This is a genomic window from Prevotella sp. BV3P1 (assembly GCF_000479005.1).
GTDB lineage: Bacteria > Bacteroidota > Bacteroidia > Bacteroidales > Bacteroidaceae > Prevotella.
This window is the reverse complement of sequence record NZ_AWXC01000037.1, coordinates 1-115,343: the sequence shown is the minus strand read 5'-3', so window position 1 is coordinate 115,343 and position 115,343 is coordinate 1. Positions and strand designations below refer to the sequence as shown.

75 protein-coding genes, 1 tRNA gene and 1 pseudogene (1 of these 77 running past the window's edge) are annotated in these 115,343 nt (G+C 47.0%); 41 read left to right on the top strand and 36 right to left on the bottom strand.

The genetic code is table 11. The features are described 5' to 3' along the window. The 5 genes from gldM to HMPREF1254_RS06855 all read right to left on the bottom strand — a co-directional run. A protein-coding gene (gldM, locus tag HMPREF1254_RS06875) for a type IX secretion system motor protein PorM/GldM (protein WP_023057910.1) crosses the window boundary here: on the bottom strand, positions 1–1,066 show its 5' portion. 485 nt of this gene lie to the left of the window's left edge; only the first 1,066 of its 1,551 coding nucleotides appear in the window; it begins with the start codon at positions 1,064–1,066; the stop codon falls past the left edge of the window. Positions 1,067–1,156: 90 nt separating this feature from the next. Next, the gene (gene gldL, locus HMPREF1254_RS06870) at positions 1,157–1,960 is read right to left on the bottom strand and encodes a type IX secretion system motor protein PorL/GldL (RefSeq protein WP_023057875.1); all 804 of its coding nucleotides are present in this window, start codon (positions 1,958–1,960) and stop codon (positions 1,157–1,159) included. Next, positions 1,957–3,405: a type IX secretion system lipoprotein PorK/GldK gene (locus HMPREF1254_RS06865; protein ID WP_023057901.1), complete on the bottom strand. Its 1,449-nt coding sequence runs from the start codon at positions 3,403–3,405 to the stop codon at positions 1,957–1,959. The genes gldL and HMPREF1254_RS06865 overlap by 4 nt, the downstream gene beginning before the upstream one ends. Positions 3,406–3,436: 31 nt before the next feature. Next, positions 3,437–4,453, bottom strand: a complete 1,017-nt coding sequence (locus HMPREF1254_RS06860) for a PorP/SprF family type IX secretion system membrane protein (RefSeq protein ID WP_023057914.1) — start codon at positions 4,451–4,453, stop codon at positions 3,437–3,439. Positions 4,454–4,524: 71 nt separating this feature from the next. Next, a tRNA-Val gene (locus tag HMPREF1254_RS06855) sits at positions 4,525–4,599 on the bottom strand. Between the two features lie 636 nt (positions 4,600–5,235). On the opposite strand from HMPREF1254_RS06855, the gene HMPREF1254_RS12005 reads away from it, so the two are divergent. Beyond that, positions 5,236–5,394 carry a hypothetical protein gene (locus HMPREF1254_RS12005; protein WP_155945435.1) on the top strand — a complete coding sequence of 53 codons (159 nt, stop codon included), beginning with the start codon at positions 5,236–5,238 and terminating at the stop codon, positions 5,392–5,394. Positions 5,395–5,413: 19 nt separating this feature from the next. Here the strand turns inward: HMPREF1254_RS12005 and HMPREF1254_RS06845 are convergent, their stop codons facing one another. The 5 genes from HMPREF1254_RS06845 to HMPREF1254_RS06825 all read right to left on the bottom strand — a co-directional run bounded on the left by HMPREF1254_RS06845 (position 5,414) and on the right by HMPREF1254_RS06825 (position 11,516). Beyond that, positions 5,414–5,947: a TIGR00730 family Rossman fold protein gene (locus HMPREF1254_RS06845; RefSeq protein ID WP_023057939.1), complete on the bottom strand. Its 534-nt coding sequence runs from the start codon at positions 5,945–5,947 to the stop codon at positions 5,414–5,416. Positions 5,948–6,029: 82 nt separating this feature from the next. Further along, on the bottom strand, positions 6,030–6,428 hold the full coding sequence (locus HMPREF1254_RS06840) for an HIT family protein (RefSeq protein ID WP_004349606.1): 399 nt from the start codon (positions 6,426–6,428) through the stop codon (positions 6,030–6,032). Positions 6,429–6,442: 14 nt separating this feature from the next. Beyond that, on the bottom strand, positions 6,443–6,910 hold the full coding sequence (greA, locus tag HMPREF1254_RS06835) for a transcription elongation factor GreA (protein ID WP_036879185.1): 468 nt from the start codon (positions 6,908–6,910) through the stop codon (positions 6,443–6,445). A gap of 464 nt (positions 6,911–7,374) precedes the next feature. Further along, a complete protein-coding gene (locus HMPREF1254_RS06830; protein ID WP_023057898.1) occupies positions 7,375–7,947 on the bottom strand; it encodes a porin family protein in 573 nt (190 codons plus the stop codon). Positions 7,948–8,084: 137 nt separating this feature from the next. Next, positions 8,085–11,516: an AAA domain-containing protein gene (locus tag HMPREF1254_RS06825; protein ID WP_023057924.1), complete on the bottom strand. Its 3,432-nt coding sequence runs from the start codon at positions 11,514–11,516 to the stop codon at positions 8,085–8,087. Between the two features lie 172 nt (positions 11,517–11,688). Here HMPREF1254_RS06825 and HMPREF1254_RS06820 point away from each other — a divergent pair, with 172 nt between their 5' ends. Next, entirely contained in the window at positions 11,689–12,156 is a 468-nt protein-coding gene (locus HMPREF1254_RS06820) for a nucleoside deaminase (RefSeq protein WP_036879187.1), read from the top strand. 10 nt (positions 12,157–12,166) lie between these two features. Continuing rightward, entirely contained in the window at positions 12,167–12,544 is a 378-nt protein-coding gene (locus HMPREF1254_RS06815) for a S8 family serine peptidase (RefSeq protein ID WP_156099565.1), read from the top strand. Between the two features lie 9 nt (positions 12,545–12,553). Here HMPREF1254_RS06815 and HMPREF1254_RS06810 read toward each other — a convergent pair whose 3' ends face one another. Next, positions 12,554–13,549, bottom strand: a complete 996-nt coding sequence (locus tag HMPREF1254_RS06810) for a YqiA/YcfP family alpha/beta fold hydrolase (RefSeq protein WP_023057934.1) — start codon at positions 13,547–13,549, stop codon at positions 12,554–12,556. Positions 13,550–13,566: 17 nt separating this feature from the next. After that, positions 13,567–14,388 carry a hypothetical protein gene (locus HMPREF1254_RS06805; protein ID WP_023057917.1) on the bottom strand — a complete coding sequence of 274 codons (822 nt, stop codon included), beginning with the start codon at positions 14,386–14,388 and terminating at the stop codon, positions 13,567–13,569. A gap of 687 nt (positions 14,389–15,075) precedes the next feature. On the opposite strand from HMPREF1254_RS06805, the gene HMPREF1254_RS06800 reads away from it, so the two are divergent. After that, positions 15,076–18,246 carry a glycoside hydrolase family 2 TIM barrel-domain containing protein gene (locus tag HMPREF1254_RS06800; protein ID WP_023057877.1) on the top strand — a complete coding sequence of 1,057 codons (3,171 nt, stop codon included), beginning with the start codon at positions 15,076–15,078 and terminating at the stop codon, positions 18,244–18,246. 15 nt (positions 18,247–18,261) lie between these two features. Here the strand turns inward: HMPREF1254_RS06800 and HMPREF1254_RS06795 are convergent, their stop codons facing one another. From HMPREF1254_RS06795 to purL, 4 genes are all read right to left on the bottom strand, one after another. Then, a complete protein-coding gene (locus tag HMPREF1254_RS06795) occupies positions 18,262–19,179 on the bottom strand; it encodes a DMT family transporter (RefSeq protein WP_023057947.1) in 918 nt (305 codons plus the stop codon). A gap of 224 nt (positions 19,180–19,403) precedes the next feature. After that, on the bottom strand, positions 19,404–19,979 hold the full coding sequence (locus HMPREF1254_RS06790) for a chromate transporter (protein ID WP_023057912.1): 576 nt from the start codon (positions 19,977–19,979) through the stop codon (positions 19,404–19,406). Position 19,980: 1 nt separating this feature from the next. After that, a complete protein-coding gene (locus tag HMPREF1254_RS06785; RefSeq protein ID WP_023057959.1) occupies positions 19,981–20,571 on the bottom strand; it encodes a chromate transporter in 591 nt (196 codons plus the stop codon). 88 nt (positions 20,572–20,659) lie between these two features. After that, entirely contained in the window at positions 20,660–24,367 is a 3,708-nt protein-coding gene (purL, locus tag HMPREF1254_RS06780) for a phosphoribosylformylglycinamidine synthase (protein ID WP_023057968.1), read from the bottom strand. A gap of 546 nt (positions 24,368–24,913) precedes the next feature. Here purL and HMPREF1254_RS06775 point away from each other — a divergent pair. After that, entirely contained in the window at positions 24,914–26,413 is a 1,500-nt protein-coding gene (locus HMPREF1254_RS06775; RefSeq protein ID WP_023057869.1) for a chitobiase/beta-hexosaminidase C-terminal domain-containing protein, read from the top strand. 609 nt (positions 26,414–27,022) lie between these two features. Here the strand turns inward: HMPREF1254_RS06775 and HMPREF1254_RS06770 are convergent. The 5 genes from HMPREF1254_RS06770 to HMPREF1254_RS06750 form a co-directional block, all read right to left on the bottom strand. Further along, on the bottom strand, positions 27,023–28,810 hold the full coding sequence (locus HMPREF1254_RS06770) for an alpha-amylase family glycosyl hydrolase (protein WP_023057967.1): 1,788 nt from the start codon (positions 28,808–28,810) through the stop codon (positions 27,023–27,025). A gap of 210 nt (positions 28,811–29,020) precedes the next feature. Continuing rightward, positions 29,021–30,406 carry an Outer membrane protein SusF domain-containing protein gene (locus HMPREF1254_RS06765; RefSeq protein WP_023057946.1) on the bottom strand — a complete coding sequence of 462 codons (1,386 nt, stop codon included), beginning with the start codon at positions 30,404–30,406 and terminating at the stop codon, positions 29,021–29,023. A 61-nt stretch (positions 30,407–30,467) separates the two neighbouring features. Then, the gene (locus tag HMPREF1254_RS06760) at positions 30,468–31,670 is read right to left on the bottom strand and encodes a SusF/SusE family outer membrane protein (protein ID WP_023057876.1); all 1,203 of its coding nucleotides are present in this window, start codon (positions 31,668–31,670) and stop codon (positions 30,468–30,470) included. A gap of 18 nt (positions 31,671–31,688) precedes the next feature. After that, complete coding sequence (locus HMPREF1254_RS06755; RefSeq protein WP_023057963.1) at positions 31,689–33,293, bottom strand: RagB/SusD family nutrient uptake outer membrane protein; 1,605 nt, start codon at positions 33,291–33,293, stop codon at positions 31,689–31,691. Positions 33,294–33,315: 22 nt separating this feature from the next. Continuing rightward, positions 33,316–36,333 (bottom strand): SusC/RagA family TonB-linked outer membrane protein, encoded by a 3,018-nt coding sequence (locus tag HMPREF1254_RS06750; protein ID WP_023057930.1) that lies wholly within the window; start codon positions 36,331–36,333, stop codon positions 33,316–33,318. 364 nt (positions 36,334–36,697) lie between these two features. Between HMPREF1254_RS06750 and HMPREF1254_RS06745 the strand changes: the two genes are divergently transcribed. Beyond that, positions 36,698–37,699, top strand: coding sequence for a LacI family DNA-binding transcriptional regulator (locus HMPREF1254_RS06745; RefSeq protein WP_408939368.1), 1,002 nt, complete (start codon positions 36,698–36,700; stop codon positions 37,697–37,699). A gap of 252 nt (positions 37,700–37,951) precedes the next feature. Beyond that, positions 37,952–39,268, top strand: a complete 1,317-nt coding sequence (locus HMPREF1254_RS06740; RefSeq protein WP_023057925.1) for an SLC45 family MFS transporter — start codon at positions 37,952–37,954, stop codon at positions 39,266–39,268. Positions 39,269–39,296: 28 nt separating this feature from the next. Here HMPREF1254_RS06740 and HMPREF1254_RS06735 read toward each other — a convergent pair whose 3' ends face one another. After that, on the bottom strand, positions 39,297–39,788 hold the full coding sequence (locus HMPREF1254_RS06735) for a hypothetical protein (protein WP_036879196.1): 492 nt from the start codon (positions 39,786–39,788) through the stop codon (positions 39,297–39,299). A gap of 161 nt (positions 39,789–39,949) precedes the next feature. Between HMPREF1254_RS06735 and HMPREF1254_RS06730 the strand changes: the two genes are divergently transcribed. The 15 genes from HMPREF1254_RS06730 (at position 39,950) to ispF (ending at position 65,483) form a co-directional block, all read left to right on the top strand. Beyond that, the gene (locus HMPREF1254_RS06730) at positions 39,950–42,655 is read left to right on the top strand and encodes a 4-alpha-glucanotransferase (protein WP_023057949.1); all 2,706 of its coding nucleotides are present in this window, start codon (positions 39,950–39,952) and stop codon (positions 42,653–42,655) included. Positions 42,656–42,724: 69 nt separating this feature from the next. Continuing rightward, the gene (locus HMPREF1254_RS06725) at positions 42,725–44,857 is read left to right on the top strand and encodes a glycoside hydrolase family 97 protein (protein WP_036891161.1); all 2,133 of its coding nucleotides are present in this window, start codon (positions 42,725–42,727) and stop codon (positions 44,855–44,857) included. 63 nt (positions 44,858–44,920) lie between these two features. Further along, a complete protein-coding gene (gene pulA, locus HMPREF1254_RS06720) occupies positions 44,921–46,837 on the top strand; it encodes a type I pullulanase (protein ID WP_051331302.1) in 1,917 nt (638 codons plus the stop codon). 1 nt (position 46,838) lies between these two features. Further along, positions 46,839–48,758 carry a glycoside hydrolase family 13 protein gene (locus HMPREF1254_RS06715; RefSeq protein ID WP_023057871.1) on the top strand — a complete coding sequence of 640 codons (1,920 nt, stop codon included), beginning with the start codon at positions 46,839–46,841 and terminating at the stop codon, positions 48,756–48,758. Between the two features lie 1,017 nt (positions 48,759–49,775). Beyond that, positions 49,776–50,237, top strand: a complete 462-nt coding sequence (gene rplM, locus HMPREF1254_RS06710; RefSeq protein ID WP_023057899.1) for a 50S ribosomal protein L13 — start codon at positions 49,776–49,778, stop codon at positions 50,235–50,237. Positions 50,238–50,246: 9 nt separating this feature from the next. Further along, positions 50,247–50,633, top strand: a complete 387-nt coding sequence (gene rpsI, locus HMPREF1254_RS06705) for a 30S ribosomal protein S9 (RefSeq protein WP_004347912.1) — start codon at positions 50,247–50,249, stop codon at positions 50,631–50,633. Positions 50,634–50,902: 269 nt separating this feature from the next. Further along, on the top strand, positions 50,903–51,793 hold the full coding sequence (rpsB, locus tag HMPREF1254_RS06700; protein WP_023057913.1) for a 30S ribosomal protein S2: 891 nt from the start codon (positions 50,903–50,905) through the stop codon (positions 51,791–51,793). Positions 51,794–51,919: 126 nt separating this feature from the next. Further along, complete coding sequence (tsf, locus tag HMPREF1254_RS06695; protein WP_023057874.1) at positions 51,920–52,912, top strand: translation elongation factor Ts; 993 nt, start codon at positions 51,920–51,922, stop codon at positions 52,910–52,912. A 628-nt stretch (positions 52,913–53,540) separates the two neighbouring features. Next, the gene (locus HMPREF1254_RS06690; protein WP_231385827.1) at positions 53,541–56,567 is read left to right on the top strand and encodes a SusC/RagA family TonB-linked outer membrane protein; all 3,027 of its coding nucleotides are present in this window, start codon (positions 53,541–53,543) and stop codon (positions 56,565–56,567) included. Between the two features lie 6 nt (positions 56,568–56,573). Further along, positions 56,574–58,412 carry a RagB/SusD family nutrient uptake outer membrane protein gene (locus HMPREF1254_RS06685; protein ID WP_023057931.1) on the top strand — a complete coding sequence of 613 codons (1,839 nt, stop codon included), beginning with the start codon at positions 56,574–56,576 and terminating at the stop codon, positions 58,410–58,412. Positions 58,413–58,430: 18 nt separating this feature from the next. Further along, positions 58,431–59,120 (top strand): DUF3823 domain-containing protein, encoded by a 690-nt coding sequence (locus tag HMPREF1254_RS06680; protein ID WP_023057887.1) that lies wholly within the window; start codon positions 58,431–58,433, stop codon positions 59,118–59,120. A gap of 218 nt (positions 59,121–59,338) precedes the next feature. Then, positions 59,339–59,956: a fumarylacetoacetate hydrolase family protein gene (locus tag HMPREF1254_RS06675; protein WP_023057918.1), complete on the top strand. Its 618-nt coding sequence runs from the start codon at positions 59,339–59,341 to the stop codon at positions 59,954–59,956. Positions 59,957–59,985: 29 nt separating this feature from the next. Continuing rightward, positions 59,986–63,516 (top strand): type IX secretion system sortase PorU, encoded by a 3,531-nt coding sequence (gene porU / locus HMPREF1254_RS06670; protein ID WP_155945438.1) that lies wholly within the window; start codon positions 59,986–59,988, stop codon positions 63,514–63,516. Between the two features lie 48 nt (positions 63,517–63,564). Then, complete coding sequence (gene porV / locus HMPREF1254_RS06665; protein WP_036891153.1) at positions 63,565–64,743, top strand: type IX secretion system outer membrane channel protein PorV; 1,179 nt, start codon at positions 63,565–63,567, stop codon at positions 64,741–64,743. Positions 64,744–64,997: 254 nt separating this feature from the next. Further along, entirely contained in the window at positions 64,998–65,483 is a 486-nt protein-coding gene (ispF, locus tag HMPREF1254_RS06660) for a 2-C-methyl-D-erythritol 2,4-cyclodiphosphate synthase (RefSeq protein WP_023057879.1), read from the top strand. Between the two features lie 134 nt (positions 65,484–65,617). Here ispF and HMPREF1254_RS06655 read toward each other — a convergent pair whose 3' ends face one another. Beyond that, positions 65,618–66,184, bottom strand: coding sequence for an RNA polymerase sigma-70 factor (locus HMPREF1254_RS06655; RefSeq protein ID WP_023057971.1), 567 nt, complete (start codon positions 66,182–66,184; stop codon positions 65,618–65,620). Positions 66,185–66,923: 739 nt separating this feature from the next. On the opposite strand from HMPREF1254_RS06655, the gene HMPREF1254_RS06650 reads away from it, so the two are divergent. From HMPREF1254_RS06650 to HMPREF1254_RS06620, 7 genes are all read left to right on the top strand, one after another. Further along, on the top strand, positions 66,924–67,952 hold the full coding sequence (locus HMPREF1254_RS06650; protein ID WP_023057929.1) for a FecR family protein: 1,029 nt from the start codon (positions 66,924–66,926) through the stop codon (positions 67,950–67,952). A gap of 143 nt (positions 67,953–68,095) precedes the next feature. Next, a complete protein-coding gene (locus HMPREF1254_RS06645) occupies positions 68,096–71,428 on the top strand; it encodes a SusC/RagA family TonB-linked outer membrane protein (RefSeq protein ID WP_023057933.1) in 3,333 nt (1,110 codons plus the stop codon). A gap of 10 nt (positions 71,429–71,438) precedes the next feature. After that, on the top strand, positions 71,439–73,007 hold the full coding sequence (locus HMPREF1254_RS06640; RefSeq protein WP_023057957.1) for a RagB/SusD family nutrient uptake outer membrane protein: 1,569 nt from the start codon (positions 71,439–71,441) through the stop codon (positions 73,005–73,007). A gap of 58 nt (positions 73,008–73,065) precedes the next feature. Next, positions 73,066–74,100, top strand: a complete 1,035-nt coding sequence (locus HMPREF1254_RS06635) for a glycoside hydrolase family 18 (protein WP_231385826.1) — start codon at positions 73,066–73,068, stop codon at positions 74,098–74,100. Positions 74,101–74,106: 6 nt separating this feature from the next. Further along, a complete protein-coding gene (locus tag HMPREF1254_RS06630) occupies positions 74,107–75,252 on the top strand; it encodes a DUF1735 and LamG domain-containing protein (RefSeq protein ID WP_023057953.1) in 1,146 nt (381 codons plus the stop codon). A gap of 77 nt (positions 75,253–75,329) precedes the next feature. Continuing rightward, positions 75,330–76,688 (top strand): BT_3987 domain-containing protein, encoded by a 1,359-nt coding sequence (locus tag HMPREF1254_RS06625; RefSeq protein WP_023057945.1) that lies wholly within the window; start codon positions 75,330–75,332, stop codon positions 76,686–76,688. A 17-nt stretch (positions 76,689–76,705) separates the two neighbouring features. After that, positions 76,706–77,677: a hypothetical protein gene (locus HMPREF1254_RS06620; protein ID WP_023057900.1), complete on the top strand. Its 972-nt coding sequence runs from the start codon at positions 76,706–76,708 to the stop codon at positions 77,675–77,677. Positions 77,678–78,208: 531 nt separating this feature from the next. Here the strand turns inward: HMPREF1254_RS06620 and HMPREF1254_RS06615 are convergent. From HMPREF1254_RS06615 to pncB, 3 genes are all read right to left on the bottom strand, one after another. Next, complete coding sequence (locus tag HMPREF1254_RS06615) at positions 78,209–79,171, bottom strand: phosphatase PAP2 family protein (protein WP_023057943.1); 963 nt, start codon at positions 79,169–79,171, stop codon at positions 78,209–78,211. 13 nt (positions 79,172–79,184) lie between these two features. Then, positions 79,185–80,204 (bottom strand): NAD-dependent epimerase/dehydratase family protein, encoded by a 1,020-nt coding sequence (locus HMPREF1254_RS06610; protein ID WP_023057965.1) that lies wholly within the window; start codon positions 80,202–80,204, stop codon positions 79,185–79,187. Positions 80,205–80,767: 563 nt separating this feature from the next. Continuing rightward, positions 80,768–81,988, bottom strand: coding sequence for a nicotinate phosphoribosyltransferase (gene pncB / locus HMPREF1254_RS06605; protein WP_023057926.1), 1,221 nt, complete (start codon positions 81,986–81,988; stop codon positions 80,768–80,770). 265 nt (positions 81,989–82,253) lie between these two features. Here pncB and HMPREF1254_RS06600 point away from each other — a divergent pair, with 265 nt between their 5' ends. Next, entirely contained in the window at positions 82,254–83,048 is a 795-nt protein-coding gene (locus tag HMPREF1254_RS06600; protein WP_023057932.1) for a Cof-type HAD-IIB family hydrolase, read from the top strand. A gap of 173 nt (positions 83,049–83,221) precedes the next feature. After that, positions 83,222–84,712, top strand: a complete 1,491-nt coding sequence (gene cysS, locus HMPREF1254_RS06595) for a cysteine--tRNA ligase (RefSeq protein WP_023057906.1) — start codon at positions 83,222–83,224, stop codon at positions 84,710–84,712. Positions 84,713–85,071: 359 nt separating this feature from the next. Here the strand turns inward: cysS and miaB are convergent, their stop codons facing one another. Beyond that, the gene (miaB, locus tag HMPREF1254_RS06590) at positions 85,072–86,421 is read right to left on the bottom strand and encodes a tRNA (N6-isopentenyl adenosine(37)-C2)-methylthiotransferase MiaB (RefSeq protein ID WP_036879220.1); all 1,350 of its coding nucleotides are present in this window, start codon (positions 86,419–86,421) and stop codon (positions 85,072–85,074) included. Positions 86,422–86,975: 554 nt separating this feature from the next. Between miaB and HMPREF1254_RS06585 the strand changes: the two genes are divergently transcribed. Together HMPREF1254_RS06585 and HMPREF1254_RS06580 are read left to right on the top strand one after the other, a co-directional pair. Next, positions 86,976–88,250 carry a glycosyltransferase family 4 protein gene (locus tag HMPREF1254_RS06585; protein WP_023057884.1) on the top strand — a complete coding sequence of 425 codons (1,275 nt, stop codon included), beginning with the start codon at positions 86,976–86,978 and terminating at the stop codon, positions 88,248–88,250. 134 nt (positions 88,251–88,384) lie between these two features. Further along, positions 88,385–89,161 (top strand): glycosyltransferase family 2 protein, encoded by a 777-nt coding sequence (locus tag HMPREF1254_RS06580; RefSeq protein ID WP_023057944.1) that lies wholly within the window; start codon positions 88,385–88,387, stop codon positions 89,159–89,161. A 307-nt stretch (positions 89,162–89,468) separates the two neighbouring features. Here the strand turns inward: HMPREF1254_RS06580 and HMPREF1254_RS06575 are convergent, their stop codons facing one another. From HMPREF1254_RS06575 to HMPREF1254_RS06560, 4 genes are all read right to left on the bottom strand, one after another. Beyond that, positions 89,469–90,419: a peptidoglycan DD-metalloendopeptidase family protein gene (locus HMPREF1254_RS06575; RefSeq protein ID WP_023057954.1), complete on the bottom strand. Its 951-nt coding sequence runs from the start codon at positions 90,417–90,419 to the stop codon at positions 89,469–89,471. A gap of 193 nt (positions 90,420–90,612) precedes the next feature. After that, a complete protein-coding gene (recG, locus tag HMPREF1254_RS06570; protein ID WP_023057909.1) occupies positions 90,613–92,715 on the bottom strand; it encodes an ATP-dependent DNA helicase RecG in 2,103 nt (700 codons plus the stop codon). A 20-nt stretch (positions 92,716–92,735) separates the two neighbouring features. Beyond that, positions 92,736–93,497: a 2-C-methyl-D-erythritol 4-phosphate cytidylyltransferase gene (locus tag HMPREF1254_RS06565; protein WP_023057892.1), complete on the bottom strand. Its 762-nt coding sequence runs from the start codon at positions 93,495–93,497 to the stop codon at positions 92,736–92,738. A gap of 65 nt (positions 93,498–93,562) precedes the next feature. Next, positions 93,563–94,129: a DJ-1 family glyoxalase III gene (locus HMPREF1254_RS06560; protein ID WP_023057922.1), complete on the bottom strand. Its 567-nt coding sequence runs from the start codon at positions 94,127–94,129 to the stop codon at positions 93,563–93,565. A gap of 922 nt (positions 94,130–95,051) precedes the next feature. Here HMPREF1254_RS06560 and rnr point away from each other — a divergent pair. From rnr to HMPREF1254_RS11995, 5 genes are all read left to right on the top strand, one after another. Next, positions 95,052–97,247 (top strand): ribonuclease R, encoded by a 2,196-nt coding sequence (gene rnr / locus HMPREF1254_RS06550; protein WP_023057948.1) that lies wholly within the window; start codon positions 95,052–95,054, stop codon positions 97,245–97,247. Positions 97,248–97,314: 67 nt separating this feature from the next. Beyond that, positions 97,315–98,724, top strand: coding sequence for a Gfo/Idh/MocA family protein (locus HMPREF1254_RS06545; RefSeq protein WP_023057915.1), 1,410 nt, complete (start codon positions 97,315–97,317; stop codon positions 98,722–98,724). Between the two features lie 41 nt (positions 98,725–98,765). Continuing rightward, the gene (locus HMPREF1254_RS06540) at positions 98,766–99,233 is read left to right on the top strand and encodes a PH domain-containing protein (RefSeq protein ID WP_036879238.1); all 468 of its coding nucleotides are present in this window, start codon (positions 98,766–98,768) and stop codon (positions 99,231–99,233) included. A gap of 161 nt (positions 99,234–99,394) precedes the next feature. Then, positions 99,395–100,477, top strand: coding sequence for a mannose-1-phosphate guanylyltransferase (locus HMPREF1254_RS06535; protein ID WP_023057937.1), 1,083 nt, complete (start codon positions 99,395–99,397; stop codon positions 100,475–100,477). 61 nt (positions 100,478–100,538) lie between these two features. Further along, the gene (locus HMPREF1254_RS11995) at positions 100,539–100,691 is read left to right on the top strand and encodes a hypothetical protein (protein WP_155945430.1); all 153 of its coding nucleotides are present in this window, start codon (positions 100,539–100,541) and stop codon (positions 100,689–100,691) included. Positions 100,692–100,694: 3 nt separating this feature from the next. Here the strand turns inward: HMPREF1254_RS11995 and HMPREF1254_RS06530 are convergent, their stop codons facing one another. Together HMPREF1254_RS06530 and HMPREF1254_RS06525 are read right to left on the bottom strand one after the other, a co-directional pair. Next, entirely contained in the window at positions 100,695–102,908 is a 2,214-nt protein-coding gene (locus HMPREF1254_RS06530) for a CotH kinase family protein (RefSeq protein ID WP_231385825.1), read from the bottom strand. Positions 102,909–102,964: 56 nt separating this feature from the next. Beyond that, positions 102,965–106,525, bottom strand: coding sequence for a glycosyl hydrolase 2 galactose-binding domain-containing protein (locus tag HMPREF1254_RS06525; protein WP_023057873.1), 3,561 nt, complete (start codon positions 106,523–106,525; stop codon positions 102,965–102,967). A 387-nt stretch (positions 106,526–106,912) separates the two neighbouring features. Between HMPREF1254_RS06525 and HMPREF1254_RS06520 the strand changes: the two genes are divergently transcribed. After that, entirely contained in the window at positions 106,913–107,125 is a 213-nt protein-coding gene (locus tag HMPREF1254_RS06520) for a hypothetical protein (RefSeq protein ID WP_036879242.1), read from the top strand. A gap of 158 nt (positions 107,126–107,283) precedes the next feature. Continuing rightward, positions 107,284–107,442: pseudogene (locus HMPREF1254_RS11750) on the top strand (PfkB family carbohydrate kinase); the annotation flags it as partial. A gap of 60 nt (positions 107,443–107,502) precedes the next feature. On the opposite strand, the gene HMPREF1254_RS06510 reads toward HMPREF1254_RS11750, so the two are convergent. After that, entirely contained in the window at positions 107,503–108,720 is a 1,218-nt protein-coding gene (locus HMPREF1254_RS06510) for a 3-deoxy-D-manno-octulosonic acid transferase (RefSeq protein ID WP_036879246.1), read from the bottom strand. Between the two features lie 35 nt (positions 108,721–108,755). Next, positions 108,756–110,294, bottom strand: a complete 1,539-nt coding sequence (gene gltX / locus HMPREF1254_RS06505; protein WP_036879248.1) for a glutamate--tRNA ligase — start codon at positions 110,292–110,294, stop codon at positions 108,756–108,758. A gap of 214 nt (positions 110,295–110,508) precedes the next feature. Between gltX and HMPREF1254_RS06500 the strand changes: the two genes are divergently transcribed. Further along, complete coding sequence (locus HMPREF1254_RS06500) at positions 110,509–112,584, top strand: HD family phosphohydrolase (protein WP_036879286.1); 2,076 nt, start codon at positions 110,509–110,511, stop codon at positions 112,582–112,584. Positions 112,585–112,797: 213 nt separating this feature from the next. On the opposite strand, the gene priA is transcribed toward HMPREF1254_RS06500, so the two are convergent. Continuing rightward, the gene (priA, locus tag HMPREF1254_RS06495) at positions 112,798–115,068 is read right to left on the bottom strand and encodes a replication restart helicase PriA (protein ID WP_023057883.1); all 2,271 of its coding nucleotides are present in this window, start codon (positions 115,066–115,068) and stop codon (positions 112,798–112,800) included. Positions 115,069–115,343: the final 275 nt, after the last annotated feature.

Below are 115,343 nucleotides of genomic sequence, written 5' to 3'. Positions count from 1 at the left end.
TCATCGATGCAGAAACAGATGTTAACGGCACACCAGGAATGCTGATGCTGATGGGATTCTCATAACCAGCGTACAACACGTTCATCAAGTCAGCCGACACGGTTGCGCTGGGCGCCACAACAGAATACTTTTGCGTGAAATCACGCCGTATTACATCACCGCTTCCATTGCGCATCGTGATGTAACCACTGAACGAATGTTCGCCAACGCCACCAGCAGTAAACTGGTATGTGTTGTTTCGTAAGTTTACTTTCCTTCCACCTATATATATTTCAGGTTGACGAGTGGTATCCACTGCCGCCATAACAATCTGTGCAGAGAACCGGTCACCACTGACAACAGTGCGTGACTCGGGAATAACAAAGGCGTTCAACTTATTGACACGAATGTCCTTGACGTCGACATTGGCCACGAGTGCGTGCAGCACTTCTCCCTCGGCATAACGCACATCACTTTGCAATTTGGATAACATCGTGACGGCAGCCGACACAGGCATGTTTTCAAACATATACTCCTGCCAATTCTTCCCCATAGCCTTGGCGCGTTTGGACAGTTGCGTTGTGAGGTTGCTCTCTATCGTCTTGCGCTGGTGTTCGTCGGTTATCATCTTCAAAATTTGCTCGCGATAATGATTCACTCGCTCATAAAGCAGCTTTCCCTTGCCTGTCCCAGGAGCCAACATAACGTGCGAGGCGGCTTCAAGGTCATCCTTGTGTTTGATGTCGAACACGTTTCCATCGGGGCCGTCAGCCTCTTTAACGATATTTTCCTTGAGCTGTTGCGCAAAATCATACAGTGAGTCACTCATGCGTTTCACCGTCGTAGCCTTGTCAAACCACGCTTGCACCTTCTCTGGATTTGACTTAAACTGCTCCGAGAGCTGGTGATAGATAGACACATTCTCCCTTGACGAGTTGTCCGTTGTACGGTTCAGGCTCTCCTCTACCACGGCGAATCCCTCTAAGACTTCCGTGGAAACGTTCAGAGCCAGCATCGCCATCAAGACGACATACATGAGGTTAATCATCTTTTGGCGCGGAGATAACGGTCTTTTCTTTATTGCCATTCTGAGTTGGTGAGTTTATGAGTTCTTGAGTTTATAAGTTGGTGAGTTCTTGAGTTGGTGAGTTCTTGAGTTGATAAGTTCATGAGTTGTTTACTCTTGCGACGGCTCTAACCCCGGATTGGCTGCGCGCATGTTCACGGTCATGGCCTCAATCATGCGAGCATATATCTTGTTGAGCTGCTCAATTTGTTGTGCCATCTTGCGGGTCTGGTCATTGATTTGGTCAATGGTGCCTATCTGCTGACTGGCACCCTTCAACTGCATTTCGTAAACTTTGGATATACCCGTCAACGTACGGTTCAGGTTTTCCATTTCCTCACTATCCCGGGTCAGTCTTACACTCTGCTCTGATACCTTCCCCAACGTCTCCGTCAGTCGTTTCAGCGCATCAACATAGTTGTCTTGCGCCTCGGCCAAAGTCTGCAATTGCTGTGCATTCTCAACCTGTTGAACTTGACTTCCCAAGGGAACCTCTGCAGATACTTCCCCTACAGTCTGCTCTGCAGTAGACGGATGTCCAACAACAGCGTGACGTGGGGCTGAGGCAACAGGCCTTGATGCATTCACAGCTTGTGCGGGAGTCGTATCATAGTCATACGTTACCTGCCCCGTTTCCAAATACTCTTCCGTCACTCGCGTTGGGATATCACGACCGTCAGCCGTTTTATCAAACGGACGGTCAAAAGCTGAGAGAAAGAACACGAAGACCTCAGTACCCATGCCTATGAACAACATGAGGTTGCCACCAGACAAGTGAGTAAGCTTGAACAAAGCTCCCAGGATGACCAATGAGGCACCCCAACTGTAAGCATAGTTCAAGAACGTCTGCCCCGGAACACTGTCCATCCACTTTTGCAGACGATAAATCATATTGAATTTGCTGTATCCACTCATTTTCTTTTGCCTTTCTTCTGTTTAGTACTGGTTGTGTTTGCCAAGCTGCGTACGCATCTGAACCCGATGTACGAACGAGGTTGATTTTGATATTCCCACGTACGCCAAGCACTTCTGATGTACGATTCTGGGTCTTTCCACGATCCGCCGCGTACACTTTTTTTCTTCAATTTGTACGGATCTTCCAACGCTGCCTTATATTCCAACTGCGGATTCAAATCGTTCATCGCATCAACACCAGCCTCAGTATAAATGGTACTCGTCCATTCAGCCACATTGCCCGCCATGTCGTACAAACCGTTGGAGTTAGCACCGTAGATGCCTACCTTACTGGTAATGAGGTTGCCGTCCTTGGTATAGTTGCCACGGTCGGGCTTGAAATTGGCATAGAAACAACCCTCACCTGAGGCTACTGCCTCATTTTCCCACGGGAATTCCGTGCCGTCCTTGCCACGAGCCGCGTATTCCCACTCTGCTTCTGTTGGCAGACGATAGCGTTGTATGTAACGAGCCTCTCCACCCAATCCTTTTAACAGATAATCGGTTCGCCATGCGCAGAAGGCGTTGGCCTGCTCCCAGGTAACGCCCACGACAGGATAATCGTTGTACGCCGGATTGCTGAAATAGTTACGGAGATAAGTCTCGTTGTCCGAATTTTGGAAATCATTCACCCAACAGGTGGTGTCTGGATATACGTTGACGATATAAGTATTGAGGAAATCCCATGGACCCGATCGTGGTCGGTTGATGGTTTCGCTCACAATCTGTCCGTTGTCATCAACGTATGCGGTGTCCTTGGAAATCATCACCACTTCATCAGGATCAACGGTCAGATCGGTATTAAGATTACGCTCTTGAGGCAACATTCTGTTTTTTCTCAAGGCAGCGGTTGTATAGTCGTACACCTCGTAGCGATAGTTCAGCTGACGATAGTCGAGCAACTTCTCGCCCGTCACCGGGTTGGTTACATACATACTCTCCAAGGCGCGCTGCTCATCCTCATTCATCTTACGGGGAAGCGCTTTTTTCCAGTTCAGATGAGGTTTAACAGGGTCACCGTTTTTGTCCTCTGTAATGAGATAAGTTTCGTCACCCGCATAGGCTGGATCAGCCAAACGGGTACGCAAGATGCTGTCGCGAACCCAGGTGACAAACTGTTTGTATTCAGAGTTTGTCACTTCTGTTTCATCCATCCAGAACCCGTCTACAGAGATATCTTTCTGCGAAAACTGTTTGCCCCAAAGGCTATCCTGCTTTTCAAGCCCCATCTTCAAATAGCCACGGCTTACCCTTGTCATTCCGTATGGCGTGGGTTCGGTGAAGGCTTTTCCGCCGACACCCACTACTTCGCCGCCTTTACCCATAGAAGCAGACTTGCTACCGAAGCAACCTGTCAGCATCATCAAGCCTAATACGGCCAAGCCGAATATCATGTTTCTCTTCATATATCTGAATTTCATTTTTCCACGATGGTCATTATAGAAGTCTTACACTTTTGTGCTTGTTTCTTCCTTTCTTAGCCAGATTGACATCCATCTGGTACCCAACAAACAGTTCGTGACTGCCGTTGCCCGGTTGGATGGCCGATGTGTACAACTCATAACTATAACCCAGCACGATGCCATGAAAGCTACCGCCTACCAAGAACGTGACTGAGTTGGTGGGACTATAAGCTACACCCCCGTACATCATTTTCTTCTCATGCTGATACACCAGGCGGGTTGTAAGGTCGCCACGGTAGGCTACCCCGTCTGTACGGACCAACACAGATGGTTGTATTGTAAGAAACGGATTTCTCAATTGTATATTGTATCCACCTGTTAAATAATATGTAGGATCGATTTGTAATTGATTTTTCTCATTAAACTCAATGAGTGGTGAAGTAAGATGCAACGCTGACACACCTACATACCACGACCGATGCGAATAATACACGCCCGCACCGAGATCGAAGGCATTACCTTCGCCCTTTGTATTGATGAAGGCCGGGTCGTTGGCATCACCTAAATTGAGCCTGGTGCCATCAAACGCCTCACTCAACAAGCCTGCCTGCGCGCCAACCGCAAGTCGACCTCCGAACAATTTGAATCGAAGGGCATACTGCAAAGCCAAACGTTGATGGGTAAAAAGACCAATCTGATCGTTCATCAGCTGTACGCCACCTCCATGATATGCCTTGAGAAAATAAAAAGGCATATCAGCAGCAGCATACATCGTTCGTGGGTTATTCTTAAATCCAACGAAGCTCATGGCGTAAGCCGCATTGATGTTGAGTTTGTTCTGCTTGCCCACTGCAGCGGGGTTGAACGAAGGTTGCATGTCAAAATAATGGCTGAACGCCACATCGTATTGCGCCCTTGCCGGCCCAACCATCCACAACAGCAGACAGAGTAACGTGATTTTCTTGCATTGCACGTCTGCATAACGCACATTTTTACGTTTTATTGTCAAGACAATGGGATGAAGTTGGAAGAAATGACAAACGTCTGACATACCATAACGTTCTACAGGTGGGTTAATAAAAAAGAGCCTCGTTATTACGCAGAACAACAAGACTCTCGGTGTGGGCGTTGACGGATTCGAACCGCCGACCCTCTGCTTGTAAGGCAGATGCTCTAAACCAGCTGAGCTAAACGCCCATTCTTTATCCAGAATGTGGGTGCAAAGGTAATTTGTTTTTGTGAAAACTCCAAACTTTTTTCCATATTTTTCATCAAATCCTGGCTCAGCTCATTCACGGAAGGGGCCTGCTGCGGAACGACAGATGATGCGGAGGATGTAAACATGAACATGAATGCCTGTGTTCATCGAGCCCTCCTGCGATTCGTTCCCATCATGGGATTCAATGTAAAAACCATCGCTCCACAGAACTATCGTCAATTGGTTTCGCACCCACAGAATGTGTATTATTTTTACCAAATAATGCCCCAAAAACGGCACTTGAAAACCTTCAAAATAGAAAAAATCAATAGGTCGGCAGGATGCAAATAAGAGTTGTTTTGAGAAGAATTATCGACTTTTAACTGAAAAGCAATGAGATGGGCACATTAAAAGCATCATCTTGGCGGACAATCTACATGGTATTATGGCGCAAAAGCATGGAGATAACACCCTAAAAGCTATGCTTTTGATGCGAAAAAATGAAGAAACAGAGGGTTAAAAGCTACAAAATCTGCGTAATATCTTCAATCACAAAGAATTACAAAAATCGCTCATATTTAGCGTATTTGCAAGCAGAAGTAAGGTTGATGGATTTCAAGCCAAAGATAAAAAAGATGATTGTCAAGAAAATTCATCCTCATCACAGTTGCGTAGGTGGTGCAGATGTTGCGCACACTACGCTTCTTCAGCGATGCTATCAACATCGCCAGTTCACGGTTGTGCATTCGGGGTACGGCTCTACCCCATCGGGTTTCAGCCACTATTCACGATAGGAAAGTGGCTGAATGCCGTTCATGACTCTACGAATTGCTTGAGTTCTTCCAACGAATGGGCCACCTTGATTTGTTGATGATAATCGCCCCTGATCACGCCTTTGGCCGTTAGGTCGTCCAAAAGAGCTACAAGCGAATCCCAAAAGCCGTTAATGTTGTAAAGAATAACTTGTTGTTGATGGTAGCCAATGCTGTGTGCGGCTACCACCGAGAATATCTCATCCAAGGTGCCAACACCACCCGGAAGAGCGATGGAGACATCACTTTGCGCCAACATTAGCTCTTTGCGGTCGCTCAGGTTGTCGCAAGGAATCTCCACATCAACATAGTCGGACACTCTTCCACGCTCCTCTATGATAGACGGCACCACGCCAATGGTTTGTCCACCGCCCTCATGTACGGCCTTTGCGACACACTCCATGAGGCCCAGGTTGCAACCGCCGAACACGAGTGAATGACCTTGCTCGGCCATCCACTTCCCCAGTTGTTCGGTCAATGTGAAATATTCGGGGGCAATAGTATCATTTGCTGAACAAAAAACAGCAATTTTCATGATTGGTTGTATTGAAGGGTGATTGGCGAATGGCTCGCCTTACATATTTTCTCTTGCAAGCCGATCGCCTTGGAAAAACAAATTAAAGTTTTTGAAACTCGCCGTAGATGCGGTCGGCAATCGACTTGAATTCTTCTTCAGAAAGTTTCAAATGCTCTTTTCTAAAGTTCACATCGGCCTCGCTATTCATGGGAATGAGGTGGATATGCGCATGTGGCACTTCCAATCCTAGTACCACTTGCGCCACTTTTTTACACGGGAAAGCGCGCTTCAAGGCCACAGCTACCTTTTTGGCAAACACCTGATATTCGGCCAACTCATCATCTTCCATATCGAAAATGTAATCCACCTCGCGACGTGGAATAACCAACGTGTGTCCTTTTTGCAACGGACTGATGTCTAAAAAAGCATAAAACTTCTCGCTCTCTGCACACTTGTAGCTGGGAATTTCGCCAGCTGCAATTTTAGAAAAGATGTCCATGGTCTTAACGTTTTTTATTCAACTGTTATCTTGTCAATGCGTAGTTTGATGGTGCCGGCTGGTATCTTGATATCCACCTCATCACCCACTTTCTTGTTTAGAAGCCCTTGTGCGATAGGCGTTTTGATGGATATCTTCCCCGCCTTGAGGTCAGCCTCGCTCTCACTGACGATGGTATATACCATTTTTGACTTCGTCTTCATGTTCGTCATCTCGACTTTGGACAAGATCTGCACTGTGTCGGCACTGAGACGAGACACGTCAACGATTTTCGCCTCGGCGATGGTCAATTTCATTTTATTGATTTTATCTTCGAGATGCGCCTGCGCTTCTTTGGCAGCGTCATATTCAGAGTTCTCACTCAAATCACCCTTATCACGCGCTTCTGCGATGGCAGCTGATGCCTTCGGGCGCTCAATAGATTCGAGCCTGGTAAGCTCGGCTACAAGATTGTCGTAGCCTTCTTGTGACATATAAGCCATAACGTTATAAGTATTTTTGTTAATAATTGCTGTTGGTGAAGACGATAAAAGAAAGAATTCCGACATCTACCAAAGTGTCGGAATTCCTTTTCCTAAGTCTTCTCTTGTTGTTTACTTTTCGCAAAGTTAGGCATTCTTTTCTAATAAACAAGTTTTTTCACATTATTTATTAAATGATTGGGACGTGTTCTGACAACGGATAATTTACTTCTCGAATTGATTTACATCAAGAAACGAGCATTAAAACCAAATTGTTTGCGCAAACAGTTGCTAATATGCTTAGCCGGCTGTATCTTTGCATCGTGTTTTTCATAGTATTAGATTTAAGGTTAACAAAGATTGGGACTCGGCGGAGCCCCTTTTTTTATGTCCATACGTCAAGTGTGTTGGCATGCTGACAGAAGAAAAAAGGCAACCATTACTGGTTGCCTCAGTGTATAGTTTGGCAGATACTGCCGTGTATCTTACAAATCAAACTTGTAACCCAGTGTTACCTGGAACACGCTGTTCTTAGCATTGACATTGTCGAAAACCTTAGTTACACCCCAATTGTAGCGTCCGTCGATAACGACATTGGCGAACTCATAGGAGAGACCCACTGGGATAGCGAGGTCGAAGCCCTTGGCATCGGTGCCGCCTTTGTCCACTGCAAATGCTGGCTGAACACCCAATTTCACTGCCAATCCAGGCACAACGTATACGTTTGCCATGACAGGCACGTTGATGTAAGCCAGATTAGTCTTTGCATCTTTTATCTCAAACTTTTTATTTCCAATTTTGAAGTCAACGCCAGTATCAAACTTCACGCCTTCTTGTGCGTACATTACACCTCCAGAAAGGCTGAAAATGTCAGATACCTGGTACTCCAGTTCTGCACCAGCAGTGAAACCAACCTTCATCTTTGTCTTTTCAAACTCGGTCATGGTAGCACCCACAACACCTACCTGTGGCTTCAAAGAAACTGTTCCTACTGCGCGTTGCGCAAATGTTGCTACGGAAGAAAGCAGTACAACTGCTGTTAAAATCATTTTTTTCATAAATGTTCTAGTTTTTGTAAATAAATCCTGATTTGTAAATCTTTTATTTGAACTCACAAGCAAATGTAAGCTGTTTTCGGGTAACAACCATACATTTGTCTTGTTTTTTTATTTAATTATGACTATATTCTGATTTGTTAACACAATCGTACGGGAATGTTATCAATTAATAATTTGAATAACGGATTAGCCGACAGCACCGCCTCATTGCCCAACACAATTAGCTGTTTTCGGGCTCTTGTCAGGGCTACATTCAACTTGCGATCTATCCAAGCCTGCCCTTCCAGGAAGCTATTGGCTGTGAGAAAATCCAACTGGTATCGGTTCTGAACGGTGAAAGAGTAGATGATAACGTCGCGTTGACTGCCCTGATAACGCTCCACGGTGTCGACATCCACTTGCATGAGCTGAGCGATGCCCGTCTTTTCTATCTCTTTTCTAACCATTGCTATCTGGTTGCGATAAGGCACTATCACCCCCACCGTCTTCTGTACGTCAAACTTATCTTTCGCCAACCGATGGATGCGGCGCAACAAGTCGGCCACCTTTCGTGCCTCGTCTGGATTCACTTTGTCAGAGAGTCGCACGTTCTGTGTGAAGTGGGAGGGATAGTAAAGCAGCCGATGGCTCACCAACAAAGCGTCCGTCTCATCCTGCGGCACCGCCGTATAACCGATGTCTTCGCCCACCTGGTGCGGCAATGGAACGGGCTGCAGCTGCTCCTTGGCATAGAACATCTTGTTGGGAAAGGCGGCAATGGCTGGATGCATGCGGCCTTGTTTGCGCAGCGTGTCCACAAAGTCGGTACGTCCCTGTCGCTCCTCCCATCGAATAAGTCGTTCGAAGAGTGAGTTTCGGCAGTCGGTCAGGCAGATGTTTTGCAAGTCGGCATCGGTCACTTGCGATTCTGACACATCTTGCTGAACCACGGCGGGCAACTGTTTGTAATCGCCAATGAGGATGAACTTGTCGATATTGGGTTGATGATCAAGAGCCAAACTGGCGCCTCCCACCCTCGAAACGTGGCTCGACAGAATGCCTACAAGGTTAGGTTCCAATATCTGACTGGCCTCATCGATGAGTGCCAGACTGAAATGTTTGATGGAAAAGATGAAGGGCTTGCTCATCATCATCGACGTAGTGCTCACGATGAGGCGCATGCCTGCGAACCGCTGCCGCAGGTCGTTCAGCTTGGGATGGTCATCAATGGTCTGCCCCAAGAGATGACTCTTGAAGCGTGGGTCACAGCTGTACTCGTTGCCCAGACGAATAAAATCGAGGCCTTCGTCGCACAACATACCACAAATTTCATCCACTGCACGGTTGGTGTAGGCCATGAGAAGAATGTTCGCATCAGGGTTTTCCAACTCTTCCAGCACCATATAACGCAGAGCCATCGATGTTTTACCCGTTCCTGGAGGCCCCACCAGCAGGAAATAGTCTTGTGCCTGTTTGGCTTTCAGCACCATGTCATCATAGTCAGGATGATAGCTTCGGGACAGCGTCAGGGCGTGATTGGCTCGTGGTTCACGCTGTCCCAACAACAAGTCGCGCCGCTCTTTCGAGGTAGTCATCAGCGTATGCAGGGCATGTATGGCTGACGCGCCACCCGCATCTGACGCACTATGCTCTACTGCGTACACCAAAGGCGTGTGATGGGCAAGCAGCTTTCCTTCTTCCACCGTATATAAGAGGTCATCATTCTGTTGTGCATCCGTCAGATGAACGGCTATCTCATCGGTCTTGACGTACATGATGAAGCCCTTGAACAGGATGCTCCGACGCACGTCAGGCTCACTATCGGGATGATAGCCGTACAGATATACCATGTCGCCCCGTCTGAAATTGGGCAGGAAGTCTTCACCCTGGTCGGGAACGGCGAGCGTGATTTCATCAAATCCACGGCTGCGGGTGCGTTTCTTCTGCGTGATGGTGAGGCCGGTATAGATGTTTCCCATCTCCTTTTTCTCGCTCAACGGCATGTTCCACAGGTCAGCGCTGCTGCGCCCGCTTCCATCAACGCCACCGGTTTTCGAGATGAGTTGTTCTTTCAGCACGAAGGTCATCATGCGGCAGAAATATGCTTTCTCCAACTTATTCATTTGCTCCAGCGGCACCGTGATGGCCTCTATCTGCGGCAGTAAGAAACGATTGTAGAAGTAAGTGTTGGTATTCTCCGTGTTCAGCGTTTGCGGATTGAGCTGCGGCAGCATGCCTTCAAATCCCTCGAGGGCACTCGTGTAATCGGCAGCCACGATGAGATTGCGCAGTTTGAGGGCTTCATGGATGAGCATGTCCAACCTACTGACGTCCATTAAGCCTGTAGGCAACGCGTATTTCGAGTACAACAGAAAGATGCTGGTGGCTTTGTCGGACAGGCGGAAGTTGTATCTCAGCACGCCATAGTACAGCAGTGCCTGCACATAGTGCGCCTCAACGTGCTGATTGCCGTGTCGGTTGTGACGGCCATATTCCAGATTCATGTTCTTTCCCGACTTCTGTTCGACCAGCAATCTGAAGTCGGTAGTCATCATGTCCACACGTCCTTGTATACCCAACTGCTCACACACGAAGGAAGGTTCCAGCAAGGCTCGCTCCCGGTTGTAGGTCTTGAACAGTTCTGTAACGATTTGTTGCAGGTTCCGCACCTGCTTCATGGCCTCCACTTTAAACGCCACTGGGTCCAGGTCGGTGCATGTACAGTATTCCAAAGCCTTCTCCCTGTAGTTGTCTTTCAGTGTTTCTGCCATGTCAAACGCACGCTCTCCACGCGCATGGATGATGTCATCGAGCGCACTACCGGCAAAATTTCCCAAAATGGTATGCCGCGTATTGGGTTTATCCTTCATGCGGTTGATGGTGAAGAGGGCTGGATGATGGCCATATTCCGTAAAACATGTCGCCAGTGAACTGATGTCAACCAGATAGTCGGGGATGACGATGATGCGACGTGACGTAACCAGATGATCCTTCACCTGACAGTCCAAGAGATTCAACGGCATGCCCTTGCGCAAGATGTCATGAAGATACGACAGGTCGGCAAACTGCTCATCACTGGTATATTCTACTTGCAAAAGACGCTCATCGGTTTCCCCATCGGGCATCACCCAGATGAAGTGTTCGTTCCATTGCCTCACGATGCAACGGATATAGCGTTCGTCCAACCGCAATGTTTGTCGCGTTTGTTGAGCCCGAACGGGTATTTTGCCGACTAAAAAAGAAGGAACAGCCTCTCTGAACACTGCCGAGATGAAGACACAAAGCGCACGAACATCGTAGGTAAGGTCTTCTGGTAAGATGGGCGATGACGAGTTGGAGTGACGCCGCATCTGGTGAATAGCGCGTGTATCGGCTGCCGATAAGCCACGCTGGGTACACAGATGATCCACGCGAGCGTTGAGGTCGCCAAAGCTATAGGAGGTGTTTCTCAAGCCGGCGGCACACGCCATCACCAACGTCTCGTGCAACATTTTATTGACCGGCGCACCCTCTTGAGAGCCAGCCTCAAGGATTTGGGCTGCGCGCTGATAGAGTTCGTTGGCTGTAATGTAAGTTTGTGATTGCTGCATGTCGTGGTTCTAGGGTCGTCCTCGCATGTGGGTTAAAAAGTGTTTCGTTTGGGCTTGGCCTGCACGCGTGTTGCAAAGATAATCAAAAATATGGTACTGCCCCTCCCCTTTTCATGGCATTTTGCGTATATTTGTCATCACAATAACATTCTTTATTCAAAACAAATCATTGATGAATCAACAAGATATCATGCGCAGGGCTATCGCCCTGTCTGAAAAAAGTGTACGCACGGGCGGCGGACCTTTCGGTGCCGTGATTGCCAAAGATGGAGAAATCATTGCCGAAGCATCCAATACCGTTACCTTAGACCACGACCCCACGGCACACGCCGAGGTGAATGTCATCAGACAAGCCGCACGCAAGTTAGGCACGTTCGACCTCACTGGTTGCGATATCTACACCTCCTGCGAGCCTTGTCCCATGTGTTTAGGTGCCATCTATTGGGCTCATCTGGATCGCATCTATTACGCCAACGATCGCAAGGATGCTGCACGCATAGGGTTTGACGACGACTTTATCTACCACGAGATTGCCCTCCAACCAGCCGATCGGCATAAACAAATGCAGATTTTGCTGCCCGAAGAGGCACGAAAAGCGTTTGACATGTGGATGGAAAGCAAGGACAAGACAACTTATTAGGCAGCGAATGATGGCAAAAAAGATAAGTCATTCGGTGCGTCAAATGCACATTCTCCAACACTGCTTATCGTTTCTGATGATAGTATTGACCTGCTCTGGCTGCGCCGTGAATAGAGATTCGGCTGACAAGGTGGTCGCCGAACAGCGGGCAGGAACACGCTACAGCAAGAATACCTTGATGGTATTCTACGACACACATATCGGCAAAGAACCACTATTGAACGCTTTCAAAAAGATGAATTGTGAGGTGTTGCACGAATACCGGTTATCATGCGGGTTCGCTATCAAGGTTCCTGATGGAAAGAGCTTGCGAAAAACAGCCAAACGATTGACCAAGGTTCATGGTGTAACCTATGTGACACGCGACCAAATACAGAAGCTACAATAACAGAATTGGCTACTGTCCACCCAGGCGGTCGAAGTACACAATGAGTTCTTCCCACGTCTTAAACTCATCACTTCCATAAGCCAAACAAGTTCCCATAAAGCCTTTTTGCGCCTTGGGGGCGATGAGATAGTCGCCATAGAGCAGCTGCGGCTGATTGGTGAAGATTACCCGATTGTAGGCCGGAGCCGACAGATACTCCTCCACCCACGCCTGCACCTCGCCCATATAAGCATGGTTGTTAGTAGGTGCTGCGGCCACCACATAGACATCATACCGCTCGATAAGCATCTCATAGGCCTTGCGCATGCTCGACGTGGCCTTGCCGTAACTGTCGTGCAGCGTCGCGTAGTCGATGTAAACGATGGGGCGTTCGCGTCCTTCTTGCTGGTCATCAATCCAGCGAATCACAGGAATGAGATAGTGGAAGGCCACCTTGTCGGTGAGCCTATGGGCGCCATGGAAGTGGATAGCCTGTGGATAGTGCTCGCGAAAAAGGTCGAAAGTATGCACCAGCAGGTCCTTGTCGCCAAAGAGACCGTACACCCGTCTTTGCTCCTCAGGCGTGACATTGGCGAAACACTGTTCCGTGATGTCCTTGAACTCGTTGACCAACGCCTTGGTGACAATCAACTCAGTTTCGCCGTCCTTGCGGGGATTCTGGAAAACTTGCTTGCCCATCATGCCGTGGTCGTGCATGGTCAGACCCATCTGGAAGGCCGGATTCACCAATATGCGGTCGTAACCCGTGAGCATCTCGGTATACATGCCGCCCATGGAGGTACCTATAATGAGGTCGGGCTGATGGCTTTGGCACAGTTGCCTCAGCAGATCCATCGCCTCGGCGGGATGCACCGGCAGGTCTTCTGCCACGACGTTCGCCTGGGGCAGCAGCTCCCTAAGCATGGCTACCGTGCCAGATTGGCCCGACGACATGAAGCCGTGGACATACATAAGGGTCTTGCCCTTCATTAAATCAGGATATTGTTTCTTAGTTGGATTTTCCATTTCTATACCTTTTTTCTTTACCACTGAACAGATTTGTCAGATGCGTCTTCGGCCTTGGCAAAAGCCTTCTTGAGATACGACAGGCGCATCTTGCGGTTATCAACAAATGACACGAAGGCACGCGAGATTCCATCCGGGCCCTCAACCCTTATGCCCGTACATATCGTCAACGCCCCACTGGTCCATTCGTACAAAGGTTCCACCACGCCACTCTCACCAAACAACGGTGTGAAGCATGGCTTGTAGAGCCGTTGCGAAAAGGCTTTACTTGGCTTACCGTACTTCTTTGTCAGGCTAACCACAATAGAATCAACGGTTTGCCTCAACACCCGATAAGGTTCATCGGCTTTCAGACGGTCTATGGAAAGGCCATATTCACCTTCGTAATTGAGCGTCTTGGTGGTGACGGAAACAATGAAAAAAGAAACCAGAGAGTCGTTGAGGAAGTTTACGGCTGGTGCAGAAGAGATCACCTCATCTTTATATTGTGCCGCATCCTCCAGCTGATTCTCCATGATATTGTTGCAGCAAATGGTAGAAAACAAGGGATATCCATTGTAAAAAACAAACGGAATATTGTCTATTTTAAAGCATCTCCCCTCACTCAAATCGCTCTTCGTGTAGTTGGTACACTTATCTTTATTGAACTGCTCCACCGCTTGGATGAAGCTGCCGTACTGTTCCATGCCAAGCGAAAAATATCCCAAGATTTCTTTTCCCTCGCTCCTGTTTCCCGATGAGGGTGCCGAATTTTGTACCAGAGGCGACACCTTATTAGATAACGCACTGGCAGAACTGGCAAACAAACACGATAGAAAAACGATGAACAACTTTTTCATGATGTCTCATTTGGATGGTTTTGTTAATGCAAATATAGAGATTTAGCGGCGAATGAACAAGTTTTTCCACAACAAAAGCCAAAGACTCCCAACATAAAAATAGGAAACAAGGCGAAGGGCAGCAGGCAGGTCAGGATGGCGGGTGATGATGATTTTTCTTGACAAACAAGTTATTCATGCTTCGCGTATTTTCAAACACAAGAGCACTCGTTCGCAAATACGCTAAAAATGAGCGAAATTTGTATTGAACTAACACACAAACATTTACAAACGTAGGCCTTCCTATTCCACCTTTTCCTCAACGTTTTCACTACCAAAAGCATTGCTTTTGTGCGACAATCTGCATGCTTTTGGAGGAAAAGAGCATGCAAATTGACAGGTAAGATGATGCTTTTTACCCCAAAAACGCCTTGTTTTAATGTAAAAATACGATTTATTTGGCAGCGTAAACCTTATCTTGCATCCTCCCTGCCTATTGATTTTTTCTGGTTTGAAAGTTTGTACATGCCGTTTTAAAGGCTTTTTTCAGGCAAAATATTGAACAAAAGCAAGGATAGGAAAGAAAATGAATGCGCCAACGAATGACACAGAAAATTTGCAGAATAGCCAAAAACACACTATCTTTGCGACATACAACAAGGACCAAACAATCGCCCGCCGGGGCAGCTAACCCAAAAATCCAAATTGATGAAAAAAACGTTGATCGCGGCCTCTTTGGCCATTTTGTCCACACTGCCAGCCAGTGCCGACCTTACGCCTGTTATCAAAAAGGACATGCCTACCGATACAGAGTGGCACGACTTGCAGGTGAACGAAGTGAACAGACTGAAACTGCACACCAATTATTTCGCCTACGAATCGGCCGAGAAGGCGCTTGCCGGCGACCCGAAGGCATCGGCCAATTATCTCTCGCTGAACGGAACGTGGAAGTTTCATTTTGCCGAAGCTCCCAACAAGCGGCCTTCGGGCTTCTTCGAAACCAGCTATGACGACGCAGCATGGAAGACCATCAGCGTGCCGGGAATATGGGAACTCAACGGCTATGGCGACCCGGTATATGTGAACGTCGGCTTCGCTTGGCGCGGACATTTCAAGAACAATCCGCCCCATGTACCGCTGAAAAACAACCATGTGGGCAGCTACCGCCGAATCATCAACATACCCAACAGCTGGGACGGCAAGCAGATTATCGCCCACTTTGGCAGCGTGACGTCCAACATCTACCTGTATGTCAACGGCATGTATGTGGGCTATGCTGAGGATTCTAAGGTGGCCGCCGAGTTCGACATCACGCCCTATGTGAAGAAGGGCGACAACCTGATTGCCTTCCAGACCTTCCGCTGGTGCGATGGCTCGTACAGTGAGGACCAGGACTTCTGGCGGCTGAGCGGCGTGGCGCGCGACAGTTATCTTTATGCCCGCAACGAAAAGATGCAGGTGAGCAACATCAAACTGACGGCCGACCTGGTGAACAACTACCAAGACGGAGTGCTGTCGGTAGACTTGGACGTGAAGGGAAGTCCCACGGTAGACTTCGACCTGCTGAACGCCAACGGCATCTCCGTGAGCAAGCACAGCGTTGATTTCAAGGGACAGCGTCACGGTAACGTGGCTTTCAACATCAAGAACGTGAAGCCTTGGACCGCCGAGACACCCTATCTATTCACCCTTGTCACCACAGTGAAGAAGGGCGGAAAGGTCATTGAAGTGATTCCGCAGAAGGTGGGGTTCAGGAAAGTGGAGATTAGAAATAGTCAATTGCTGGTCAATGGGCAACCCATCTATATAAAAGGTGCCAACAGACACGAGATGGATCCAGACGGTGGCTACATCGTCAGTCGTGAGCGGATGATACAGGACATCAAGATTATGAAGCAATTCAACATCAATGCCGTACGCACCTGTCACTACCCCGATGACCCACAGTGGTATGAGCTGTGCGATGAGTATGGTCTTTATGTGGTGGCTGAGGCCAACCAGGAGGGTCATGGATTTGGCTACGGGGATGACGCGGCTACCAAAAAGCCCATGTTTGCCAAACAAATCCTGGAACGCAACCAGCACAATGTGGAAATGTTTTACAACCATCCCAGTATCATCATTTGGTCATTGGGCAACGAGACGGCCGATGGTCCCAATTTTACAGCGGCATTCAATTGGATTAAGAGCGTGGATTCCTCGCGTCCGATACACTGGGAGCGGGCAGAAAAGGGGCCGAACACCGAGTTGTATTGCCCCATGTACCTCTCTCAAAAAGCGTGCGAGGAATACGCACAGTCCACAGCTAAAGAGGACCAGAAGCCGCTCATACAGTGCGAGTACAACCATGCCATGGGCAATTCGGGCGGTGGTTTGAAGGAATACTGGGACTTGGTGCGCAAATATCCTAAGTTTCAAGGTGGCTTTGTATGGGACTTTGTGGATCAAGCCTTGCGCGACACAAAGCGTGGCATCTACGCCTATGGCGGCGATTACAACACATACGATCCCAGCGACAACAACTTCAACTGCAACGGACTCATCAGTCCCGACCGCGTACCCAACCCACACATGTATGAGGTGGGCTATGAATACCAGAACATCTGGGTACAACCGACTGACTTGATGCAAGGAAAAATAAAGGTGAGGAACGAGTACTTCTTTCGTGACCTGGGCAACTATGCCCTGCAATGGAAGATTCTCGTCAATGGTAAGGAGGCGCAGAAGGGCATCGTAAGCGACCTGCAAGTGCAGCCACAACAAACGGCTGACCTGACGCTGCCGTACAACTTGAACCCACTGTTGGCCGACCCGCAAAGCAAGGACGTGCAGCTTAACATAGACTTTGTGTTGAAGCAGCCCGAGCCTCTCATGGATAAGGGGCAGGTGGTGGCCCATCAGCAGCTTCCTATAAAAGACTATTATTTAGAAAAAAGCACGAACCCAGAACCCGAGATGGAAACACTTGCGTGGTTTGGAAAATTGAAGAAAACCAGCAAGAAGAAAGACAAACAGGTGACGATAGAAAACCAACAGGTGTCTATCTCGTTTGACAAGCAAACGGGTTTGATGACAAGATATGTTGTGGGAGATGTGTCTTATCTGGCTGACGGCGGCGTCTTAAAGCCTTGTTTCTGGCGTGCCGTGACGGATAATGACATGGGAGCGGGCATCAACAAGAAGTACAGCGTATGGCGCAACCCTGCCATGACGGTGAAAAACATCAACGTGAAGAAGGTCAAACTGCTGGGCAACAACTCCATGTTGGTGACGGTGCACTATGACATGCCTGACGTGAAGTCGCGCATGACGATTGAATATCTTATCACAACGTCTGGAAAAATAGAGGTGGCGCAGACGCTCATTCCAGACGCTGGTGCCCAGGTTCCCGGCATGTTGCGCTATGGCATGGTGATGCAGCTGCCCTACGACATGGACAAGAGCGAGTATTTTGGCCGCGGACCCATTGAGAATTATGCCGATCGGAAGTTCTCTCAACGGTTCGGCATCTACCTACAGACGGCCGATGAGCAGTTCTATCCATACATACGCCCGCAAGAAACGGGAACCAAGAGCGATATGCGCTGGTGGAAACAGACTGGCGAAAAAGGCATGGGGTTGCTGGTTCGTTCGGACAAGCCGTTCTATGCTTCGGCCTTGCATTATACGGTTGAGGACTTGGATGATGGTGACAAGAAGGAACAACGCCACATACAGGAGGTTCCAAAGTCGAAGTTTACGAACCTACACATCGACGGTGAGATGGCTGGCGTTGGCGGTATTGACTCGTGGAGCGGCCATGCCGAGGCATTGGAGGAATACCGTGTGCCGTTTGGACACAAGAGGTTCCAGTTTACGCTGACTCCTATGGGAAGGTAAGTCGGTACACCCGACTTATCTCCTTTCGTGCTGTTGAACGGGTTGGGCTTCTACTTCAGCTGGCGATTTCTTCAGGATGAGCAGCACCACGGCGGCGAGAATCAGCACAAAGCCAATGGCGATGCTCGTGGTGAACGGCTCACCAAAGACGGCAATGCCGATGCACATGGCGGTCAGTGGCTCGAAAGCGCCGAGGATGGCCACCAGGGTGCTGCCGATACTCTTCAGTGCCAAGATGAGGGTGATGTTGCTTACTACTGTTGGAAGCAAGCCCAAGAGGAAGAGATTGAGCAGAGTCGTACCCGTATGAATGGCTGGCAACCCACCAGATGTGAATATGGCGTATAACGTGAGCAGTAGCATCGTGAAGAAGAAAATATAAAAGTTAACTTTTATGGTGGGCATGTTGCGTATGTTCATCGTAGGGTAGGCAACCATATAAATAGCGTATGACAGTCCTGACAAAAGCTCTAAGCAGATGCCCAAAACAGAGATATTGCCTACACCGTTCTCAATTCCTGATAAGAAACATACACCTGCTACGGCCAGTCCAATGGCTGAAAAGGTTGTAACCGAAGCCTTTTCACCCCTAAAAATCATCATTAAGAGAGCGGTCCACGCAGGATATGAAAACATAATGACGGTTGCGATGCCGCTGGACAGATAACGATAGCCCTCAATAAGGAAAACAGCCGACCCCGTGTAGACGACGGATAGCAGCATGAGGCGAAGCGATTCGCCAAAGTGAAGGTGTAGACTTTGCCGTTGATACATCAGCACAATAAGCATAATGAGGCAGGCAAAAGCGAAGCGATACACCAACACTGCGGTGGAGGGCATACCTGTTGCTAATACTGGAAGACTAAAGAGTGGTATAAGCCCAAAGGCCGTTGCAGATGTGATGGCACCTACAAAACCATGTAGTTTGTTCATTGGATATTCTTTTTTAGTTGACGAGGTGACGAGTTTACAAGTTGACGAGGTGATAGTTGGTTTAGTTGATGAGTTGACAAGTAGACAAGTAAACGAGTTGAAAGCGTTTTACTCAAGATGTTTACGCATTTACAAGTTCACAAGTTTATAGCCATTAACTTGTCAACTCGTCAACTTCTCACCTTGTCAACTATCACCTTGTCAACTCGTCAACTCATAAACCCTCAATACAGCAGCATCAATCCTGCGAATGCCGCATAGCATATCATCCGGATAGGGTTAATCTTCATATATTTTGTTCCGATGAAAGTGGCGCAGAAGAGAGCCACACTGATCCAGAATTGCCATGGGTTTTTAATCATAGAGCCAAAGTTCTCCTCGTTCATGAGTAGCAGGGTGGCAGCGCCAAGCAACCCCACAACGGCGGGTCGCAGTCCGCTAAAGACATTCTGCACGGGCTCTGTGTCCATGTACTTCATGAACATTTTACTGATGAGAATCATGAGGATGAGTGATGGCAGCACCAAGGCAAAGGTGGCGGTGGCAGATCCCAGGATGGCCATGGGCATGCCGTAGCCCGCATTGTGCATAGCCGCATAGCCGCAATAGGTGGCCGAGTTGATGCCAATGGGGCCGGGTGTCATCTGGCTGATGGCCACAATGTTGGTGAACTCGGCACTGTTGAGCCAATGATGGTGTATCACCGTCTCTGTCTGAATGAGCGAAAGCATGCCGTAGCCGCCACCGAAACCAAACAAACCTATCTGGAAGAAGGTCAGAAAAAGATAGAGATAAATCATGCTACTCGGTGGGTTTGATGAATTGTCCGTAAATGTATCCACCGATACCTGCGGCAATAATGATGAAAATAGGATTCACTCCGATGGCCCATATCAACAGAGCTGAGATGATGGGTATCCAGCAATTGACCAGTGTGATGCCAGCACTCTTGGCCAAGTTGAACGTGGGAACAGCAATCAATGCCACCACAGCCGGGCGAATGCCGTTGAACATGGCGGCAATCCATGGCACTTCCATGAAACTATGGAAGAACATGGCGATCAACAGGATGATGAGAAACGAGGGCAACGACGCACCCATGGCGGTGCAGACGGCTCCCCAAGTTCCTCGCAACTTATAGCCTATGAAGATGCTGATGTTAACAGCGAACACGCCAGGACAGCTTTGTGCGATGGCAATAAGGTCGAGAAACTCGTCCTTGTCAATCCACTTGTGCCGGTCAACCACTTCTGCTTCAATGATTGGTATCATGGCATAGCCCCCGCCAAGGGTAAACGCTCCTATCTTGACAAATGTCTTAAAGAGCGTTAACCATCGCTGGTTGTCCTGCGATGTCTCTACCGTGTTGGGAATTTTGATAGGATTGCCCATGCGCTGTGAATGGTGATTGTTTCCTTACTAATGAATACTTTGTTTTATTATGTAGCCGACTTGTTAACTCGTAAACTTGTCAACTCGTCTACTTAACCTGTTTCTCCACCCACTCTCTCGCATTCACAAACGCCTCTATCCATGGCGTTACCTCGTCCATGTGCCGCTTGTGGGGGTAATAGGCGTTCTGCCATGGGAAGATGGAGCGTTCCAGATGGGGCATCATAGCTAAGTGTCGCCCGTCCTTGGAGCAGATGCCGGCCACGCTGTAGTCACTGCCATTCGGATTGCCTGGATATGTGTCGTAGCTGTATTTGGCAATGATGTGGTAGTTCTCCTCACCCTCAGGCAGACTGAATTTACCCTCTCCGTGGGCAACCCAAATGCCGAGCTTACTGCCTGAGAGGCTTCCAAGCATCACACTGTTGTTCTCTGGGATGGTCAACCCAAGGAATGCACTCTCAAACTTGTGCGAGTCGTTGTGCAACATGCGGGTTCTTTGCTGATGTTCGGGATTGATCAAGTTGAGCTCAACCATGAGCTGACAACCGTTGCAGATGCCCAGCGACAGCGTGTCCTTGCGGGCATAGAACCTGTCGAGGGCTTCCTTGGCCTTGGGATTGTACAGGAATGCCCCTGCCCATCCTTTGGCCGAGCCGAGCACGTCACTGTTGGAGAAACCGCCACAGAACACAATGAGGTTGATGTCTTCCAGCGTCTCGCGGCCGCTGATCAAGTCGGTCATCATCACATCCTTCACGTCAAAGCCCGCCAGATACAAGGCGTAAGCCATCTCGCGCTCGCCGTTGGTTCCTTTCTCCCGGATGATAGCCGCCCTGATACCTGAAGGTGTGCGGCGGCCGGCGTTGAGCTGGTATTGTGAGAGCTTGCCCGTGAAGGCATCGTTGAACCGCAGTTGCAGTGGCTGCTCTTTGTAGTTGCGGTGACGCTGGTCGGCCATGCCGTTCATGCTCTGCCGCTTGTCCAGCTCGTATGATGTCTGATACCACGCCTCGCGCAAGGCATCGATATCGAACTCGTGCTGCCATTCATTCTTCTTCACGACAATCTTGCGCTCCTTCGGTGTGGGGTAGCCTATCTTGGCATAGCCAATACCCTCGCTTTCTAAGTATTCACGCAGCGCATGCTTGTGCAGGTCAGACACCTGAATCACCACTCCGGGATTCTCTGCAAACAGGTTTTTCACCACGTCCTCACCGTTCACATCGTACAAGTTCACATGGATGCCGCCCTGTTGGTTGGCAAAAGTCATCTCCAACAGCGTGGTTATCAGACCACCGGCACTGATGTCATGACCGGCCATCACCCACCCTTTGTTGATGAGCGTCTGTATTGCCCCGAAACAGTCGGCAAAGTATTCAGGGTTTTTCACCGTCGGAACGTCGCTGCCTACCTTTCCTAAGCTCTGTGCGAAGGCACTGCCGCCGAGGCGTTGGTCATCGAACGAGAAGTCGATGTAATAGAGTGACGAGTTCTTGTTGTTCACCAAAACCGGCGAAACAACCTTCCTGACATCCTTCACCTCGCCCCCCGCACTGACAATGACGGTTCCGGGAGAGATGATTTTCTCGCCGTTTGGATATTTCTGGGTAAGCGACAGCGAGTCTTTTCCCGTGGGTACGTTGATGTGGAGCGAGCAACAGAAGTCGCTCAAGGCCTCCACTGCGGCATACAGGCGTGCGTCTTCGCCCTTTTGTGCACGGCATGGCCACATCCAGTTGGCTGACAATGAGACGCCCTCCAGTCCATCTTCGAGCGGTGCCCACACGATATTGGTAAGCGATTCGGCCACACTCAGCACGCTACCGGCCTCTGGCGACGCCAGTCCGGCTTGTGGAGCATGTCCCAAGGCGGTGGCGATACCCCGCTTGCCGCGGTAGTCCAAAGCCACCACGCCACAGTCGGAGAGCGGCAATTGTATTTCGCCTTGGCACTGCTGGCGTGCTATCTTGCCCGTTACCGAGCGGTCCACCTTGTTGGTGAGCCAGTCTTTGCACGCCACGGCCTCCAGCTGCAACACCTTGTTTATATAACTATCTATCTGGTCAGTGCTATAGGTCACATCCTCATAGTGGCGCGTCACGGTCTCATCGGTCATGATAGTCTTGGGCGAGTGTCCAAACATCTGTGCCACATCCAGGTCGAAAGGCTTCACGCCATCAGCCTGTACGAATGAGAAGTGGGCGTCGCCGGTGGTCTCACCCACCACATACAGCGGTGCCCGCTCACGCTCGGCGATGGCCTTGACGTGATCCAGATGCCGCTCGTCGATGAGCAGTCCCATGCGCTCCTGACTCTCGTTGGCGATGATTTCCTTGGCACTGAGCGTCTTGTCACCGATAGGCAACTTGGTCATATCAATCTCTCCGCCACACTCTTCCACGAGTTCCGACAGACAGTTCAGGTGACCGGCACTGCCATGGTCATGGATGGACACCACCGGATTTTCCTTTTCCTCCACCAAGGCGCGCACCAAGTTGTAGGCGCGCTTCTGCATTTCCGGGTTCGCACGCTGTATGGCGTTCAGCTCAATGCCGCTGGTATAGCGCCCTGTGTCAACGGACGACACGCTACCGCCACCCAGTCCGATGCGGTAGTTGTCGCCCCCAACCACCACGACCTTGTTTCCTTTCTGTGGTTCTTTCTTCAAACAGTCGCGTTTCTTGCCGTAGCCAACGCCCCCAGCCAGCATGATAACCTTGTCGTAAGCCAGCTTCTGACCATCTTCCTGATGTTCGAACGTCAGCACCGAACCGCAGATGAGCGGTTGTCCGAACTTGTTTCCGAAGTCGCTGGCACCGTTCGAGGCCTTGATAAGTATTTGTTCGGGTGTCTGATACAGCCACTTCCGCACGGGCAGGATGTCCTCCCAGGTGCGAGATTCGCCTTCCAAACGCGGATAGGCGGTCATGTACACCGCCGTTCCGGCTAATGGCCAAGAGCCTACGCCACCGCCCATACGGTCGCGAATCTCGCCTCCCGTACCCGTCGCGGCACCGTTGAACGGCTCCACAGTGGTGGGGAAGTTGTGGGTTTCGGCCTTCAGTGAAATCACACTCTCAATGTCTTCCACCTGGAAATAGTCGCTGGTAGACTGGTCAGCGGGTGCGAACTGCTCGACGACCGGGCCTTGTGCAAAGGCCACGTTGTCCTTGTAGGCCGACAAAATCTTGCCGGGATTCTCCTGTGTGGTGCGTTTGATCATCGCAAAGAGCGACGACTCTTTCTCCTCCCCGTCGATGATGAAGGTGCCACTAAATATCTTATGCCGACAATGTTCCGAGTTTATCTGTGCGAATCCGAATATCTCGCTGTCGGTGAGCGGCCATCCGTTCTGCTTTTCTATGGTGTGCAAGTACGCCATCTCCTCGGGCGAAAGGGCCAATCCCTCGTCTTCATTGTACTGCTCCAGATTCTCCACATGCCTGATGGGCTCCGGCTCACGGTTTACGGTGAACAGCCTTTGGTCTAGACCCTCGTACATACGTTGCAACATTGGGTCGTGCGTGGCCTCCTTGGAGCTTACCGGGAAGTATTCCTCGATACGCGTGATGCCTGTGAGATTCATGTTTTCTGTAATCTCAACGGCATTTGTACTCCATGGTGTCACCATCTCGCGGCGCGGCCCCACATAGATTCCATCAAGCTGTTGTGTGTCTATACATTCTGCTCCACCAAAAAGCCAGCACAGTTTGTTGGTTTCTTCTTGAGAGGGTTGATGGTCCATCTCGGTGGCAATAATGGTTTCTTGCGGGGTTTTAAAGAAAAGAATCATATATCTTTATTATTAGTTTGGCGAATATTCTTTTATGCAAAGATAGCGCGATCCGAACGGAATCAAGCTTGTTTGTAATTGCTGAGGCGAAGTCTCTTTTATGCAAAGACGGCACAAGCCGAAGGCAAAGGAAATTTACTTCCTTTGCTGAGGCGCAGCCTATCTTATGCAAAGATACTGCAAACTAAGCGCGTAACAAAATAAAATGATTGGAAAATTTCCGGAGCAGCAGAAACAACTCAATGATCAGAAAGCTTCAACGATTCAAATACACCCACATCCTCGCCAAAATAGAAATTATTACAAAAGAAAACAATAACAGTATAAATATAAACTTTTTATCACCAAAATATAGATTTTCATTTACAAATAACCAGAAAGTAACTTTATTTTATAAATTTTTCATATCTTTGCAAACACTTCGTATAACATGGTTAGCCGCTAACCAAGAAGCTTGTATATCCCTCTAACGATCAACCGAAGGAACCCATGTTTCAAGTAATAGAAATATAATTGTCAAACCAATAAAATACAAAAAGGAAAAAAATGAAAAGTATTAAGAACGTGTTGTTGCTTCTGTTGCTGGCGACGGTATCGTCTGTGGCACTCGCACAAGAAAGCACATGGAGTTTCACTTGGGATAAGAGTAAGACAAAAGGAGGGCAGGGATTTTACAACTTCGGCTCTAATTACCTAAATCAGGATAGTATTACCACCGAATTGAATGGACTAAATTGGACTATCACCTCGCCAGAAACCAACTATTATACATTTGTACCCAAATCAGGACAAGCCATAGGCAAGCCAACAAAGCCAGCCAGTCATGCAACAATGTTTACGACAGACTTGATAGGAAAGGTAACAAAAATCAAAGTAACAGCCAGAAAGTTGAAAGATGAAACGGCCGCAGAGCTGTCAGCTTCGGTCAATGGTGTGGCTTATGGTTCTAAGATTTCCCTGACAAACGATTTAAAGGAATATGAATTCACGGTTCCCGATGCACCGCAAGAAGGAAAGATAGAAATCGTCATCAACCAGACATCAAAAGTGAAGAGCACGCTATATATTAAGTCGCTGGCCATTACCTACAAAAAGGATAAGGCTGCTGCTGGGCTGGTTGCACCAACATTCTCATTGGCAGGCGGGAGATACGACGAAGCACAAGAAAACACGATTACCGTCGAGGGTATGGAAGCAGGCACATACAAGGTGCTGTATACCTTGGATGGCAGCAACCCTAAGCTGGAAGGATCAAAACGAATGACCTACACATCCCCCATCAAGGTAGACAAGAGTATGACCATCAAAGCCGTCACAATCAAGGAAGGCAAGTATAGTGAGGTGACAGAAGCCAGATATGTGGTGCGGCAAGACGCAGGTTTCCACTTCGTTGCCGACAGCTATACCATCGAAAGTCCGGATAATGAACATGGTTTGGAACTTAAAAATCCAAATGGTGTGAAACCCATCAAATATGCCAGTTCGGATGAGAGCGTTTGCGTTGTTGATCAGTATGGCGACCTATATTCAGTAAAGCCGGGTGTTACCACGATTACGGCCAGCTACTTGGGCGACGCAGTTTACAGGCCAACCATCGCAAGTTATGTGCTCACCGTCAAAGCCAAAAAGCCGTTGAAGGCCCCGAGAGTATCTCCCATGGGAGGAACATTCAACGGACCCGTTGAGGTGTTAGTCGACGCCGACGATGAAAGAGCTCTTACCATCTGGCTGTCCACGACTGCCAAGGACTCAACAGAACTGGTTAATAAACCAAAAATTTTGCCATCAAAAGCTGCAAAAATCATCGTCCAGGAAAGCTGCAGATTGCTTATTATCGCCGCTGGCGACAATGTGTTCAGCCCGGTTGTAGAGGCCAACTTTGTAATCAACACAACTGGCATCGAGGCTCTTGAGCAGAAAGTCAGCCAGAAAAAGACCGAAATATACACTCTGGATGGCAAGAAAGTCACCAACATCACTCAGCCAGGCATCTATATCGTCAACGGCAAAAAAATGATGTTGCAAAAGGCAGCCGGCATCAAATAGCTGTCGCAAACAGAAAACTGAGCAGATGAAAACATAGTGGTTAACATACGAAATATGTTGACAACCGCGAAAAATACTCGCATATTTGCAACCAAACAGGTCATTGGTCGCAAATATGCTATTTATCTATATCTATAATTTTCAACAACTTACGATCAATAGTTACATCGGTGCACAGGCAAAAGCAATGCTTTAAGGCTGGAAAAGCATACAGATAGGGATATCAAAGCATTGAGTTTGAGGGACAATCTGCATGCTATAGAAAGGCAAACTGCATGCTATTGCATCAAAACAGACCGACGGTTGTGCAAAAAAGTGCTAAACAACATCCAAAAAGAGCATAATTTTTCTAGAATGAACTTTTTGAAAATACCAAAAATATGAACAATTATTGGAAAACCGAGATTATTGCCTGGAAGATAAGGCCGCAAGCATAAACACCGACGAAGCTAATCGACTCCCATGTTGAGTCATCAATCTTTAATGTTGTACGATGGGGATGGAAAGGATTGGCATAGAAGGTTGCCGCCCATGCACAAACGACGTGAATGAACAATGCCCCCTGGAATGCGAGAAAACATTCCAGGGGGCATTGCTTTGGTTAGTGCCTTATCGAACGAACAGCTTGCGATGGTTCACCACATACACGCCTTTTTGCAATCCTTGCAGACTCTTGTTCTCGCTTACTTGCGAGCGAACAAGGCGTCCATCCAGTGCGTATACATTCACTTTGCGTTGGCCTGTCTGTGCTGAGGACACCTTGTCAATGCCCGTCACCACACCTTTCTTGCCAGAGGTAAAGTCGTAGTAGCCGCCGTTAACAAATTCCAAGTTGGCGGTTTGCTTGCTTCCGTTGTCACAGTTGAAGATGATGCCGGCGTCGGGGTTGTTGACAGGCTTGGTCTGCTTGTTCCAACTCCATTTGTAAACCTTGTTGCCAGCCTTGGTCGTTCCTACGTACCGGCAGTCCGTGCCGGGCCATGAGCCACCGGTGTAGTTGGCTTTTTGGTCCCACTGCCAGCAGCGCACGTCGCCTGTCCAGAAGCTCGGGGCCTCGAAGAAAGCGCATCGCTCGTCGTTGTCGATGGTGCAGAACGCGGGCGGCGTAAACGTTTGCGGCTTCTCGTCGGCGATAGCTTGGACGGCCGAAATGTCCACGTTGTCGGCCACATAGTATTTATAGCCATCCCCCTCCACGGCTATTTTGTAGCCGTTGGCGTCATAGCTGTCGGGTGTTCCCAAGGCCAGCAGCACGTTGCCATTCTCGCCTCGCACGTTCACGATATAGCCATTGCCATGTCGCTCGGACTTGAGGATGGCGCTTTGGTTGGAAATGCCGGCGGCTTTGCGAGCCAAGATGAGCTTCTTGAGTTGGGTTTTGAACTGTTTCCAATGGGTGAGAAACACGCAGGGAGTGCCTGGCATGGCCATGATGTAGGCGTTGGCGGCTATGTGGTTGGCCACGAGGCGGTTGTTGTCGCGGTCGGTGTCGTGGTTGTCCACGAAGGTCACGGCGTACCTGCTGTATGCGGGGTCCTTGGCTGGGCAGTCGCCGTCCAGACGATTCCATTGGCCGCTGCCGAGCGCGTCTTTGATGTAATATTTCAGTGCGAAGTCGAACGCCGCGCTCTGTATCTTTCCATCTACCTTGGTGCCGTCTAACCAGCTTTTCAGTTTGGCGGGATCACCGTCCCAGTATTCGCCCACGGAGTAGGTGGGTTGGGCCGAAGCGTTATACTCGCCAATGTATTTTGCGGAGAAACCCTTCACCATGTCGTAACGAAAGCCGGTGTAGCCAAGTTCTTCTTTGAGAAACCGCAAGTATAGTTTCACGTTCTTTCGCACGTTGTCCGAGGTGTGGTCAAGGTCTCGGCATCCGGAAAAGTCGTCGCCGGTGTCCATCGCTCCCGACACGTCGTAGCCGTTTCGCTTGGTGTTTCCGCCATCATCGTTTTGGCAGATGTCGGCCAGTGACCAGTGCATGGTTTGCCCTTTCCATGTCTCCTCGGGAAAGTTGCACCAGTTGGTGTTGCCATTTCGGTGGTTGATGACCACGTCTTCGATGATACCAGTGCCTTTTTCTTTGAAGGTCTTGATCATCTTGCGCAGTTGGTCCTCTGTGCCAAACGCGCTCTTGTGGTTGAACCACCAAATGGGGGCGTAGCCCATCTGGTCTTGCAGCTTGTTGCAATAGCCCGACTGCGGCACCCATATCAGGTCGAAATATTGCGACAGCTCGTCGGCCTGGCTCTCGAGATTGGTCCACTGCGTGTCGCTGTAGCTGTCCCAATAAAACGCTTGCAACATCACGCCCTTGTAATCTTTGGGCCAACCTTGTGCGAAAAGAGGCGCAGGAATAGCCAAGAATAGGAATAAAAAGGTTTTAAATAGTTTCATAGTGTTAGTTGATTTTGCTGATATACAGCTTAATGACAATTCACTTTGTGCAGTTCAAAAAAAACATGATAGATTCACACCTTGAATCCTCCTGCAAGAAATTGCAACCTGATGTCAGTCACAGGTGACTAAACGAAAAGGCCGTCTCCATTACGGAGACTTGCCTTTCCTACTTGATTATATTACTCACTAAATATAACTCTCGTATGGTTATTGATATTTACCAGTTCCCTTTGAGAAATTTAGATAAGCTTTCTGACCCGCTTTAACATTCACTCGTGTTTGGTCTCCGCCCTTGCCACGGTAATCGATCTTTCCTTTTGCGGTGACAATGAACTCAGATTGCCACCAGTCATGTCCAGGAACACTGACGCACATACGTACTTCGTCTGCTTTTGCGAAAGCCTTTGAAACAAAAACACCGTCTTCCGTGGTAGGCTCCGTGAAGAGATTTGCATCCTCAATGCCCCACGAACCAACTGTATTCCCAATGAGGTACACTTTTGGTTTACTGATGGTGACGCTTCTGGAAGCACCGTTTGTTACGGTCAGTTGATACCATCCAGCATTGGCAATGGTAATGTTACCGTCAGTATCACTGACACCTGCATTGGCCTCATCATGAATGGTTGCCTGCATACCGAAGTCGTTGCCCCAATTTGCTTGCGGTGCAAACTTGAATTGTTCGCCAGCATGGAGATAAACGATAGTCCAGAACAAATCAGTAGTACCGTAGACAGGAACTAACTGTTTCCATGTTTTTCCCCAACCGTAATGGTTGCCTGTGAGGTAAAGCTCTGGATCGCTCATCGGGGTTACCTTGAATGTGAGATCAAGCATGTTGAACTCCAGCTTGTAATATTTGGCATTTTCAACTGCCTCAACTTTCAGATTGCCTCCAGCGTTGCCACCTGCAATCTTTCCTTCTGCTTCATCTTTTGATGCCGTATAACATTTATCCCAAGAACCGATGCCCGAAACAGGATTCAACTTAAATTCTACGCCATTACCTACTTGCGCAGCTGTCAGGGTAATGGTAAAGACCGGATCTTTATAGACATCATCTTCGTTGTTGACAACAGGGAAATCTTTATTGTTATTATCCCATCCATTGATGCTGCCTACAAGGTAGTAAGTATTCTCGATAACGGGTGCTTCGGGTGTGATAATAGCCTTAGTGCTGGCTTGGTTTTTGATGCTTTGCCCCTCAATAATGGTGAATGCCGTAACATCCAAATCAATGGTTCGCGCCACTGGACGATGTCCAAAAAGCTGAAGTACCGCTTCTTCCAATTCTGCGGATTTAACCTTTCCCAGCGCATCGGCCTTCAAAGTTTTAGAATCAGACTTGTTTGTATTGTACAGCACAACGGTATAAGTGTTCACACTGCCCTCAGCAGCTTTGACAACGGGTGTGAAAAGTTGCACAGAGTCGGTCGTCAACTTGGCAAAATCAATGGCCTCGGCAGGTTGAATGGTCAAACTTACTGTCGCTGGGTCTTCATGATTTGACTGTGGATTTGCCCAATCTGTATAATCGTTGGAGCAACTTGCCATCAGCAAGAAGAGCCCCATTGTATAGAATAGCTTTTTCATTTTATATCTTTTTGAAGTGGCTGGGAGACTCAAAAGAGCCTCCTTTCTGCCACAAATTCAATTATTGGGCGACAAACTGGTATGAACCGAGAATGTCGTTAAAATAAACTTTATAGGTTCCCTTTTTGTAGCGAATGTTCTTTCCGCCACCTGTGCCTGTACCCAAGGGGAAATCTTCAGCGCCCCAATTCACATCCCAAGAACCATTGGTGAACTTCACACCTTCGTCATTGCTGATGTTTGCATCGGCATCAAAGTTTACCGTAGTGGTCCAGTCATGATTTTCTCCACCAGTAGTGACTTTTGTCAAAGCATTCTTCTCTGGTTTCCAACCCTGATAGGTTCCAGGAAGAGTGATGGTAGGATAGGTCGTTACAGCAGCCGTGTACAGCTCCATTTTTGCCGTATGTTCAGTGGTGTTGACCGTGATTTTATAATAACCCGCATCTTTCACCTTGATATTACCAGGATCATCACCTCCATTGCGATAAACAAAGTGTCCGTCTTTATCACCGCACATACCGTAATCCCAACTACCAGGCTTCTCTATAATTTTGAACTCGCCACCAGCGGGGAAATAACCCACATACTGAATAAGACCACCTCCTGTAACTTTGTCATAGCTTTCGCCTGCAATGGTATACATAGGAATCATGGAAACCCCTATCGCATCTGAGCCATTAGACCATTTTCCGTCAGCGATGCAACCACCGATGAGATACCAAATCTGTGGCGCAGCATCCTTCAGTTCGACATAATAAGGACTAACGTTGATTTTTACCGTGTTTGAATAAATCTGAGAAACTGTCTTCAATACAGCTTTAGCACGCACATACACGGTTTGTGTAGCAGGAACAGCTCCGTCAGCCCATTTGGCTATTTGCTGAAAAGCCTTAGCCAGTTCTGTCACATTGACATCCGCACTACATACATTATACACGGTTGTCAGTTCTTTATAGTTAGCCTTAGTAGCCCCACTCTTATCAGCTTGCTCTTGAGCATAGGACGTTGTGAAGTTACCATCAAGCGACACTTGCAACTGGTAGTCCACCTTAGCAGGAAAACCATAATCGGGTTGTGACCAGGTAAAGTGCAACGTTTCTGATGATGCCATATCGATGGTAGATGTGGCATAAGCCGGTGTGTTCAACATGAATGTGGCTGGCTCCTGTACCACAGGGTTCGAGCCGCGGTCGTCATCGCAGGCCGTCAACAGACCAGCAGTGCAACACAACAGCAATATTGATTTTAAAATTGTTTTCATATCTGTTTTCGTTGAATGTTAATAACCTGTGTTTTGTTTCAAATTCTCATTCACAGAAAGATCGCTGTACGGCAACGGGAAGATGTTTCGCTGTGCATTGAAATTGCGTCCGTTGGCAGCACCGCCCTTCCATGACCATACATAATCGCTGTTACCTCCGAATTTGCCGTAGCGTATCAAGTCAACACGTCGCTGACCCTCGAAATAAAATTCTCTGCTTCGCTCGTCCAAAATATCATTGATGCTGTATCCAGCTTTAGTAGAAGCATGCGAACGTTGACGAAGTTCGTTCAACAAGGCCACTCCTTCAGCTGTTGCTACATTATTGTTCATACGAGCTGTTGCCTCTGCATAGGTGAGATAAGCTTCAGCTGTACGGAAAAAGAAGAAGTCTGTGTCAGCAAATCCTGTATTCGTAGCAGCTGCACCGTCACTCTTCACATTGGTGAATTTCATGACAGAATAGCCCTTTTTGAAATCAACGATATCTTTTACGGATTCAATCTCAAGGGTACGATTTTTTCCCCAGAAAATGGCTCGGTCGTCACCTGCCTGCTTGATCATAACCGCAGGTTCGGCCTGTGGTGCATTTCCACTTGGGAAAAACTTTGAGACAAGTTCTTTTCTAGCACGGTTACCACCCCATGTGCCAGTGGTTCCATTGCTTGGCATGTCGTTCTTATAAGAGGACGCTATCATGAATGTCGTACATCCATAAGCGGCAGTCTTGTCTCCTTGCTGTAGAATGGGGAAAATTGCTTCGACAGATGAACCATTTTCACCATTATCACCCATGAACATCAACTGGTAAGCGCTGTATCCTCCTTTGGCTGTCTTACTTAACTGATAGGGAGAGTCAATGACCTTCTTGGCGTATTCAGCAGCCTTAGTCCATTGCGGTGTACCTGTATAGATCTGTGCATTGAGGTACAATCTGGACAGAAGCATCCATGCTGCCGCTTTGTCAATACGTCCATAACCTGCGTCTTTCGATGTCTTTGGTTTAGCATCCGACAAATTTGGTTCTATTTCCAACAACTCTTTCTCGAGCCACTGATACACTTCTGCTTGTGTTTTCTGTGTGGGTTTCTCTGGAGTGATGGCTGTTGGCAAAGGTATGTTCCCAAAGGCGTCCATCGCCAAGTAAAACTGTAGGGCACGCAAGAACCGTATCTCAGCTGTCTGTGTGGCATTCACATCACTCGCAACCCCCAAGTATTGGTTACAAATGGAGATACCATAATACAGACGATTATAATAGATGCTGAGCATCATGTTGCTGGCATCTTGCTCGTTGGTATTGAGTGTTGTTACTCCAGGGTCGGGCCAAGCACAGATAGCTTCATCGGTTGTCAGTTCGTTGGCATTGAACATCTGACGCACCAATCCTGCTGTTCCTCCATCATCGGCTGCGATATTGGCTTTTCCAGGACCTTCAATGCCTTCCAAGCCAAAGTTGGCATAGCACATATTGAACAGCGCAGTTGGATCGAGCTTTGTGTTCTTATTCGGATCGATGGGTGTGACATCCAGGTCACCCACACAAGATCCCATTCCCATTGTCAGCAACAAGATTGCCACGGGAAAAATCTTTTTTGTATATTTGATGATATATCTTTTCATGACGTACTATCTTTATGAATGATTAGAAATTCAAATTGAGACCAAAAATGAATGAAATAGGGCGTGGATACAGCTCATAATCAATACCGCTGAATACCTCTGGATCCAGTCCTTCATATTTGGTGACCGTAAAGACATTGGAAACCGTTCCATACAAACGGCCACTCAGCCCTCGTCCATTTCCACTCTTGAAGAGATTAGCGAAGCTATAGCCCAAGGTAATGTTATCCATCTTCAGGAACGAAGCATTGCGGATAAAGTAATCACTTTGCATCCACTCGCTTGACTGCCAATTCAGTTTGACGGCAGCTTTAGGTCTTTGTTCCAAGAAAGATGATGGTGCCCATAGCTGACTCATATTGCTTCGACTGGCCAATACGTCATTATAAACATAATTACCGATATTCGCACGCAGGGAGAAACCCAAGTCCCAGTTCTTGTATTCCAAGCGAGAAGCCAGCCCCATAGTGACGGGTGCAGCACCTTGTTTATAGAAATAGCGATCATCGTCCGTGATAGAGCCGTCACCATTACGGTCTACCACTACGCCTTCGATGGCATTTCCGTCTTTATCGTATGCTTGTTGATAAGCCCAGAAAGCAGAGGATGGGTGACCTACTGCGAAAGCTTGAATCTTCTTTCCAATACCAGTATGCAATCCATTACCACTTTCTATCGGTTTTGTATTGGCACCCGTCAGTGCTGTAATGGTATTATTGTTGTAGGTAAAGTTATAGTCTATAGTCCAATACCAATCGTTTGATTGTATCGCCTTCCAACTGACTGAAGCCTCAACACCAGTGTTTTTCAACGAACCAATATTGGTCATCACTCTGTTGTCGAAGTTAGTTCCAGCAGCAGCGGGTGCAGAGTTCAACAAGTCTGTCGTCTTACGGTAGTACCAATCTACACTACCAGTCAAACGTTGGTTGAAGAGTCCCCAATCAAGACCGATGTTATAAGTGGTCGTTGTTTCCCATTTCAAGTTTTCATCGTAAGCCTGAGGTGTATACAGATTGCCGTTTCCAAGCAGAGGATAGAACGACTGTGTACCTGTATTCATTTTATAGATGGCAAAATAGTTATAATCACCGATGCCTTCCTGCTGACCTGTCATACCCCAACCTAAACGCAGCTTCAGGTCAGACAGCCATTTGATATTGCGGAACTTGTTCTCATCATTAATTTTCCATGCGAATGCAAAAGATGGGAACCATGCCCAATGCTGTTTGAAACGTGACGCACCATCGGCACGAACCGTTGCCGTGAGATAGTATCTATTCATCAATGTATAGTTGGAACGACCGAAGAAAGAAACTAAATAGTTCTCTGTTTCTGTAAAGAACGGTGTATGGTCGGTTTCCTCACCAGGTTTAATCGTACTCGTTTTCTGATAGTACCCAGTATAATCATTCTTTTCATTATGCCAGAAGTGCTGCCACTCATAACCTGCCATCACATCAAAGTGATGATTCACGTCAAAGTCTTTGAAATACTGTCCGTAAGCACTGAGTGACAAGTTGCGTTTCAACTTCTCCTCAGCGCCATAGCTTCCATAATAGAAAGCCTCAAGAGCGGTAGGGCCGACATTCTTAGTTTGTCGTCCTTTTGAGATGTCCGCACCCAGCGTGGCGTGAAAACGAAGGTCTTCAAAACCATGAACCTTATAGTCAATGTCAGCACTTCCCACAAACGATCGGCTGTAAGCTTTCTCATGATGTAAGTCAAGAGCTGCCACAGGGTTTCCTGGAGCCAAGCTATTGTAAGTTGTCTTGTAGGTGGGGTCAATATCAGTGACACCTCCTTTGCTTTTCCATTGGAAATACCCACCGTAATGCGCAGCATCTTCTCCATTGTCATAAATGCTCTGCGTTGGATCAAAACGGAAAGCATCACTAATGGCTGCATAATTGGCATACTGCGTCTCTGCATACATTCCTTTCGCATTCAGGTTCAATGTCAAATGGTCTTGGAAGAATGATGGGTTCAAGTTCACCGCAGCTGTAGCACGATTAAAGTCCGTTGTCTTCAAGATACCCTGCTGTCCAGTATATCCTATTGACACACGATAGGGCAATCCTTTCACGGCTCCCTGTACAGCCACATTATGATCGTGGCTGATGGCAGTGCGATAGATTTCCTTCTGCCAATCAGTGTTGGAGGTGCCAAGGGCTTTTGCGGCATCGCTATCTTTACCATAGTGATTGATAATAAAGCTGCGATATTCGTCGGCATTCATCAATTCGAGCGAGCCATTCTTCTGACTTACCGTTACGTTACCGTTGTAACTAACCTGAACTGGCATGCCCTTCCGTCCTTTCTTGGTTGTGATGATGATGACACCATTCGAACCACGACTACCATAGATGGCGGTTGCGGAAGCATCTTTCAGCACGTTGAACGACTCAATATCCTGCGGATTGACCATCGAAAGCGGATTGGAAAGCCCCTGTACGCCATTATTGTCCATGGCGATACCGTCAATGACAATCAATGGATTATTACTGGCATTCAGTGAAGAACCACCGCGTACACGAATGTTAGCTCCGCTACCCGGTGCACCACCGTCACTGGTGATATTGACACCAGCCACCTTTCCTGCTAACATGTCCTGAGGTGTCACCACCAAACCCTTATTTTTACTGTCGGGTTTCAAGGCTGTTACGGAACCTGTAAGATCGCTTTTCTTCACCATACCGTAACCGATAACAACTACTTCGTTCAACGACTGCCCGCCTGCTTCTTTCAACGTGATGACCACATCCGCGGCTGCGGCAACTTCGGCCTTTTCGTAACCGATGTAATTCACCGTAATCATCGCACCAGCATTGGCTTTGAGCACGAAGTTTCCATCAATATCAGTAACCACGCCTCCATCTTGTCCTGAGACTCTAACGGTGGCACCAATAATGGGTTCGCCGGTTTCATCCTTCACATGGCCTTTCACGTCAATTTGTTGCGCGAAGGCACTGACTGATAACACCAACACACATAACAGCGTTAGCATTCTCAGCGGCAATGTAAAATTTACCTGCTTCATCTTTCTTGTTTTTAGTTAATGTAAATATAATAAATTTAGTGTATCGCTTAGGTCGTGCTCCCTGATGTTCATGATCCGTCATGACTCATTTGTTTGTGCCTTTCACATGAAGGCCAGGGAAATGCTATGAGGAGACTTGATGTTTCTCTTATCTGTCCGGTTAGTAGCTCCTCTCTGCGTGCAAAGTTAGTATTGTTTAACCTTTAACATACTATTTTTCCTGCAAATTCGTTGTTTTAGTAGCGCAAACGTTTGCATGAAAGATTTGATTAGAAATCAAAGACTTGCTTTCCTGCATTCTCAGTTTTTGCATACATTTGTATCACTAATAACAACCTAAATGGATATTTTGTCACCGCTCACAATGAAAGACATTGCAAAAGAACTGGGTGTTTCTGTTGCAACGGTTTCGCGTGCGTTGAAAGATAACCCGAGCATCAGCAAAGAACAACGGGAAAAGATACAGGCCTACGCGCGCGAACATAATTTCTATCCCAACGTCATCGCCGAGTCGCTGCGCAACAGCAAGGTGAAACCGCTGAGAGTCATTGGCGTCATCGTTCCACAGCTGTCACATTTTTACTTCTCCAGTATCCTCTCCGGTATCGAAGAGGAAGCCAGTGCCCGCGGCTATCGCATTATGGTGGCGCAGAGCAATGAGAAGTACGATCGTGAAGTACGCATCTGCCAGGATTACTTTGAGAACAAGGTGTGCGGCGTCATCGTCTCACAAGCCAAAGACACCGTACGCTACGAACATTTCCAGAAACTCATAGACCACGGCATGCCACTTGTGTTTTACGACCGTATTTGTACGGGCGTGGAATGTAGTAGAGTGGTGGTAGATGACTATATGGGTGCCTTCAATGCGGTCACGCACCTCATACAGACTGGCTGCCGACGCATTGCTTACTACGGCACACTGATGACCATGGAGATTTCCAAGAACCGTTACAACGGCTACCGTGATGCCATCACCAAGTACGGACTGAAGGCTGACGACCGTTTTTTCCGAATCTGCGACAACCGCGCCGACGCTGAGCTAATCACCCCCGAGCTTCTAAGCCAGGAGGAAGCCCCCGATGCTTTCTTCGCTGTAAACGATGACACGGCCGTGGGCATTCTCTACGCTGCCAAGCGCATGGGCTATCGGATACCCGAGGATATCTCCATCTGTGGCTTTACCAATGGTGACCGTGCCAAGGCCTGCGACCCCATGCTCACCACCGTAGAGCAACGTGGCGTGCGGGTAGGCGAAGAGGCGGCTAACATCCTCATTTCTCGTGTGGAGGGTTTCATTCCACCTGATAAGATTGAAAAGAGAATCGTCAGAACAAAACTTATCATCAGAGGAACAACGAGATAATGTTTAGTTGACGAGTTAACAAGTTGACAAGTTGACGAGTCAATAGATTGATTAGTTGACAAGCTAACAAACTGACAAGTTAATGGTTAACAAAAGCGAATCTCAACAATATATTACTTGATAAGTTATCAACTGTCGACTAAAAAAACTATCAACTCGTAAACTCGTAAACTAACAACTCGCAAACTAACAACTCGCAAACTAATAAAACTATCAACTCGTGAACTCGTAAACTATTAACTCGTAAACTATATGAATGAATTAAAAAAGAAGCCCGACATGAGCTTTTGGAAACTTTGGAATTTAAGTTTCGGATTTTTCGGTGTACAGATTGCGTACGCGCTGCAGAGTGCAAACATCTCACGTATCTTTGCCACATTAGGTGCCGACCCACACAATCTTAGTTATTTTTGGATATTACCTCCCCTCATGGGAATCGTAGTACAACCCATCATTGGTACTTGTTCAGATCGCACATGGACCAGATACGGACGCCGCATACCCTACTTGTTCATCGGCGCAGCGGTTGCGGTACTGGTGATGTGCCTGTTGCCCCACTCCGGCTCGTTTGGGATGACGGCATCGGAGGCTATGATTTTCGGACTTGTCATGCTCATGTTCCTCGACACCTCTATCAACATGGCCATGCAACCGTTTAAGATGCTCGTGGGCGACATGGTGAACGAACGACAGAAAGCCAAGGCCTATTCCATTCAGAGCTTGCTGTGCAATGCTGGTTCGTTAGTGGGTTATCTGTTTCCATTCTTCTTTGCGCTGTTGGGCATCGCCAACACAGCACCCAAGGGCGTCATCCCCGACTCGGTGATCTACAGCTTTATCGTGGGTGCGGGCATCCTCATTCTCTGCGTCAACTACACCATCTCCAAGGTACGGGAGTGGCCACCGCAGGAGTACGAGCAGTACAACGGCAGTTTGAAGTCGGACACGGAGAAGAAAGAAAACTGGATTAGTCTACTCAAGCATGCACCCTCCACTTTCTGGAAGGTAGGCATCGTGCAGTTCTTCAGTTGGATAGCCTTCATGTACATGTGGACCTATACGCACGGCACCGTAGCCGCCAACGTTTGGGGCACCACCGACATGGCCAGCGAGGGAGCACAAGAGGCTGGCAACTGGGTAGGCGTGCTGTTCGCCGTGCAGGCCATCGGCTCTGTGCTATGGGCACCGCTGCTCCCCAAACTCGGTAGTAGGAAGACCGCCTACGCCCTTAGTCTGGCATTGGGTGCCATTGGTTTTGCGGCCTGTACCGTAGTACACGACCAGTATTTGTTGTTCATTCCGTTCCTCCTCATAGGCTGTGCGTGGGCCGCCATCCTGGCCATGCCGTTCACTTTTGTCACCAATGCCTTGCAAGGTTATGGCCACATGGGTGCCTATCTCGGCCTGTTCAATGGCACCATCTGTATTCCGCAAATCGTGGCTGCGTTAATAGGAGGCACACTCCTCAGTCTTGTAGGCTCGGTACAAAGCCACATGATGTTCGTTGCGGGCATCTCACTGTTACTGGGTGCCGCCGCCGTATCGCTCATCAAGGATGTCAAGGCCTGACATTGGTTAGGAAGTGATTATTACAGAATTAGCTGTTGGCAGTTAACACTCGACCACAGTGGTAACGACCGCCTTCGAGAACAAATTTTTGCAGCAAGTTTTCATCCGTTCCGAGGAATATCATTTTTCTCCTTAAACGCAGGTGTAAAACGCCACTAAACGGAGGTGTAAAAGTGTCAAAAATATTGACATGCGCCCTCAATACTCGCGTATTTGCAAGCAACCAGTAGGTTGGCGGCAAATACGCGAATTTTGTATATCGTTCATTATCAAAACATTGTATATGACGAGTATTTTCGGTCGGCAGCAAACTCCATGCTATTGACTGCCAAAAGCATGGAGTTTGCAGGTCAACCACCATCACTTTTCTCTTCAAAAACATTGTTCTGTGCAGCCAAACTCTATGCTTTTGGCGCGACAAGGTGTAAAAACCGACCTTTAAAAGATTAAAAGCACCCTCTTGAGAAGCTAAAATGAGAATTTTGAAATGACCAAATAACCTAACAAAACCCTCCTTCAAAACACCTGCATTTGGAAGCAGAAAACAGTATTAATGCAAACGATTGCACAATATTTTTCTAATAATTAGACTTCTAAACTAACTTCACCTTACTTATTATTTATACATTTGCATATATTAAGAACCAAACCTAAAGTTACTCAACTACTATCCCTTAGTCTATGCATTTACAATTTAACATTGAATACAAAACGGTTTTTGGGGAAGACCTCATCTTGAATGTAGCGAATGATGGTCAGCCTGTAGATGGGCTTTATACCCCTTATAGAATGTACACCACCGACGGACTGCACTGGAAGTGCGACCTCAAGCTGCCTGCAACCGCAGACCATGCTTCCCTTTGCTACTACTACTCGGTAGAATGTGACGGAAAGGTAACGCGCAAGGAATGGACCACTCTAACCCACCGCCTTGACCTTACGGCAGCCAAAGCGAAGCAATACCATGTGTACGACCATTGGATGCAGATACCAGAAGACTCGTACTTGTATTCTTCAGCTTTCACCGACTGCCTTCACCGCAGCACATTGCAAGCCCTGCAGCCCACGGCTTACGAAAAGACGGTGCGCATCATTGTACGTTCTCCACAACTCAAACCCGACCAATATTTAGTGCTGTCGGGCGACACCGAGGCCTTGGGCGAGTGGAACATCAGCAAGGCACTGCCCATGACTCAGCACCAGCACAACGAATGGGTGGTAGACGTGGACGCTGAAACACTGAGCGAGCAGCACATAGAACTAAAGTTTGCTGCCCTGTCGTACTCCCTTCCCACGAACGACCCCATGTGGGAACCGTGCTTCAACCGCACCATTGACGTACCCAAGCTCAACCGTGGCGACGTAGTGGTGTACCACTTGGATCAGGCTTTCATGCCCATGCCCAACACAAAGGTGGCTGGAACATTGGTTCCCGTATTCTCACTACGCAGCAAAGGCAGCTTTGGCGTGGGCGACTTTGGCGACCTCAAGGCAATGATTGACTTTGTGGAAGCCACCGGGCAGCACGTCCTTCAGCTGTTGCCCATCAACGACACCACAGCCACCTATACTTACACAGACTCTTACCCTTACAGCTGCATCAGCGTATTTGCGTTGCATCCGCTCTATTGTGACTTGCGCCAACTGCCCAAGCTCAACGACAAGGCGCAACAAGCGCAATTTGACGCTTTGCAAGAAGAGCTGAACTGTCTGCCACAGATAGACTATGTGCGCGTGATGAAAGGCAAGATGGATTTCTTACAGCTACTCTTCAAGCAAGAGGGCAAACGCGCCATGGGCACCAAGGCGTACAAGGCGTTCTTCGAAAAGAGCGCGCGCTGGCTGGTGCCTTACGCACAGTTCTGCTACCTGCGCGACCAATACGGCACGGCAGACGCTACACAATGGCGCGACCACCACACATGGAACGAGGCAGACCGCAAGGCGTTAAGCACCCCAAGCAACAAGGCATATCAACAAGTAGCGTTCTACTACTTCGTGCAGTTTGTGCTATACACCCAAATGAAGGAGGCGCACGCTTATGCGCAAAGCAAGCGCATCGTACTCAAAGGCGACGTGCCGATTGGTGTCAGTCGCCACGGTTGTGACGTTTGGGTAGAACCCAAATACTTCAACATGGACGGACAGGCTGGTGCGCCACCCGATGATTTCTCCGTAAACGGACAGAATTGGGGGTTCCCCACCTACAACTGGGACGAGATGTTGAAAGACGGATGCGCCTGGTGGGAACGCCGTTTCAAGAACATGGCAGAGTTCTTCGACGCTTACCGCATCGACCATGTGCTGGGATTCTTCCGCATTTGGGAAATACCTATTAGCTGTGTCAACGGCTTGTGCGGTCAGTTTTCGCCATCGTTGGGCATGTCGCGCGAGGAGATAGCATCCTACGGACTCAACTTCCAAGAAGATTTGTTTACGAAGCCTTACGTCCGCAACTGGGTCATCGACAGAGTGTTTGGCGAACATCGGGAAGAGGTAATCGCCAAATATCTCAACCATATTCACGACGACGTGTTTGAGTTGAACGAGCATTTCAACACCGAGCGCAAGATTGAAGCAGCTTTCGAGGGGCAAGAAATGGACGAGAAGAACACTTGGATACGCGACGGACTGTATGCACTTGCCAACGATGTGTTGTTTGTTCGTGACAAGAAGAATCCCCATCTGTTCCACCCACGCATCACGGCACAGTTCAACTTCATCTACGAAAGTCTGTGGGATGTGGACAAACAGGCATTCAACCGTTTGTACAACGAGTACTACTATCGCCGCAACAATCAGTTCTGGTATCACGAGGCGATGAAGAAATTGCCTAAATTGGTACAGGCTACCCGCATGTTGGTGTGTGCCGAAGACTTGGGGATGGTGCCCGATTGCGTGGCATGGGTGATGAATGAGTTGCGTATCTTAAGTCTTGAAGTGCAGTCGATGCCCAAAGACCCAAAGGTAACCTTTGGCTATTTGCCTGGCAACCCCTACAGAAGCGTGGCTACCATATCCTCACACGACATGCCAACGCTGCGCCAATGGTGGGACGAGGACTACCCTCGCACACAGCATTATTACAACACCATGCTGGGAAAGGAAGGACCTGCCCCTCACCCACTGCCGGGTTGGTTGGCTCGCGACATCATTTGGCAACACTTGGCATCGCCCTCCATGCTCTGCATCCTGTCCATACAAGACTGGTTGTCCATGGACGAACGACTCCGATTGGACGATGCCAACGCCGAACGCATCAACATTCCTGCCAATCCAAAGCATTATTGGCGTTATCGGATGCACCTGAACATAGAAGACATGCTGACCGACAACAGCTTGGTGAGCAATCTATGTGAGCTGAACTCACAGTCGGGAAGGGCTTGACACCCTACCCCTCACACCTATAGCCACAAGGGTTTGCGCCCTTGTGGCATACCTTTGAACCACAACATCATGAAGAAAATCAATCTTATCCTTTTGTTTTTTATGCTGCCAATGGCACTGTTGGCACAAGTAGTCAAATCGCCCAATGGCAATGTAAGCGTCAACTTCAGTCTGCAAGGCAACGGGGTACCCACCTATTCCATGACCTACAAAGGCAAAGCTGTGGTGAAACCGTCGCACTTGGGATTGGAGCTCATGAAGGACAAGCACGCCTCCAAGGGGCTTCGGGAAACCGACTTGATGAATGGGTTTACGGTTAAAGACACGCAGACATCCACCTTTGACGAGACATGGAAACCTGTTTGGGGGGAGACCGCAACCATCAGAAACCAATATAACGAATTGGCGGTAACGTTGCATCAAGCCTCTTCGCAGCGTAATATCATTGTTCGGTTCCGTGTTTACAACGAGGGAATGGGATTGCGCTATGAATTTCCACAGCAAGACAGCTTGACCTATTTCCTCATTAAAGAAGAACATACACAGTTTGCCATGGCTGGCGACCATACGGCATGGTGGATTCCAGGCGACTATGACACGCAAGAGCAAAAGACACAGCAAAGCAAACTCTCCGAAATAAGGGGGCGTTTTCATGATGCAGTGAACTGGGGAAACTCGTCGGTGGCAGTGTTCTCACCCACAGGCGTACAGACCTCGCTGCAAATGAAAAGCCAAGATGGGCTGTACATCAACATCCACGAGGCAGCTTGTGTGGACTATTCTACCATGCACCTCAACTTGGACGACAAGACAATGACATTTGAAAGCTGGCTCACCCCAGACGCATACGGTGCCAAAGGGTGCATGCAAACCCCTTGTAAGAGTCCGTGGCGAACGGTAATGGTGAGCGATGACGCACGCGATATGTTGTCGAGCAACCTCATACTGAACCTCAACGAGCCGTGCAAGATAGAAGACACGAGTTGGATTCATCCCACAAAATATTGTGGTGTGTGGTGGGAAATGATTGTTGGCAAAAGCGCATGGAACTACACCGACGAGTTTCCGTCTATCAAACTTGACCAGATAGACTGGAGCAAAGCGAAGCCAAACGGACGCCATGCGGCTAACACAGACAAGGTGAAGCGATACATCGACTTCGCTGCCAAGAACGGATTGGACGAAGTTTTGGTGGAGGGATGGAACGTAGGTTGGGAAGATTGGGCGAACCATTGGAAGCAAGACGTGTTCGACTTCGTTACACCTTACCCCGATTTCGACCTGAAAGGACTCAACGAGTATGCCCATTCCAAGGGTGTAAAACTCTTGATGCACCACGAGACATCATCCAGTGCGGTGAATTATGAACGACATTTGGAGGAAGCCTTCAATCTCATGAACAAATACGGATATGATGCCGTGAAGACAGGATATGTAGGTGACATCATTCCTCGCGGCGACCACCACTTCTCTCAATCCATGAACGACCATTATATGTATGTGGTGAAGCAAGCCGCCAAGCACCATATCATGGTGAACGCGCACGAAGCGACACGTCCAACGGGCTTATGCCGAACATGGCCGAACATGGTTGGCAACGAAAGTGCAAGGGGTGGAGAGTACGAAGCCTTTGGAGGAAACAATCCAGACCATACCACTATCCTGCCCTTTACTCGCTTACAGGGCGGTCCGATGGACTACACGCCTGGTATTTTTGTAACGAAACTGTCAGAATGGAGCAACAATACCAGCTTTGTACACTCCACCTTGGCAGGACAGCTGGCACTCTATGTCACCATGTACAGCCCACTGCAAATGGCTGCCGACTTGCCCGAACACTACGAGAAGTACGATGATGCATTCCAATTCATACGGGATGTGGCTGTTGACTGGGACGACAGCAAGTATTTAGAGGCTGAACCCGGCGACTATATCACTGTGGCTCGCAAGGCAAAAGGTACCAACAACTGGTTTATCGGGGGCAAATGCGACGAGAATGGACATAAGAGTGTCATCAAACTCGACTTCCTCGACAAGGGTAAGAAGTACAAGTGCACGATTTATGCCGATGCTAAAAATGCCCATTACGACCACAACCCACAAGCTTATGTCATCACGCACAAAACCGTGAAGCGTGGAGACGTGTTGAAAATCAATCAAGCCAGCGGTGGCGGATTTGCCGTTTCGCTCATGGCGCAATAATCAATAACACCCTTACTTATGAGACATTATCAGCATTATATTTTCCTGTTGTTGGCTTTTCTCATGCCAACGGGCAAGTCACCTTTATCTGCCAAAGTGTTCGACGAGATGGTTTATTCGCCTCAAAAGACAGCTTTCAAGCTCAATGCTCCAAGCACAGCCAAGCGTGTCGTGCTGCGTTTGTACAAAGAAGGCGAAGGTGGAAAGCCCACAAAGACCGTCAAAATGAAGTCAATGGGCAACGATGTGTGGGCAAAAGAGATCAAGGGCGACCTGAAAGGTATGTACTACACCTTTGAAGTGTTGGGTTACCAACAGCACAAAGGAGGCGAGACACCAGGCGCGTTTGCCAAGGCTGTGGGCATCAATGGCAACAGAGGAGCCATCATTGACCTGAAGACAACCAACCCCGAGGGGTGGGAAAACGATAAGAGCCCCACACTCTCATCGCCCTCCGACTTGGTGTTATACGAGATGCACGTACGCGATTACACCGATTCGCCTACCTCTCCTGCCGTTCATAAGGGCAAGTTTGTGGGATTGGCTGAACCAAAAGCCATTGCCCACCTCAAAGAGTTAGGGGTGAATGCGGTACACTTGTTGCCTTCATTCGACTTTGCTTCGGTGGATGAACACCAAACCTCCAATGCCAACTACAACTGGGGATACGACCCAAAGAACTACAATGTGCCAGAGGGGTCGTACAGTACCAACGCCAAAGACCCGAAAGTGCGCATCAAGGAGTTCAAACAAATGGTGCAAGCCCTGCACAAGGCGGGCATTCGCGTCATCCTCGACGTGGTGTACAACCACACGTTCGACATCGAAAACAGTAACTTTCAGCGTACTTACCCCGATTACTATTACCGCAAAGACGCTGAAGGCAAGTATTCAAACGGGTCGGGATGCGGCAACGAAACAGCCTCGGACAAACCTCTGATGCGGCAATTCATGTTAGAATCGGTAAAATATTGGACTGACGAATATCACATCGACGGCTTTCGTTTCGACCTCATGGGCATTCACGACATAGCAACCATGAACGCCATTCGACAGGAAGTGGACAAGATAGACCCGTCTATTTATATCTATGGTGAGGGATGGAGCGCAGGCACTTGTGCTTATCCTGCGGACAAACTCGCTATGAAAGCCAACATCCAACAACTGCCAGGCATTGCAGCATTCAGCGATGAATTGCGCGACGCCTTGCGCGGTCCCTTCAGTGACGACAGGAAAGGAGCGTTCCTTGCAGGCATCGCCGGCGAGGAAGAGAGCATTAAGTTTGGCATCGCCGGTGCCATAGCACATCCACAAGTAGACATGAGCAAAGTGAACTACAGCAAAGCGGCATGGGCAACCGAACCCACACAGATGGTTAGTTATGTAAGTTGCCACGACGACATGTGCTTGGTGGACCGGCTGAAGGCCTCCATTCCCAACATTTCTACCGAAGAAATCATCCGATTGGACTTGCTTGCACAAACGGCAGTGTTCACTTCGCAAGGCGTTCCGTTTATGTTGAGTGGCGAAGAGATGCTCCGCGACAAGCAAGGGGTGCACAACTCGTTTAACTCTCCCATTGAAGTCAACCGATTGGATTGGAACAATTTGCAGCGTTACCCGCAGGTGTTCAGCTACTACAAGGGTCTCATAGCACTGCGAAAGAAATACCATGCGTTCCGTCTGGGCACTGCAGAAGCTGTGCGTCGAAACCTAAAGTTCTTGCCGACGCAACCATGCGTGGTGGCCTATCGGCTGTTGGACGAGCCTACCGACTGCTTCATATACGTATTGCTCAATGCCAATAAAACCGATAAGGAGATGGCTATGCCACATGGTTTGTACGACGTGCTGTGCTATGAAGGCGTTGTTGATGCGGACGGCATAGAGAAGTTGGTGATTGGGGAAGGCACCGACAAGGTGGTAATTCCTGCCCAATCGGCCTTGATTCTAAAGGAAACCATATTTAAAACCAAATGATATGAAGAAGCTATTATTTACCTTTTGTCTTTTGGCACAGACTTTCACGACGTATGCCCAAATGAAAATAACACGCATAGATCCTACCGACTGGTACGTGGGCATGAAGGACGCCAGTCTGCAACTCATGTTCTACGGCAACAATTTGCAAGGCGCGAGCGTTACCACTGATTATGAGGGGGTAAGCGTAGACAGCGTGGTCTCGTTGCCCAACACACATTATCTGCTGGCCTATCTCAACCTGCGTGATGCCAAGCCAGGCATGATGACCCTCAAGCTAACCAAGGGAAAGACCGCCAAGAACGTGAAATACGAGCTGAAGCAGCGCGAGATGAGTGGCGACAAGCGCATGGGATTCACCAATGCCGACGTGCTGTACATGCTCATGCCCGACCGGTTTGCCAACGGAGACACCAAGAACGACCAGATAAAAGGCATGAACAAATATGTTTGCGACCGCACGAAACCCAGTCTGAGACATGGGGGCGACTTGGAGGGCATTCGCAAACACCTCGACTATTTCACCAATCTGGGAGTAACCGCCCTATGGTTCACGCCCGTACTGGAGAACAATTCGCCCGACACCAACGGCTTCAGCACCTACCACGGATATGCCACGACAGATTATTATAAAGTAGACCCGCGCTTTGGCACCAACGAGGAATACCGCAAGCTCATTGACGAAGCCCACCGAAAGGGGCTCAAAGTGGTGATGGACATGATTTTCAACCACTGCGGATTTGAACATCCGTGGCTCAAAGAGCTGCCCTCTGACGATTGGCTGAATGAGCCTGAGTGGCTCAAGGAAGGCACCGGCTCGGGGCGTGATGAGAAGACCGGCATGCCAAATGGCACGAAAACTAACTCCAAGTATTTGCAGACCAGCTACAAACTCACGCCGGTGCTCGACCCATACGCGTCGAAAATAGACCTGAAGGAAACCGTCGACGGATGGTTTGTGCCCTCCATGCCCGACCTGAACCAACGCAATCCGCACGTCATCAAGTACCTCATCCAAAACAGTATATGGTGGATTGAGACCGCAGGCATCAACGGCATCCGGATGGACACCTATCCTTATGCCGACCGTAAAGCCATGGCACAGTGGATGAAGACGCTCAACGAGGAGTATCCCAACTTCAACGTGGTGGGCGAAACATGGAACACAGAACCCGCTTATACGGCAGCTTGGCAAAAAGACAGTAAGCTGTCGGACATCAACAGCAACCTGAAAACAGTCATGGACTTTAGCTTCTTCGAGAAAATCAACAAGGCGAAGAATGAAGAAACCGATGGATGGTGGGACGGACTGAACAGGGTTTACAACTCGCTGGCGGAAGATTACCTGTACGAAAATCCAAGAGACGTCATGGTGTTTATTGAGAATCACGACACCGACCGTTTCTTGGGACACGGACAAGATGTAGCCGCACTGAAGCAGGCCTTAGCCCTCTTGCTCACCATGAACCGCATTCCACAGCTATATTATGGAACAGAGGTGCTGCTGAATGGCACCAAAGAGATAACAGATGGTTATGTACGTCAGGATTTCCCCGGTAGTTTCCCAGGCGATGTACACACGGCATTCACGGCAGAAGGCAGGTCAAAAGCACAAAACGAAATGTTCAACTGGCTCAGCAAGCTGCTGCATTGGCGACAGGGCAATGAAGTGATAGTCCAAGGCAAGCAGATTCAGTTCATCCCTCACCAAGGGGTGTACGTCCTGGCACGCCAGTATCAGGGTAGGTCTGTGCTGACCATACTCAACGGAACATCGAAAGAAGCCCAGTTGGACGTGAAGCGATATGCCGAAGTCATCGGCAAATCAACTGCTGCTCATGACGTCATTACCGGCGAAAACGTAGACATGAGCAAAGACATCAAGTTAGCTCCACACCAAACGCTTGTCATTGAATTATAGGTAAAAAGGGAGTTAACAGGAGTTAGAGTGGAGTTAGAAAGAAGTGAACGGACATTAGTTCAACTGAGCTTAGAAAGCGAATGCTTTTGTAGTCAATCACAAAAAGCTATTGTCAACTAACTCCCTCTTAACTCCACGCTAACTCCTTTTTAACTCCTCAGCCACTCATTTTTAACTCCCTGCTATCTCCTGTTAACTCCCTGTTGACTCCCGATATCTCCCATTAACCTTCCGTAGCCCCCACCCTTTGCCCTCGTTGCGAGATGTCAAGAAGAATCTTCCATAGGTAAAGCCGAGATATTTTTCTTTACAAACATACCTTTCATAATTTCATTATTTGACAACAGCAGATTGTTTGGCTTCAAATACGCCAAGGATAAGCAACGTTTATATCTCATTGTAACACAATTTATTACAGTATTTCGAGCGTAAAAAACAATCCTCTCATCAGTCTTATTTTCTCAAAAGCATTGCCTTAGTGCGCTAATATGCATGCTTTTGGCGTACAAAGTCATGTTCGTTGAGGTGTTAAGTGATGCTTCTGTGCGTGTAATATCATTGTTTTTAGATCGAAAAACAGAATTCTGAGGAAAAACAGCTCCTTGTTTTCATCCGGCAAGCCTATTGTTTTTCTCCAGAATGAAAATTCAGAAGGACTGTTTTTGGGCCTTTTTTTGGTAAAAATAATTGAAGTTTTCTGTCTGTACCCCCTTCGCTTCACTTTATTTTTGGGTGTTCAACCAATTTCTCCAATAAGTAGATTTTAACCCAAGTGAATAGCGTTAATAAATCGTAATATAATTAATAAATTATAAAATAATAGCTATTGAGAGAGTCTAATGTTGGCTATGTTTATAGATATGTGTATTTTTGCAGACCGATTATTTCGGGGATGAACTTAGAGTCCCCTGTGCGGATGTGTTAATAGTGGTGCTTTTGGCCGAGCATCACGGTTAGTGAATCGTTCGTACATGAGTGAAATAAAAACGTTTTTTAGTAGTAAAATTTAAATTTTTAATGGACACATTAAGTTACAAGACTATTTCCGTCAACAAGGAAACAGCTCAAAAAGAGTGGGTCGTAGTAGACGCAACCGACCAGATTGTTGGTCGCCTTTGCTCAAAGGTCGCTAAGTTGCTGCGTGGCAAGTACAAGCCAACTTTCACTCCTCATGTTGATTGTGGAGACAACGTCATTATCATCAATGCCGAGAAAATTAAGTTCTCTGGCAAGAAAGAGACAGACAAACTTTATACACGTTATACCGGTTATCCTGGTGGACAGCGTTTCAACACTCCTGCCGAGCTTCGTACTCGCAAGAACGGTGTTGACAAAATTGTTCGTCATGCCGTAAAAGGTATGCTGCCAAAGGGTCCGTTGGGACGTTCTTTGCTGAGCAACCTGTATGTATTCGAAGGTGCTGAGCACGACAAGGCTGCCCAGAAGCCTAAGGCTATCGATATTAACCAGTATAAATAATAAGGAAAGATGGAAGTAATCAATGCAATAGGCCGTCGCAAGAGCGCCATCGCTCGCGTATACCTGACTGAAGGTACCGGCAAAATAACGATTAACAAAAAAGATATTGAAACCTATTTCCCATCAGCTATCTTGCGTTATGTGGTTAAACAGCCATTGGAAACACTTGAGGTTGAAGGAAAATATGACATCAAGGCCAACCTTGATGGTGGCGGATTCACAGGTCAGAGCCAGGCACTTCGCCTCGCCATTGCCCGTGCGCTCGTCAAGTTGAATGCTGAAGATAAGAAGGTGTTGAAGGACAATGGATTCTTGACACGTGACAGCCGTGCTGTTGAGCGTAAGAAGCCAGGACAGCCCAAGGCCCGTCGTCGCTTCCAGTTCAGTAAGCGTTAATGAGGAGAGTAGTTGACAAGTTCACGAGTAGACAAGTTGACGAGGTGATACTTCTAAACTTGTAAACGATTAACTCGTACACTTTCAAGCTATCAACTCGTAAACTTGTAAACTGTTTACTTGTAAACTTGTAAACTTGTAAACTATCAACTCGTAAACTGATCACCCGTTTAGTATCTAAATCCTCGAGATTTCCCATGCGTGACGAACTACTCGAAGATTGGTTCTAATCAACTAAAAAGAAAGTAAACAATTTAAAGAAAAGAAAAATGTCAAGAACAAATTTTGACCAATTATTGCAGGCAGGTAGCCACTTCGGACACCTCCGTCGCAAATGGAATCCAGCCATGGCTCCTTATATCTTCATGGAGCGCAATGGTATTCACATCATCGACCTGAACAAAACGGTTGCAAAGATTGACGAAGCAGCCGAAGCTTTGAAACAGATTGCGAAGTCTGGTAGGAAGATTTTGTTTGTCGCTACTAAAAAACAAGCTAAGGACATCGTAGCCGAGAAGGCTGCATCTGTAAACATGCCATACGTGAACGAGCGTTGGGCTGGTGGTACACTGACCAACTTCCCAACCATTCGTAAGGCTGTGAAGAAAATGACAAACATCGACAAGTTGATGGCTGATGGCACGTTCGAAAACATCTCCAAGCGTGAGTTGCTTCAGATTACACGCCAACGCGCCAAGTTGGAGAAGAACTTGGGTTCTATTGCCGACCTTACTCGCTTGCCTTCCGCATTGTTCGTTGTAGACGTATGCAAGGAACACATCGCAGTGAAGGAAGCCAATCGCTTGGGCATCCCCGTGTTCGCTATCGTTGACACCAACTCAGATCCTAAGAACATCGACTTCGTGATTCCCGCAAATGATGATGCGAAAGATTCTGTAGAAGTAATCTTGACTGCTTGCTGTCAAGCCATCGCTGAGGGTTTGGAGGAACGCAAGGCTGAAAAGGCTGACGAAAAGGCTGCTGCCGAGCAGCAAGAAGAAGCTGCAGAGGCTAAGCCAAAGCGTGCTCGCAAGGCTCGCAAGCAGACCGAAGAGTCTGAGAAGGCTGAAGCAACAGAGGAAGTAGCTGACAAAGCTGAACCTGCAAAGGAAGAAAACAAGGAAGCTGAAGCTAAAGAAGAAGCTCCTGCTGCTGAATAATCGTATTGAATAGAGAAGAACGAAGGGGGGAAAGGTATGTTCTTAACATATCTGGTGGTCTCTTCATTCTTCTCTGTCCTTTTTATAAAAGAATAATATTAACCCAATAAATAAGATTTTTATATTATGGCTGTAACAATTGCTGATATACAAAAGCTTCGTAAACTGACCGGCGCTGGTCTGGCTGATTGCAAGAAAGCGTTGACCGAAGCTGCTGGTGACATGGACAAGGCTGTTGAGTTGGTTCGTGAACGCGGACTGGCTATCGCTGCCAAACGTTCTGATCGTGAGACCTCAAACGGTTGTGTGCTCGTGAAAGTTGACAAAGACTTCGCTGCAATGATTGCCTTGAAGTGCGAAACCGACTTTGTGGCTAACGGCAAGGACTTTATCGAGTGTACACAAAACATCCTCGACGCTGCCGTTGCTGCTAAGGCCAAGACCATTGATGAAATCCTGACTTTGAAGCTTGCAGATGGAAAAGATGTTGCCACAACCGTTAAACTTCGTTCTGGTATCACAGGCGAGAAGATGGAGTTGGATGGCTATCGTTTCCTCGAAGGAGAAAACATTGAGGCATACAACCACATGAACAAGAACATCCTGTGCACAATGGTTCAGACCAATAAACCTGCCGAAGAGCAGGCTCATAACATCGCCATGCAGGTTGCTGCGATGAACCCTGTGGCCTTGAATGAAGAAAACGTTTCGCAAGAAGTGAAAGATGCTGAGTACAAGGTGGCTGTAGAGAAGACCAAAGAAGAGCAGATTGAGAAAGCTGTTTCGGCAGCATTGAAGAAAGCTGGCTTCAACTTGTATATCGCTGAGAGCGAGGAACACATGGAGGAAGGCATCCGCAAGGGTGAAATTACCGCTGAGCAAGCAGACGAGATTCGTAAGATTAAGGCTGAAACAGCAGCTGACAAGAAGGAGCATTTGCAAGAAAACATGATCCAGAATATTGCCAAAGGCCGTATGAACAAGTTCTTCAAGGAAAACTGCTTGTTGAACCAAGAATATATCCAGGACAGCAAAATCACTGTTTCTGAATATCTGAAACAGGCTGACAAGGATTTGGAAATCGTCGATTTCAAGCGTTTTAGCTTGCGTGCAGATTAATAAACAACTTCCAAGAAAGGAAGTTTTGTGACATAGAAAAGTCCGGTTGAGAACCTCTCAATCGGGCTTTTTCCGTGTTGAGCGTAAGCAGTGCAGGATAGATTTGCCTAAATACTTCTCATTAGTTTTTTTATAAAAATGAATGACAACACAGCGCTACGAGGTATAAAAACACTTCATTTGTAAATATATGTTAATTACATTACTATTTATTTACAACATTGTGTTATTTTGGTTAAAACAAGTAACTTTGTCTGCGGTATATAAAGCCATTAATATGGTAACCAAACAATCCTGACATTTCTGTAGCTGAAACCAATTATTTACAAATATTTAAATCTCATTCTAACCTATGAAAATATTGATTAATGGTGGGTAATAATCCACATACTGAGAAACTTATGCAACAAAAACTTAACCCATGAAGGGTTAACCTAATATTACTAATTAAACTTACTTCAATCATATGGAAAATATTTCATGTAAGAAGCCTTGTATGCCCCAGTTCAAACGAATGGGCAAGATTGCATTGCTCGCTTTACTATTCATGGCCGGAGGAACATCTCACGCTCTGTCGGAGAAAATACATTCATCCGCTATGAGGACTGCACAGCAATCTGAAAAAACAGTGAAAGGAACAATAGTTGATGCACACGGAGAACCTTTGACAGGTGTCACTGTGGCAGAACAGGGAACTCAAAACGGAGCCATAACTGATATAGATGGCAATTTTAGTATTACCGTTTCGTCTGCAAAACCAGTGTTGTCGATTTCATATGTAGGTTACAAGACACAAAATGTGAATGTAGCCAATCGTAACACCATCAAAGTGACGATGCAGGAAGATAATCAGACTTTGACAGAAGTTGTCGTTACCGGTTTCGGTATGCAACAGAAAAAGGAGTCGTTGACAGGTGCTATCTCTAGCATTAACGATAAAGACATCTCGCGTTCAGTGGCTACCACTGTTTCAGGCACCCTGGTTGGTAAGATTGCCGGTGTCAATAGCCGCCAGGCTGATGGTAGACCAGGCTCTTCAACTTCTTTACAGATTCGCAACATGGGAACGCCGTTGTATGTGATCGACGGTGTGGTGAAGGACGAAGGTCAATTTAACAACTTAGATGCTAACGATATCGAACAAGTTAGTGTGCTGAAAGATGCTTCGGCTGCTATTTATGGTGTGCGTGCAGCCAATGGCGTTGTCGTCGTAACAACCAAGCATGGTCGGCTCAACACTGCTCCGCAGTTTGAGGTAAACGGATACTATGGTTGGCAGCACATTTCTAAGTTTGCGAAGCCTGCAACACTGAAGACTTATATGGAGCGATTTATAGGTAGTCAGACTATACAAGGAACAAACTACACCTATTCGAAGGAGGATTACCAAAAATGGATGCAAGGCACAGAGAAAGGCTATCGGCCTTTTGATTGGTACGATTATGTATGGACGACGTCTCCACAGACCTATGTCAGCATGAATGCATCAGGCGGCTCTGACAAAATCAATTATTATTTCTCTGTTAGCAATTTGGTACAGGAAGCTGCTATACGTAACTATGGCGGTTTCTATAGAACCAACGTTCAGATGAACATTGACGCACAAATCACTAATAAGTTGAAAGTTGGTGCGTCTGTAAATGGTCGTATTGAGAAGAGACGTCAGCCCGGTGTTCCTGGGATGGATGACTATTGGCTGCCGATCTTTGCAACCTACCGGAATCTTCCGACACGACGTCCTTTTGCCAACGACAATCCAAAGTATCCACAACGAACATCTGCTAACACAGACACCAACTTTGCATTTCTAAATTACGAAAGGTCTGGTGTTTATACCGATAAGTGGCGTGTCATTCAGATGAATGCTAATGCTAGTTATGATATACTCGATGGGTTGAAAGCTTCTTGGTTGGTTGGCTATTACCTCGGCTATCATCAGTTGAACAACCAAGAGTATACCTACTCATTGTATCGCTATGATGAAGCTACGGACACATACCCTGTTGATTTCTACAATGGGAATCCATGGCGTGAGCGTACATTGGGACATGTTGAAGAGTTGTCTTCAAACATGCGGTTGACTTACGATAAGTATTTCGGCGATCACCACGTATCAGCTTTGTTTGGTTTTGATGCAACAAAACGTAGGACACCTTCTGTCTGGGTTCACTCTATTCCCTATGCAAATGCGATGCATCTGATCGACTTCACGACATTGGATACATACAATGATTACGGAAACAGAACGGAAGCGCGACTAGGATATATGATGAAGTTAAATTATGACTTTGCCAACAAGTATCTCATCGAGCTGTCTGCTCGTAGGGACGGTGCTTGGAAATGGGCTCCCGGACATCGATGGGGCTGGTTCCCGGCAGCCTCTTTGGGATGGCGAATCTCTGAAGAAGGCTTTTGGAAAGGTTCAAAACTGGGTTCTGTTTTTGACGACTTGAAGCTACGTGCATCATACGGTGTCGTAGGCGATGACAATGTAGAGGGGTATGCTGCATACGACTATATGATGGGCTATAACTACAAGGACGGAGGTTCTGCGATTGATGGTAATTACGTAATAGGTTCACGTGCACGTAATCTTCCTGCGACTACCTTTACTTGGATGAAGGCGCACATACTTGACATTGGTATCGACTTTGCTTTCCTTGGACAAAGACTATCAGGAACGTTAGACTACTTTGATCGCAACCGTACAGGTTTGCCAGAAAGACGATACGATGTGCTAATACCTGCTGAAGTAGGTTTCAACTTGCCCAAAGAGAACCTGAACTCCGACGTTCGTCGTGGATTTGATGGATCGGTTAATTGGCGTGATAAAGTAGGTGATTTCCAGTATAGGATTGGTCTTAACTTTACCTACGCCCGTCGATATAACTGGGAACAATACAAACCTCGCTTCAGCAATTCGTGGGATGAGTATTGCAACACGAGATGGCATCGTTTTGATGGCATCTACTGGGGATTGAAGAATGATGGTCAATTCCAGTCATGGGAAGAAATCGCTAAATGGCCAATTGACAACGACCGTCATGGCAATAAGACTTTGCGCCCTGGTGACATTAAATATAAGGACCTGAACAATGATGGAGTCATCAATGGCATGGACGCACGTCCTATCGGATACCGCAATGGTGGTACTCCGAACTTAAACTACGGTTTTAACTTTGGCATCAACTGGAAAGGCATAGACTTCGCTTTTGACCTCACTGGAGGTTCCGGCATGTCGTTCTGGACAAACTGGGAACAGATGCTTCCTTTCCATGATGGTGGCAACAATCCGCAGTACCTGTTGGAAGATAGCTGGCACTTGAGTGATATGTGGGATGCAAACAGTGAACTAATCCCCGGCAAGTATCCAATGCCGTTGATTGGTAACAGTGGACACAGCAATTATTGGGGCAGTGACTTTTGGTTGCAAAACGTACGTTATGTAAAGTTGCGTAATTTTGAAATTGGATATACCTTCCCAACGGTTTGGATGCAGAAGCTTTCCCTGAAATCATTGCGCGTTTACATAGCAGGACAGAATGTTTTGACGTTCTCCAATAAACCAGGCTTCGATCCTGAGCAGGAGAGTGCAAGTGGTTTACAATACCCTACAATGCGTGTCATCAATGTTGGTTTCAATCTTAAATTTTAAATCATTATGAATAAAATAAAATATATATTTGCTTCAGCTCTCGCAGCGTTGGCTATGACAGGCTGCAGTGGATTCCTGGATCAAAATCCAGACAACATCTACACCAATGATCAAATCTACGGTGATAAGAACATGATAAAGTCTGTTCTGGCAAACTTGTACGGACGTATCACTTACGGACAACATTTGGACGATACATGGCAGTTTACCTTGATTGATGAGGCTGCAAAAAGCGAAAGTGGTCCAGATAACTATTCGACCTTTGAAAACTATCGTTGGCGTGTGTACGACTATGTGATGATCAGGAATTGTAACCAGTTCTTGGAAGGACTTCGTAACACTCACGTCATGTCTGATATCGAAAAAGCTCCTCTTGAGGGTGAAGTTCGTTTCATTCGGGCTTGGGTGTATTTCAACATGTGCCGTAGCTTGGGTGGTGTTTCTTTGATGGGCGATAGTGTGTATGGTTATACTGGCCCAGATGACATTAATTCACTTTTGAAGGCAAGGTCGACAGAGGCTCAGACCTATGACTATATCATTAAAGAATGTAAAGAAGCAGCAAAAATGTTAGGTGCTGACAAGACTGTCCATTCTGCTCGTGCAAATAAATGGGCGGCCAAAATGTTACAGGCACGCGCAGCCATTTATGCGGCTTCTTTGGCTAAGTATAACAATCAGATGACTAATCCTATCAAGACAGCTGGAGGCGAGGTTGGTATTCCTGCAGATAAAGCAAATGGATATTATCATGAGGCTTTGGCTGCTGCTAAGGATGTCATTGAAAACAGTCCTTACAAATTACAGGACAATTATCCCAATGATAAGGGCAAGAACTTCTATGAGGCAGTTACTTCTAAGGAAAACAATTCGGAGGTAATCTGGGCACGCGACTACTACTATCCTGGCTCTACCCATGGTTTTACACAAAGTAACATCCCAGCTTCCCATGCAGAGGATATCGACAATAGCTATGCTGGTCCAACATTAAACTTGGTTGAAATGTTCGAGCCCTTAAACACACCTACACCCGGGCAGGCGCAAAAGATAGAAACGAAATTGGCTGATGGGTCTTACAAGTTTTATGACAAGGCTACTGATCCCTTCTCTAATCGTGACCCTCGTCTTTATGGTTCTGTGATTTATCCCGGTGCTCCGTTTAAAGGTTCCGAAGTAATTCTTCAGGCAGGCCAACTGAGAATGAATAATGGGAAATGGGAATTGAAAACAGGCAAATTGGATTCTAAGGATGAGCAAGGCAACCTGTTGACTTCGCAAAATGGACCTATGCAAAGCAATGACCAGCACATCAATAAAACAGGATTCTATTTTCGTAAGTTCTTGGATGAGACACCAGGTGCGTCAACTCGCGGACGTCGTGCGGACACATGGTGGCCTTATTTCAGAATCGCTGAGGCTTACATGATTGCCTGTGAGGCATCGTTCGAATTAGGTAATTCCTCTGATGCGCTTTCTTATATCAACAAGGTTCGTCAGCGTGCGGGTGTTCAGGATTTGCACTCTCTTAATTTCAACCAGATTGTTCATGAGAATGCCGTAGAGTTCGCATTCGAGTTCCATCGTTGGTGGGATTTGAAACGTTGGCGTCTGGCAGATAAGATATTCAATGGAAATCCCAATGACGAACATGCACGTCATCGTAGGTTATGGCCGTATCGGGTTGTCGCTCCTGGAAATCCCAATGATGGGAAATGGGTGTTTGTTGAAGACTTCTTCTTCATGTCTCCAAACGCACGTTATTTCAAGATTCAGAACTATTACAATTTCTATGACAATAGTTGGTTAAATAGAAATCCACTTCTTGTTAAGAACCCATATCAATAATCTTAAATAGATAGAAATATGAAAAAAGTAATTTTAAATATATCATTATTTGTCGCTGGTGTACTCAGTTTCACATCATGTGGATTAGATAACATGGATGAACCCGAATCGATGTTGACAGGTAATGTACAATACAAAGGACAGAACCTCAACTTGCAAGGTACAGGTGAAGCCATCCAGTTACAGCTTTATCAAGACAATTATCAGCTTCATTCTCCTATTACTGTTTATGTTGATCAACAAGGAAGATTCAGTGCCAAATTGTTCAACGGCACCTACAAACTTGTTACAAAAGACGGTAATGGGCCTTGGGTGAACAAACGTGACACTACCGTAGTTAACCTTAATGGAGCAGCTGAGGTTAATCTCGAAGTAACACCTTATTTCATAGTGTCAGATGCCAAGGCAAATCTGTCAGGAAATAGCATTTCTGTTACATTTAAGCTGTCCAAGATTGTAGAAACGGCCACAATAGACAAGGGAATTATATCTGTAGGCTCCACAGGACTGATTGATGGCCAGAATGCTTTCCGTGCAAAGAATATCAAGGCAGATGCCATCAAAGTAGGAACGAATACGTTCACACTTGATTTGAAGAGCGAGCAATTGTCTGCATTAAAGTCTAAACCACGGATGACTGTACGCATTGGCGTGAAGGCTTCACAAGCCGATCAAGCCATCTACTCGCCGGTAATGGATTTGAAATAATTAGATTGGGATTCAAGATAACTGGCCTATCTGGCCCGCTTGAATGATATCTAACTGACAGGATGGATGCATGAAATAATGCGTCCATCCTGTTTCCGTATCCTACCCTTCGACGAAAGCAATGCCATCGTTCGCTACTTATTCTAATTTGTAGTATCTTTGCAGCATACCAAATTGCAGCTGCTGGCTGTGAAGAATCAATAGAAAAAATCAAAGAGATGAAGATATTTGCCGTTGGAATGAATTACGCACAGCACAATAAAGAGCTGTTGGGAACGTTATCAAAAACAGAGAATCCTGTGATTTTCATGAAGCCTGATTCGGCTTTGCTCAAAGATCATAAGCCGTTCTTCATTCCCGATGACTTGGGGAGGATAGAATACGAGGCCGAAGTGGTCGTACGGATTTGTCGATTAGGTAAGACTATCTCAGAACGATTTGCCCATCGTTACTACGATGCTGTTACCGTAGGAATAGATTTTACAGCTCGTGAACTGCAACAAAAGTTACGCACAGCAGGGCAGCCTTGGGAGCTATCCAAAGGATTTGATGGTGCGGCTGCGTTGGGTGACTGGGTAGATGTAGGCAAGTTTCGCGACGTGCAGACGCTCAACTTCCATCTTGATATCAATGGACAGACGGTGCAAGAAGGGTTCACGGGTGACATGTTGTACAAGATTGATGAGCTGATAGCTTATATCAGTCGATATTTCACCTTAAAAACTGGTGACATCTTGTACACCGGTACGCCTGCGGGAACAGGTCCTGTGGAGGTAAACGACCATTTAGAGGGGTATCTGGCAGACCGAAAGGTGCTTGAAATGAATTGTAAATAAACTCAGAATTAGAAAGCGTGTTGAGAGAAATCAAATTTCTTGTTATTGGTTTTTTGTCGCTTTTGTGCTTGAGTGTTTCTGCTCAAGAGCGTTTCTTTAACTTGACGGCAGCTGACGTGAAGATAGATTCACGGTTGCCTCATTTCTCCCATTCCTTTGCGCTGGGCAATCAATACGCTGACTCTTCCTATGCCGTTTCTATTCTCTACCCCGAATTCATAGACATGACGTCGGCCGATATTGCACGATACAGACAGCTGTCTGACGCGCCATTGCCAGCCTTACCACCTATCCGACAGCGGTTGGCTTTGGATAGAAAGAAAGGTTCGTTGGAGGTAGACTTCTGCCCTTTGGTGTTTCGTGACGGCAAATATCAAATTTTAGTCAGCTTCATGCTGCGATTAGAAGCCCAGCCACGCAAGCAATCGCTGCGACATGCAGCAGTACGGACAAGGGCAGGCGGCACGAGTCGTTATGCTGCTCACTCGGTATTGGCGTCAGGCAAGTGGGCAAAAATACGCGTACCCGCATCGGGCGTGTACCGATTGACGGATGACTTGATTCGTAAGGCCGGCTTTACAGATATTAATAAGGTGAAAGTTTATGGCTATGGCGGTAGGTTACAAAACGAGAAACTGGTTGCTGAAGAGTTGGTGGCAACCGATGATTTGAAGGAAGTTCCCACCTGTTGGGTTGATGGGCGTCGATTGTTTTATGCATACGGGCCAGTGTCATGGGAATCCAACACAGCCACTCGTCGCACTCGCAACCCCTATTCAGACTATGGCTATTACTTTCTGACGCAGACAGATGATGCGCCCACGTCTGTCGATTCTACGGCGTTTCTGGCATCTTTCTATCCCTCGCCTGACGATTATCACACCCTTTACGAAGTTGACGGTCATGCATGGTATGCTGGCGGACGCAACTTGTTTGACCCCAATCCCATCCCAGCAGGTTCTTCCAAGACATTTATCATCCCGTCTAAGGCGGGTCAAGGCCGTGCTAAGATGTCAGTCAATCTATCTGCTGGCACCGCATCTCTGGCAGCCGTGACCTATCAGAATGCCGAATTGGGGACGTTGAACATCCGTTTAAGAGATCATGACAGTGGAAATGAAGCGGGTGCGGTATATGAAATCAACAGAACATGGACGACTGATTCTGTCAAGATAACCACAAACTCAGGCGGTCCGGTTCGCTTGGATTATATTTCTTTAATATGGCAAAAGCCTCTGCCGGCACCACAACTCAAAGGAACCTCCTTCCCCGTTCCTGAATATGTTTACAACATTACCAACCAAGACTTGCATGGAGATGGCTTCGTCGACATGGTCATCATCATTCCCACCAGTCAAAAGCTTCGCACGCAGGCTGAACGTTTGAAGGCTTTCCACGAACAAAACGATGGCATGCGGGTACGCATCGTGCCGGCTGATGAACTTTACAACGAGTTCTCGAGCGGTACTCCTGACGCCAATGCCTACCGCAGATACCTCAAGATGTTGTACGATCGGGCACAGACTGATGCTGACATGCCGAAATATCTGTTGCTGTTTGGCGATTGTGTCTGGGACAACCGAATGCTAACGCCCAACTGCCGCAATCTCAATCCTGATGATTACCTGCTTTGTTTTGAGAGTGAAAATTCGTTCAGTGCCCTTCATTGCTATGTAGACGATGGCTTCTTTTGTGCTTTGGACGACGGAGAAGGTTTGAATACCAATTTCTCTGATAAGCAAGATGTCGCCGTGGGCCGTTTCCCTGTGAAGACAGAAGCCGAGGCCAAGGTGATGGTTGATAAGGTTATCAACTATGTGAAAAACAAAAATGGCGGTGCATGGCAAAACACTTTGGTATTCATGGGTGATGATGGCGAGGACAATCTGCACATGCGTGGCATCAATACCACGGCCGATGCCATCTCAACACAGTATCCTGGCTATTTGGTCAAGAAAATCATGTGGGATGCATACGTTCGCGAAACTTCGTCTACTGGACATGCCTACCCAGAGGTAACTCGACTGATTAAACAGCAGCAGGCGGCAGGAGCCCTCATCATGGATTACGGTGGACATGGGTCAGAAATGCAGATTTCCCATGAAAAGGTGTTGAATTTAAGTGATTTCCAGTCGTTCAATAATCCTAATCTTCCCTTGTGGGTCACTGCTGCGTGTGACATTATGCCTTTCGATGGCACCGTTCCAACCATTGGTGAGGCAGCCGTACTCAATCCGAAGGGCGGCGCTTTGGCTTTCTTTGGCACAACTCGTACCGTTTGGGCTTATTACAACGCCCAGATCAACACCTCTTTCCTGCGGCATGTGTTGAACAAGGACCGTGCTGGGAAACCGATTACGATAGGTGAAGCTCAACGCTTGGCCAAGAATGAGATGATTGATACTAAACGCGACTTGACAGACAACAAACTGCAATATTCATTGTTGGGCGACCCAGCCGTGGCACTTCATCAGCCCACCTTAAAGGTGGTTGTCGATTCCATCAATGGCTCGCCCGTGTCAACTGATGTCAAAACTTCTCTCAAAGCTGGTGGAATAGCCAAAGTGACGGGGCATGTAGAACACGCCGCCGACTTCAATGGAACGGTAACTGTGACCGTTCGGGATAGCCAAGAAAAAATTGTTTGCCGAATGAACGATGCGGCTGACATCACCAGTCCGTTTACCTATTACGATCGCACCAAGACATTGTTCAACGGGTCTGGCAACGTTGTTGGTGGAAGGTTTACGCTAACTTTCGCCATTCCGCGGGACATCAATTACACGGATGGCACGGGACTAATGAATTTGTATGCCTTGAGTGATGACCATCAGTTGAAGGCACACGGTACCAGCGAGGCGTTTACGATTGGTGGCACAGCAGATGTGGCCAACGATTCCATCGGACCATCCATTTACTGTTATCTCAACTCGCCGTCGTTCACCAATGGCGATAAGGTGAACAGCACGCCTTATTTCGTTGCGAAAATTACCGATGAGAATGGAATCAATAGCGCTGGAAGCGGCATTGGGCACGACTTGCAGTTGATTATCGATGGAGAAATGTCAAAAACATATAACCTCAACGATCATTTCGTGTACGACTTTGGCAGTTATACCACCGGAACCACGTATTACAACATCCCCGAATTGGCTCCTGGTCCGCACAGGCTACAATTCAGAGCATGGGATGTTCTGAACAATTCTTCGACCGCAGAACTGACATTCCATGTCGTCAAGGGCATGCAACCCAATCTGTTTTCGGTCGATTGCACGCATAATCCCGCACGAACCACTACGACCTTCATCATCAACCACGACAGGGTGGGCGGACAGGTGGATGTGGAAATTGACGTGTTCGACATGAGTGGCCGCCAACTATGGAAGCATCAGGAACGTGGCGTGAGTACTAATGATGCTTATACCATTGACTGGGATTTGAGAGTAGACAGTGGGGCACGCTTGCAAACTGGCGTTTATCTCTATCGTGTGCTGCTCTCTTCTGAGGGCAGTCAGAAGGTTTCCAAAGCGAAGAAACTCATCGTGATAGGCAATAATTAACCATCCCATGCGTTTTTAATCAATAACAGAAAAGAGTTACAGTACAGAATGAATAGATTTCCAAGAATATTTTGCATGCTGTTGTTTGTCTGCTTTGCTCTTTCATTGTCGGCGCAGGACAAACGAAACATGTTTAATCCAGTCCACTCATCGGTCACTTCACAAATGATTGCACCCGATGCTCGCTCGGCCGGCTTGGGTGATGTGGGTGCGGCTACCGATCCTGACGTGGTTTCACAATATTGGAACCCAGCCAAATATCCCTTCACCATCAGTCGTGCTGGTGTGGCACTCAACTACACGCCATGGCTCCGACAGTTGGTCAACGACATCGATTTGGCCTATTTGGCAGGCTACTATCGCATCGGTGACTATAGTGCCATGTCTGGTTCGCTGCGCTATTTCTCACTGGGCGAGGTGACAACCAATGTTGACAGAGATGGCAAAGGGGGTGGGATGACCATCAACCCATACGAAATGTCATTGGATGTAGCCTACTCGTTGATGTTGAGTGAGCGATTTTCATTAGGTGCTGCCGTGCGTTGGATTTACTCTGACTTAACTTACGACTTTAAGGATGAAACCACTCCTGGCTCGGCTTTCGCCGCAGACATCTCGGCCTATTATCAAAATTATATCAACCTTGGGGAACGTGAAAGCCAGTTGGGCATCGGCCTCAACATCTCAAACATTGGTAGTAAGATTACTTTTGGTGGCAGCGACAACAGTGAGTTCATTCCCACCAACCTGCGGTTGGGTGCTTCTCTGATGATTCCCATCGATGAATATAACCGATTTACCGTGGCAGCCGATGCCAACAAATTGTTGGTACCCACCTACCCAAAACAGAATGAGGGCGAGAGTACGGAGGACTACCAGGAGCGTGTTCAGAAAGAATATTATGATGTGTCGAGCATCAGCGGTATTTTCAAAAGCTTCAGCGATGCCCCCAATGGTGTGAGAGAAGAGTTGCAGGAAATACAATGGAGCGTAGGTGCCGAGTATGTTTATCACGATCAGTTCGCACTGCGGGCGGGTTATCATCATCAAGCAGAGAATAAAGGTAACCTAAAATACTTTACGGTGGGTGCCGGTTTCAAGATGAGTGTGTTCTCACTGGATGCAGGTTACGTGATTGCCATGGCAAAGAGCAATCCGCTTGACCAAACCCTTCGCTTCTCATTGAACTTTGATATGGATGGGATTAAAGACTTGTTTAGGAGGTAAGAATGGCAGCCTCTCCCCCAACCCCTCTACAGCCTCTCCCCCAACCCCTCCCCGAAGGGGAGGGGAGTGATTAGCAAGGCTATCAACTTGTAAACTGGTAATCTAGGAGCCTAGAAAATCTAGAACATCTAGGAATTCTAGGAATCCTAGGAAATCTAGGAAAACTAGATAATTAGGAAAACTAAACAACTAGAAATCTATATACTTGTCAACTCGTAAACTCGTCAACTCGTCAACTAAAAAACTTCTACCTTATGCTTCCTATTTTTCGTGTTGGTTTTGGCTATGATGTCCACAAATTAGTGGAAGGGCGCGACCTTTGGCTCGGTGGCATCAAGATAGAGCATTCGATGGGACTGTTGGGACACAGCGATGCCGATGTGCTGATTCATGCCATCTGCGATGCTTTGCTGGGAGCAGCCAACATGCGTGACATCGGTTATCACTTCCCCGACACCTCAGATGAAACCCTCAACATGGACAGCAAGGTAATCTTGCAGAAAACCATGGCACTCATCGCCACCAAAGGGTATCAACTCGGCAATGTCGATGCCACCGTTTGTGCCGAACAACCCAAGATTAATCCCCACATACCCGCCATGAAGAGTTGTTTGGCCAGGCTGATGCAAACCGATGAAGACAACATCTCTATCAAGGCTACCACCAGTGAACGCATGGGTTTTGTGGGTCGTCAGGAGGGAATGGCTGCATACGCTACCGTGTTGATAGTGAAGGCATAAGCGTTGGCATTGTTCGTCAACGCTTCTATGAGGCAAGTGGTTGGGCGGTTTAGCCGAGCCATGAACGCTTGCCGTTCTTAGCAACGTCCATAAGAAGAGGTATGCTTAGCAGGGATGAACACCTTTGTTTCACTTTACGAAACAAGGAAATGAAAGACAACCGCCATCGTCACAACCCTCCTGATTTGTGCCAGCGCAGCTGAAATGTGTGTTTCCACGGTGCGTTTACTGATATTCAAGGCTTGTGCAATTTCTTGATTTGTCATGCCTTGCAATCTGCTCATGGTGAATACTCTGCGCCGCTGATCGGGCATTTTGCTGATAACGTTTTCTATAATCGCCTTGAGCTCTTCACTGAAAATCATTTCTTCCAAAGAATTTTCTTCGGGTATACCGGCCTCTGGGTAACTTCTTAAATTGTGTTCATGCATCTTCTGTTTGAGGGCATTCAGTGTGCAGTTGCGTGCCATAGCGAACAAATAGGCGTCCCAATTGTCAACGATTCCTATTTTATCGCGTTGAATCCACAATTTAAGAAAGATCTCCTGAGCAATGTCTTCAGCCTCATTTTCGTCTTTGACGATGGCATAAACAAAGTTTCTCACTTTGGCATAATAACGTGTAAATAGCACATCGTATGCTTTTAGGCATTCGATATCCTGGGGGCTGGTTTGCCCTACCGTTATTATTTTCTTAGACATTGAAAGGTGCTTATAAGTATTCTTTTGCGCAAATATACGATAAAAAACAACATCTTAAAAAATATTACATTGATTTTACAAACCCTTCGTGTTGAAAAGCAACTGCTTGTCTGGCGTGATGAGTTGCTGTCAAACGAGCTGTCGGTAGTAGTGTGAATCTTCGTGTGTCGCCCTGAATTTCGCATGAAAAGTTAATTTTTTGTCACAAAAACTGCCCTAAAAATGGCCAGTTTAAACTTTCAATATAGAAAAAATCAATAGGCAACCAGCATGCAAAAAATGAGATGAGCGGGCAAGAAAATTCGACTTTGGGCGCAAAAGCAATGAGTTGACTGCTCAAGCTACATGACTTTGATGAGCTATCTACATGCTCTAACCTGTAAAAAGCATGCAGATAACACCCTTAACGCAATGCTTTTGCCCTAAAAGGTGGTGAAATGCAAGCCTAAAATCACCTACCAAATTCACAACACATTGATTGATAGGAAAATACAAAAGTTGCGAATGCTTGGCGAATTTGCGACCAAATGAATGACTGTTTGCAAATACGCAAAATATTAAGAAGTTCTTTGTCAAAAAAAATCAAATGAGTTACCAGGATGATGGCAAGCTTTTGTCTTCACAAGAAATACCCTTTTGTGGTAACCAAAGGCAGAGTTTTATCTTCAAATTACCATTTAACATTTCTTAACTGCGTGTGATGGCCGTTATCTTTGTCTATTGAGTAAAACCCTAAATCATGAACAAGGAAACCGCATACAAAATCATTAGATATTTTGCAGATGGACTGATTCCGTCTCGCTATCGTCAACAAGTGATGGCGTGGCTCATTGACGAGGTGGACAGAGAGGCGAAAAACGAAGCTTTGAAGCGCGTTTGGGATGAAACCGATGACGTGATAAACGCCGACGCCATGTCGCAATCGGTTCTGCGAAATCAAGCTCTTCGTTCTCATCATGGCCATCAGGAGCGTGCCCGCCAAATACGTTTAAAGGTATTGAAGTATGCTGCTGTTATTTTCCTACCCATTGCTTTATGCCTGGGCACTTGGTTTATGGCTTCTAACCAGATGGCTTCCCAAGCCATGCTCACCGAATGTCATGTGGAAAACGGGCAAACTAAAGTCTTGCTCTTGTCCGATGGAACCCAGGTACGCCTCAACGCAGGTTCTTCCTTGTTTTATCCCCAACGCTTTAGTCGATTGTTTTCTCGGCGTGATGTCTATTTAGACGGAGAGGCACATTTTGATGTTGCTAAAAATAGCAGTCAGCCTTTTATCGTACATGTGGGCAATTTGAAGGTCAAGGTGCTGGGAACTCATTTTAACGTGAAGGCCTACCCTGCCGAAGAACTGGTTACCACAACCTTGGAACAAGGTAAGGTGAAAGTTTATGGAGACAAAATCGCCATGGCGCTGTTGCCCAATGAACAGGCCGTGTACAATCGCATCAGTGGTAAGATGACGAAGCGTAGCGTGAACAGCGGCAATTACAATCAATGGATGGATGGTAAATTGTTGTTCGACCAAACGCCTTTGAAAGCAATCATTGCTGATTTGCAGCGTCGATACAACGTCAGTATCAAGACCACTCCGGCGGTTGATTTGTCACAGCAATTCACCATGGCTTTCAGGGCAGACGAAGGCATTGACGACGTGATGAAAGTGCTGACGAAAATATCTGGAAACTTAGATTATATTCATCAACAACATACAATTACACTTAATGTGAAGAAAGGAGGACACAAGGCGGGCAATATGAAAAAATAACATGTGAATATTGAGGCCGCATCGGGGTGATAACTTGAATAGCAATCACGGATGCGAGCGATTAACGAATCTATATTAAAACTATCAATTTATTTTATTTACACAAAGTAATGAAACCTAAGGCTAAAAAAACACTATTAACGATGATGCCATTCAGCAAAACTTTTTTGGTTGGCGCATTGTTATTTATTTCATCAGCAGGGTTTGCACAAAATCAAATCATCAAGTTGCAGCAGCGCAAAGCAACGCTGAAGACTTTGATTACTGCGATTGAAAAACAGACCAACAAATCAGTGGACTATGGACAAAATGTCATCAATTTGAAGAAGGTAGTCCAAGTAAGTTCTGACAAGATGAAGTTGTCCGATCTCTTACAAGAACTTTTCAAGGGCACCAACGTCGATTACACTATTACCGATCACCACATCTTAATTAGTGAGAAACCTAAAGCGAAAGTAAGCACTTCTGCGCAAAACCAGGCTACCATTAAGGTGACAGGACAAGTGACAGATGCGAATGGCGAATCACTCCCAGGCGTTACGGTGAGAGTGAAGGGAACGAAGAATGCCACCGTTACCGACGTAGATGGCAACTATGTTTTGTCGGCAGCAAAGAATAGCATGATTGAGTTCTCTTATGTAGGCTTTGCGACAAAAGAGTTTAAAGCAACTGACATCACAGCGCAGACCGTCCTTTCAGAAAGTTCTAAAGAGTTGAACGAAGTGGTGGTTACCGCATTGGGTATCAAGCGCGAAGAGAAGGCCTTGAGCTACAATGTACAACAGGTAAAAGGAGAAGACTTGCTGACCAACAAAGACGCAAACTTTATCAACTCATTAAACGGTAAAGTGGCGGGTGTTAACATCAATGCGTCTTCGTCTGGTGTTGGCGGCGCTTCCAAGGTAGTTATGCGTGGTATGCGTTCTATCTCACAATCAAGCAATGTGTTGTATGTGATAGATGGTATTCCCATGCTCAATGCAGGCAGAGAAGGTGGAAAGGAGTTTGATTCGCGTGGTACTTCTGAGGGTATTGCGGACATTAACCCCGAAGATATCGAAAGCATGTCGGTCTTGACAGGTGCTGCGGCAGCTGCTCTGTATGGAGAAAAGGCATCCAACGGTGCCATTGTCATTACTACCAAGAAAGGAAAAGCGGGCAAAACCGTATTTACGGTTTCGCAAACAACAGAGTTGTCGGATGCGTTCGCCATGCCGCGTTTTCAGAATCGGTATGGAACAGGTTCCATGCTTCGTGAGAATGGGGCAAATTCATACAGCTGGGGCAAATTGCTCAATGAAGCCAATCATCAAGGTTACAATCCCGTTACAGATTACTTGAAGACAGGAATCGTGACAACAGAGGCCGTTACCTTGTCGACAGGAACGGATCGCAATCAGACATTCTTGTCGGCCAGTGCCCTGAATGCTAATGGCATTGTGCCCAACAACCATTACAACCGATATAATTTCACGGCGCGTAACACCACTAATTTGCTCAATGATAAACTGACTCTTGATTTGGGAGCAAGTTTTATCTTGCAAAACGATTGCAACATGATTAACCAGGGTGTATACAACAACCCTCTGATTACGGCCTATCTTTATCCTCGCGGCAACTCGTACGAAAATATGGCTATGTTTGAGCGATATGACAGTCAACGACGTATTTATGTGCAAAATTGGGGTGATTTAATCAGTGAATTCGTTGGACAAAACCCATATTGGATTAATTATCGTACACCACGCACCACATCGAAACATCGTTATATGATGAATGCTGGCGCAACTTATGCGGTTACTTCATGGCTCAATTTGTCGGCGCGTATTCGTATTGATCACAACGCATCGAGTTACGATGAGCGTTTTTACGCTACTACCAACAAGACGCTCACGGGAAGTGAAAACGGACTGTATGGTATTTCAAAGACAACTAATCGTCAGACTTATGGAGATGTGATGGCAACGGTAAACAAGCGCTTCTTTGAAGACAGGTTGTCATTGAATGCTAACCTGGGTGCATCATTGCAAGACCAGCGTGAAGACTTGTTGGGTGTGCGCGGACCGATAAGTGAGAAGCTGATTCCCAACGTGTTCACCATTACACAGATTGACCGCACGCAATTAAAGCCCGAACCCGCCGGCTATCACGATCAAACGAAATCTGTATTCGCAAGTATGGAATTGGGCTGGAAGAGTCAGTATTATCTTACCCTGACAGGTCGTAACGACTGGCCTTCTATGTTGGCTGGCCCTCACTCCAACGTGAAATCATTCTTCTATCCATCGGTCGGTGGTTCGTGGATTGTGTCAGAAACCTTCAAGTTGCCCAAACAAATCAATTATCTTAAACTGCGTTCTTCTTTTGCAAGTGTAGGTTTGTCGTTCCCACGTTGGTATGCGAATCCAATGTACGAATGGGATGAAACGAACAAGCAATGGAGCAGTCAGACAGCTTATCCTGTATATGACTTAAAGCCCGAACGTACTAACTCATGGGAATTTGGTTTGCAGACCAAACTCTTTGACCATTTTAATTTGAATGTTACTTATTACAGCACATCAACTTTTAACCAAACATTTGACCCTAAAATATCTGCCTCGTCAGGATTTAGTAAAATGTACATACAGACGGGTGATGTAAGCAACCGTGGTGTGGAGTTCGCATTGGGATACAACAACCAATGGGGGCATTTCTCATGGGAAAGTAATTACACGTTGAGTGCGAACGAAAACAAGATTAACGAGTTGGTTACCCAATATAATGTACCGGGAACTAACAGCGTTATTTCACTTGATAAACTTGACCAACTGGGTCTGGGCGCAGCACACTTCATCTTAAAGAAGGGCGGAACCTTGGGCGACTTGTATTCGCTGGCAGACATACAACGCGATGATAAGGGGAAGGTTTACGTTGATCCTGCTGGCAAGGTATATAAGAACTCAAGTGTTGAGGAAATAAAATTAGGGTCGGTACTTCCAAAGTGTAATATGTCGTGGCGCAACGATTTCGCTTGGCGCAACCTTCATTTTGGCTTCATGGTGACAGCTCGTTTCGGCGGTATCGCTTACTCTGCCACACAGGCTGCACTCGATTATTACGGAGTGTCAGAAGCTACGGCTGCAGCTCGTGATAAAGGTTATGTAAGTGTTAACAACGGACAGAATTTCATCAATCCGGAAACATGGTATACTGCCATTGGAGCAGCAGACGGCATACCACAATATTACACTTATAGTGCAACCAATGTACGTTTGCAAGAAGCAAACATTGGTTATACCTTCAAGAGAAACCTTCTTTTTGGAATTGGCGATTTAAGTGTTTCTGTAGTTGGGCGTAATCTGCTGATGTTCTATTGCAAAGCACCTTTCGACCCCGAGGCTACAGCCACCACCGGTAACTATTATCAAGGAATTGATAAGTTTATGACGCCAAGTACGCGAAATATAGGTTTTAATGTTAAACTTACTTTCTAATCAGACTAAAATGATGACATATAATATAAAATCAATGATGCCTGCTTTGGCTGCGGGCATGCTTCTTACGACAGCCATAGGTTGTACTGATGGGTATGATGACTTCAACCGTAATCCGTATGGCGCGACAAAAGAAGAGATGCAACGTGACGCATACGACATCGCGGGTGCTATGAATAGTTTGGAAGCATGGATTGTTCCAAATCAAGAAAACACTTGCCAATTCACAGAATGTCTTTTGGGTGGTAGCTATGGAGGATACTTTGCTGATTCTAATTCAGGATTCGCTGGTAAAAACTTTGCGCAATATAGTCCTGCCAATGATTGGGCACGCGTGCCATTTAATGATATCATTCCAAAGGTCTTCATTAACTACAATGAGGTAAAACGACTTGCGACAGACGACATAATTCCATCTGTTGCAGAAATTGTGAAGGTGGCAAGTTTACATCGTATTGCGGATGCTTATGGGCCAATACCTTATTCTAAAGTAGGTAAAGATGGAGATATAAAAGCACCTTACGATACACAAGAAGATGTGTATAAGTCCATGCTTTCTGAACTTGAAGAGGCTATAACCAAACTTACAGCACATCGTACAAGTGATTTTAGTGCAAATGCAGACAATATATACGGAGGAAAAGTTGAAAAATGGATTAAGTATGCAAACTCGTTAAAGTTGAGATTAGCTATGCGTATGGCCAATGTAAACCCAACATTAGCGAAAAAGTATGCGGAAGAGGCTGTGGCTCACGAAGTGGGTGTGATGACTTCTGTTGGCGATAATGCAGAATTTACAACTACAAAAAATCCTCTTTATGTTGTGATGTATATGTACAATGGAGGTGATTCGCGCGTTAGTGCCGACATTACATCTTATATGAATGGATATAACGATCCAAGACGAGCAGCCATGTTCACCAAGACAACATTTGAAAACCTTGAAAATGAGTATAATGGTTTACGCACAGGTATTGCTATTCCAGATGGTAAGGAGGCTCATGCTTATTCAAATTACAATGTGAAAATTGACTCTAAAATCATGTTGATGAATGCTGCGGAGGTGGCATTCTTACGAGCTGAAGGCGCTTTGCGTGGTTGGAATATGAACGGTAAAGCAAAGGATCTTTATAATGAGGGCGTTAGATTAAGTTTTCAGCAGTGGGGTGTTACAGGAGCAGACAGCTATCTGAATGATGCAACACGCACGCCAGCGGCCTACATTGATCCCCTGGAACAAAATTCTATAAGTGCGCCTATGTCTTCTGTTACTATCGCATGGGATGATAATGCGAAAATGGAAGAAAACCTTGAACGCATCATTACCCAAAAATGGATTGCCAACTTTCCTCTCGGACAAGAGGCATGGGCAGAATATCGCCGTACAGGCTATCCTCGTCTGATGCCAGTAGTGGTAAACAACAGTGGCGGTATTGTAGACAGTAAACGAGGAGCGCGTCGTATTTACTACCCACAAGAGGAACGTACTAACAACCTTGAGAACTATAAGGATGGCGTAAAACTTTTGGGAGGTAAAGACAATATGGCTACAGATGTATGGTGGGCAAAGAAAAACTAAGCCTAAGTACACTACAACTTAATATGTTTTATTAATGATATTTTGTATTATGAATTTTATGAATATAAAGAAAATATCTTCGATGATTTGCCTTTCAGCTTTTGTTTCATTGACAAGCTGCGATACCGATATTGAATCGGTTGGCATCAATGAGCCTACTATCGAAGAACAAAATCCTACGATGCACACTGCTTATCTGCAGCAGTTGCTCCAATACAAGCAACAACCTCATCAGGTTGTGTTTGGTTGGTTTGATAATGCAGACAAACAACCTGCATCACAAGGCCAATTGATAAGTGCCGTACCCGATAGTTTGGATTATATCGTACTTACTCATCCAGACAGTCTTACGGCCAACGAACACAAGAGCATGCGTTCTCTTCGCCAAGAAAAAGGCACACGCACTCTCTATGAAATCAATTTCAAGCAATTTGTTGAGCGTTATGATGCGCTGAAACAAGCGTTTTCAGAAGACCCTGCGAACAAAGGAAAGGAATTTAAACTACAATTAAATACTTTCCTCGTTGACAGTATTCAGTATCGTCTGTCCTTAGCTGACCGATATGGTTATGACGGTGTCGTGATGAATTTCTCTGCACAACTGCCCCTGTATATGACACCTATGGAGCAAGACTTTTATCTCGCTTTAGAGAATGATGTTCTCGGTATAGCTAAAGATTGGAAAGAACGCCATTCTGATAAGATGTTGGTGTTGTCGGGTATGCCTACGTTTATTAAAGACAAATCGGTGTTGAAACTGGCAAGTTACATCATCATACCGGCACAGAGTACTACCAACGCGGGCGCTTTACGTTATCTGATTAACAAAGCCATGGCAGATGATGTGCCTACCAACAAGTTCGTTCCAATGGTAGACCTCTACTCGTTGGATAAGGCAGATGTAAAGACTGGTTATTGGGGGAAGACTTTCGCAGCCATAGGTGCGGCGCGAGTTGTTGCTATGGCAAGCGAAGGTTACCAGTTGGCTGGCTTGGCATTGGGTAACATCAATAATGATTATTACCATGCGGCATTCACTTATCCAGTTGTTCGTCAGGCTATATCTATTATTAATCCTTCAGTAAAAAAATAAAACATCATGAAAAAGATATTTCTAAAATATATGCCTTTTGCTGCGATAGCTTTTCTGTTGGCAGCTTGTCAGAATAATGATGAGGAGAATTTTGCCAACAAAGGTTTCATAGATGAAACATCTATGGTGGCCGAAACCATTGTAAAAGGTAATGTCGCATCGCAGACCAAGACGTTTCATGTAGCATTGGCACGTCCTGCCCAAACGGCAGTTTCAATGACGGCTCATGTAAATACCGCTCTTGTAAGCACCTACAATCAAGCCTATTACACCAATGCCGAACTTTTGCCCGATACTTGTTATCGTGTGGATGTAGACAAAATGAATATAGCCGAAGGTGCAATAAAAAGTACAGAAGCCCAATTCTCCTTTCTAAACTTGGGTGGATTGGACAGAAGTAAAATTTATGTCTTGCCAGTTGAGATAGAAAGTCATACCGTCGAACTGCTGAACACGGCTAAAAGATATTACTTCGTATTTCGCGCGGGTGCTCTTATCAATACCGTGGCAGATATAGAGAAAAACTATCTTGAGATTTCTCCGTGGGCTACGCCCGACAGAGTGAGCCGAATGAAAGAAGTTACCTTAGAAGCGCTTATCTATCCTCGTGAATTTGGTAAACTTATTTCTACCGTCATGGGTATTGAGGGCACGTTCTTGATGCGTATTGGTGATGCGGGTGTTCCCGACAACCAAATTCAAATTGCAACCCACAATGGAAACTTCACCAGTGCGAAATTGCAGTTAGAAACTAATAAATGGCAGCATGTGGCAATGACATATAGCCAGGCAACACAAGAGATGAAAGTGTATGTCAACGGACGTATGATGGCAGAAACCAAGATGCAATGTATTCCTCATCTTGTCGGTAATGGTTCTGATCGCAATTTCCTTATTGGAAAATCGTATGATGACAACCGTTGGCTGTCGGGCTGTATTTCAGAGGCGCGTGTATGGGATGTTGTCCGTACCCCCGAACAGATAGCCGGCAATATCTATACCGTTGACCCCAAGACCCCAGGGCTGGTTGCTTATTGGAAGTTTGATGATAATTCTTCGCTTGAAGTTAAAGACTACACGGGTAATGGTAATACCTTGAAAGCGAATGATAAACTAAAGTGGAAAGCGGTATCACTACCTGAAAAGAAATAACATTTTTAATCTTCATTGAGGCGTGAAGGTGTGCCAAATGCCTTCCGCACTCAATAAACTATAAAATTTAATCTATAATGGTTACTAAATATCTTAAACAATGGGGAGTGGCAGCCATGGCGGTTGTTCTCACGGTCGCTTGCTCCGATAGCATTGATGTCGCACATGTAGACGAGGCGATGTATGAAACAAGCAATGAAAGTGTAGCTTTCATTACTGACAAATACGGATTGAGCCAGGCTGACAGTTTGATGTTCAACGAACAAGGTTCAACGGATTTTTATGTAAACTTGGCTAAACCTGCAGAGAAAGATCTCACATTCATGCTGAGTTATGATGCTGCGGTGCTTGAGCGTTATAATACAAAGCACAATACCACCATTCAGGCTTTACCTAAAAACTTAATACAGTTTGACGGAAACGTGAATGTAAAGAAAGCTGAGAGAAAGTCTGCACCAGTTAAAATTGCCTATAAGTCTGATGAGGCATTGCAAAAGAATGGCGTGTATGCCATTCCTTTGAAGCTAACAGGAGACGTAAAGGCTTCTGAAGAAAAAGGTGAATTTGTTCTCCTTGTACGCGATATTACAAAGATGCCTAATTGTCATAAAGAGGGTGGCTTGCAGGTAATATCTTGTATGGAAATCAATGATGCGAATCCGTTATACAATATCTGTTTCACATTGGAGAAAAGTGGAAAATATTTCTTTGATCAGGTAATCCTCTTCTCGGGAAATATCAATTATAACCCTGAGACACATGAGGTTTACAATTTCAACAATGAAAATATTTCGGCAGTTCTCAACTTCCGTGAAAAATATCTTGCACCATTGCAGCAGAAAGGCATGAAAGTGATACTTGGTATTTTAGGAAATCACGACCGTGCCGGTGTGACCAATCTGTCTGATGAAGGTTGTAAGCACTTTGCCCAAGAACTTAAAAATAAAGTAGAGGCTTATCAACTTGACGGTGTTTTCTTTGACGATGAGTGGTCTAAGCCTGGAAATTATCCTGGCTTTGAGAATGACAAGAATAACGCATCGCGACTGGCTTACGAAACAAAGAAGGCAATGCCTGATAAGTTGGTAGAAGTATATGTATATAGTGGCACTCAATCTCTACATAGTGTTGAGGGAAAACAGCCAGGTGAGTTTATTGATTTTGCCATTCATGATTATGGTCGCAATTACGATTTGAGTAAAAACTACCCAGGTTTGAGCAAAAAAGGAATGATCATGGCTTCTATCAATTGTACCAGCATGTATTATCTTGGCTCAAATGCGTATCGTAATATAAAAACTCAAGGATATGGTGGTACCATGTTTTATGCGTTACAACCAGGAGCACGTACTTCCCTGGAGGCTATGTCTATGGTATCACAGGCTTTCTTTGGCGAGAATGTCGTTCAACAAGGAGTATTTAATAAAGATTGGTAATCATAAAAATAGAAGATATGAAATCAAAATATTTAGCATTAGCTTGTCTTCTTTTTTCCGCATCATTCATTTCTTGTGATAAAGATGAGGTAGAAGAACAAGAACAGATTGTAGAAACGTCTAAAGCTCAATTGCAGTTAGACAAGGATGTTCTTGAGATAAAGGAAGGAGAGACTGCATCTTTTAATGTATTAAAAGGTGGAGGAGACTATAAGGTGATTAATGAAAATCCCAATATAGCAGTTGGTAAAATTACAGGTACCACTGTGACGGTAGAAGGAAAACGGCTTGGAATAGCTGGACTGATTTTATCCGATGCTTCAGGTAACTATCGGCGAATCACCGTAAAGACCATGCGCTTTTTCAAATTGAAATTGGATAAAGAAACAATTGATTTAGGCATTAAATTAGGACATACTGATGGCTATGCCAAGATTTCTGTCCTTGAAGGTAACGGCGGGTATGTCGTGAAAAGTAGCAATGATGATGTTGTCAAAGTGTCTTCTGTAAGTGATGGCGGAGTAATCGTTCTTGCTGGTATTGCGAGTGGCACTGCAAATGTTACGATTACCGACATGATGGGAACAAGCAAGACGGTCCCTGTTAAGGTTGAAGAGACAACCATACCGTATTCTGAGGATGAAATTACGGAGTTCCTTAGCCATAAAAATTTGATTGTATCATGGGATAATGAAAAAAGTTATCCTGCCTATGGTGAACACAAGGCTACATGTAAAGATGGAAAAGGACATGTATATTGGAAATATTTTAGCTATATGTGGTGCGACGTGTATTTTGATGGTGACTTAACTGTCGGGAAAAAGACGAATGGTGTCATCAAACACCGTTTCCAATTTGGCTCTAATGAATCTGTTGTGCAACCTATTAATGTTGAAATACTTCAAGTTAAAGATGGTTATGTTTGGGGTATGATGTCTGTCGTAAAAGACAACTATTTACATTATGGAAAATTCTGTGTCAAGCTGTAAATCATATTCTTTACACAGTAAGAATTAACAATTAGTTGATTTCTGAATAAATAAAGAGGGTGCATCGAAATGATGCATCCTCTTTTTGCATGTCGTCAGCTTAATACTGTTGCGTATCAAACTCAATAATAGTGCACTCCAAACTCTATGACATTGGATATCACCCCCAAAACCAATACGAAAAATAATAGATAGGAAATATAGAATTGAATATTTTCCTGACTTCGTCACTCAAGAAATACGTATTTTACAACTAATTGATAAACTGTGTTTTGTATCTTTGCGTCACCTAATTTTGTGTGACGCAAAGACGAAGTCAGGAGACTTTCATGATACGTGCCGAATATATCGGCATTGGTATCTTACTGCTTTTAATGATCGTAGCCAACTTGAATGACGTATTGCGCTGGCTGGGAATCATCACCTATTAAGTCAATACGCCCGTAATCTATATGTGAAGAGGCAAGGTGCGCGAGATTGTCCGCACCTTGCCTCTTCGCATTTTATGCTTATTCTGCAGATTTCTATTCGTCATTTTACTTTCTTTCCCAAGAACATGAAAAGAAAGTAAAAGGCAACGCCCGATACGAATCCGGCGATGGCGTCTATCACATAGTGGGCTTGGATGTACACCGTGGCCAGACAAAGAAACACATAGAAGGGCATCAACAGCCAGAGTAGCTTGCGGTTGCGCGTGTGTCCAATCAACAACATGCATACCGTGGCGATGCCTACATGTGAACTGGGAAAGGCTGCCGTGGGTCGTTCGCCTGCCGCTTTGGCATCCTCCACCAGGTGATAGAACAGCCCTTCTTGATAACCGGGACTGACCAGGCATCCTTGATGATAGTTGAAATAGTCGTTCACGCTTGGGAATATTCCCTTCGCCGCATTCTCCAGTCCGATAGCCTTGAAGTAGAACGTAGGCCCAACGACGGGCAGCAAATCGTAGATGGCATAGTAAGCGAAAAATGATGCGACGAGGACCCAGGTGCAACGCTGAAATTCTTTCTGCCGGCACACAAAGTAAAAAAGAGCGGTAAGGGCTATCATTGGGTAGAAAGAGGCGTAGCCGAGGTCGATCAGCTCGCTGAAGATGGGCGACGAAAACGCCTTGGAGAAGACCAATGCCGGCTGCATACCAAAGATGGCTTGCTCGCAACTGGCAAAGATATGGTCAAGATTGGGCAGCACCCGGTTCAGTTCGTAGGTGTCTGGATACCACCATGCAAGCAGTCCCATCTGTGCGAAGATGCGGGCTGAGAGCGTCAGTCGGCAAGGCAGCAGACGGTATACTCCCCACAAAGCCAATGTCATGGCGGCCACTTGTATGCGCCCAATGATCATCGAATGTGGATTGACCAGTTTGGTGTAGGTGAAGAATATCATGAGAAAGGTGAACCCCATGTAAGCAAACATGGCCCACTCGATAGGTAGGAGTCCGCGCTTGGGTTTCTTCTCGATGGAGAATAGTTCAGAAAAGAAGTACTTCATCAGAATGCGTTCATTAGTTTTTAGGGGCAGCTTTGCTGGAAAGCCAGTGATTCTCGCGATACCATTTAACGGTTTCTTTCACACCTTGTTCCAAGTTGTAGTGTGGATGATACCCCAGCTCATCCATGGTTGGCTCGATGTTGCAGCGCCAGTTTCGTTGTCGTAGTATGTTGTATTTGTCGTTGTTCAGTGCAATGGGCTTTCCCGTTTTTCTGCCTACGAGTTCACCACACGCCGTGATAATGCGCAAGAGCCATAGCGGTGCTTTCAGGCGCACGCACCATGGATTGCCCAACTCTTGGCGGATGAGGTCGCTGAACGTGTCTGATTGGTATACGCCTCCATCGGTGAGGAAGTATTTGCGACCGCTCATGCCGCGGTCGATGGCCAGAAATACGGCCTGAACCACATCGAGGATGTACACGAAGGTGATGTCTTGCCGACTGTATCCGGCTGCGAAATCCAGATGGCGCGCAATGCTTTTAACCATCAGGAAATAATCCTTCTCGCGTGGACCGTAGATGCCTGTCGGCCGAAGAATGATGTATGGAAAGTCGTTCCCGATGGCATCGAGGTAGCGTTCGGCCTCCAATTTGCTTTTGCCATACGCCGTGTTGGGCAGGGGAGTATCGTGCTCGTTGATTTCGGTAAACGGTTTCTGTTCCCTGATGGCACCAAACACACCCAGCGTACTGATGTAGATGAAGCGCTTGATGGGCATCTTCAGCTTCAGAATGGCATTCACCAAGTGCTGGGTACCTTCGGTGTTGACACGGTGAAAATCGTCTGGATGAACACATTTGGTGACACCGGCGGCATGAACGACATAGTCGAATGCATGCCCCTCGAGCTGTTGAACCAATTTCTCTTCCGATGAAAAGTCCAACTTAATGAAGTGAATGCGCTCATCCTGGAGGTATCGACGTGAACTGGATGGCCTGACAGCCGCCCAAACCTCCATACCCCGTTGTAAGGCTTCGTCAACAAGATGACTGCCGACGAACCCCGATGCACCAGTGATCAGAATGCTCATTGAAAAATTGTAATTACGCTGCAAAATTAGACAATTTTTCCGAATAATCGGTTTGTTCGGATAAAAAACGGCCTATTGTGCCACGGCTCTCTCCTGGAAGAATGGTTGATTACTGTTTAAAACAAGTATTTGCGCTGGTTTCAACAACCAAAATCAAGGTTGAAAGGAATCACCTTGTTCGCCCTCAATGCTCGCAGGCGTTTGGATGAAAAAAGTGGACTTGCAAACGCATAACTATTTAGCTGAAAAAAACATGATATTCCCCCGCATTCTAAACCCATTGACTTTACCTGCTAAACCCATTGACTTTGGAGCCCAAACCCATTGACTTTAGCGGCCAAACTCAATGAGATTGGATGCCCATGTATTTTCATGCCTGGAACAGACTCGCTAATGTTGTATAACATTCTGACAATCATGAATTTATAAAAATTCGCAGGATTTTCTCAAATGGCTACCAATTAATGATGTCAGTTGTCATCTGTCGTAAAACAAAAAAAGATGTATCAGCAATTTGATACACCTTTTTTATATAGGGCTAATTATTCGTCAGGCAAGAAAGACTATCCTATCTGCCGCAAGAGATAGGCGCACTTTTCAGCATCCCCTGTGGTTTTGCCCTTGTCGCACGACAACTTAACACAATCGTGCCATTCGCGTTTCTCCGTGATTCGGCTGCGCGTAAGTTTCACGACGATGTTCATAGGCTCGGCATTCGCTACGTCACAGGTCAGAAAGGTGCCCACGCCATAGCTGTCTTGCATGCGCCCATTGACGTATTTGTGTATTCGGATGGCCTTCTCAATGTCCAGTCCGTTGCTGTACACCACCTGTTTAGTTGCCGGGTTGATGCCCAGACTCTCGTATTTCTCGATGATTTTGTCAGTCTGTTCATTCTCATCGCCACTATCTACGCGCAGTCCTACGAACATCATCGCCATGCGCTTGGACAGGTTGTTGAAGAACACTTTGTCGCCGAAGCAGTCGTACAGATAGATACCATTGTCGCCATCGTACACGTCACTGAACTTTTTCATCACGTTGAAGTTGCACTCAAAGACACCGCTGACATTCTCCTCAAACTGGATGAGTTGATGACTCATGGTGCCAATGGGCGTGAGATGGTGCTTCATGGCCAGGTATACGTTGCTGGTTCCGGTGAATCTGCCCGACCAGCGGTGGTGTCCGTCGTCGTCATCGTAGCCACCTTGCTCGTACACCTCTTTCATCACGCGCAACACCATGTCGTGATGATCGAACGAGAAGCGCCGGCGCGTGCCCATATCTCCCAGCACCAGGCCATTCTTGAGAATCTCAACCGCTTTCTGTCGGGTGCGCTCAGCCTCGCGTTTCGGATCGTATGCATCACGCTCTCCACGCAGGTTGTGCATCAATTCTGACACGATGGAGAGGACAGGCATCTCCCACATGATGGCCGAATACCACTTGCCGCGCACCGTAATGTCCAGATGTCCCTGCTCATCCTGTGACACGGTGACCTCGTGAGGATTGAAGCGGTAGCCGCGAAGGAAGGTGAAATACCATTCGGGAAGATAATACATCTTTTTCTTCATGAACTCAATCTCCTCCGAGGTGATCATAACTTGCGGCATGTAGCCCAGTTGTTCTTCCACCAAGGCGGTGAATCCCTTTGGATAAACGGTGTGGTTGCGGTCGAAGAACGTGTACTCAACCTCTGCACGAGGATACTTCTGCAGAACGTAATATTGACAACTGAAGGTGTAAGCGTCGTTGTCGGTGAGGTGACTGATAATCTGTTTCATCGTTTTTTCTTATGTTGTGTCTTTGGCAAAGATAGTGCAAGCCGAAGGCAAAGGAAACCTGTTTGCTTTGTTGAGGCGCAGCCTATCTTATGCAAAGATACGTTTTTCCTTGCAATAATCATGTAAGTTGGTCGATTATTGAATGTTAACGAAATATTTTTCGGATAGTTTTTGGAAAGCAGTACCTTTGCAGATAGATGGTCATGGAACTACAACAAAGGTATGTGTCGTTATCTGTTTTCCCACTGTTTAATATTGATTTTTGATGAAACAACCCAAAATAAAAGCTTTATTTTTTGACATCGACGGTACGTTGGTGAGTTTTAAAACCCACAAGATTCCCGCCTCAACCACAGAATCTCTGAAAAGAGCAAAGGCAAACGGCGTGGAAATATACATCTCTACGGGTCGTCCAACACCGCTCATCACCGTTCTGGGCGACATCGAACATTTGATAGACGGCTACATCACGAGCAATGGAGCCTACTGTTTTGCCCACAACGAGGACATTTGTCTGCACGCCATCCCTGCGAACGATGTTGAAACGATGGTGGAAGAGGCCACCCTGCGACATTTTTCCTGCGTGCTGGTTGGTACAAAGAACCTGTGTATTTACCAGCCGGACGAGAAGTTTCGACGCATCTTCGTGGACATGCTGCAAGTGAAAGCCTTTGAGCAAGGGGTCACTATCGATGAGATTCTTAAAGAACCCATCCTGCAAATGAGTCCGTTCATCACGCCGCAGCAAGAAGAAGAACTCATGCAAAAACTCACTGGATGCCTCTCCGGCCGTTGGCATCCGGAGTTTACTGACGTCACTTCACGATGGGCCGACAAGGGACAGGGACTGCATGCCATGGCCCGTCACCTGGGCTTCTCGATGGAAGAGACGATGGCGTTTGGTGATGGCGGCAATGACATATCCATCATCAAGCAAGCCGCCGTTGGCGTAGCGATGGGCAATGGAGTGCCTGAATTGAAGAAAGTGGCCGACTACGTCACCACGTCGGTGGACGAAGATGGTGTGAAGAACGCGCTCGAACGGTACGGCGTGATTTAAAGACGGTACGCCGAACGACAGCTGCTAGCATGCTGCTGTTTGCCTGTTCGTTTACATCAGCATGCAAAGTTGAACGGCCTCGGCTTTTCATTTTTCGTCTTTTTGTTTCACGCTCTTTTGTCCTTTTACTGAAATGTCGTAACTTTGCAAATAGATAACAACACGAATGACTTATGGAACAAAAACTTTTTGTCTACAATACGCTGACCCGCAGGAAGGAACTTTTCAAGCCAGTGCATGCCCCCAACGTGGGTATGTATGTGTGTGGCCCCACGGTTTACGGTGATCCTCACTTGGGGCATGCGCGCCCGGCCATTACGTTCGACATCCTTTTCCGTTATCTCAAGCACTTGGGATATAAGGTGCGCTATGTGCGTAACATCACGGACGTAGGTCATTTGGAACACGATGCCGACGAGGGGGATGACAAGATAGAGAAGAAGGCTCGCTTGGAGCAACTCGAACCGATGGAGATTGCGCAGCACTATACCAACCGATATCATGCGGCCATGGATGCGCTAAACGTGCTGCCTCCCAGCATTGAGCCTCATGCCACGGGACACATCATTGAGCAAGAAGAGCTGGTGAAACAAATCATGGCGAATGGTTACGCCTACGAGAGCAATGGTTCGGTGTATTTCGACATAGAGAGGTACAATAAAGACCATCGCTACGGCATTCTGTCGGGACGCAACTTAGACGACGTCATCAACAACAGTCGTGAGTTGGATGGCGTAGGCGAGAAGCGCAACCAAGTGGATTTTGCACTATGGAAGCGCGCCATGCCCGAACATATCATGCGCTGGCCCAGTCCGTGGAGTGACGGATTTCCCGGTTGGCACTGTGAGTGTACGGCCATGGGACGTAAGTATCTGGGCGATCATTTTGACATTCACGGCGGCGGAATGGACTTGGTTTTCCCGCATCACGAGTGCGAGATTGCACAAGCCGTAGCCAGTCAGGGCGACCAGATGGTGCGCTATTGGATGCACAACAACATGATTACCATTAACGGACAGAAGATGGGAAAGAGTTTGGGCAACTTCATCACCCTTGAACAGTTCTTTACAGGCGAGCACGATGGTTTGGAACAAGCGTATTCGCCCATGACCATTCGGTTCTTCATCCTGTCGGCTCACTACCGCAGTACTGTTGACTTCTCGAATGAAGCTTTACAGGCAAGTCAGAAAGGGTTGGAGCGTTTGATGAACGGCATCAACGACTTGGAGCGCATTCAGACAGCACCTACATCGGATGAGGCTACCCATCAGCTGGTTATGGCTTTACGGCAGAAGTGCCATGAGGCGATGAATGATGACTTGCAGACACCAACCGTCATCAGTAACTTGTTTGAAGCATGTCACACCATCAACTCCCTGCTCGACCACAAAGGCAGCATCAACGCGGAAGACCTTACCGAACTGAAGGATGTGATGCAGCTATTCGCCTTCGACTTGCTTGGTCTTAAGAGCGAGAGGGGAAGTGACAACGATGCGCGCGAGGCGGCTTACGGCAAGGTGGTTGACATGGTTTTGGCACTCAGAGCTAAGGCCAAGGCTGAGAAAGACTGGGCTACGAGCGACCAGATACGCGACGCTTTAGCAGAAAATGGATTTGAGGTGAAAGACACCAAAGACGGGGTGACGTGGAAACTGAATAGATAAGGTAGGTGCCAATCGGGTTCTTTGGTTGAAGATGTACAATTGTTTGCACGGCAAACACCGTACCGATACATGATAATATCGTCATGTTCCCACGCACACTGTCGTAGTATAGTCGTTTTAAATGATGAATAAGGAGAAAGAAACCAACAGCTCAAGTCGAACCAGATGAACGCCGCGGTTTTGACAAATAAAGCAAATGAAAAAAGGTGTAGGCACGCATATCCCATGCGTTTCTACACCTTTTTCAGTCAATGACAGCAACTGTCATGTTTACGGTCAGCTATCATCTTGCTGATGATGAATGAAGCTAATCACTCCCCTCACCTTTGGAGAAGGGCGGGGGGGTGAGGCTTTCTTTCTTATAACGCCTCTCCAAACAACGTCGCTGACGTGCTGGCGACAATGCGCACGCGCACGGTTTCGCCGATATGGTGATTTGCTTTGTCGAATACCACCATCTTGTTTTGCTCCGTTCTACCGCAAAGTTGCTCTCTGCTGCGTTTGCTGAACCCCTCTACAAGCACGTCGAAAGTCTTGCCTTCGTCCTTTTTGTTGGAGACGGCGCTTAGTTCTGTTTGCAGATGTATCATCTCGTTCAGGCGCTGTATCTTCTCTTCTTCGGGTACATCGTCTGGTAAATGCTTCGATGCATAGGTGCCTGGACGCTCGGAATACTTGAACATGAAAGCCGAGTCGTAACCAACGGCACGCATTAAGGCCAGCGATTGTTGGTGGTCTTCATCCGTTTCGCCATGATACCCCACGAACATGTCGGTAGAAACGCCGCAATCTGGAATGATGCGACGAATGGCATTGATGCGATCCATGTACCACTCAACCGTGTATTTGCGGTTCATCAGCTTCAATATCTTGTTGCTGCCGCTCTGCACCGGCAGGTGAATGTGCTTGCAAACATTAGGCTCTTCGGCAATTACGCGCAGCGTATCGTCGCTCATGTCCTTAGGATGCGACGAGGTAAAGCGAATGCGTACGCCGGGAACTTCGTGTGCCACGCGGCGCAAGAGCTTTGGAAAATCAATGGTTTCTGCCGCGATTGTTTCGCCTGTTGCCGACAAATGTTCGGGAATGGTAAAACAATAAGAATTGACGTTTTGCCCCAACAGCGTAATTTCCTTGTAGTGCTTGTCGCGCAAGTCGCGCACTTCTCGCAAGATACTCTCTACATCTCTTGACCTTTCTCTACCTCTTGTGTAGGGTACGATGCAGTAGTGGCAGAAGTTGTTGCATCCCCTCATAATACTTACAAAGCCTCCTATCTTGCCTAAGAGAAGCCGTTGAGGAACCACATCCTTATAGGTTTCGGTCTTCGAGAGTTCTATATCGATTGCTTTGTTGCCCGTTTCAGCTTGCGCAATCATGTCGGGAAGGTTCAAATACGAATCGGGGCCACACACCAAGTCGGTGTGATGGTTATTCAACAAATCGTCTTTCACCCGTTCGGCCATACAGCCCAACACGCCTAATATCAGGCTTCTGCCCTTCTTTCGCTCTGCGTGAAGCGAGTCAAGTCGGTTGTATATCTTGTTCTCAGCATTCTCTCTGACACTGCATGTGTTCAGAAAAATGGCGTCAGCCTCGTCCTCCTTGTCGCATATCTCATACCCCGCCATCCGCATGACCGATGCAACTACCTCGCTGTCGGCCACGTTCATTTGGCATCCGTATGTCTCTATATAAAGCTTCTTCATTGTCTTTGATTTTGGATTACAAAGGTACAAAATTTCTTCCACATGCTGATTGAAACGCATAAAATGCGAGAATAAAAAAATACGCTGCAACTCTCAACGAGCTACAGCGTATAGTATGTTTAACTAAAAATCTTTCTCAGTAAATGAAAACCTCACGGCCTTCATTGTTACCTGTTAAACAATCTGTTTAATTTACCTTAAACCTAATAACTAAAAACCTAAATCTATTACTACTAACCTAAACAATCTATTAACCTTTTTGGTACTGCAAAGGTAGGCAGATTTACCACTCGTTCCAAATAAGTGAGCCATTTTAGTGTTCAAAACGCCTCTTTCTTGACCTATGTCAATATTTTGTGTCCGTACACAATATACAAAACAAGACTTCTTCTACCCTTTCGTTATAAACAAACATGTATCACTTTTGCCACGCACATACGATGCAAATGGGAAGAATGACGCAAGTTCAAGGGTGAAATGGGCTAAAAACAGGCGAAATACTTGTTGGTGTTTCCGATTTAGCGTACCTTTACATCAGAATCAAAACGACCTATATGCGCGTTCTTATTGTGAATACCAGCGAGAAAACGGGGGGTGCCGCAGTGGCTTCCAACCGATTGATGCAGGCCTTGAACCAGTCGGGTGTCAAGGCCAAGATGTTGGTAAAGGATAAAGAAACCGACCATCTCACCGTTACGCAGTTGCCTCATCAAGCACTGAAAAGGTTGCATTTTCTATGGGAACGTTGGTGTATATTTTGCCATTTGCATTTCTGTAAGCGTCATTTGTTCCATGTTGACATGGCCAATGTGGGCTCTGACATCACGTCGTTGCCCGAATTTCAAGAGGCTGACATCATTCATTTGGAGTGGATCAACCAAGGAATGTTATCGTTGCGTAATATTCAAAAGATTCTTGAGAGTGGCAAACCGGTGGTATGGACCCTGCATGACATGTGGCCGGCAACGGGTATTTGTCACCTTACCCTGTCGTGCCAGAACTTTAAAACGCAGTGTGGCAACTGCATGTACCTACCCCATCATGGTTCACAAAACGACCTCTCGCACAGGGTGTGGAAACGAAAACAAAAGGTATATGCATCGGGCAACATCCGTTTTGTGGCGTGTAGCAACTGGCTTGCCGCACAGGCAAAGGCAAGCGGACTATTGCAGAACCATGCGGTGACAGTCATTCCGAATCCCATCGACACCCACCTTTTTGCGCCTAACGATAAGGTAGCGGCTGCCAGGCGCTTGGGGTTGCCTGCCGATAAACAGCTTGTTTTGTTCGCATCACAGCGCGTAACGAACGAGAATAAGGGCATTCGGTACCTCATTGAGGCTTGCAACCAACTCGTAGCGGTTCATCCTGATATGAAAGACAGGGTTGGATTGGTGATGTTGGGCGGCCATGCGGAGGAGTTGGATGGTGCGTTTAGCTTGCCAACTTATTCGCTCGGATATGTCAACGACACCAAGAAGATAGTGGACGTGTACAATGCAGTGGACGTATTTGTGCTGCCTTCGCTCTCAGAAAATCTCCCCAATACCATCATGGAGGCCATGTCATGTGGCGTACCCTGTGTTGGTTTTGATGTCGGAGGCATTCCCGAGATGATTGATCATTTGCAAAACGGCTATGTGGCTCGCTACAAAGATGCCGCATCGTTGGCCGAAGGTATCGCGTGGATACTTGACAAAGATACGAATGGTGCGGAACTGAGTAGGCGGTGCATCCATAAAGTGCAAACCGCTTATGCGCAACAACATGTGGCAAAGCGCTATCTGGGGATTTATCAAGAGGCGATGGAGGAAGGCAGAAGGTTGTGAACTGGAGTTATTGGGAGTGATCAGGAGTTAATAGGAGTTATCGGACATGATCTTTCTCGATAAAAAAAACTATTGTCTGTTAACTCCCGATTACTCCCCCGTAACTCCCATTAACTCCCTAAACAAAAAGAGATATGATAAAATTCAGCGTCATCACCTGCACCTATCAGGCAGAAAAAGAATTGCAACGAACGCTTGACAGTGTGCTGATGCAAAGATACAAAAACGTGGAACACTTGATAGTTGACGGTGCTTCTACAGATGAAACAGTGCGTATGGCCAAGCGTTACGCCGCACTTTCTGCCGAGATGGAAACCGGACACGAGGTGGTGGTGGTTTCAGAACCTGACCATGGCTTGTACGATGCCATGAACAAAGGAATACAGAGGGCTACGGGCGACTATGTGTTGTTTCTCAATGCCGGTGACAGCTTTCCGGCAAACGACACGCTGGAGCTTGTGGCTGGTAGCGTGGGCACATACGATGTCTTGCCCGCCGTGCTGTATGGTGATACCCATATCGTTGATGACAAGGGCCAATTTGTACGTCGTCGGCGCTTAACTCCACCGCGCCATCTCACCTGGCGCTCGTTCTTACACGGCATGCTGGTGTGCCATCAGGCTTTTTATGCACGCACCGACATTGCCAAGGTTACGCCTTACCTGACGAAGTATCGCTATTCTGCCGATGTTGATTGGTGTATACGAATCATGAAAGAGGCGGCTCGTAGACACTTGCCCTTGCGCAATGTGCAGGCTGTGGTGGCGAATTATCTGGATGGCGGCATGACCAATCAAAACCACCACGCATCGCTCAAAGAGCGTTTTCACGTCATGGCGTCGCATTATGGCTACCTGCCAACCCTCGTGATGCACGGCTGGTTTGTGCTAAGAAGCGTTTTCAAACGATGAATTGACGGTGACCTTGCATGCCGATGACAGGTCTGTTAACGTGCGTAGTGCCAACCAGAGAGGTAAACCTGCGACACTTTTCATGTTTCTCACACACTGAAAACATCAACAAATCTGCACATAGCGGTTATATCTTCAGTTACGTTCAAATAATAAAAACAGTTCCTCCTTGTTAGAAAGAACTGCGATTGTGACGTTTTCTTGTGCCTTTGTGTCGGCCAGATGATATGCCCTTTTTTGCACAAGTGGGCGTTAAACTGCTACAAGTGAACGTTAAGTTGCTGTTTATTCGTGCCGCATTCTGATGTTAAGAGTATCTCAAGATGCTTCCTGGCTTAAGCTTCGCAGATTTACTGATATGGCTCAGCCTACAAATCTGCTCAACCGTTACACCGCGTTTGCGCGCAATCGAGGAGAGTGTTTCGCCTGCCATCACCTTATGGTATTGTACCTGGGTAGGCATGACCATCTCATTGTCTTCGTTCTTGTAGGCTAATTCACCACGAACCTCTTCTGGTGAATATCTTCCGTTTCCTACTACACCACGCAGACGAGTGGCTTCTGCAGACTCTCGTTGATAGGAATTGTTTCTGAACATATAGAAATCGCCTGTGACATCTTGAGCCCTGAAGTCAAACAAGAGTGCGGGATTCAGAGCCACGCCGCATAATCTGGTTTCAAAATGAAGGTGAGATCCGGTACTTCTACCCGTATTCCCCCCCAGTCCAATCACGTCGCCTGCTCGTACTTCCTGATTCTCTTGCACTAATTGTTTCGACAAGTGACCGTAAATAGTCTCCAATCCGTTGTTGTGGCGGATGACGATATAGTTACCATATCCACGTGCCTCATAGCGGACAATCCGCACTTTGCCACTGAAGGCAGCACGGATTGTGTCTCCGATGTACACCTTAATGTCCAAACCTTTGTGCTGACGTCCCCAACGAGAACCAAAGTTACTCGTCACCACGCGGCTGGGTGTGGGCATGTAGAAGTGGCGAAGATCTATCTTGAATGAATCTGGAAGAGCTGTCGCACGGTGTGCATAACGGTTTTCCCATTCGTCATACAACTGGGCAGCAGGTGACTCTGTATTTTCTTTTTCAATGATGCTATGCAGCAAAAGCGTATCTACGGCTTTCATCTTCCGGTCTACGGGAGCCTGTTTGGCAAGTAAATCTTGCGCTGTTGCTGATTGAGCGATTGTCCCAAAGACTGCAATAAAAGCAAATGTTTTTATCTTGTTTATAAATGCCATACAAATTTTGTTAGTTTTAGGTCTCCCAAAAGAGCTAATCAAAAATGTTTTTTAAAGATTTACCAGATGCTGTAAGAAATCCTTCAACTTTAAAAAGTGGTTGTGCAAATATAACGATTATATTGCAAAGTTGTTACGTCATTAACAGAATTTATAACGGTTTTAACTAACTTGTAATGAGTACAAACAGTTACTAAGAGATTGATGCCCAATTGATATTGGTCTTTCTCAGCTCATTGAGTCTGTTCCAAAGCAGGCTGTACTCTGTCTTTTCGCAAAGCGGGTCGGCCTCTATGATTTTTTGTGCTTCGTCACGAGCGAGCTGTATGATTTGTCCATCGCGTGCGATGTCGGCTATCTTGAGGTCGAAGGCAATACCACTTTGCTGCGTACCCTCCAGATCTCCAGGTCCACGGAGCTTCAAATCGGCCTCTGCAATCTGAAAGCCATCGCACGTTTCGCACATGATGTCAATGCGTCTGCGGGTTTCTTTCGACAGTTTGTGACTGGTTACCAAGATGCAATAACTCTGTTCGGCGCCTCGTCCCACACGTCCTCTGAGCTGATGAAGCTGTGAAAGTCCAAATCGATGAGCATCAAGAATCACCATGACCGAGGCGTTTGGCACGTCCACACCCACCTCTATCACCGTCGTAGCCACCAGGATTTGAGTTTCTCCACGACTGAACCTCTGCATTTCGGCATCCTTTTCTTTCGGTTTCATCTTGCCATGTACCTTGCTAAGTTTAAAGTCTGGGAAGATTGTACATAGCGATTCGAACCCTGCTTCCAGGTTTTTCAGATCAATTTTCTCGCTCTCAGTAATCAGCGGAAAGACGATATATACCTGTCGGCCCTGTTGGATTTGCTTCCGTATGCCTTGGTACAGACTCGTCATCTGATTGTCGTATTGATGAATAGTCTGTATGGGTTTACGCCCAGGTGGCAATTCATCGATGACACTTACGTCCAGATCGCCATAAATGGTCATAGCCAAGGTGCGTGGAATGGGTGTCGCCGTCATCACGAGGATATGGGGTGGCCGTTCGCTCTTACCCCACAATTTGGCTCTTTGCGCCACGCCAAACCGGTGCTGCTCATCGACAACGGCCATTCCTAGGTGTGAAAATCGCACGTTATCTTCGATAACTGCATGCGTTCCTACCAAGATATGAACCTCTCCGGTGAGCAATCCGTGGAACACTTCGTTGCGTTTTTTGCCTTTCACCATGCCCGTGAGCAGTTCCACGCGCACATCCATTCCTCCTAAAAACTTCTTGATGGTGGCAAAATGTTGTTCGGCCAGAATCTCCGTAGGGGCCATCATGCATGCCTGATAACCATTGTCAATGGCTATGAGCATGGACATCAGGGCCACTAATGTCTTGCCCGAACCCACGTCACCCTGCACCAACCGGTTCATTTGTCGGCCGGTTGTCATGTCCTTGCGTATCTCATGCATCACTCGTTTCTGCGCGTTTGTCAACTCAAAAGGCAGGTTGTTCTTGTAAAAATGATGAAACTGTGACCCCACATGGTTGAAAACGTAGCCCTGGTACTTACGTTTGCGGTCGTTGGCATAGCGCAGGATGTTGAGCTGAACGTAAAACAATTCTTCAAACTTGAGGCGTAGTTGGGCGCGCTGCACGTCATCAAGACTCTTTGGATAATGAATCTTTGCCATGGCTTCGGCGCGTGAAATAAAACGCAGAGGCCCCGTGATGAACGGAGGAAGCGTTTCGGGCAGGTCGTTCTCGCCGAGCTTATCAACCAGCGTCTTGGTGAGTTTCTCAATGGCATGCGACTGCAATCCCGACTTTTTCATGCGCTCTGTCGTCATGTAATAGGGTTGCATGCCCATTTCGGACAGCTGGATGTCGGCCGCTTTATCAATGTCAGGATGCGCAAACTGGTATCGCCCGCCATAGATGGTTGGCTTGCCGAAAACGACATACTCTTCGTTTACCTTATAATTCTTGTAAACATACTGAGTGCCTTGAAACCAAACAAGGTCGGCAATGCCAGTACCATCGCTGAAATGAGCCACCACCCGCTTCTTCCTCGGACTCATAGTGAACTCTTCAAAACTCAGAATCTTGCCTTTGAGTTGCACGAAAGGCAGGTCGCCTTGTAAGTCGATGATACGGTAGATGCGACTTCTGTCAACGTATTTGTAAGGATAATACTCGAGCAAATCGCCCCATGTAGCGATGTTGGCCTCTTTATCCAATATCGCCTTACGCTTGGGTCCAACCCCCGGTAGGTATTTGATGTCTTGCTCGAGTATGGATGACATGGTTTCAATGAAATAAGCATTTACCCTCTTTGGTCAGCTTCTGCTGGCTCTTGCGCAGACTGCTTGCCGCCGCATTTCCCTTTTTCTCCAGCGTTAGCGTGGGGCGTTTGGCCGTGCTGAAGCATGGCTTCGGCAAGAACGAGGTCAAAGGGCGTGGTAATCTTGATATTCTCTCGGTTGCCGTCTACCATGCTGACGCTGTGCCCGCATGCCTCAATCACCGAAGCATCGTCGGTGAACGATTCCTGGTCAGGTTGTCCGAAGGCTCGCTTGGCCAATGCGATATCAAAGACTTGCGGCGTCTGTACGATGCGGTACTCACTGCGCAGCACGTTCTTTCCGCCGCCTTGTCCGCCGACGTGGCGCAGGGTGTCGGTCACGGGCAGTGTGGGGATGACGGCTTTTTCGGCTCTGGCAGTTTCAAAACAACGCTCGATAACTTCAACTGACACAAACGGACGAACGCCATCGTGGAACCCTACCACGCCATCGGCAGCATCGGGAATGGCAGCCAAACCGTTCTGACACGATTCATAGCGCGTGCTTCCTCCATCTGCAATGGTGTGCGCAAGGTCAAAGTGGTGACGCTCACACAGTGTTCTCCATTGAGCTTGTTGTTCGCGAGGCAACACCACGATGACGTTCAGCTCCTTGCTGTATTGGTAAAAACGCTCGATGGTGCGCATCAGAACAGGTTTCCCGCCAATGGGCAGAAACTGTTTCGGCGTATCGTTTCCCATGCGAAGGCCTTTTCCTCCGGCAACGATAATGACGTAGTTCATGAGTTCATGAGTTCATTATTTATGAGTTGGTGAGTTCATGAGTTTATGAGTTGGTGAGTTTTTCCTCACCGCTCCATCAAATGGGCGTATTGCATTTTTTGCTGCAACTCCTTCGTCTTGGCTTCACCCACGAACATCTTCAGGATTTCGTATGCGTATGGGAACGTTGCAGCGGGACCCTCTCCCGTGATGATGTTGCCATCGACGGTGTACAATTCAGCCGTGTATTCTGCACCCTCGAGGTACTTCTCAAAGCCCGGAGAGCATGTCGCCTTGCGGCCTTTCAGCAGTCCTAAGCTGCCTAAGACCATCGGTGCGGCACAGATGGCACCAATATGCTTGCCCTTGGCGTTATGGGCCAGCAGTGCTTCTCTCACGCCCGCATGCTCGTTCAGGTTGGTCGCACCGGGCAAGCCGCCGGGAAGCATCAGCATGTCGGCATCGTTAAAGTCGCGCATGTCTTCAAATTTCACGTCGGCCTTGATGGTTACGCCATGGGAAGATTCCACCCACTCGGAGCCTGTAACGCTCACTGTCTTGATTTCAACACCGGCTCTGCGGAAAATGTCTACGGGTGCCAAGGCTTCAACTTCTTCGAAACCATTGGCCAAAAATTCATATACCTTTGCCATATTTGTTATGTTTAGGAGCCTTTTGAACTCCTTGGTTAGCTATTTAATAATTGTCATTGCAAATATAATAAAAATATTTCAATGCTGCGCATCACATCTCCTGTCATTTGGGAATGATTGACGCAGGTTAACGTTGTTTTAGATTCGTCATCCTTTCTTTCAAACACGCAGAGATATCTCCATGCTCCATTGTAAAACAGAGGTTCATACAACGATTGGCACCATCGCAAAAAACGATACGCTTTGCCTGGCGCATGCGGACTGAAAATATCCAACTTTTTTACCAAAAAACGGCCCAAAAACGGCCCTTCGCAATTCTCATTCTGGAGAAAAACAATAGGCTTGGCGGATGAAAACAAGGAGCTTTTTTGCCTCGAAATAGTGGTTTTCGTCCCAAAAACGATGATACTACCTTTCAACATACACCACTTTGCTACCTTAGAACCATGCAATTGAACGCCAAAAGCATAGCAATTGCATCGCAAAAGACATGCTATTGGCTTGCTGGAACGTGAAAACTAGTCGCAAACAGACAGCCGATATCTACAAAAAACTGATTACCAGCATGTTATAAAAACCGCTTCATTTTCGGCTTATTTGCAATCTGAGGCGGGGTTGGTTACAAATAAGCAAATATGGAGAAGCTCTTTGTCAAGACTATTCACACAATTTGTTCACAAAGTCTTCATGCAGCTGACAAAACATAAATGCTCAAAAGAGGCATCACTGTATGTAAAACAGATAGATACCAGTAGAATACATATTTTTTATATTTACATGATGTAGTACAAATGATACCTCGCCAGCACTACCTTAGAATAACTTCGAAACATGATTTTAATGCAAAATAATCGTAATAAATACGTGTTGTGTCAATTATTTTTTGTTAATTTGCAATAAGTATCATAAAACACGGAACAAGATGGGAAAAGGGAAAAAAGGTGGCAAACGCATGACCAAAAAGCAATTGGCTGAAAAGCTGGAAGGGTTCTTTACAACACAACCGGAAAAAACATTCAGCTACAAAGAGATATTCCGTACACTCAAACTGAACACACATCCGTTAAAGATGCTCGCCATCGACCTGATGGAAGAGATGGCTTGGGATGATTTCTTGACAAAGGTGTCTGACCATTCATACCGTCTCAACCAGATGGGGCAGGTGGTGGAAGGAATCTTTCGGCGCAAAGGAAACGGAAAAAACTCGTTCATCCCCGATGGAAGCGACAAACCCATCTTTGTTTCCGAGCGCAACTCGATGTCGGCACTCAATGGTGACCGTGTGAAAGTGTCGCTCATGGCACGTCGTCAAAAGCATATCAAAGAGGCACAGGTCATCGAGATTCTGCAACGTTCGCGTAATCAGTTCGTGGGTAAACTGCGAGTTGAAAAGAACATCGCCTTCCTGGTGACACAGGAAAACTTGTTTGCCAATGACATCTTGATTCCAAGAAACAAGTTGAAGGGCGGCCAAACCAATGACAAGGTGGTGGTGAAAGTGAGCAAATGGCCCGATGAGAATCACAAAAACATCATAGGAGAGATTATAGACGTGCTGGGCAAGACTGGCGATAACGATGCGGAGATGCACACCATCTTGGCGCAATACGGCTTGCCATACAAGTATCCAAAGGCTGTTGAAGACGCTGCAGAGCGAATTAGTGGCGAGATTACCAAGCAGGATTTGGCTGAAAGAGAAGACTTCCGGCCAGTATTCACCTGCACGATTGACCCCAAAGATGCCAAGGATTTCGACGATGCCTTGTCTATCCGTGAGGTAAGCAAAGGCATTTGGGAAGTTGGTATTCACATTGCTGACGTGACACACTATGTCACTGAAAATTCCATCATTGACAAAGAGGCACAGAAGCGTGCCACATCCGTGTATCTGGTAGACCGTACCATCCCGATGTTGCCCGAGCGATTGTGCAACTTTATCTGCTCCCTTCGCCCCGATGAGGAGAAACTTTGCTACAGCGTTATCGTGGAGATGGATGTCGATGGGTTCATTCGGAGCCAGCGTATCGTGCATACTGTCATCAAGAGTAATCGCAGATATGCCTACGAAGAGGTGCAGCAGTTGCTTGAAGACAATGGTGTGGTAGATGGAACGGGGCAGCCAGCACCGGCCCCGCGCAAGGGGGGATACAAGGGAGAGCATGCTAAGGAGCTGATTATGCTGGATACCTTGGCCAAGAAGTTGCGTGAGGAACGCTTCAAGAACGGTGCGGTGAAGTTTGATTCTGAAGAACTTCATTTCGATGTTGATGAGAAGGGTAAGCCCGTGCGCTGCTATTTTAAACGTTCAAAAGACGCCAACAAGCTGATAGAAGAGTTCATGTTGCTGGCCAACCGCACGGTGGCAGAGAGCGTGGGGAAGGTGAAGAAGGGTGCCAAAGCCAAGACTTTGCCTTACCGTGTACACGACAATCCCGACCCACAGAAGCTGGAGAGCCTGAAAGACTTCATCGTGAAGTTCGGCTACAAGATCAAGACGGCAGGAACAAAGGGGCAGACGGCCCGCAGTCTTAACCACCTGATGGAAGCCGTTGACGGAACGGATGAGCAGAAACTCATACAGACCGTCGCCCTCAGAGCGATGATGAAGGCGAAGTACACCATTTATAATATAGGCCATTTTGGCTTGGCTTTCGACTATTACACCCACTTCACATCGCCCATCCGGCGTTATCCAGACATGATGGTTCACCGCCTGTTGACACGATATGCGAAGGGTGGCCGCAGCGCCAACAAGGACTATTACGAGCGTTTGTGCGAGCATAGTTCTGACATGGAGCAGGTCGCAGCTAATGCCGAGCGTGACTCCATCAAGTACAAGATGGTGGAATTCATGGGTGAGCATATCGGTGAAGAGTTTGATGCGCACATCAGTGGCATCCAAAGCTATGGCATCTATTGCGAAATCGATGAGAATCATTGCGAAGGAATGGTGCCCATGCGCGATTTGGATGACGATTATTACGACTTTGATGAGAAGAACTATTGCCTCGTTGGCCGTAGACACCACCACAAATACCAGCTGGGAGATCCCATCAGGATTAAGGTGGCACAGGCCAATTTGGAGAAGAGACAGCTCGACTTCACACTGGTAGATTGACAGTTTTCCATCAAATCGAAAAAATAGAGTTGACTAATCATTTTTGTTTAACTAACTTAATCATGATATGAATCTCACAAATAAATTACCATTGCAGTTGCTTGCATGGCTGCTGTGCCTTATCTCGGTTTCTCCAACTCATGTAGATGCGAAGGACATCAAGGTCATAGAGACCAACATTCCCAAACGTCCTGCCGGACAAAAGGACGTGCTACAGCTCACTACTCCCAAGCTACAAACGGTTCGCGTGGGCTTTGTTGGCCTGGGAATGCGCGGAATCAGTGCCGTAGAGCGATGGAGCCAGATTCCTGGAACAGACATCGTGGCGCTCTGTGACGTAGAGGCTGACCGTGTAGAGCTTAGCCAGAAGAGGCTTGATAAGCACGGACGACACCGCGCTGTGGCCTACAGTGGCAGTATAGATGCATACAAGAAGATGTGCGAACGCAAGAACATCGACATCATCTACATCGCAACCGACTGGGTTCATCATGTGCCGATAGCACTTTATGCCATGAATCATGGGAAGCATGTGGCCATTGAAGTACCCGCAGCTACCAACATGGACGAGATTTGGGCATTAATCAATACAGCTGAACGAACACGCAAGCATTGCATGATGTTGGAAAACTGCGTGTACGACTTCTTCGAGTTGTCCACCCTCAACATGGCACAACAAGGTCTCTTCGGTGAGGTTTTGCATGTAGAAGGTGCCTATATCCACAACTTAGAGGACTTTTGGGGCGAATATTGGCACAACTGGCGACTTGATTTCAACCGCAAGAATCGAGGAGATGTTTATCCTACTCACGGCATTGGCCCTGACTGTCAGGTGCTGAACATTCATCGTGGTGATCGCATGGAATATCTCGTTGCCATGGATACCAAAGCTACCATTGGCCCTAAGCTCGTTGAAAAGCAGACCGGAAAACCATGTAACGACTTCCAAAACGGTGATCAAACCTCAACGTTGATTCGCACTGTCAAGGGAAAGACCATGCTCATTCAGCATAATGTGATGACACCACGGCCGTACAACCGGATGTATCAGGTGGTTGGAACCGATGGCTACGCCAGCAAATATCCTGTTGGCGAACTGGCTTTCAGACCCAAACAGTTGGCTACCAACGAGAAGATTAGCCACGAAAACCTCACAGCTCATGCTGCAGTAGCAGAGAAAGTTCGTGACGAGTTGCTGCAACAATACACGCCACAGTTTGTCAAAGATCTTCAAGAGAAGGCTAAGAAGGTGGGTGGACACGGCGGTATGGACTACATCATGGACTATCGTTTGGTTTATTGCCTACAGAATGGACTTCCGCTCGACATGGATGTGTACGACTTAGCCGAATGGTGCTGTCTGGGAGAACTTACGAGATTATCTATCGAAAACAATTCGGCACCAGTCGCCATACCCGACTTTACGCGTGGAGCTTGGAAGCGCATCAACGGTTTTCAATATCATTTCGCTCCATAACACCCCCTCAAAAAGTCTCGCTAAGAATTGATTATTGTAATATGGGATATATCGATAAAAGTTTGATGGAGGGCGAACGTGTCGTTTACCGCCCACGATTACACTCGGCAATTTACTGGCGTTCGGCATCATTGGCCGCCGTTGGGATTCTCTTGTTGGTCTTTCCAACCGAGGGAACTCTTTTCCATCTTCAAATCGCAGCTTGCCTGTTGCTCGTGCTATTCGCCGTCCTGGGTTCTATATCAGCAAACGGAGGGCGGCAATACGCACTGACCAACAAGCGTATTATCGCCAAAAAAGGAATCGTTGAGCGCAATTCTTTGGAGTTGATGCTCCGCAAGTGCGAAGGCGTGCAGATCAAACAGACCATGTTAGGGCGTATCTTCAACTACGGTACTGTCTATGTAACAACCGGAGAAGCAACCAACAGTTTCGAGTATATCCAAGACCCCATCGTGTTCAGCACGAAGATTCATCAGATGATAGACGCACTGAAAGCATCTGAATAAAGACTCCCTACACGGCATCAGGACGTTTACGGATATATCACATGCTGCCATGTAGAAACTTTCTTAATTGAACTTCCTTGGTTTAAATAAAACTAAAATAATTGTTCGGTATGGTTTATTTTCGTATCTTTGAAATCTAATCAACAACTAACCATACCATCATGTCAGATAGCCAATATTGTGTCATTCTGGCCGGAGGAAAAGGTAAACGCCTTTGGCCTTGCAGTCGTGAAGCCACGCCGAAACAATTCATCGACTTCTTTGGTACAGGACGTACGCTTTTGCAGCAAACATACGACCGGATGCTCAAGGTGGTTCCATCCAATAACATCTTCATCAGCACCAATCAGTCATACCTTGATGACGTTCATCAGCAGTTGCCCGACATCCCGAAAGATCGCATCTTGGCCGAACCTATCCATCGTAACACTGCGCCAAGCGTGGCATGGGCTGCACATCGCATCATGCGATTCAACCCCGACGCGAACCTATTGGTGACGCCGTCCGACCAAATGATTCAGAACGAGGACGCCTTTGTAAGCGACATCCAGGAGGGATTTGTTTTCGTCAGTCAGAGAGATGAGCTGCTAACCCTGGGTATCAAGCCCACCAGACCAGAACCCGGATATGGCTACATTCAGCTGGGCGAACCGGCGGGGAATGGCGTTTACCAGGTACAGTCGTTCACCGAAAAACCCGAAAGAGATTTTGCCAAGATGTTTGTGGAGAGCGGTGAGTTTTATTGGAACACGGGCATGTTCATGGCAAACATACGTTATTTGAGCCATTGTATGTACAGGTTGCTACCCTCTGTGTTGCGCAATCTCGATGCCATGACGCCCCATTGGACCATCGAAGAGGAGAACCGCTTTGTCAACAAAAACTTCCCACTGTACCCCAACCTATCGGTTGACAACGGCGTGCTGGAGAAATCAGAACGGGTGTACGTCATGAAATGCAACTTTGGTTGGGCCGACATCGGCACGTGGCACAGCATCTACGAGGCCATGCAGAAGAGCGAATCGGACAATGTAGTGATTGACAGCGAAGTCATCCTTGAAGATTGCCAAAACAACGTCATCAAGTTGCCGAAGAATAAACTGGCCATCCTCAACGGACTGGAAGGGTATATCATTGCCGAACATGGCAACGTATTGCTCATTTGCAAGAAAGAAGACTCGTCAGCACTGGTGAGAAAATATGTCAATGAGGTGCAAATCAAGAAAGGAACAGACTATATATAGACGTTCTTTGATTTGACCTTACCTTTTAATCATATAAGAACAATTAGACGAACGATTTCACATGATGAAGAAAATCATCTTGATCACACTTGTGCTATGCGCCACCCTGACAGTCCATGCACAAACAGTGATACCCATTGTCATCGAACAACACCCACCACGACAAGTGATTGCCGCAACAACGGCCATTGAATTTCGCTTAAAAATGCCCTAGCCATTACTTCCTCATCACCTTTCTGGTTGAACCATCACTGTATTTCAAGATGTTCAACCCATGCTGCAGGGTAGAGAGTTTCAGACCACTAGCATTGTATATCCCAATCAATTGATTGCCCGCCACACCATTCTTATTACGTAAATAGGTATGGTCGATAGCTGTTTCTGCAGAAGTGAGCTGCCTAGAGAAGGCAAAGATAGAAGCCACTGCGTCACGCTTTTGTTTGAAAGTAACACTTTCTACCTCCTTATTCTCATCAACCTCCAGGTAATTTTCGCTAATTGAATAATGGGGTGAGTGCGTGATATAGCCGTCGGTACGGATGCGTCCAAGTCGAGATAGCGCTTCCGTTCCTGTCAAATCACGATGAGCCCAATCGGGAGCCATGCAGACCTGCACGTCACTGTGCGTACCATCTTTGTAATGAACGGTTGCTTCTAGCATCGTAACGCCATTGCCACTGGACAAGAGAAAATAAAGAATTGGCGTCTTGAAGGGTTTCGCAAAGTGGATTGTCCCAGCCGAACCGTTATAGGATAAGCACAATCCATTGCTTTCATCATAAGCAGCTAACTGGTAATGTATCTTTTCGTTTTCAGAGATAATCGCCCCATCTTCGGGAATAGCACCAAGTTTTTTGACGCCTTTCGTATAGAAGTTACTGCGTTCACGGTCTAAACCAGCAGTGGTATATTGGTTAGATGGCTGAGCCTCAGCGATGAGATCGGCATTGAAACCGCTCTTTACTTCTACGGCTTCGGTAGCGATTGGTTGGGTAGTTGTTACCCCCAACTGCTTATCCATAAACCTGATTCGCCTTTTAATCCAACTCTTCAGATAGTTTATTTCATCCTGATAAGAGCTGCCGACATACGCATTTGGCCAAACATGTCGACCAATGATTTCGTAAGCTTGTTGATTTCGGTCTATAGCTCCACCTGATAACAGCAAGTTGGCAATAGAGTCTATCTTATTCATTACACGCTCTGTATCATAAGATCCTTGTCGATATTCGGCCCACCGTGCCTTCATTTCACTGACATACCGTGGATCTTGCAGCAAATACGACCAGTAGAACGGAACCAACTCGCCATCATTACTGTTCCGACTATTAAAATCATATTGCCACACATCTGTCGATTCGCCCCAGTTATAGTTTGCATTCCCGTAGGCTATGTTGAAATCCCACAGGGTCATCTTCCACCGATGGTCCTGCTTTTTCGCTTTCGCTTTGGCTTCACTGTATTTGTAGAGTTTGGTACTGAGGCGATAACCGTCTATATTCAAGGCAAACTCTGTAGCCAACATGTAATCGATAAACGAGGTTACGTCAATGTATTTCCGATACCCAGTCAATGGATCTCGGTAGGAAGATGTGAGAAAAGAGTTCTCCATCAGGTTGATCTGCCGAATTAATTCCGTTTTTGTTCCGACGGGAAGGTCGCGAAATTCGTCCTCTTTAGGGTGTTTGTATTGGTATTTAATGGTTCTATTCTTCAACTCAGTACCACCATAATGCGTGATAGGGTGATGCGGTGACGGATAATTGGAATCATCATTTCGATCGATCTCCACTAGATAATCGCCAGTCAGGTCTTCGTATTTTTCACCCGGATCATCCAAGTTTAGCCGCTTACTGCCTTTCGTGGGGCGTTCTGTCATGATATAAATGCCGTAGTATGTACCATCCAAGATAAGTTCACAGTATCGAGCACTCGGCACATAATCGAAATAATGACGTGCCAACTCAAAGGTCAATACATCGCGCATCATCGACTTATCGGAGTAAGGAGCCAATAACGCCCAATCATTATCTTTACCCATACCCAGTATTTTCACCTTAGCTTTCTTGGCTTTCACATCGGGTGCCGTCAAAGGTCTGAACGAAAAGGGCTTTTTGTCTGATGCATTGAACGAAGAGTTGCCACGATATTTCAAGGCAACAAAGCCCTCATAATCTACATTTTGGTTTGGATAAGCAAGGGTATCGCCATGGTTTAGCTTTCCTGCACCATTGTTTATGACTTTGAGTTGTGCCAAGATGCGATCTTCCCTTTGTATCGTTTCGCCCTTCACATTGATGAAGACAAGGGGCAGATTGGAGCTCTCAACCTTTACATTTGAGTTCCATAACAAGCGTTTGTAGTTGCCTTGTTCCTGTGCTTGCAAGCCTAAAGCATTGATGCAAACATAGATTGCAAGGCATAACGTCATTTTTTTCATTGATCATCCAGTATTAAAAAAGAGTTATATCATTGATACAAAAGGTGTCATCGCGCAGACATCTCTTTCAATTTTACATTCAGTCCCGATATTTCCAACATCGGTTCACAACCACGAGTATCCTCCGTTTTCCACTTCACGGTCACCGTTTTCTGTTCACCGGGCATGAGGTGGAAATAATTGTCGCTATAATCAACCGGCAAAATTTGCAGGCCATCGTTGCCTTTTAAGTTGATGCGGTTCATCATGGCGGGTGTGTCACTCTCGTTTTTCAGCACAACCGTTGCCTGAGTTCCTTCCCATTTGACATGCGTGGTCAACGTTACCATGGGCAAACGCCTAAGTTCTTGCAGGTTTCCTTCATCGGTCGAGCAGACATAGAAGTTGTCTGACAGCACCTGGTTGTTATCGTCTACCAATTTCATTTTCAAAAAGTAGACCGCCCCTGGCATGTCTGGCTCTTCTATTTTCGTGCAGACAACGGTCGTATCAGGCTTGCTCTGCAACGCCATCTCATGGTAAGAAAGCCGTTTTCCGTGGATATCCAGCACCTCACATTGCGCCTTCAACGTCCCACTCACCACGCTATTTAGATTGACAACCTCCATGTTTCGCGTGCTTGCATTCCACTGTATGTGCAACGGTTCGCATGCTTTTCTCACACCAAAGAAGGCTGCTGTAGGTTCAAAGTAGTAGTCGTATGTCTGCCATGTCATGCTGGGCCAACACGAATGGCTCATCCATATCAACAAACCCAACCGATCCTTGCTACCTGACTCATACATAGCGCGATAGCCTTCATAGTTCACCCACTGCGCAAGAGCGGTGAACTGCTTGGCGTTTTGCACCTTTCCGAATGCTTTCTCGATGATTTTGTTGAACGAATCTCCTTGCTGCGCCCCTTGTAACGTGTAGTCATGCTGTCCCCATTGCGCATTCTGTGGCCACAAAGCTTCTGGACTCAGCGTCCTCGAGAGGCCCTCAAAGGTCATTACATTCGGCATTCCACGCTCCGAATGCAGCTTACCGGTCTGCTTTTCAAAGTATTCTTTCGAAGGCAAAGCACGGTATGGGCCATGCCCACTGATACCATCATCGGCCGAACTGGACACATAACAAAGTCCTGGATGCAACGTCTGTACAAATTGACGCAGCGCCCGATCGATCGTTTCTGGTGGATAACCCTCATTTCGTCCACAGTACAAACCGATACTCGGATGCTTTCTGATGCGGTAAACATAATCCTTTGCATTGTTCAGAAACATGCCCTCATCCATCGGATCAGGTCCATCGGCCGGATTAGCCAACCAGAAGTCTTGCCACACCATGATGCCATAGCGGTCACAAGCCTCGTAAAACTCCTCATCACCGGTCTGTCCTACCCAGTTGCGTATCATGTTATAATTCATGTCGCGGTGATACTTCACGGCAATATCGTATTCCCGACCCCGATAATTCAGATTGCTCTCGCTGAATCCCCAGTTGCCTCCAAGTGGCACGAAGCGTTTCCCATTGACATACATCGTCAGTCGAGTATCAACATCCCTATACCCCACTTCACGAATTCCGGCCTTGAACGTCAGCTCGTCCGACACCTTTCCATCCACCTCAAACCTAAATCCAGCATCGTAAAGATAAGGTGTTCCATAGCCGTTAGGCCACCACAAACGCAGACGACGGTTCTTCAAATCGGCGAATTTCGATGGGTCAAACGTTGTTTCCACCGTGCCCAATGCGGGCAAGGTCACGGTTTTTTCAAACATCACATCGCCTATCCAGCCCTTCAACCGTCCTGTCACAGCATGCGATTCATTGTTTTGCAGTACGATTGACGGTGTGACCGTAGCCAACGTATCCGGCAGATTCAAGCACGAAGTCACCACCGGATTCGCCAAACTCACCCCACCTTCAGCAGACAGATACACGTCATTCCAAATACCGATGTCACGCCCACGGATGGTAGAGATCCAATCCCATCCAATCGTGGCATGGAACGTAGGATTGTCATAACCCAAGATTCCGCCATTAAAATCGGTATTCGTCTCATTCTTTTCTTTAACAGCACCTGGATGTTGATTCTTCACAATCTCCACGGCCAGCACGTTCTCGCCCGCCACGAGCAGTTTGCTAACGTCGATTCTTCCACGAACAAATGCCCCTTCCATGCGATCTACCTTCTTTCCATTGAGGTAGATGTCGGCCTTCCAATTAATGCCATCAAAGTTCAGGAACACATGTCTGTCCAACATAGCCTGTGGAACGCGGAACGAACGACGATACCAAAAGTTGGAATTGAAGAACGATTCGGAAATCATAAACAGATGGTCGGCATAGTTTGGATTGGGTATGGCGCCGATGTTCATATAGCTCGACAGCACCGTTGCAGGCACTGTGGCCGTTATCCACTTACTGTCGTCAAAGGCTGCTTGCGCAATTTGTTCGCCCGTTGCGCGCACTTGCGAGGCACGCTGCAATCGCCATTGCCCCCCATTGAGCGAAAGTTGGTTGCCATCCAGACGTTTTTCCGCCTTGGGATGCGCCACCAATCCCCCACGACCCATTACTTCCAACTCACTGAGCGCATAGCGTTGTCCTGCCCGTGCACCCTGCATGTTCACACGCACATATCTGGCCGTGGCCTTGCAGTCGTACTCATCGAGGGCCGCATTCTTGGAAGACAACTTACATAGCGGCCGCCATCGTTGGGCATCATCAGACACTTCAAGCTGTCCTTGCTTGGCTTTTTGCACCCAATGCAAACGAATTTTGTCAAAAGAGGCCTTCACGCCCAAATCAATATACACCCATTGATTGCCGCCCTCCGCACTCATCCAACAGCTGTTGAAGGCTGAAGAAGGCAACAGGTCGGTCATTGGCCGCCCGTCTTGATAAAACTTCAGTTCGGTAACAGTCCAGTAAGCAGCGCCATCCATGTCCAACGCCAAGCGAAGGTCGCTGAAAGTTTTACCCTTGGTGTTGAGATTGAAGCTGATATTGACCTTTCGCGTAGGCAACATGTCACCGCCTGTATTCTTGTTAGGGTCGCTGTGTGCCTTGTATTTCGAAGCCTCTCCGGGCAATGCTTCTCCACGTTTCTCGTCCAACACCACCCACTGTCCTTTGCGATTCTTACCCATCACCTTGATGGAAAAGCCATTCTTGGCCTCTTGGGGCTGATAGGCTACGCTGGCAAACAGCTTCACTTGGTTGGCTTTGATGCCCATTCCCTGCCAGTGGTACTCCAACTTTGCCCGACTACCCATCAAGATATTGCGGGTATACTCTCCGCCATCAATGGCCCATTCGCGTTCTCGAAGGGGCAAAACGCCACTATTAGTGCTCGCCACCAGATAGGCAGGAACCTGACGAGTGATGATGCCATCGGTGAGCAATTGTGCCGTTAGGTTGTAATCGTACGATGAAGAGTGGAAAGCCTTGCGATGCAAAGCGATGTTACGATAGGTCTGATCGGGTTCCATCACAGGGGCTTCATTCTCCTGCGGATTACCGGGATACAATCCAATGCCGCGCGTATAGCGGTCGGCAAGTGCGGACTGCGATAACAAGGTCGCAGCCAACAGCAAAATCATGTGACACCATTTCATCATGTGGCGAAGGTTATAGGTTGTTCAGTTCAATCAAGTTCTATTCTCAAACATCATCGTATTTTCTCGATCCAGCCATCGAAAAAGCCGGCATTCCGTAAGAATAAACAGGACAAAGACTGTGTAAGCCAAACACAAAGCCTGTAAACTTGCTCTGTATAGGCCCAATCTGTCATCTACAAAGGTACGTAATATGTTTGAAAAACCAAGCAATTATTTTGCCGTTCCTGTGGATTATGCTATCTTTGTGCTGCTGCGATAGATAGATATCGGCACTCTGTAAGCGGTCAGCCTGTCATTGCACAACCTTTTTCTAACCACTTTTAACAACTCAACAGTTATTTACATGCCCCATCTTTGCCATCCTTTATCTGTGGAACAGAAGCTGCCTTGAAACAGATTCAACAGGCAGACACCATCTACTGGCAAACCAACATACACGTCGGAACCTTCTCGTATGCGCTAAAACGCAACGTGAAAAGCCGCAACCAAAAAGGCCATACGGCATACGGTAACCACATCAAGATGAAAACTCTCAAGGGGTTTGAAGACCAGTCGATACGGCAGAAAAAGTCTTTCAATACCAATCCCCTAACAAACTGATATATAGTTACTTATAAATATCAAGAATGTTGAAAGCCAAACTCATGGAGATTGGGCACCAAAGTCAATGAGTTTAGGCATCAAAGTCAATGAGTTTAAGCACCAAAGTCAATGCAATTAAAAACGTACCTACAAACTCAACCGTTTTGAAAAGATTAGGTGATTCGTTCACGGGTTCGTTCGTGGCTGCGCTGTTGAATGGCAAGCGCATGAGCGAAACCCACCAACTGGCTGTGGAAGTGAGTGCATACGTCTGCACACAGCATGGTGCCATGCCCACGCTTCCGACCGAATTGATAGAAAAAGCAAAAGGTTAGCCTCGGCGTAAGACTAACCTTTTACCAGCATTTAACTGAATGCGGCATGGAAAAGGCTCGTCAAATCTTAATGAGCTTTAATATTTTCTCGGTAGCTCCGGCACGCTCTACGACAAACGTTTCGGCCGCCTGCCCACACTGTTGCAAAACATCGGGCCGGGTCATGAATTGGGACATCACCGTTGCGAACGTCGTCTGATCGGTGATTTCAATCCCTGCATGAACGGGCTTGAGCTGCTGTGCTTCTTGGAAGCGTTGGTTGTTGGGGCCGAAGATGACCGGGATGCCCCACACGGCGGCTTCCAATACATTGTGAATACCTGCGCCAAATCCGCCTCCAACGTAGGCCACCTCACCGTAATGATAAACACTTGACAGCAGTCCGAAGCAGTCAATAATAAGGCATTGGGCATCGCGCGCCTCCTCTGGCGTGGTCTGCGTGTAGCGAACGGTGCGGAGTTGTAATTTCTGTTCAATCGTCTTCAGATGACTTTCGGCAATGACATGGGGCGCAATAATCAGTTTCCAATCCCGATGTTCGTTCATGAATGGGACGAAAACGTCTTCATCAGGCTCCCAACTTGAGCCTACTACGAACACCTTCCGACCATCCTTGAAAGCCTCGACGATGGGCAACTGCTTGGCCAACTCCTTGATTTGCAGTACCCGATCGAAACGCGTATCACCAACCACGTCGACCTTTCTGATGCCAAGACGGTTCAACAGCTCCACACTTTGATGGTTCTGTACGAAGAAATGGGTAAAGCATTTCAGCACGTGGCCATAGCCCATGCCGTACCAATGGAAAAAGATTTGGTTTTCACGGAAGATGCTACTGACACTGTAAACGGGTACATTGCGGTGCTTGAGGATGTGCAGGTAATTGTACCAAAACTCGTATTTGATGAAGAAGGCCATGCACGGACGCACCGTTCTCAAAAACCTGCGGGCGTTGCGGATGGTGTCTATGGGCAGATAGCACACAATGTCGGCATGCTCATAGTTCTTCCTCACCTCGTAACCCGAGGGCGAAAAAAACGTCAGCAGTATTTTATATTCAGGATAATCGGTGCGGATTCGCTCAATCAACGGCCGCCCTTGCTCGAATTCACCTAACGAAGCGGCATGGAACCAGATATATTGATGGTTGGGATTGACCTTGCTCTTGAGGATATCAAGGGTCTGGCGTTCGCCCTTCCACATCTTCTTAACTTTCTTACTGAAGATACTGACAACGGCAACACCGCACAGATAGAGGTATATGGCTACTTGGTACACGATGCAGAGAGGTTTTCCTATTCAGCGTTTTTGCATCAGGCAAGATGAGAAGCCACGGTGGGAATCTCCTCGATGGCCTTGCGCAAACGCCTTAATGTTTCGTTCTTACCCAGAAAAGCCGAGATGTCGAACATGCCCGGGCCTTTGCCTATTCCTACCAACGTCAGACGGAACGCATTCATAACATCACCCAGTTTGTAATCTTTCTCTTTAACCCAGTTCATGACATGCTGCTCTTGATTCTCAATGGAGAAATCGTCAAGACCTTCCAGTAAGTCGGCCAGCTCGGTCATCTGCTCTGCCGAATAGGGTTTCCAACGCTTGCGAACGGTCTTCATGTCGTACTCCAGCGGTGCTACGAAGAAGAAAGAACATAACGGCCAAAGCTCTTTTACAAAGTCGACACGGTCTTTCATCATGTGAACCACCTGGCGGATACGATCCATCGACTCATCAACGCCGTTGTTGGCGACGATGGGTGCGAAGAGATCGGCTATCTCATCATCACTCTTCTGCAACATGTATTCGTGGTTGAACCAAATGCCTTTCTGGTAATCATACTTGGCTCCGGCCTTGGAACAGCGTGTGATGTCGAAGGCATCAACCAACTCGCTGAGTGAAAAAATCTCTTGATCGGTTCCCGGATTCCACCCCAAAAGAGCCAGGAAGTTAACCACTGCCTCGGGGAAATAACCGCTCTCGCGGAATCCTGACGACACTTCACTCGTCTTGGGGTCGTGCCATTCCAGCGGAAAGACAGGGAAGCCCAGGCGATCACCATCACGTTTTGACAGCTTACCCTTGCCTTCCGGCTTCAACAATAGGGGCAGATGGGCAAACGAAGGCATGTTGTCGGTCCAGCCAAACGCCTCGTAGAGCAACACATGCAGGGGTGCACTGGGCAACCATTCCTCACCTCTGATGACGTGTGTAATCTCCATCAGATGGTCATCAACTATGTTGGCCAGATGGTAAGTGGGGAGCTCGTCAGCACTCTTATATAACACCTTGTCATCGAGGATGTCGCTTTTGACAATCACTTCGCCGCGAATCAAGTCCTGTACATGTATTTCACGACCAGGTTCTACCAAGAAACGCACCACATATTGCTCGCCATCCGCGATGCGTTGTTGGCACTCATCGAGCGTCATGGTTAACGAATTGCGCATCTGCATGCGCGTATGAGCATCGTATTGGAAGTTTTTTAATTCGTTTCTCTTGGCCTCCAACTCCTCCGGAGTGTCAAAGGCATAATAAGCCTTACCTGCATCCAGCAATTGCTGAACGTACGTCTTGTATATCTCGCGACGCTCGCTTTGACGATAAGGGCCATGCTCTCCGCCGAAAGAAACGCCTTCATCGAACTGGATGCCCAACCATTTGAATGACTCAAGGATATATTCTTCGGCTCCAGGAACGAAGCGATGAGAGTCGGTGTCCTCGATTCTAAACACGAGATCGCCACCATGCTGACGTGCGAAAAGATAATTATACAACGCTGTTCGTACTCCACCAATATGTAAAGCACCGGTAGGACTGGGTGCAAATCGCACCCTTACTTTTCTTTCTGCCATTTTTAATAAATGAAGATAAGATATTAAATTTTGTGCAAAAGTAGTCATTTTTTTGCATTATAGCGTATTTTTTTTGTATTTTCGCATGACATAAGGTAGAATGACCCTGTATCATGAACTGTCAAAAGGGTCATGGTACACATACGAGCCTTATAGGGATTACATCCCATCTATCAACACGTTTCAGAACAAGATACCTATTTTTTGTGACAAAATGAGTAAATTTAACATAGCAGATACGCAAAACTGGCAAAGCATTTTAACGAGGATTATACTCGTGGTGGTTACCGTTGTGCTCATTGTATGGAGCCTTCCACGCGACACGTCACAGCAGTTTCATTACGATGTGGACAAGCCTTGGATGTATCATTCATTCATTGCCACCTTTGATTTCCCCATTTATAAGACAGATGAGGCCATCCAACAGGAGAAAGACTCGCTGATGCAGTATTTCCAACCCTACTTCAATTATAAGGCAAGTGTGGAGAAAGAGCAGATAGAACGATTCAAAAACGACTTCAAGTTGGGCGTGCCAGGCTTGCCAGCGGCATACATGCACATCCTTTTGGATCGGTTTCATCGTCTCTATCAGACAGGCATTATCAACACACCCGAATATAATCGATTCGCAAAAGATTCGACCAACATGGTCAGAGTGGTAAATGGCAAGGCGGCACAGAGCGTCCAAGTCAATTGCGTTTACTCTACCTTGTCGGCCTACGAACAGCTGTTTGCCGACAACAAGCTGGCTCCTTATCGCCAATTATTGCAGCGATGCAACCTTAACTTCTACCTACAGCCCAACTTGATTTATGACAAAGACCGGAGTGAAACTGAACTCAACGACCTTTTGAGCAGCATTCCGATAGCCAGCGGCATGGTGATTAGTGGGCAAAAGATAATCGACCGGGGCGACATTGTTGATGAATACACCTATCGGGTATTGAACTCATACGAGCGAGAGATGCAGCGCAGAAACGTTTCTGAACAAGAAACCAAGACCACTTTTTATGGCCAACTGCTCTATGTGAGCATCCTCATCATTCTGTTCACGGTCTATTTATCGCTTTTCCGCAAAGATTATTTCAGCAAGCCGCGCAGCATCATGATGCTTTATGTGCTCATCACGCTGTTCCCCATCATCGTGTCACTGATGATGAAGCACAGTTTATTCAGCGTGTACATCCTGCCATTGGCCACCGCAGCCATCTTTGTACGCATGTTCATGGATTCAAGAACGGCATTTGTCACACAGTGCATCATCATCCTGATCTGTGCCGCAGCGGTGAAATATCAATACGAATTCATCATTATGCAAATCGTTGCGGCCCTGGTAGCCATCTATTCCCTTCGCGAACTCACACAACGATCGCAGGTATTTAAGACAGCTATCCTCGTAGGACTATCGTATGCGGTGGTTTATTTCGCGCTACAACTCATGCAAAACAGCTCGCTCGACAAGCTTGACATCGACATGTATTACCACTTTGCAGCTAATGCCGTACTGCTGTTGCTGTCTTATCCGCTGATGTATGTCATCGAAAAGATGTTTGGCTTCACATCCAATGTCACGCTATTCGAGCTGTCCAACACCAACCGGGGCATCCTTCGCAACCTCAGCGAGATAGCTCCTGGCACCTTCCAGCACTCCATTACCGTGGCCAACCTGGCCGCTGAGATTGCCAATAAGATTGAGGCCAACGCCCTATTGGTGCGTACCGGCGCCCTGTATCATGACATTGGGAAGATGAACAACCCCGCTTTTTTCACCGAAAATCAAGTAGGAGCCAACCCACACGATGGCCTGTCGCCGAAGGAGAGTGCCCGCATCATCGTGAGTCATGTGCCTGATGGCGTAAAATTGGCTGAGCAAAACAACCTGCCATCCTTTATCAAAGACTTCATATTGACCCATCATGGCACCAGCACGGCAAGTTATTTTTACATACAATACAAGAATGAACATCCCGATGAGGAGGTAGATCCTGCACCATTCTCCTATCCGGGACCCGATCCTTTCACGCGCGAACAAGCCATCTTGATGATGTCCGACTCTGTTGAGGCTGCCTCTCGTTCACTTCCCGAGTACACGGAAGAGAGCATAACAGAGCTCACCAACAAAATCATTGACGGACAAGTGAAGCGCGGTGCCTTCACCAATTGCCCCATTACCTTCAGGGATGTGTTACAAGCCAAGCAGGTATTGATAGAACGACTGAAGGCCATTTACCACACACGAATATCATATCCGGAAGAAGAGAAGAAGAAAGAGAAACCTCGTGAGGACTAAATCACGCTTCTTTCGCTAAAGGGCGTTTCTATAAATTAGCTTTGTCAGATTGCGAGGCTGTTTTTGCTGGTCAATTTGTTTGTGAGTGAAGGAGTATAGCGAGCTATACGACTGAACGAACAAGCAAATTGAACAAAAAAAAGACCGCAAGATGACAAAACGTAAACCGCCCAACATAAATAAAACTTTACGGTGGTAATTTATAGAACCGCCCTATAGCGGATCCACGTCATAGTACACTTGCAGGGCAGCATATCGCTTGTCCTGCAAGAGTTGTTGCTGCACGGTACGCAAGTAATGGCGCACGGCCTTTTGGTCGATACCGTTCTCCAATTTGATGACAATCTTGCGGATATGCAGGTTTTTAACGCGCGCTATCGAAGGTTTGTCAGGACCTAAAATACGATCACCCAATCCTTGTCTGAGCCTGCTGCCCATCTCTATGCCGGCCGACTCCACCACTTCGTCGTGCCGGTGACGCAAGAAAACGTATACCAACCGATGGAAGGGCGGATAAGAAAACATTCTCCGTTCATCCAACAGTGCCTCATAAAATCCTTGATAGTCATTTTCCACCACCTGTCTGATGATGGGTAGCTCCTTGTTTTTGGTCTGCAAAAACACTTTTCCCCGCTGCCCTTTACGCCCGGCCCTACCGCTTACCTGCGCCATCATCATGAAGGCGTGTTCGTAAGCGCGGAAGTCTGGATAGTTCAGCATGGCGTCGGCATTGAGTATTCCCACCACACTAACCCGGTCGAAGTCAAGTCCTTTGCTCACCATCTGCGTGCCGATGAGCAGATTGGTGCGACCGGAAGAGAAGTCATCGATAATCCTTCCGTAGGCGTTGCGGGTGCGGGTAGTGTCCAAGTCCATGCGGGCGACACGCGCCTCGGGGAACAATTGCCCCACATACTCCTCCACTTTCTCCGTTCCATAGCCACGACCACGCAGGTCGGTGCCGCCACATGCGGGGCAAACCGTGGGTATGCGATAGGTGTAACCACAATAATGACAGGTCAACAAATTCATGCTTTTGTGCATGGTGAGCGACACATCACAGTTGGTGCACTTTGGAACCCAACCGCAAGTGCGGCACTCTATCATCGGTGCGAAGCCTCGTCGGTTCTGAAAGAGAATGACTTGCTGCCCGCTCTTCAACGCATCGTTGACGGCAGCAATGAGCGGTGGCGAGAAAGGTCCCGTCATCATCTTGCGCCGTTGCAGATCCTTCGTGTCCACCACCCTAATCTCCGGCAGCTGAATATCCTTGTACCGCGAGGTCAAGGTCACCAGTCCATACTTGCCCTGGCAGGCGTTATAATAGCTTTCCACCGACGGAGTGGCCGTCCCTAACAAGGTCTTCGCGCCATACATCCTTGCCAACACGATGGCTGCCGACCGTGCATGATAGCGCGGCGAGGGGTCTTGTTGCTTGAAAGAGGTTTCGTGTTCTTCATCAATGATGACCAATCCAAGCCGCTGAAAAGGCAGAAACACGGCACTGCGCGCACCCAATACCACCTCGTATGGATGGTGCGAAAGCTGTTTTTTCCATATTTCAACACGTTCGGCATCACTATATTTAGAATGGTAGATGCCCAGTTTGTCGCCAAACACATGTCTTAGCCTACTGGTAATTTGCACCGTGAGGGCTATCTCAGGCAACAGATACAGCACCTGCTTCTTTTCCTCGAGTGCCTTTTTAATAAGGTGTATGTAGATTTCGGTTTTGCCACTGGAGGTGACGCCATGCAGCAAAACCACGTTTTTCTTGAGAAATTGAAAAACAATCTGGTTGTACGCTTCCTGTTGGGCCTCATTCAAACGTTTTACATTTTCAAGATGTTCCTCCCCATGGTCATTGAGCCGTCCCACCTCCCGCTCGTAGGTGAACAGTATTTTCCGCTCTACCAGACTCTTGATGACGGCATACGAACAGCGCGACACATTCATCAACTCCTCCCGGGTGATGTCGACCACCGGCTCTGCAGTCTGCGTTCCCTCAATCGTTTCCCAGTGTGAGATGTGCAAGAAGTGCATGAGAGCCTCGCGCTGGTTGCGCGCTCGCTTCAGCATGTCAAGGGCCACGTTCAGCGATTGTTCGTTGCGCAGCGGCTCGCACAGGTCGATATACGTCTCCGTACGAGGCTTATAATTCTCCTCCACCTTCAGTCCGGCAGGCAAAGCGGCATTGTACACATCACCGAGCGGGGCCATGTAGTACGCCGACAGCCACTGCCACAGCTGGTATTGCTGCTCCAGAAGCATGGGTTGGTCATCAATCACGTCAACGATGTCTTTAACGTTAAAGGCGGGTTTATCCTGATGCACCCTCACCACGATGGCGGTATGCACCTTCGAGGAACCAAACGTCACGGCCACACGCACGCCAAACCGCACCCTGTCAGCCAAGTTGTGCGGAACCGAATAGGTAAACGTGCCTTCCAAAGGCAGCGGAACAATGACATCTACATACTTCATGAGCATGCCGCAAAGTTAAGAAAAAGCACGGAAACAACAAAAACCCAGCGTTGCAACCCATAGCTATTACAATTAAAAAAGATTGCTTGTTGACAAAACAGTCATTTGATTTGCTTTAACAACGAATTGAACAAATGGAACGAATTCGATGGCTTGGTTCAATGAACGCAAGCGTTCACCAAATGAAACAAATTTGGCAAAGACACACAATATGTTTATGTCGGCTGTTTTGTTTAATTCGCAGAACGCTTGCGTTCATTGTCTTGTCTGGTTCA

Coding starts and splice junctions, on each gene's coding strand:
- rplM (WP_023057899.1), top strand. CDS start 49,776: ATGGACACATTAAGTTACAAGACTATTTCCGTCAACAAGGAAACAGCT.
- gltX (WP_036879248.1), bottom strand. CDS start 110,294: ATGGCAGAAAGAAAAGTAAGGGTGCGATTTGCACCCAGTCCTACCGGT.
- HMPREF1254_RS06795 (WP_023057947.1), bottom strand. CDS start 19,179: ATGAACAAACTACATGGTTTTGTAGGTGCCATCACATCTGCAACGGCC.
- HMPREF1254_RS06750 (WP_023057930.1), bottom strand. CDS start 36,333: ATGAAGCAGGTAAATTTTACATTGCCGCTGAGAATGCTAACGCTGTTA.
- HMPREF1254_RS06745 (WP_408939368.1), top strand. CDS start 36,698: ATGAAAGACATTGCAAAAGAACTGGGTGTTTCTGTTGCAACGGTTTCG.
- purL (WP_023057968.1), bottom strand. CDS start 24,367: ATGATTCTTTTCTTTAAAACCCCGCAAGAAACCATTATTGCCACCGAG.
- HMPREF1254_RS06815 (WP_156099565.1), top strand. CDS start 12,167: ATGGCAAAAAAGATAAGTCATTCGGTGCGTCAAATGCACATTCTCCAA.
- HMPREF1254_RS06650 (WP_023057929.1), top strand. CDS start 66,924: ATGAACAAGGAAACCGCATACAAAATCATTAGATATTTTGCAGATGGA.
- greA (WP_036879185.1), bottom strand. CDS start 6,910: ATGGCTTATATGTCACAAGAAGGCTACGACAATCTTGTAGCCGAGCTT.
- HMPREF1254_RS06600 (WP_023057932.1), top strand. CDS start 82,254: ATGAAACAACCCAAAATAAAAGCTTTATTTTTTGACATCGACGGTACG.
- HMPREF1254_RS06755 (WP_023057963.1), bottom strand. CDS start 33,293: ATGAAAAGATATATCATCAAATATACAAAAAAGATTTTTCCCGTGGCA.
- HMPREF1254_RS06810 (WP_023057934.1), bottom strand. CDS start 13,549: ATGGAAAATCCAACTAAGAAACAATATCCTGATTTAATGAAGGGCAAG.
- HMPREF1254_RS06760 (WP_023057876.1), bottom strand. CDS start 31,670: ATGAAAACAATTTTAAAATCAATATTGCTGTTGTGTTGCACTGCTGGT.
- HMPREF1254_RS06500 (WP_036879286.1), top strand. CDS start 110,509: ATGAGTAAATTTAACATAGCAGATACGCAAAACTGGCAAAGCATTTTA.
- HMPREF1254_RS06775 (WP_023057869.1), top strand. CDS start 24,914: ATGAAAAGTATTAAGAACGTGTTGTTGCTTCTGTTGCTGGCGACGGTA.
- HMPREF1254_RS06635 (WP_231385826.1), top strand. CDS start 73,066: ATGAATATAAAGAAAATATCTTCGATGATTTGCCTTTCAGCTTTTGTT.
- HMPREF1254_RS06615 (WP_023057943.1), bottom strand. CDS start 79,171: ATGAAGTACTTCTTTTCTGAACTATTCTCCATCGAGAAGAAACCCAAG.
- HMPREF1254_RS06675 (WP_023057918.1), top strand. CDS start 59,339: ATGAAGATATTTGCCGTTGGAATGAATTACGCACAGCACAATAAAGAG.
- HMPREF1254_RS06830 (WP_023057898.1), bottom strand. CDS start 7,947: ATGAAAAAAATGATTTTAACAGCAGTTGTACTGCTTTCTTCCGTAGCA.
- HMPREF1254_RS06715 (WP_023057871.1), top strand. CDS start 46,839: ATGAAGAAGCTATTATTTACCTTTTGTCTTTTGGCACAGACTTTCACG.
- HMPREF1254_RS06805 (WP_023057917.1), bottom strand. CDS start 14,388: ATGAAAAAGTTGTTCATCGTTTTTCTATCGTGTTTGTTTGCCAGTTCT.
- HMPREF1254_RS06740 (WP_023057925.1), top strand. CDS start 37,952: ATGAATGAATTAAAAAAGAAGCCCGACATGAGCTTTTGGAAACTTTGG.
- HMPREF1254_RS06820 (WP_036879187.1), top strand. CDS start 11,689: ATGAATCAACAAGATATCATGCGCAGGGCTATCGCCCTGTCTGAAAAA.
- HMPREF1254_RS06645 (WP_023057933.1), top strand. CDS start 68,096: ATGATGCCATTCAGCAAAACTTTTTTGGTTGGCGCATTGTTATTTATT.
- rpsB (WP_023057913.1), top strand. CDS start 50,903: ATGTCAAGAACAAATTTTGACCAATTATTGCAGGCAGGTAGCCACTTC.
- rpsI (WP_004347912.1), top strand. CDS start 50,247: ATGGAAGTAATCAATGCAATAGGCCGTCGCAAGAGCGCCATCGCTCGC.
- HMPREF1254_RS06585 (WP_023057884.1), top strand. CDS start 86,976: ATGCGCGTTCTTATTGTGAATACCAGCGAGAAAACGGGGGGTGCCGCA.
- HMPREF1254_RS06560 (WP_023057922.1), bottom strand. CDS start 94,129: ATGGCAAAGGTATATGAATTTTTGGCCAATGGTTTCGAAGAAGTTGAA.
- HMPREF1254_RS06620 (WP_023057900.1), top strand. CDS start 76,706: ATGAAATCAAAATATTTAGCATTAGCTTGTCTTCTTTTTTCCGCATCA.
- rnr (WP_023057948.1), top strand. CDS start 95,052: ATGGGAAAAGGGAAAAAAGGTGGCAAACGCATGACCAAAAAGCAATTG.
- HMPREF1254_RS12005 (WP_155945435.1), top strand. CDS start 5,236: ATGATTGTCAAGAAAATTCATCCTCATCACAGTTGCGTAGGTGGTGCA.
- HMPREF1254_RS06625 (WP_023057945.1), top strand. CDS start 75,330: ATGGTTACTAAATATCTTAAACAATGGGGAGTGGCAGCCATGGCGGTT.
- HMPREF1254_RS06545 (WP_023057915.1), top strand. CDS start 97,315: ATGAATCTCACAAATAAATTACCATTGCAGTTGCTTGCATGGCTGCTG.
- HMPREF1254_RS06630 (WP_023057953.1), top strand. CDS start 74,107: ATGAAAAAGATATTTCTAAAATATATGCCTTTTGCTGCGATAGCTTTT.
- HMPREF1254_RS11995 (WP_155945430.1), top strand. CDS start 100,539: ATGATGAAGAAAATCATCTTGATCACACTTGTGCTATGCGCCACCCTG.
- HMPREF1254_RS06845 (WP_023057939.1), bottom strand. CDS start 5,947: ATGAAAATTGCTGTTTTTTGTTCAGCAAATGATACTATTGCCCCCGAA.
- HMPREF1254_RS06680 (WP_023057887.1), top strand. CDS start 58,431: ATGAAAAAAGTAATTTTAAATATATCATTATTTGTCGCTGGTGTACTC.
- HMPREF1254_RS06770 (WP_023057967.1), bottom strand. CDS start 28,810: ATGAAACTATTTAAAACCTTTTTATTCCTATTCTTGGCTATTCCTGCG.
- HMPREF1254_RS06580 (WP_023057944.1), top strand. CDS start 88,385: ATGATAAAATTCAGCGTCATCACCTGCACCTATCAGGCAGAAAAAGAA.
- HMPREF1254_RS06865 (WP_023057901.1), bottom strand. CDS start 3,405: ATGAAGAGAAACATGATATTCGGCTTGGCCGTATTAGGCTTGATGATG.
- tsf (WP_023057874.1), top strand. CDS start 51,920: ATGGCTGTAACAATTGCTGATATACAAAAGCTTCGTAAACTGACCGGC.
- porV (WP_036891153.1), top strand. CDS start 63,565: ATGAATAGATTTCCAAGAATATTTTGCATGCTGTTGTTTGTCTGCTTT.
- HMPREF1254_RS06825 (WP_023057924.1), bottom strand. CDS start 11,516: ATGCAGCAATCACAAACTTACATTACAGCCAACGAACTCTATCAGCGC.
- pncB (WP_023057926.1), bottom strand. CDS start 81,988: ATGAAACAGATTATCAGTCACCTCACCGACAACGACGCTTACACCTTC.
- priA (WP_023057883.1), bottom strand. CDS start 115,068: ATGAAGTATGTAGATGTCATTGTTCCGCTGCCTTTGGAAGGCACGTTT.
- HMPREF1254_RS06655 (WP_023057971.1), bottom strand. CDS start 66,184: ATGTCTAAGAAAATAATAACGGTAGGGCAAACCAGCCCCCAGGATATC.
- HMPREF1254_RS06525 (WP_023057873.1), bottom strand. CDS start 106,525: ATGATGAAATGGTGTCACATGATTTTGCTGTTGGCTGCGACCTTGTTA.
- HMPREF1254_RS06565 (WP_023057892.1), bottom strand. CDS start 93,497: ATGAACTACGTCATTATCGTTGCCGGAGGAAAAGGCCTTCGCATGGGA.
- HMPREF1254_RS06640 (WP_023057957.1), top strand. CDS start 71,439: ATGATGACATATAATATAAAATCAATGATGCCTGCTTTGGCTGCGGGC.
- HMPREF1254_RS06785 (WP_023057959.1), bottom strand. CDS start 20,571: ATGGGCAATCCTATCAAAATTCCCAACACGGTAGAGACATCGCAGGAC.
- HMPREF1254_RS06540 (WP_036879238.1), top strand. CDS start 98,766: ATGGGATATATCGATAAAAGTTTGATGGAGGGCGAACGTGTCGTTTAC.
- HMPREF1254_RS06530 (WP_231385825.1), bottom strand. CDS start 102,908: ATGACGTTATGCCTTGCAATCTATGTTTGCATCAATGCTTTAGGCTTG.
- HMPREF1254_RS06685 (WP_023057931.1), top strand. CDS start 56,574: ATGAATAAAATAAAATATATATTTGCTTCAGCTCTCGCAGCGTTGGCT.
- HMPREF1254_RS06765 (WP_023057946.1), bottom strand. CDS start 30,406: ATGAAAAAGCTATTCTATACAATGGGGCTCTTCTTGCTGATGGCAAGT.
- cysS (WP_023057906.1), top strand. CDS start 83,222: ATGGAACAAAAACTTTTTGTCTACAATACGCTGACCCGCAGGAAGGAA.
- pulA (WP_051331302.1), top strand. CDS start 44,921: ATGCCAACGGGCAAGTCACCTTTATCTGCCAAAGTGTTCGACGAGATG.
- HMPREF1254_RS06575 (WP_023057954.1), bottom strand. CDS start 90,419: ATGGCATTTATAAACAAGATAAAAACATTTGCTTTTATTGCAGTCTTT.
- HMPREF1254_RS06860 (WP_023057914.1), bottom strand. CDS start 4,453: ATGTCAGACGTTTGTCATTTCTTCCAACTTCATCCCATTGTCTTGACA.
- HMPREF1254_RS06725 (WP_036891161.1), top strand. CDS start 42,725: ATGAAGAAAATCAATCTTATCCTTTTGTTTTTTATGCTGCCAATGGCA.
- HMPREF1254_RS06840 (WP_004349606.1), bottom strand. CDS start 6,428: ATGGACATCTTTTCTAAAATTGCAGCTGGCGAAATTCCCAGCTACAAG.
- HMPREF1254_RS06610 (WP_023057965.1), bottom strand. CDS start 80,204: ATGAGCATTCTGATCACTGGTGCATCGGGGTTCGTCGGCAGTCATCTT.
- HMPREF1254_RS06800 (WP_023057877.1), top strand. CDS start 15,076: ATGAAAAAAACGTTGATCGCGGCCTCTTTGGCCATTTTGTCCACACTG.
- gldL (WP_023057875.1), bottom strand. CDS start 1,960: ATGAGTGGATACAGCAAATTCAATATGATTTATCGTCTGCAAAAGTGG.
- ispF (WP_023057879.1), top strand. CDS start 64,998: ATGCTTCCTATTTTTCGTGTTGGTTTTGGCTATGATGTCCACAAATTA.
- HMPREF1254_RS06730 (WP_023057949.1), top strand. CDS start 39,950: ATGCATTTACAATTTAACATTGAATACAAAACGGTTTTTGGGGAAGAC.
- recG (WP_023057909.1), bottom strand. CDS start 92,715: ATGTCATCCATACTCGAGCAAGACATCAAATACCTACCGGGGGTTGGA.
- HMPREF1254_RS06790 (WP_023057912.1), bottom strand. CDS start 19,979: ATGATTTATCTCTATCTTTTTCTGACCTTCTTCCAGATAGGTTTGTTT.
- HMPREF1254_RS06535 (WP_023057937.1), top strand. CDS start 99,395: ATGTCAGATAGCCAATATTGTGTCATTCTGGCCGGAGGAAAAGGTAAA.
- miaB (WP_036879220.1), bottom strand. CDS start 86,421: ATGAAGAAGCTTTATATAGAGACATACGGATGCCAAATGAACGTGGCC.